The organism is Caballeronia sp. LZ062 (assembly GCF_031450785.1).
Lineage (GTDB): Bacteria > Pseudomonadota > Gammaproteobacteria > Burkholderiales > Burkholderiaceae > Caballeronia.
Genome location: NZ_JARTWB010000002.1, coordinates 570,339 through 683,579 on the forward strand (window position 1 = coordinate 570,339; position 113,241 = coordinate 683,579).

General features: G+C 64.1%; 107 protein-coding genes and 6 tRNA genes (1 of these 113 cut by a window edge). 79 read left to right on the plus strand and 34 right to left on the minus strand.

The features are described from left to right. Positions 1 to 3: 3 nt before the first annotated feature. Positions 4 to 327 (minus strand): ferredoxin FdxA, encoded by a 324-nt coding sequence (fdxA, locus tag P9239_RS08695; protein WP_175944513.1) that lies wholly within the window; start codon positions 325 to 327, stop codon positions 4 to 6. A gap of 275 nt (positions 328 to 602) precedes the next feature. On the opposite strand from fdxA, the gene pncB reads away from it, so the two are divergent. From pncB to P9239_RS08720, 5 genes are all read left to right on the plus strand, one after another. Beyond that, positions 603 to 1,793, plus strand: coding sequence for a nicotinate phosphoribosyltransferase (pncB, locus tag P9239_RS08700; protein WP_309750080.1), 1,191 nt, complete (start codon positions 603 to 605; stop codon positions 1,791 to 1,793). Between the two features lie 122 nt (positions 1,794 to 1,915). Continuing rightward, positions 1,916 to 2,587, plus strand: coding sequence for a lactate utilization protein C (locus P9239_RS08705; RefSeq protein WP_309750081.1), 672 nt, complete (start codon positions 1,916 to 1,918; stop codon positions 2,585 to 2,587). A 47-nt stretch (positions 2,588 to 2,634) separates the two neighbouring features. Then, positions 2,635 to 4,002 carry a sodium:proton antiporter gene (locus P9239_RS08710; protein ID WP_309750082.1) on the plus strand — a complete coding sequence of 456 codons (1,368 nt, stop codon included), beginning with the start codon at positions 2,635 to 2,637 and terminating at the stop codon, positions 4,000 to 4,002. A 9-nt stretch (positions 4,003 to 4,011) separates the two neighbouring features. Then, positions 4,012 to 4,992, plus strand: coding sequence for a D-glycerate dehydrogenase (locus P9239_RS08715; protein ID WP_309750083.1), 981 nt, complete (start codon positions 4,012 to 4,014; stop codon positions 4,990 to 4,992). Beyond that, positions 4,989 to 6,449: a DNA recombination protein RmuC gene (locus P9239_RS08720; RefSeq protein WP_309750084.1), complete on the plus strand. Its 1,461-nt coding sequence runs from the start codon at positions 4,989 to 4,991 to the stop codon at positions 6,447 to 6,449. Before P9239_RS08715 ends, P9239_RS08720 begins: the two co-directional genes overlap by 4 nt. Before the next feature lie 7 nt (positions 6,450 to 6,456). Here P9239_RS08720 and P9239_RS08725 read toward each other — a convergent pair whose 3' ends face one another. The 6 genes from P9239_RS08725 to P9239_RS08750 form a co-directional block, all read right to left on the minus strand. Further along, the gene (locus P9239_RS08725; RefSeq protein WP_309750085.1) at positions 6,457 to 6,945 is read right to left on the minus strand and encodes a GNAT family N-acetyltransferase; all 489 of its coding nucleotides are present in this window, start codon (positions 6,943 to 6,945) and stop codon (positions 6,457 to 6,459) included. Continuing rightward, positions 6,942 to 7,217, minus strand: coding sequence for a hypothetical protein (locus P9239_RS08730; RefSeq protein ID WP_049655276.1), 276 nt, complete (start codon positions 7,215 to 7,217; stop codon positions 6,942 to 6,944). The genes P9239_RS08725 and P9239_RS08730 overlap by 4 nt, the downstream gene beginning before the upstream one ends. A 77-nt stretch (positions 7,218 to 7,294) precedes the next feature. After that, a complete protein-coding gene (glp, locus tag P9239_RS08735; protein ID WP_309750086.1) occupies positions 7,295 to 8,599 on the minus strand; it encodes a gephyrin-like molybdotransferase Glp in 1,305 nt (434 codons plus the stop codon). 104 nt (positions 8,600 to 8,703) lie between these two features. Continuing rightward, the gene (gene mobA / locus P9239_RS08740; protein WP_309753946.1) at positions 8,704 to 9,258 is read right to left on the minus strand and encodes a molybdenum cofactor guanylyltransferase MobA; all 555 of its coding nucleotides are present in this window, start codon (positions 9,256 to 9,258) and stop codon (positions 8,704 to 8,706) included. A 90-nt stretch (positions 9,259 to 9,348) separates the two neighbouring features. Continuing rightward, the gene (moaA, locus tag P9239_RS08745) at positions 9,349 to 10,455 is read right to left on the minus strand and encodes a GTP 3',8-cyclase MoaA (protein WP_309750087.1); all 1,107 of its coding nucleotides are present in this window, start codon (positions 10,453 to 10,455) and stop codon (positions 9,349 to 9,351) included. Positions 10,456 to 10,647: 192 nt separating this feature from the next. Then, a complete protein-coding gene (locus P9239_RS08750) occupies positions 10,648 to 14,028 on the minus strand; it encodes an Rne/Rng family ribonuclease (RefSeq protein ID WP_309750088.1) in 3,381 nt (1,126 codons plus the stop codon). Between the two features lie 895 nt (positions 14,029 to 14,923). On the opposite strand from P9239_RS08750, the gene P9239_RS08755 reads away from it, so the two are divergent. The 4 genes from P9239_RS08755 to P9239_RS08770 are packed head-to-tail and all read left to right on the plus strand — an operon-like array spanning position 14,924 to position 17,980. Next, complete coding sequence (locus tag P9239_RS08755) at positions 14,924 to 15,919, plus strand: RluA family pseudouridine synthase (protein WP_309750089.1); 996 nt, start codon at positions 14,924 to 14,926, stop codon at positions 15,917 to 15,919. After that, entirely contained in the window at positions 15,920 to 16,579 is a 660-nt protein-coding gene (locus P9239_RS08760; protein ID WP_175944490.1) for an HAD-IA family hydrolase, read from the plus strand. Then, entirely contained in the window at positions 16,576 to 16,962 is a 387-nt protein-coding gene (locus tag P9239_RS08765; RefSeq protein ID WP_309750090.1) for a Rieske 2Fe-2S domain-containing protein, read from the plus strand. Before P9239_RS08760 ends, P9239_RS08765 begins: the two co-directional genes overlap by 4 nt. 49 nt (positions 16,963 to 17,011) lie before the next feature. Next, positions 17,012 to 17,980: a S49 family peptidase gene (locus P9239_RS08770; RefSeq protein WP_309750091.1), complete on the plus strand. Its 969-nt coding sequence runs from the start codon at positions 17,012 to 17,014 to the stop codon at positions 17,978 to 17,980. 13 nt (positions 17,981 to 17,993) lie between these two features. On the opposite strand, the gene P9239_RS08775 is transcribed toward P9239_RS08770, so the two are convergent. Together P9239_RS08775 and P9239_RS08780 are read right to left on the minus strand one after the other, a co-directional pair. Beyond that, positions 17,994 to 18,713 carry an SAM-dependent methyltransferase gene (locus P9239_RS08775; RefSeq protein WP_309750092.1) on the minus strand — a complete coding sequence of 240 codons (720 nt, stop codon included), beginning with the start codon at positions 18,711 to 18,713 and terminating at the stop codon, positions 17,994 to 17,996. Further along, positions 18,710 to 19,321, minus strand: a complete 612-nt coding sequence (locus P9239_RS08780; RefSeq protein WP_309750093.1) for a Maf-like protein — start codon at positions 19,319 to 19,321, stop codon at positions 18,710 to 18,712. Before P9239_RS08780 ends, P9239_RS08775 begins: the two co-directional genes overlap by 4 nt. A 263-nt stretch (positions 19,322 to 19,584) precedes the next feature. On the opposite strand from P9239_RS08780, the gene P9239_RS08785 reads away from it, so the two are divergent. The 22 genes from P9239_RS08785 (at position 19,585) to nagZ (ending at position 39,507) form a co-directional block, all read left to right on the plus strand. Next, positions 19,585 to 20,202: a DUF177 domain-containing protein gene (locus P9239_RS08785; protein ID WP_309750094.1), complete on the plus strand. Its 618-nt coding sequence runs from the start codon at positions 19,585 to 19,587 to the stop codon at positions 20,200 to 20,202. A gap of 133 nt (positions 20,203 to 20,335) precedes the next feature. Next, positions 20,336 to 20,515 (plus strand): 50S ribosomal protein L32, encoded by a 180-nt coding sequence (gene rpmF / locus P9239_RS08790; RefSeq protein WP_159836666.1) that lies wholly within the window; start codon positions 20,336 to 20,338, stop codon positions 20,513 to 20,515. A 139-nt stretch (positions 20,516 to 20,654) separates the two neighbouring features. Further along, positions 20,655 to 21,806 (plus strand): phosphate acyltransferase PlsX, encoded by a 1,152-nt coding sequence (gene plsX, locus P9239_RS08795; RefSeq protein ID WP_309750095.1) that lies wholly within the window; start codon positions 20,655 to 20,657, stop codon positions 21,804 to 21,806. Continuing rightward, positions 21,806 to 22,795 carry a beta-ketoacyl-ACP synthase III gene (locus P9239_RS08800; protein ID WP_309750096.1) on the plus strand — a complete coding sequence of 330 codons (990 nt, stop codon included), beginning with the start codon at positions 21,806 to 21,808 and terminating at the stop codon, positions 22,793 to 22,795. The genes plsX and P9239_RS08800 overlap by 1 nt, the downstream gene beginning before the upstream one ends. A gap of 133 nt (positions 22,796 to 22,928) precedes the next feature. Further along, complete coding sequence (fabD, locus tag P9239_RS08805) at positions 22,929 to 23,861, plus strand: ACP S-malonyltransferase (RefSeq protein ID WP_309750097.1); 933 nt, start codon at positions 22,929 to 22,931, stop codon at positions 23,859 to 23,861. Further along, the gene (fabG, locus tag P9239_RS08810) at positions 23,858 to 24,613 is read left to right on the plus strand and encodes a 3-oxoacyl-ACP reductase FabG (RefSeq protein ID WP_404980054.1); all 756 of its coding nucleotides are present in this window, start codon (positions 23,858 to 23,860) and stop codon (positions 24,611 to 24,613) included. The genes fabD and fabG overlap by 4 nt, the downstream gene beginning before the upstream one ends. A gap of 240 nt (positions 24,614 to 24,853) precedes the next feature. Beyond that, positions 24,854 to 25,093: an acyl carrier protein gene (gene acpP, locus P9239_RS08815; RefSeq protein WP_004197638.1), complete on the plus strand. Its 240-nt coding sequence runs from the start codon at positions 24,854 to 24,856 to the stop codon at positions 25,091 to 25,093. 146 nt (positions 25,094 to 25,239) lie between these two features. Beyond that, positions 25,240 to 26,478, plus strand: coding sequence for a beta-ketoacyl-ACP synthase II (fabF, locus tag P9239_RS08820; protein WP_309750099.1), 1,239 nt, complete (start codon positions 25,240 to 25,242; stop codon positions 26,476 to 26,478). Positions 26,479 to 26,509: 31 nt separating this feature from the next. Continuing rightward, entirely contained in the window at positions 26,510 to 26,974 is a 465-nt protein-coding gene (locus tag P9239_RS08825) for a protein YgfX (RefSeq protein ID WP_309750100.1), read from the plus strand. 95 nt (positions 26,975 to 27,069) lie between these two features. Next, entirely contained in the window at positions 27,070 to 27,669 is a 600-nt protein-coding gene (gene rpoE, locus P9239_RS08830) for an RNA polymerase sigma factor RpoE (RefSeq protein ID WP_309750101.1), read from the plus strand. A gap of 84 nt (positions 27,670 to 27,753) precedes the next feature. After that, positions 27,754 to 28,392, plus strand: a complete 639-nt coding sequence (locus tag P9239_RS08835; RefSeq protein WP_309750102.1) for an RseA family anti-sigma factor — start codon at positions 27,754 to 27,756, stop codon at positions 28,390 to 28,392. Between the two features lie 57 nt (positions 28,393 to 28,449). After that, positions 28,450 to 29,436 (plus strand): MucB/RseB C-terminal domain-containing protein, encoded by a 987-nt coding sequence (locus P9239_RS08840; protein WP_309753947.1) that lies wholly within the window; start codon positions 28,450 to 28,452, stop codon positions 29,434 to 29,436. A 22-nt stretch (positions 29,437 to 29,458) separates the two neighbouring features. Next, complete coding sequence (locus tag P9239_RS08845) at positions 29,459 to 31,012, plus strand: DegQ family serine endoprotease (RefSeq protein ID WP_309750103.1); 1,554 nt, start codon at positions 29,459 to 29,461, stop codon at positions 31,010 to 31,012. Between the two features lie 7 nt (positions 31,013 to 31,019). After that, on the plus strand, positions 31,020 to 31,280 hold the full coding sequence (locus tag P9239_RS08850; RefSeq protein ID WP_309750104.1) for a glutaredoxin family protein: 261 nt from the start codon (positions 31,020 to 31,022) through the stop codon (positions 31,278 to 31,280). A 125-nt stretch (positions 31,281 to 31,405) separates the two neighbouring features. After that, positions 31,406 to 33,196: a translation elongation factor 4 gene (lepA, locus tag P9239_RS08855; RefSeq protein WP_175944461.1), complete on the plus strand. Its 1,791-nt coding sequence runs from the start codon at positions 31,406 to 31,408 to the stop codon at positions 33,194 to 33,196. A 57-nt stretch (positions 33,197 to 33,253) separates the two neighbouring features. Next, positions 33,254 to 34,147 carry a signal peptidase I gene (gene lepB, locus P9239_RS08860; RefSeq protein WP_309750105.1) on the plus strand — a complete coding sequence of 298 codons (894 nt, stop codon included), beginning with the start codon at positions 33,254 to 33,256 and terminating at the stop codon, positions 34,145 to 34,147. A 139-nt stretch (positions 34,148 to 34,286) separates the two neighbouring features. Next, positions 34,287 to 35,381, plus strand: a complete 1,095-nt coding sequence (gene rnc / locus P9239_RS08865; protein WP_309750106.1) for a ribonuclease III — start codon at positions 34,287 to 34,289, stop codon at positions 35,379 to 35,381. A 73-nt stretch (positions 35,382 to 35,454) separates the two neighbouring features. Next, positions 35,455 to 36,354, plus strand: a complete 900-nt coding sequence (gene era, locus P9239_RS08870) for a GTPase Era (protein ID WP_309750107.1) — start codon at positions 35,455 to 35,457, stop codon at positions 36,352 to 36,354. 16 nt (positions 36,355 to 36,370) lie between these two features. Continuing rightward, positions 36,371 to 37,246 (plus strand): DNA repair protein RecO, encoded by an 876-nt coding sequence (gene recO / locus P9239_RS08875; RefSeq protein WP_309750108.1) that lies wholly within the window; start codon positions 36,371 to 36,373, stop codon positions 37,244 to 37,246. Next, entirely contained in the window at positions 37,243 to 38,016 is a 774-nt protein-coding gene (pdxJ, locus tag P9239_RS08880) for a pyridoxine 5'-phosphate synthase (protein ID WP_309750109.1), read from the plus strand. Before recO ends, pdxJ begins: the two co-directional genes overlap by 4 nt. Before the next feature lie 8 nt (positions 38,017 to 38,024). Beyond that, entirely contained in the window at positions 38,025 to 38,429 is a 405-nt protein-coding gene (acpS, locus tag P9239_RS08885) for a holo-ACP synthase (protein WP_309750110.1), read from the plus strand. Between the two features lie 49 nt (positions 38,430 to 38,478). Further along, a complete protein-coding gene (gene nagZ, locus P9239_RS08890; RefSeq protein WP_309753949.1) occupies positions 38,479 to 39,507 on the plus strand; it encodes a beta-N-acetylhexosaminidase in 1,029 nt (342 codons plus the stop codon). Positions 39,508 to 39,581: 74 nt separating this feature from the next. Here the strand turns inward: nagZ and P9239_RS08895 are convergent, their stop codons facing one another. The 4 genes from P9239_RS08895 to earP form a co-directional block, all read right to left on the minus strand. Further along, entirely contained in the window at positions 39,582 to 40,973 is a 1,392-nt protein-coding gene (locus P9239_RS08895) for a sigma-54 dependent transcriptional regulator (protein ID WP_309750111.1), read from the minus strand. 188 nt (positions 40,974 to 41,161) lie between these two features. Next, on the minus strand, positions 41,162 to 41,497 hold the full coding sequence (locus P9239_RS08900) for a BON domain-containing protein (protein ID WP_309750112.1): 336 nt from the start codon (positions 41,495 to 41,497) through the stop codon (positions 41,162 to 41,164). Positions 41,498 to 41,791: 294 nt separating this feature from the next. After that, complete coding sequence (gene efp, locus P9239_RS08905) at positions 41,792 to 42,349, minus strand: elongation factor P (protein ID WP_175944441.1); 558 nt, start codon at positions 42,347 to 42,349, stop codon at positions 41,792 to 41,794. A 251-nt stretch (positions 42,350 to 42,600) separates the two neighbouring features. Then, positions 42,601 to 43,767 (minus strand): elongation factor P maturation arginine rhamnosyltransferase EarP, encoded by a 1,167-nt coding sequence (gene earP / locus P9239_RS08910; RefSeq protein WP_309750113.1) that lies wholly within the window; start codon positions 43,765 to 43,767, stop codon positions 42,601 to 42,603. Between the two features lie 121 nt (positions 43,768 to 43,888). Here earP and uvrC point away from each other — a divergent pair, with 121 nt between their 5' ends. The 6 genes from uvrC to P9239_RS08940 all read left to right on the plus strand — a co-directional run bounded on the left by uvrC (position 43,889) and on the right by P9239_RS08940 (position 47,982). Beyond that, entirely contained in the window at positions 43,889 to 46,117 is a 2,229-nt protein-coding gene (uvrC, locus tag P9239_RS08915; RefSeq protein ID WP_309750114.1) for an excinuclease ABC subunit UvrC, read from the plus strand. Positions 46,118 to 46,236: 119 nt separating this feature from the next. Further along, complete coding sequence (gene pgsA, locus P9239_RS08920; RefSeq protein ID WP_309750115.1) at positions 46,237 to 46,833, plus strand: CDP-diacylglycerol--glycerol-3-phosphate 3-phosphatidyltransferase; 597 nt, start codon at positions 46,237 to 46,239, stop codon at positions 46,831 to 46,833. A gap of 148 nt (positions 46,834 to 46,981) precedes the next feature. Beyond that, positions 46,982 to 47,057 (plus strand) — tRNA-Gly (locus tag P9239_RS08925). An 85-nt stretch (positions 47,058 to 47,142) separates the two neighbouring features. Next, positions 47,143 to 47,218: transfer RNA gene (locus P9239_RS08930), tRNA-Gly, on the plus strand. A gap of 80 nt (positions 47,219 to 47,298) precedes the next feature. Further along, positions 47,299 to 47,372 (plus strand) — tRNA-Cys (locus tag P9239_RS08935). 115 nt (positions 47,373 to 47,487) lie between these two features. Further along, the gene (locus tag P9239_RS08940; protein ID WP_309750116.1) at positions 47,488 to 47,982 is read left to right on the plus strand and encodes a GNAT family N-acetyltransferase; all 495 of its coding nucleotides are present in this window, start codon (positions 47,488 to 47,490) and stop codon (positions 47,980 to 47,982) included. 5 nt (positions 47,983 to 47,987) lie between these two features. Here P9239_RS08940 and P9239_RS08945 read toward each other — a convergent pair whose 3' ends face one another. Together P9239_RS08945 and P9239_RS08950 are read right to left on the minus strand one after the other, a co-directional pair. Continuing rightward, a complete protein-coding gene (locus tag P9239_RS08945; RefSeq protein ID WP_309750117.1) occupies positions 47,988 to 48,851 on the minus strand; it encodes a cytochrome c oxidase assembly protein in 864 nt (287 codons plus the stop codon). 2 nt (positions 48,852 to 48,853) lie between these two features. Next, positions 48,854 to 49,486: an SCO family protein gene (locus P9239_RS08950; protein WP_309750118.1), complete on the minus strand. Its 633-nt coding sequence runs from the start codon at positions 49,484 to 49,486 to the stop codon at positions 48,854 to 48,856. A gap of 294 nt (positions 49,487 to 49,780) precedes the next feature. Between P9239_RS08950 and otsB the strand changes: the two genes are divergently transcribed. Both otsB and otsA read left to right on the plus strand, forming a co-directional pair. Then, positions 49,781 to 50,533: a trehalose-phosphatase gene (gene otsB / locus P9239_RS08955; RefSeq protein WP_309750119.1), complete on the plus strand. Its 753-nt coding sequence runs from the start codon at positions 49,781 to 49,783 to the stop codon at positions 50,531 to 50,533. Continuing rightward, complete coding sequence (gene otsA, locus P9239_RS08960) at positions 50,530 to 51,912, plus strand: alpha,alpha-trehalose-phosphate synthase (UDP-forming) (protein ID WP_309750120.1); 1,383 nt, start codon at positions 50,530 to 50,532, stop codon at positions 51,910 to 51,912. Before otsB ends, otsA begins: the two co-directional genes overlap by 4 nt. Before the next feature lie 54 nt (positions 51,913 to 51,966). Here otsA and P9239_RS08965 read toward each other — a convergent pair whose 3' ends face one another. Next, on the minus strand, positions 51,967 to 53,847 hold the full coding sequence (locus tag P9239_RS08965; protein ID WP_309753951.1) for an ABC transporter ATP-binding protein: 1,881 nt from the start codon (positions 53,845 to 53,847) through the stop codon (positions 51,967 to 51,969). Between the two features lie 809 nt (positions 53,848 to 54,656). On the opposite strand from P9239_RS08965, the gene P9239_RS08970 reads away from it, so the two are divergent. From P9239_RS08970 to P9239_RS08980, 3 genes are all read left to right on the plus strand, one after another. Next, on the plus strand, positions 54,657 to 55,718 hold the full coding sequence (locus P9239_RS08970) for a glycosyltransferase family 4 protein (RefSeq protein WP_309750121.1): 1,062 nt from the start codon (positions 54,657 to 54,659) through the stop codon (positions 55,716 to 55,718). Positions 55,719 to 55,973: 255 nt separating this feature from the next. Continuing rightward, positions 55,974 to 56,771, plus strand: a complete 798-nt coding sequence (locus tag P9239_RS08975; RefSeq protein WP_309750122.1) for a hypothetical protein — start codon at positions 55,974 to 55,976, stop codon at positions 56,769 to 56,771. Between the two features lie 51 nt (positions 56,772 to 56,822). After that, complete coding sequence (locus P9239_RS08980; RefSeq protein WP_309750123.1) at positions 56,823 to 57,296, plus strand: DUF2214 family protein; 474 nt, start codon at positions 56,823 to 56,825, stop codon at positions 57,294 to 57,296. A gap of 94 nt (positions 57,297 to 57,390) precedes the next feature. Here P9239_RS08980 and P9239_RS08985 read toward each other — a convergent pair. From P9239_RS08985 to P9239_RS09000, 4 genes are all read right to left on the minus strand, one after another. Beyond that, positions 57,391 to 57,465, minus strand: a tRNA-Val gene (locus P9239_RS08985). 67 nt (positions 57,466 to 57,532) lie between these two features. Further along, positions 57,533 to 58,270 (minus strand): DNA polymerase III subunit epsilon, encoded by a 738-nt coding sequence (dnaQ, locus tag P9239_RS08990; protein WP_309750124.1) that lies wholly within the window; start codon positions 58,268 to 58,270, stop codon positions 57,533 to 57,535. A gap of 22 nt (positions 58,271 to 58,292) precedes the next feature. Beyond that, positions 58,293 to 58,754: a ribonuclease HI gene (rnhA, locus tag P9239_RS08995; protein ID WP_244846892.1), complete on the minus strand. Its 462-nt coding sequence runs from the start codon at positions 58,752 to 58,754 to the stop codon at positions 58,293 to 58,295. Continuing rightward, positions 58,754 to 59,557, minus strand: coding sequence for a methyltransferase domain-containing protein (locus P9239_RS09000; protein WP_309750125.1), 804 nt, complete (start codon positions 59,555 to 59,557; stop codon positions 58,754 to 58,756). The genes rnhA and P9239_RS09000 overlap by 1 nt, the downstream gene beginning before the upstream one ends. Before the next feature lie 17 nt (positions 59,558 to 59,574). Between P9239_RS09000 and gloB the strand changes: the two genes are divergently transcribed. The 7 genes from gloB to P9239_RS09035 all read left to right on the plus strand — a co-directional run bounded on the left by gloB (position 59,575) and on the right by P9239_RS09035 (position 69,630). Then, positions 59,575 to 60,423 carry a hydroxyacylglutathione hydrolase gene (gloB, locus tag P9239_RS09005; RefSeq protein ID WP_309750126.1) on the plus strand — a complete coding sequence of 283 codons (849 nt, stop codon included), beginning with the start codon at positions 59,575 to 59,577 and terminating at the stop codon, positions 60,421 to 60,423. A 148-nt stretch (positions 60,424 to 60,571) separates the two neighbouring features. Continuing rightward, positions 60,572 to 62,227 carry a transglycosylase SLT domain-containing protein gene (locus P9239_RS09010; RefSeq protein WP_309750127.1) on the plus strand — a complete coding sequence of 552 codons (1,656 nt, stop codon included), beginning with the start codon at positions 60,572 to 60,574 and terminating at the stop codon, positions 62,225 to 62,227. Positions 62,228 to 62,343: 116 nt separating this feature from the next. Then, entirely contained in the window at positions 62,344 to 63,576 is a 1,233-nt protein-coding gene (locus P9239_RS09015; protein WP_309750128.1) for an MFS transporter, read from the plus strand. A gap of 523 nt (positions 63,577 to 64,099) precedes the next feature. Beyond that, complete coding sequence (gene carA, locus P9239_RS09020; RefSeq protein ID WP_309750129.1) at positions 64,100 to 65,242, plus strand: glutamine-hydrolyzing carbamoyl-phosphate synthase small subunit; 1,143 nt, start codon at positions 64,100 to 64,102, stop codon at positions 65,240 to 65,242. A 21-nt stretch (positions 65,243 to 65,263) separates the two neighbouring features. After that, positions 65,264 to 68,518 (plus strand): carbamoyl-phosphate synthase large subunit, encoded by a 3,255-nt coding sequence (carB, locus tag P9239_RS09025; RefSeq protein ID WP_309750130.1) that lies wholly within the window; start codon positions 65,264 to 65,266, stop codon positions 68,516 to 68,518. Between the two features lie 114 nt (positions 68,519 to 68,632). Further along, positions 68,633 to 69,109: a transcription elongation factor GreA gene (greA, locus tag P9239_RS09030; protein ID WP_309750131.1), complete on the plus strand. Its 477-nt coding sequence runs from the start codon at positions 68,633 to 68,635 to the stop codon at positions 69,107 to 69,109. Continuing rightward, entirely contained in the window at positions 69,109 to 69,630 is a 522-nt protein-coding gene (locus P9239_RS09035) for a DUF4149 domain-containing protein (RefSeq protein WP_404980053.1), read from the plus strand. The genes greA and P9239_RS09035 overlap by 1 nt, the downstream gene beginning before the upstream one ends. 47 nt (positions 69,631 to 69,677) lie before the next feature. Here P9239_RS09035 and P9239_RS09040 read toward each other — a convergent pair whose 3' ends face one another. Next, positions 69,678 to 70,217, minus strand: a complete 540-nt coding sequence (locus tag P9239_RS09040; RefSeq protein WP_309750132.1) for a YhbY family RNA-binding protein — start codon at positions 70,215 to 70,217, stop codon at positions 69,678 to 69,680. A 323-nt stretch (positions 70,218 to 70,540) separates the two neighbouring features. Between P9239_RS09040 and P9239_RS09045 the strand changes: the two genes are divergently transcribed. From P9239_RS09045 to phoR, 11 genes are all read left to right on the plus strand, one after another. Beyond that, positions 70,541 to 71,215, plus strand: coding sequence for an RlmE family RNA methyltransferase (locus P9239_RS09045; protein ID WP_309750133.1), 675 nt, complete (start codon positions 70,541 to 70,543; stop codon positions 71,213 to 71,215). Positions 71,216 to 71,388: 173 nt separating this feature from the next. Continuing rightward, positions 71,389 to 73,275 (plus strand): ATP-dependent zinc metalloprotease FtsH, encoded by a 1,887-nt coding sequence (gene ftsH, locus P9239_RS09050; RefSeq protein ID WP_250472693.1) that lies wholly within the window; start codon positions 71,389 to 71,391, stop codon positions 73,273 to 73,275. Between the two features lie 190 nt (positions 73,276 to 73,465). After that, on the plus strand, positions 73,466 to 74,266 hold the full coding sequence (gene folP / locus P9239_RS09055) for a dihydropteroate synthase (RefSeq protein WP_309753953.1): 801 nt from the start codon (positions 73,466 to 73,468) through the stop codon (positions 74,264 to 74,266). Positions 74,267 to 74,375: 109 nt separating this feature from the next. Beyond that, a complete protein-coding gene (gene glmM / locus P9239_RS09060; RefSeq protein ID WP_309750134.1) occupies positions 74,376 to 75,734 on the plus strand; it encodes a phosphoglucosamine mutase in 1,359 nt (452 codons plus the stop codon). A 206-nt stretch (positions 75,735 to 75,940) separates the two neighbouring features. Beyond that, complete coding sequence (pstS, locus tag P9239_RS09065; RefSeq protein WP_309750135.1) at positions 75,941 to 76,972, plus strand: phosphate ABC transporter substrate-binding protein PstS; 1,032 nt, start codon at positions 75,941 to 75,943, stop codon at positions 76,970 to 76,972. Between the two features lie 137 nt (positions 76,973 to 77,109). Beyond that, on the plus strand, positions 77,110 to 78,093 hold the full coding sequence (gene pstC / locus P9239_RS09070; protein ID WP_309750136.1) for a phosphate ABC transporter permease PstC: 984 nt from the start codon (positions 77,110 to 77,112) through the stop codon (positions 78,091 to 78,093). After that, positions 78,090 to 78,977 carry a phosphate ABC transporter permease PstA gene (pstA, locus tag P9239_RS09075; protein WP_404989712.1) on the plus strand — a complete coding sequence of 296 codons (888 nt, stop codon included), beginning with the start codon at positions 78,090 to 78,092 and terminating at the stop codon, positions 78,975 to 78,977. Before pstC ends, pstA begins: the two co-directional genes overlap by 4 nt. Positions 78,978 to 78,992: 15 nt before the next feature. After that, the gene (pstB, locus tag P9239_RS09080; protein WP_309750137.1) at positions 78,993 to 79,868 is read left to right on the plus strand and encodes a phosphate ABC transporter ATP-binding protein PstB; all 876 of its coding nucleotides are present in this window, start codon (positions 78,993 to 78,995) and stop codon (positions 79,866 to 79,868) included. A gap of 42 nt (positions 79,869 to 79,910) precedes the next feature. Beyond that, complete coding sequence (gene phoU, locus P9239_RS09085; RefSeq protein WP_309750138.1) at positions 79,911 to 80,615, plus strand: phosphate signaling complex protein PhoU; 705 nt, start codon at positions 79,911 to 79,913, stop codon at positions 80,613 to 80,615. 40 nt (positions 80,616 to 80,655) lie between these two features. After that, positions 80,656 to 81,357, plus strand: coding sequence for a phosphate regulon transcriptional regulator PhoB (gene phoB, locus P9239_RS09090; protein ID WP_309750139.1), 702 nt, complete (start codon positions 80,656 to 80,658; stop codon positions 81,355 to 81,357). Between the two features lie 40 nt (positions 81,358 to 81,397). Beyond that, a complete protein-coding gene (gene phoR, locus P9239_RS09095) occupies positions 81,398 to 82,711 on the plus strand; it encodes a phosphate regulon sensor histidine kinase PhoR (RefSeq protein ID WP_309750140.1) in 1,314 nt (437 codons plus the stop codon). A 42-nt stretch (positions 82,712 to 82,753) separates the two neighbouring features. Here phoR and ppk1 read toward each other — a convergent pair whose 3' ends face one another. Further along, positions 82,754 to 84,817, minus strand: a complete 2,064-nt coding sequence (ppk1, locus tag P9239_RS09100) for a polyphosphate kinase 1 (protein WP_309750141.1) — start codon at positions 84,815 to 84,817, stop codon at positions 82,754 to 82,756. A gap of 222 nt (positions 84,818 to 85,039) precedes the next feature. Between ppk1 and ppx the strand changes: the two genes are divergently transcribed. After that, on the plus strand, positions 85,040 to 86,548 hold the full coding sequence (ppx, locus tag P9239_RS09105) for an exopolyphosphatase (protein WP_309750142.1): 1,509 nt from the start codon (positions 85,040 to 85,042) through the stop codon (positions 86,546 to 86,548). 18 nt (positions 86,549 to 86,566) lie between these two features. On the opposite strand, the gene P9239_RS09110 is transcribed toward ppx, so the two are convergent. Continuing rightward, entirely contained in the window at positions 86,567 to 87,388 is an 822-nt protein-coding gene (locus P9239_RS09110; protein WP_309750143.1) for a GNAT family N-acyltransferase, read from the minus strand. A gap of 127 nt (positions 87,389 to 87,515) precedes the next feature. Then, entirely contained in the window at positions 87,516 to 87,974 is a 459-nt protein-coding gene (locus P9239_RS09115) for a histidine phosphatase family protein (RefSeq protein WP_309750144.1), read from the minus strand. A 113-nt stretch (positions 87,975 to 88,087) separates the two neighbouring features. Here P9239_RS09115 and P9239_RS09120 point away from each other — a divergent pair. Both P9239_RS09120 and P9239_RS09125 read left to right on the plus strand, forming a co-directional pair. Beyond that, positions 88,088 to 88,164, plus strand: a tRNA-Pro gene (locus P9239_RS09120). 366 nt (positions 88,165 to 88,530) lie between these two features. Continuing rightward, positions 88,531 to 88,668, plus strand: a complete 138-nt coding sequence (locus P9239_RS09125; protein WP_309750145.1) for a hypothetical protein — start codon at positions 88,531 to 88,533, stop codon at positions 88,666 to 88,668. Between the two features lie 12 nt (positions 88,669 to 88,680). On the opposite strand, the gene P9239_RS09130 is transcribed toward P9239_RS09125, so the two are convergent. The 3 genes from P9239_RS09130 to P9239_RS09140 all read right to left on the minus strand — a co-directional run bounded on the left by P9239_RS09130 (position 88,681) and on the right by P9239_RS09140 (position 90,751). Further along, positions 88,681 to 89,001 (minus strand): hypothetical protein, encoded by a 321-nt coding sequence (locus P9239_RS09130; protein ID WP_404980050.1) that lies wholly within the window; start codon positions 88,999 to 89,001, stop codon positions 88,681 to 88,683. A 28-nt stretch (positions 89,002 to 89,029) separates the two neighbouring features. Continuing rightward, entirely contained in the window at positions 89,030 to 89,728 is a 699-nt protein-coding gene (locus P9239_RS09135) for a peptidoglycan DD-metalloendopeptidase family protein (RefSeq protein WP_404980049.1), read from the minus strand. Between the two features lie 117 nt (positions 89,729 to 89,845). After that, entirely contained in the window at positions 89,846 to 90,751 is a 906-nt protein-coding gene (locus P9239_RS09140) for an aldose epimerase (RefSeq protein ID WP_309750146.1), read from the minus strand. Positions 90,752 to 91,261: 510 nt separating this feature from the next. Between P9239_RS09140 and P9239_RS09145 the strand changes: the two genes are divergently transcribed. The 6 genes from P9239_RS09145 (at position 91,262) to P9239_RS09170 (ending at position 94,796) form a co-directional block, all read left to right on the plus strand. Then, entirely contained in the window at positions 91,262 to 92,092 is an 831-nt protein-coding gene (locus P9239_RS09145; RefSeq protein WP_309750147.1) for an undecaprenyl-diphosphate phosphatase, read from the plus strand. A 79-nt stretch (positions 92,093 to 92,171) separates the two neighbouring features. Then, a tRNA-Arg gene (locus P9239_RS09150) sits at positions 92,172 to 92,248 on the plus strand. Between the two features lie 377 nt (positions 92,249 to 92,625). After that, the gene (locus tag P9239_RS09155; RefSeq protein WP_309750148.1) at positions 92,626 to 92,991 is read left to right on the plus strand and encodes a DUF805 domain-containing protein; all 366 of its coding nucleotides are present in this window, start codon (positions 92,626 to 92,628) and stop codon (positions 92,989 to 92,991) included. A 309-nt stretch (positions 92,992 to 93,300) separates the two neighbouring features. After that, positions 93,301 to 93,756, plus strand: a complete 456-nt coding sequence (locus P9239_RS09160; protein ID WP_309750149.1) for a response regulator — start codon at positions 93,301 to 93,303, stop codon at positions 93,754 to 93,756. Between the two features lie 157 nt (positions 93,757 to 93,913). Beyond that, the gene (locus P9239_RS09165; protein ID WP_309750150.1) at positions 93,914 to 94,312 is read left to right on the plus strand and encodes an RT0821/Lpp0805 family surface protein; all 399 of its coding nucleotides are present in this window, start codon (positions 93,914 to 93,916) and stop codon (positions 94,310 to 94,312) included. 22 nt (positions 94,313 to 94,334) lie between these two features. Next, complete coding sequence (locus tag P9239_RS09170; protein WP_309750151.1) at positions 94,335 to 94,796, plus strand: NUDIX hydrolase; 462 nt, start codon at positions 94,335 to 94,337, stop codon at positions 94,794 to 94,796. 9 nt (positions 94,797 to 94,805) lie between these two features. On the opposite strand, the gene P9239_RS09175 is transcribed toward P9239_RS09170, so the two are convergent. Together P9239_RS09175 and P9239_RS09180 are read right to left on the minus strand one after the other, a co-directional pair. Beyond that, the gene (locus P9239_RS09175) at positions 94,806 to 95,747 is read right to left on the minus strand and encodes a transporter substrate-binding domain-containing protein (protein ID WP_309750152.1); all 942 of its coding nucleotides are present in this window, start codon (positions 95,745 to 95,747) and stop codon (positions 94,806 to 94,808) included. A 34-nt stretch (positions 95,748 to 95,781) separates the two neighbouring features. Further along, positions 95,782 to 97,491 carry a glutamine--tRNA ligase/YqeY domain fusion protein gene (locus P9239_RS09180; RefSeq protein WP_309750154.1) on the minus strand — a complete coding sequence of 570 codons (1,710 nt, stop codon included), beginning with the start codon at positions 97,489 to 97,491 and terminating at the stop codon, positions 95,782 to 95,784. Positions 97,492 to 97,807: 316 nt separating this feature from the next. On the opposite strand from P9239_RS09180, the gene P9239_RS09185 reads away from it, so the two are divergent. Next, positions 97,808 to 98,020, plus strand: a complete 213-nt coding sequence (locus P9239_RS09185) for an ornithine carbamoyltransferase (RefSeq protein ID WP_248320184.1) — start codon at positions 97,808 to 97,810, stop codon at positions 98,018 to 98,020. A 7-nt stretch (positions 98,021 to 98,027) separates the two neighbouring features. Here the strand turns inward: P9239_RS09185 and P9239_RS09190 are convergent, their stop codons facing one another. Further along, positions 98,028 to 99,248 (minus strand): CaiB/BaiF CoA-transferase family protein, encoded by a 1,221-nt coding sequence (locus P9239_RS09190; protein ID WP_309750155.1) that lies wholly within the window; start codon positions 99,246 to 99,248, stop codon positions 98,028 to 98,030. Between the two features lie 258 nt (positions 99,249 to 99,506). Between P9239_RS09190 and alaS the strand changes: the two genes are divergently transcribed. From alaS to P9239_RS09235, 9 genes are all read left to right on the plus strand, one after another. Further along, positions 99,507 to 102,131: an alanine--tRNA ligase gene (gene alaS / locus P9239_RS09195; RefSeq protein ID WP_309750156.1), complete on the plus strand. Its 2,625-nt coding sequence runs from the start codon at positions 99,507 to 99,509 to the stop codon at positions 102,129 to 102,131. 131 nt (positions 102,132 to 102,262) lie between these two features. Then, the gene (locus tag P9239_RS09200) at positions 102,263 to 102,499 is read left to right on the plus strand and encodes a hypothetical protein (RefSeq protein WP_309750157.1); all 237 of its coding nucleotides are present in this window, start codon (positions 102,263 to 102,265) and stop codon (positions 102,497 to 102,499) included. A gap of 167 nt (positions 102,500 to 102,666) precedes the next feature. After that, positions 102,667 to 103,722 carry a low specificity L-threonine aldolase gene (locus P9239_RS09205; RefSeq protein ID WP_309753960.1) on the plus strand — a complete coding sequence of 352 codons (1,056 nt, stop codon included), beginning with the start codon at positions 102,667 to 102,669 and terminating at the stop codon, positions 103,720 to 103,722. Between the two features lie 95 nt (positions 103,723 to 103,817). Further along, positions 103,818 to 104,966, plus strand: coding sequence for an iron-containing alcohol dehydrogenase (locus P9239_RS09210; protein ID WP_309753962.1), 1,149 nt, complete (start codon positions 103,818 to 103,820; stop codon positions 104,964 to 104,966). 3 nt (positions 104,967 to 104,969) lie between these two features. Next, the gene (locus P9239_RS09215) at positions 104,970 to 105,407 is read left to right on the plus strand and encodes a thioesterase family protein (RefSeq protein WP_309750158.1); all 438 of its coding nucleotides are present in this window, start codon (positions 104,970 to 104,972) and stop codon (positions 105,405 to 105,407) included. A gap of 70 nt (positions 105,408 to 105,477) precedes the next feature. Then, positions 105,478 to 106,359, plus strand: a complete 882-nt coding sequence (locus P9239_RS09220) for a branched-chain amino acid ABC transporter permease (protein ID WP_309753964.1) — start codon at positions 105,478 to 105,480, stop codon at positions 106,357 to 106,359. Further along, entirely contained in the window at positions 106,352 to 107,464 is a 1,113-nt protein-coding gene (locus tag P9239_RS09225; RefSeq protein ID WP_309750159.1) for a branched-chain amino acid ABC transporter permease, read from the plus strand. The genes P9239_RS09220 and P9239_RS09225 overlap by 8 nt, the downstream gene beginning before the upstream one ends. Further along, a complete protein-coding gene (locus P9239_RS09230) occupies positions 107,461 to 108,198 on the plus strand; it encodes an ABC transporter ATP-binding protein (protein WP_309750160.1) in 738 nt (245 codons plus the stop codon). Before P9239_RS09225 ends, P9239_RS09230 begins: the two co-directional genes overlap by 4 nt. After that, a complete protein-coding gene (locus P9239_RS09235) occupies positions 108,195 to 108,893 on the plus strand; it encodes an ABC transporter ATP-binding protein (RefSeq protein ID WP_309750161.1) in 699 nt (232 codons plus the stop codon). The genes P9239_RS09230 and P9239_RS09235 overlap by 4 nt, the downstream gene beginning before the upstream one ends. 1 nt (position 108,894) lies before the next feature. Here the strand turns inward: P9239_RS09235 and iolB are convergent, their stop codons facing one another. The 4 genes in view from iolB to iolC are tightly spaced (at most 25 nt apart) and all read right to left on the minus strand, a layout consistent with a single transcriptional unit that may run on beyond the window. Beyond that, positions 108,895 to 109,701, minus strand: a complete 807-nt coding sequence (gene iolB, locus P9239_RS09240; protein ID WP_309750162.1) for a 5-deoxy-glucuronate isomerase — start codon at positions 109,699 to 109,701, stop codon at positions 108,895 to 108,897. Beyond that, positions 109,698 to 110,600: a myo-inosose-2 dehydratase gene (gene iolE / locus P9239_RS09245; protein ID WP_309750163.1), complete on the minus strand. Its 903-nt coding sequence runs from the start codon at positions 110,598 to 110,600 to the stop codon at positions 109,698 to 109,700. The genes iolB and iolE overlap by 4 nt, the downstream gene beginning before the upstream one ends. Positions 110,601 to 110,625: 25 nt before the next feature. Beyond that, entirely contained in the window at positions 110,626 to 112,494 is a 1,869-nt protein-coding gene (iolD, locus tag P9239_RS09250; protein ID WP_309750164.1) for a 3D-(3,5/4)-trihydroxycyclohexane-1,2-dione acylhydrolase (decyclizing), read from the minus strand. After that, positions 112,491 to 113,241, minus strand: partial view of a 5-dehydro-2-deoxygluconokinase gene (iolC, locus tag P9239_RS09255; RefSeq protein ID WP_309750165.1) — the 3' end only. It continues 1,256 nt past the right edge of the window; only the last 751 of its 2,007 coding nucleotides appear in the window; its start codon lies off the right edge, out of view; the stop codon is at positions 112,491 to 112,493. The genes iolD and iolC overlap by 4 nt, the downstream gene beginning before the upstream one ends.

The window sequence follows — 113,241 nt, forward strand, 5'->3', positions numbered from 1 at the left end:
GCCTCAACGCTCCAGCAGGTTCAGTTTGTCCTTCACGTCCTTGAATTCGTCGGCTTCGGGCAGCGGCGCTTTCGTCTTCGTGATGCTCGGCCAGTTGCGCGCGAGGTCCGCGTTCAGTTCGATGAACTGCTGCTGGTCGCCGGGCACGTCTTCTTCGGCGTATATGGCATTCACAGGGCACTCGGCCACGCACACGGCGCAGTCGATGCACTCGTCCGGATCGATCGCGAGAAAGTTGGGACCTTCACGGAAGCAATCCACCGGGCACACATCCACACAGTCGGTGTAGCGGCACTTGATGCAGCTTTCGGTCACAACGTGAGTCATTCAGGCTCCTGCATGCGCAATTCGTGGAGGCGGCGTCCGGCAGGCTATGTGGCCCAGGGCGAGTTCGCGCGCCGAAACGCGTATTGTAGCGTAACGGTCAAAACGGGCGCGAGCGCCGCGGGACGTGCCTTATATCGTTTTGCAATGTATGTATGCGCGGTTGCCAAAAAGGGTCGGCAAGCGTCTTGCCGGCGCGCGCATTCGGGTAACATGGACCAAAGGCACGCCGCAGCAAGACGGCGCGCGGTCTCATCGCTCGATGTTCCAGTCAAACCATGATCATCAATTCGCTGCTCGACACCGACCTCTACAAGTTCACGATGATGCAGGTCGTGCTGCATCACTTCCCGGCTGCGCACGTGGAATATCGGTTCCGCTGCCGCACGCCGAATGTCGATCTCGTGCCGTACATCGACGAGATTCGCGACGAAGTGCGCCAACTGTGCAATCTGCGCTTCCGTGAAGAAGAGCTCGACTATCTGCGGCGCATGCGCTTCATGAAGAGCGATTTCATCGACTTCCTCGCGCTCTTTCATCTCAACGAGAAGTCCATTCAGATCTCGCCGTCGCCGAAGAACAACGGCGAAATCGACATTCTGATCGAAGGTCCGTGGCTGCATACGATTCTCTTCGAGATTCCGGTGCTCGCCATCGTCAACGAAGTCTACTTCCGCAACACGCAGCGCCAGCCGGAGTACGAAACCGGGCGCGAGCGCCTGCGCGACAAGATCAAGCTGCTCGCCACGCCGCCCGAGTATTCCGACTGCAAGATCGCCGATTACGGCACGCGCCGCCGTTTTTCGAAGCAGTGGCATGAGGAAGTGGTGCTGACGCTCAAGGAGCGGCTCGGCGAACAGTTCGCGGGCACGAGCAACGTGTTCTACGCGATGAAGCACGGCCTGCGTCCGCTCGGCACGATGGCGCACGAATACTTGCAGGCGTGTCAGGCGTTGGGACCCCGCCTGCGCGATTCGCAGATCTTCGGCTTCGAAATGTGGGCGAAGGAATATCGCGGCGACCTCGGTATCGCGCTGTCGGACGTGTACGGCATGAAGGCGTTCCTGCGCGACTTCGACATGTACTTCTGCAAGCTCTTCGACGGCGCGCGCCACGATTCGGGCGATCCGTTCGACTGGGGCGAGCGTCTCATCAAGCATTACGAAGAAAACCGCTGCGACCCGCGCACGAAGGTGCTCGTCTTCTCGGACGCGCTCGATATTCCCAAAGTGCTGCAACTCTACGAGCGTTTCCGTGGCCGCTGTCAGCTCGCGTTCGGCGTCGGCACGAATCTCACGAACGATCTCGGCTATCAGCCGCTGCAGATCGTCATCAAGATGGTCCGCTGCAACGGCCAGCCGGTGGCGAAGCTCTCCGATTCGCCGGGCAAGAACATGTGCGACGACAAAGCGTATCTCGCCTATCTGCGGCAGGTGTTCGGCATCGAGCAGCCGGTCGAGGAAAGCTGACACCGCGCGCGGCCTATGCCGTTCGGGCGAGGTCCGCGCGCGCGGACCGGTCGATATAATCGGCTTCGCGTGGCGGTTGCATGGCCGCGACGTTCCCACGCTTCAATCACGAGGACGGCACCATGGACACATCGGCCGCGCGCCGCAACATTCTCGCGCGCATTCGCAGCGCGCAGGGCAGGCAAGGCGCGCCGACCGACGCCGAGCGTGCCGCCGCCGAAGAGTATCTCGCGCGTCATCCCGCTGGGCCGCGTCCGCCGCTTCCGGTCACGCGCGACGAACTGATCGCGCGCTTTCGTCTCGAGGCCGAGCGTCTTTCGACGAGCGTCGCCGAAGTCGAGACGCTGGCCGATGCCCCGGCCGAAGCCGCACGCTATCTGGACACACTGCAGCTTTCGCGCGAGGTCGTCGCGTGGCCCGCGCTCGCTGATTTGCCGTGGCGCGAAGCGGGCATCGCGGCGTCGCTGCGCAAGCCGGTGGATGCGGACCTCGTCGGGATCACCGGCTGCTTTTGCGCGGCTGCGGAGACCGGCTCCATCGTGCTCCTGTCAGGGCCCGAGACGCCCGCGTCGGGCGCGCTTCTGCCGCAGACGCATATTGCCATCGTACCGGCGTCGCGCATCGTGGCCGCGCATGAAGACGCGTTCGCGCTGATGCGTGCCGAGCGGGGCGAGCTGCCGCGTGCCGTCAACTTCATTTCCGGGCCGTCCCGCACCGGCGATATCGAGCAGACCATCGTGCTCGGCGCGCACGGCCCGTATCGCGTCCATGCGATCATCGTGCGGGGAGCGTAAGGACAGTGCCGCGTTTCGTTTGGGGTTTTCTGCTATCGCTCTGCGCGATGTCCGATGCTTCGGCCGCCGCACTCGACGGCGCTTCCTTGTCTGCGACATGGTGCATTCCGTTCATCGGCATACTGCTGTCCATTGCGGTGTTTCCACTCGTCGCAAGCAAGCTGTGGCATTCCCATTTCGGCAAGATAGCGGCGGCGTGGGCGCTGGCGTTCCTCGTGCCGTTCGCGTTTGCGTACGGCATCGGCACGGCGTTCGGCGTGCTCGTCCACGCGATGCTCGAAGAGTACGTGCCGTTCATCATTCTGCTTGCCGCACTCTATACGGTGGCGGGCGGCATCTGCGTGCAAGGCAATCTGCACGGCTCGCCGCGCGTCAACACAGCGCTGATTGCCCTCGGCACGGTGCTCGCGAGCATCATGGGGACGACGGGCGCGGCCATGCTGCTGATCCGCCCGCTCCTGCGTGCCAACGACAATCGCAAGCATGTCGTGCACGTCGTGGTGTTCTTCATTTTTCTCGTGGCGAATGCGGGCGGCTCGCTCTCACCGCTCGGCGATCCACCGCTCTTTCTCGGTTTCCTGAACGGCGTCGGTTTCTTCTGGACGACGCTGCATCTCGCGCCGCCGATGCTTTTCATCTGCGGCGTGCTGCTCGTGCTGTTCTACGCGCTCGACAGCTATTACTGGCGCAGCAGGGAAGAAGCGCGAAAGCCGTTTCTCGATCCGACGCCGGACACGCCGAGGCTCGGCATCGACGGCAAGATCAATCTCGTGCTGATGGCGGTCATCGTTGCGCTCGTGTTGATGAGCGGCTTATGGAAGCCGGGCGTCGAATTCAACGTGTTCGGCACGCCTGTCGAATTGCAGAACGTTCTTCGGGACGCCGCACTCGTCGTCGTGCTGTTGGCTTCGCTCGCGCTGACGCCCGAGCGCGCCCGCGCAGGCAATGCGTTCGACTGGGCGCCTATCGTGGAAGTCGCCAAGCTCTTCGCGGCCATCTTCGTGACCATCGCGCCGGTCATCATGATCCTGCGCGCGGGCGAGGCGGGCGCGTTCGACGCGATCGTGCGCGCGGTGTCGGACGCCAACGGCAGGCCGATCGACATCGCCTACTTCTGGACGACGGGCCTGCTGTCGTCCTTCCTCGACAACGCGCCGACCTATCTTGTGTTCTTCAACCTCGCGGGCGGCGACGCAGAGACGCTCATGACCACGGGCGCCACGACGCTCGCGGCGATCTCGGCCGGCGCAGTGTTCATGGGCGCGAACTCGTATATCGGCAATGCGCCGAATTTCATGGTGAAGGCCATCGCGGAATCGCGCGGCGTGCGCATGCCGGGTTTCTTCGGCTATCTCGGCTGGTCCTGCCTCGTGCTGTTGCCGCTTTTCGCCGTCACCGGCTGGCTATTTTTCTAGGAGCATGCGATGAAGAAAGTGCTTGTGGCTCGTCCTACGTTTCCTGATGTGATCGAGCGCCTGAAACAGTATTTCGAAGTCGACGTGAACCTCGGCGACGTGCTGCCGCAAGACGAATTCGCGCGCCGTCTCGCCGACAAGGACGGCGCATTCACGGCCGGCGAGGTGGTCGGCGAGAAGGAACTGGCGGGCGCGCCGAACCTCAAAGCGGTGGCGAACATGGCGGTCGGCTACAACAACTTCGACATGCAGGCGTTCGACGCCCACAAGGTGCTCGGCACCAATACGCCGCATGTGCTCAACGAAAGCACGGCCGATTTCGGCTGGGCGCTGATGATGGCGGCGGCGCGCCGCGTCACCGAGTCGGAGCACTTCCTGCGCGCGGGAAAATGGCAGAAGTGGTCGTTCGATTCGTTTCTCGGCGTCGACGTGTACGGCTCGACGCTCGGCGTGATCGGCATGGGACGCATCGGGCAGGCGCTTGCGCGGCGTGCGAGCGGCTTCAACATGCGCGTGATCTATCACAACCGCTCGCGCGTCGCGCCCGAGATCGAGGCGCAGCTCAATGCGGAGTACGCGTCGAAGGAAGATTTGCTCAAGCGCGCGGATCACGTCGTGCTCGTGCTGCCGTACTCGAAGGAAAGCCACCACACGATCGGCGCGGCCGAGCTTGCGCTGATGAAGCCAACGGCCACGCTGACGAACATCGCGCGCGGCGGAATCGTCGATGACGCGGCGCTGATCGAAGCGCTGCGCGACAAGCGCATCGCGGCGGCCGGCATCGACGTGTTCGAAGGCGAGCCGAATCTGAATCCCGGTTTCCTCGCGCTCGAGAACGTCGTGCTCACGCCGCATATCGCGAGCGCGACCGAGACGACGCGTCGCGCGATGGCGAACCTTGCTGCCGACAATCTGATCGCCGCGTTGGGCCAAGGCCCGCGCGCGGGCAATCCGCCGAATCCGATCAACCCTGGCGTGCTCGGCTCATGATCGAACTGCTGTACGGCGCAATCGCGTTGCTGGCGGTCGCGCTCGTCGTCGCGTTGGTTGCGCTCGCCGCGGTCATGCGGCGTGGCGCGCATGTCGATATCGACGAGGAATTCGCCGCGCTCACCGATCGCGTGAACGACATGGGTGAGGCGCATGCACGCGCGCAGGAGCGGCTCGAACGGGGGCTTCGTGGCGATATCGCGGAACACGCGCGCGTTTCGCGCATGGAATCGCAGGGCGGCTTCTCGCAATTTCATCAGACGCTCGCGACGCAATTGGCGAGCACGTCCAGCGTGCAGAACGCACAGTTCGACGCCCTGGCGCAGCAGCTCGCGCAGCAAAGCCAGCAGGCGCGCGAGGACCAGGGCAACGCGCTGAAGCGCTTCGCCGATTCCATGACGCTGCATCTCGCGCAGCTTTCCGAAGCCAACGACCGGCGCCTGACGGAAGTCCGCGCGACGCTGGAAGCGCGTCTGAAGGACATCGAAGCGAACAACGCCGCGAAACTCGACGAAATGCGCCGCACCGTGGACGAGAAACTGCACGCGACGCTGGAGCAGCGGCTCGGCGAGTCGTTCCGGCTCGTGTCGGAGAGGCTGGAGCAGGTGCATCGCGGGCTGGGGGAAATGCAGTCGCTGGCCGCGGGCGTCGGCGATCTGAAGAAGGTGCTCACCAACGTCAAGACGCGCGGCATCTGGGGCGAGGTGCAGCTCGAATCGCTGCTGGAGCAGTTGCTCACGCCCGATCAGTACGCCAAGAACGTCGCGACGGTGCCGAACAGCAACGAACGCGTCGAGTTCGCGATCAAGCTGCCGGGGCGGCATGACGCGCCGGGTATCGCCGGTTCATCGGGCGATGTGGCTACGCCGGTGTGGTTGCCCATCGACGCCAAGTTTCCGCGCGAAGACTACGAGCGTCTTATCGACGCGCAGGAGCGCGCCGATCCTGTCGCGGTCGAAGAAGCGTCGCGCGCACTCGAAGGGCGTTTGCGCGCCGAGGCGCGGGCGATCGCGCAGAAGTACGTCGCGCCGCCTTACACGACCGACTTCGCGTTGCTCTTTCTGCCGACCGAAGGCTTGTACGCCGAAGTGCTGCGTCGTCCGGGCCTGAGCGACTTCTTACAGCGCGAGTATCGCGTGAGCGTGGCCGGCCCGACGACGCTCACCGCGCTGCTCAACAGTTTGCAAATGGGATTCCGGACGCTCGCCATCGAGAAGCGGTCGAGCGAAGTCTGGCAGGTGCTCGGCGCGGTAAAGACGGAGTTCGGCAAGTTCGGCGACGTGCTCGCGCGCACGAAGGCGCAACTTGAAACCGTCACGCGGTCGATCGAAGCGGCGCAGACGCGCACGCGTCAGATGGGCAAGCGCCTGCGCGACGTCGAGGCGCTGCCGCACGAAAAGGCGGCGGGCGTGCTGGGCGATCTGTCGTCCTCACCCGAAAGCGACGACGACTTGTGAAGCGCGCTCAACCCGCGCCGTTCGCGAGACGATCCAGCGAATCGCCGGTGATGCGCACGACGCGCCAGTCCGGCAGCACGGTCGCGTCCATCTTCTCGTAGAAGTCGATGGCGTTCTGATTCCAGTCCAGCACCGACCATTCGAAGCGTCCGCACTGGCGCTCGACAGCGAGCGCGGCCAGTTTCTTCAGCATCATCGTGCCGACGCCGCTTCCGCGCAGCGCCGGGCGCACGTAGAGGTCTTCGAGATACAGACCGCGCTTGCCGAGAAACGTCGAGAAGTTGTGGAAGAAGAGGGCATAGCCGACGACTTCGCCCGCCTGTTCGGCGACGAGCGCCTCCGCCGCCGGGCGCGCGCCGAAGAGCGCGTCGCGCAAGCCGTCTTCCGTCGCGACGAAGAGGTGCGTGAGCTTTTCGAACTCCGCGAGTTCGCGCATCAGGCCGACAATCGCGCCGGTATCGGCGGGCGCGGCCGGACGAATCGACGCGGCGCTCATGCTTCTTCCGGTGCGTCGGACAGCACAATTTCGATGCCGCCGAAGCGCGACGCCACCCAGTTATAGGCGTGGCACGCAATCCACAGCAGGACGAAGCCGAGGATCGCGTTGAGCAAGAGCGCGCTCGTGACCGTGCTCACTTCGACCGAGCCGTAGCGCACGAATGCGACAACCACGCCGAGCAGCACGATGGGCACGCTGAACGTCAGGTAGACGAGAATCAGCGCCTTGGCCGTCTGTCCCGGTGCAATGGATGAGATCTGCTTTTTCATGGGAGGAGAGCCCCGTCTGTCGATAGTTGGAATGTGGGTCGCCGCGGCTTCGCGCATGGTTGGGTCGCTGTGAGTTGTCAGATAAGGCCGTCGAACGGCACGATGTTCACTTCGTCGCCCGCGTCGATATCGGCGCGGTCGTGTTCGAGCACGATGAAACAGTTTGCCTCGCTCATCGAACTCAGCACGCCCGAACCTTGCGGGCCGGTCGTGACGACACTCCAGCGCCCCGCGCCGTCGCGGGTGGCGATGCCGCGCTGGAACTCGGTGCGGCCTGGGCGTTTTCTGATGGGTGCAGCGGAGCGCGCGCGAATCACCGTCGGTTCTTGCCGCGTCGCGCCGGACATAGCGATCAGCGCCTCGCGCACGATGAAATAGAACGTCGCCATGACCGCGACCGGGTTGCCCGGCAAGCCGAAGAAGAGCGCGGACTTGCCCATGCCCGCGCGCGGACCGGACCACAGCCGGCCGAATGCGAGTGGCCGCCCGGGGCGCATGGCGATTTTCCAGAACGCGACGTCGCCGAGCGAGTTCATCAGTTCGCGCGTGAAGTCGGCGTCGCCGACCGAGACGCCGCCCGAACTGACGACCACGTCCGCCGCTTCGGTCGCCTCGCGCAACGCTTTTTCGAGCGACGCGCGGTCGTCGCGGACGATGCCGAGATCCACGGTTTCGACGCCGAGCCGGCGCAGCATCGCGAAAAGCGTGTAGCGGTTGCTGTCGTAAAGCGTGCCCGGCGTCAGCGGTTCGCCGACGGCGCGTAGCTCATCGCCCGTGGAGAAGAACGCGACGACGAGCCGTTTCTGCACATTCACTTCGGCGATGCCGAGCGACGCCAGCAAGCCGAGATCCGACGCCCGCACGACGCGGCCCGCGCGCAACGCGGGTTTGCCGCGCGCGAGATCTTCGCCCGACAGCCGCCGGTTCTGGCCCACGCGGACGGCGTCGGCGGCGAAGCAGATGGCGTCGCCTTCGCGCGTGACGAGTTCCTGCGGCACGACGGTGTCGCAGCCCTCGGGCATCAACGCGCCGGTCATGATGCGCACGCATTCGCCTGCGGCCGGTTGCCCGGCGAACGGCCGTCCGGCGAGCGCCGCGCCCGCGACGTTCAGCGTCAAAGACTGCTTGGCCGACGACAGCGCCGCGCCGGAAAACGCGTAGCCGTCCATCGCGGAGTTGTCGAAGGCGGGGACGTCGATGGGCGAGGTCACGTCCTCTGCGAGCACGCGGTTCAGCGCATCGAAGAGTCCGACGCGCTCGACGCGCTCCGCCCGCCCGCGCGGCATCGCCCATTGACGCACGATTTCCTGCGCGGCCTCGACGGGCAACGCGTCTGGATCGTAGTGAGCGACGCAACCGGACAGTGGCTTCAACGTGGTCATGAACAGGGGTGAGGCGCGCTCTGCGCCGGGCGAGGAAGCGGCAAAGGCCGCGTGACGAAAGGCCGCCGGAGGCTGGCGCAACGCTGTGCGAGCGCCGGTAGCTTCTACCGGCGCTCCAGCTCGGCTAGCTGGCGTAAATCATTGATATTGTAAAACGCTCGATCATCGTGAAATGGCACTTGCACCGCCTTGTGGCGCGCGTACCACGCGCGCACCTTCCGTTCGCCGGACGCGAGCCGGGCGTCGAGATCGTCGGCAAGTGAGGTGCGCACGAGCGCGAAGACCGGATGCGCGATGCGCTCCCCGCACGGTTCGATCGTCGCGGCATACGCGATGTCGGCGCGTTCGGCGTCGAGCGCTTCGCCGAGCATGTGGCCGAGCCGTTGATCGACGAATGGAGCGTCGCACGGCGCAAGCAGCACGAATTCGGTCTGCGCTGCGCGCAGCGCCGCGGCGATGCCTGCGAGCGGTCCGGGGTAGTCGCCGAGCGCGTCCACGATTACGCGGGCGCCGAACGGCGCGGCAAGTGCCGAATATGCCTCGATGTTTCGATTGGCGCTGATCAGCATGGCGCTCGCTTGCGGCGCGAGGCAGCGCAGCACATGAAGCGCGAGCGGTTCGCCGCGGAACGGCTGCATGCCTTTGTCGACGCCGCCCATGCGCGACCCTTGCCCGCCCGCGAGCACGAGCCCGGTGACGTTCGATGCCGACGCGGCGCGCGCAGTTGCATTCACGTGCGATGCGTCCAGTCAGCCGCCGATGTACGACATTTCCACGCGCGGACCGTCTTCCCGCGAGGCCGCCGACGCGCTGCCGCGCAACTGCGAGTAGCGGTCGCCGCGCGCTTCCCAGATACGGGCGACGGCGGTGGCCACGTCGTCATCGCTTGCGCCGCCGCGAATGAGCGCGCGAAGATCGTGGCCCGAGGTGGCGAAGAGGCACAGATACAGCTTACCTTCCGTGGAAAGCCGCGCGCGGGTGCACGAGCCGCAGAAAGCCCGCGTCACGCTCGAGATCACGCCGATTTCGCCGCTTCCATCGCGATAACCCCAGCGTTGCGCGGTCTCGGCGGCGGTGTGCGCTTCCAGTGGCGCGAGCGGGAAGTGCGCGGCGATCCGCTCGACCACCTGCGCGGACGGCAGCACTTCGTCCATGTTCCAGCCGTTGGACGCGCCGACATCCATGTATTCGATGAAGCGCAGAACGACGCCGCTGCCTTTGAAGTGGCGCGCCATCGGCACGATTTCCTGATCGTTTGTGCCACGTTTGACGACCATGTTGACCTTGACCGGCGCGAGACCGGCTGCCTGCGCCGCCGCGATGCCGTCCAGCACGTCGGCCACGGCGAAGTCGGCGTCGTTCATGCGGCGGAAGAGGGCGTCGTCGAGCGCGTCGAGGCTAACCGTCACGCGTGAAAGGCCCGCGTCCTTCAGCGATTGAGCCTTGCGTGCGAGCAGCGATCCGTTGGTGGTGAGCGTGATGTCGAGCGGCCGGCCCTGCGGTGTGCGCAGTTTTGCGAGCCGGTCGATCAGGAATTCGATGTTTTTGCGCAGAAGCGGCTCGCCGCCCGTGAGCCGGATCTTCTCGACGCCGTGCGCGACGAACACGCGCGCGAGCCGTTCGATTTCCTCGAACGACAGCAGCGCGGAATGCGGCAGGAACGGGTAGTCCTTGTCGAACACGTCGCGCGGCATGCAGTAGACGCAGCGGAAGTTGCAGCGATCCGTGACCGAGATGCGCAAGTCGCGCAAGGGGCGTGCGAGCGTGTCCGTCAGCAAGCCGGATGGCGCTGCGGCGGCGCCGGAGAAATCCGGGATCGCGCTGACATCGGCTAACGGAATGATGCGTCGGGACATGGTTGCTCGGAGCTTCGGTCGAATAGGCAAGCAGCCCATTTTAGCGGAAGCGCGCGAATCCGGCCGGGCGCGGCGGGGCTCGCTGGGCCGGGCTTTCCACTACTGCTCCAAGAAAAAACGCCATCGACTCGGCGTCGATGGCGTTTTTGCGTGCTGCTTCGCGCGGCCTCGACAACAAGGCCGCGCGCCCGGTCAATGCGCGCTCTTGCCAGTTTCCACTTGCTGCATCGGCGCGGTATCGAGCGGCGGGAGCGGCTTGCGCTCGCGCGGCGCGCGCATCGGCGCCGGTTCCTGCGCGGCGGCGGCGTTGGCCGCGCGCAGCTTGTCGGCGTCCGTGTTCACCCAGACGAGGCCGGCGGTGTCGAGCATCGGCTTCAACGCGTCCGTTCCCGTCGACGATGCGGCGGGCGTCGGCTGCGTCGCGGCAGGCTTCACCGGTTCGGAGACGACAGGCTCGGGCGTTGGCTGCGTCGTCGCTTCGGGCTGCGCGACAGGCGTGGCTTCCGTCTGAATCGGCTCCACCGCGGTTGCAGCCGGCGTCGAAGCGATCGCGGCGGTCTTCACCGGCTCGGACACTTCGGGTGCTGCCGGTGCTGCCGGTGCCGTTTCGGTGTGGCTCGCGGCTTCGACAGCCTTCGGCGCGTCCTCGGCGACGGGCGCGAACGGATCGGCCGGCTTCGTTTCCGCAACCTTCTGCGACGGCCCGAACGGGTTCTCCACGGCCGGCGCCGCTGCGGGCTTCGCGAAGATATCGGGCGCGGGCTGCAAATTCGCCTTTGCTTCGACCTTCGGTTCTTCCTTCGCCTCGTCCTTCGCCTCTTCCTTCACTTCGGACGGCTCGGCTTGTGCAGCTTGTACGGCTTGCACCGGCTCCGCTTCGCGGCTTTGCGCGGCCTCGGACTCGACCGCGACCGGACGCGGTTCACGGCGAGCGGCGGCTTCCTGCGCAGCTTCGGCGTCGAAGACACCGGCTTGCGCGGACGTGCTTTCGGCTGCACCTTCGGCTTCCGCCACATCGGCGGCGTGGTTCACGGTCATGCCTTCTTCATCGCGATCACGACGGCCGCCACGGCGACCACGGCGACGACGACGGCGCTCTTCGCCTTCACGTGCGGCTGCGGCCTGATCGGCAGAAAGCGCATCGACGTCTTGCTGCAAAGCGTCGGCATTGAGCGGCGTGGTGTCCGCGATATCCGATGCTGCCGTCTCGCCCTGCGTCAATGCCTCGACGGCGGCTTCCGGCTGCGGCTTGCGACGCTCGCCGCGTTCCGCGCGCTCGGGGCGTTCTGCACGCTCCGTGCGCTCGCCACGGTCGGCGCGGTCAGCACGCTCGCCACGGTCAGGACGCTCGCGGCGTTCCTGACGCTCGGCCGCATCCGGACGCGGTGCGCGTTCGGCGCCGCGTTCCTGGCCGCGATCGCGCGGTTCACGCGCCTCGCGCGGTTCACGGGCTTCGCGCGGTTCGCGGGTTTCACGCGGCTCGCGTGCTTCGCGGGGTTCACGTGCCTCGCGCGGTTCCCGAGCTTCACGCGGCTCGCGGACTTCGCGCAGTTCACGGCCTTCTCGTCCTTCACGTGCCTCGCGCGGCTCCCGGCCTTCACGCGTGCCACGCGCTTCGCGATCTTCGCGTCGCGCAGGCTGGCGTGCCGCACCGTTGCCGCCGGTCGTCGCGCCGTTGGCAGCGACGCCTTCACGGCCCGCGCCACTGCGGCGATTGCGGTTGCGATCGCCGCTGCCCGCACGTTCGCCACGCTCGCCGCGTTCGGCACGCTCGCGCTGCGGACGCGCCGCCGGTTGCGCTTCGACAGGCGCCGGAGCCGGCTTCACTTCGGGCTGGATGCCGAACAGATTCTTGATCCACGCGATGAAACCGCCGCTCGCCGGCACGGGCACGGGCGCCGGAGCGGGCGCGGCCTCGACCGGCGCGGGCTTGACGGGCGCGCTCGGCGCGGGCTTCTCGGGCGTGATGCCCTTCACCGCCGCTTCCTGCTTCGGCTTCACTTCTTCGGCGCGCTTGCTGTAGCCGGTCTCGGATTCGAGTTCGCTCGCCGCTTCGACGGCCATCTTCCACGAGGCGCGCGGATCGTCGAGGCGCGCATCGTCGTGACGCAGGCGCTCCAGCTTGTAATGCGGCGTCTCCAGGTGCTTGTTCGGAATCAGAACGACGTTCACCTTGAAGCGCGACTCGATCTTGTTGATTTCCGAGCGCTTTTCGTTCAGCAGGAAGGCGGTCACTTCGACCGGCACCTGGCAATGAATTGCCGCGGTGTTCTCCTTCATCGCTTCTTCCTGAATGATCCGCAGCACTTGCAGCGCGGACGATTCGGTATCGCGGATATGACCCGTGCCGTTGCAGCGCGGGCAGGTGACGTGGCTGCCTTCCGACAGCGCCGGACGCAGCCGCTGACGCGACAGCTCCATCAGACCGAAGCGCGAAATCTTGCCCATTTGCACGCGCGCACGGTCGTGCTTGAGCGCGTCTTTCAGGCGCTGCTCGACTTCGCGCTGGCTCTTGGCCGACTCCATGTCGATGAAGTCGATCACGATGAGGCCGCCCAGATCGCGCAGACGCAACTGGCGCGCGACTTCGTCGGCGGCTTCGAGATTGGTGCGCGTGGCGGTTTCTTCGATATCCGCGCCCTTGGTGGCGCGAGCCGAGTTCACGTCGATGGCGACGAGCGCCTCGGTGTGATCGATCACGATCGCGCCGCCCGAGGGCAGCGGCACCGTGCGCGAGTACGCCGTTTCGATCTGATGCTCGATCTGGAAGCGCGAGAAGAGCGGCACGTCGTCGTGATACCGCTTCACCTTTTGCAGGTTGTCGGGCATCACGATGTCCATGAAGGCGCGCGCCTGGTCATGGATTTCGGTCGTGTCGATGAGAATTTCGCCGATATCCGGCTGGAAGTAGTCGCGAATCGCGCGGATGACGAGGCTCGACTCGAGATAAATGAGCATCGGCTGGCCAGCGACGCCGCTTTGCGACGCGGCTTCGATGGCGCGCCACAGTTGCATCAGGTAGTTCAGGTCCCACTGCAGCTCTTCCGCCGAACGGCCGATACCGGCCGTGCGCGCGATGATGCTCATGCCTTCCGGCAGTTCGAGCTGCGCCATGGTTTCGCGCAGTTCCTGCCGCTCGTCGCCCTCGATTCTGCGCGACACGCCGCCGCCACGCGGGTTGTTCGGCATCAGCACGAGATAGCGGCCGGCCAGCGAAATGAACGTGGTCAGCGCCGCGCCCTTGTTGCCGCGCTCTTCCTTCTCGACCTGAACGATGAGTTCCTGTCCTTCGCGCAGCGCGTCCTGGATGCGTGCGGAGCGCATCTCGACGCCGTCGCGGAAATACTGGCGGGCGACTTCCTTGAACGGCAGAAAGCCGTGGCGGTCTTCGCCGTAGTTGACGAAGCAGGCTTCGAGCGACGGCTCGATGCGGGTGACGACTCCCTTGTAGATGTTGCCTTTGCGCTGTTCGCGCCCGGCGGTTTCGATGTCGATGTCGATGAGCTTCTGTCCATCGACGATGGCGACGCGCAGTTCTTCTTGCTGCGTCGCATTGAACAGCATGCGTTTCATTGAACGGCTCCAGAGCGGCTTTGACCCTTCCTCGTCTGGCGAATCGGCGCGGATTCGAACATCGGCGCGCGAAGCGGGAGGGCGGGCGTGCCACGCTTTTTGTGTTGTCACAAAAGCACGCCGGAGCGGATTTTAGGCGGGAGAATTGCCGAAAGCTGGCATCGGGCCGACGAACGCGGCGGCCGGGCCATGGGGCACATGCGACAACGGAAGGCGCACAGAGGCGATGCGGCCCGTGGCAAGGACGAACGGCGGCGCGGGGGCTGTCCGCGTCTCGAAATGGACGCGCCGAAGCCACTGCGCTCTTTCAACAGAGCCTTTCCCTCGCGACGGCGCCCGCGAAAGGAAGGGCGGTGTCGCGCAAACCGGCGCGATGCTTCGTTACCGACCTTCGTGATCGCGGACCTGCCGCGCGGCAGCCGCGGGCTACGTGCTCCCGCCTGCTGGCCGTGTCTCGCCTCGTTGCGGCGTTTCTTGCATCTCGCGCTTCGCAGGAATCAGCGCAGCAGCGAGACGCGTCGCCGTTGTTCGCAAATCGGCGAGCCTCGATGTGCCCTCTCAGCCCTTCGCTCGATGGCAGGGCTGAATCGGGCGGGCAGCCGGTTGAACGCCCGGACGCCATCGTTTCTCGCCGATGAAATTCTTTTTGACCAAAAATCCGTTACCGATCGGCGATCGACCCGACCGAACGCGCCTGTGGGCTCCGTCCCTGCCGGTGATATCGCCGTGCGTGCAACTCGTTGCTCGATTTTCCGGGCGAGCAACCGGCCCTGGGCGCAAGTAAAATAATGGTTTATCGCTTGCACCTGTACAGTCTGATGAATCGCGCCGTAGCTCCTCATGGGTAACTGAGTCGAGTCCGGCCTTTTCAGGCTGCTCGCAAATTATATTCAGAATGAATGAGTTAGGCAAAACATCCCATAAACAAGTTGCAAGCGAGCGCACGTCGATGATCGAAGTCGATGAAACCGCTGCCGGACAGCGCATCGACAACTTCCTTCTACGCGTCTGCAAGGGCGTGCCCAAGAGCCATATTTACCGGATTCTCCGAAGCGGCGAAGTGCGCGTGAACAAGGGCCGCATCGACGCCGCGTACCGGCTTGAGTTGGGCGATCTCGTGCGCGTGCCGCCCATTCGAACCGCGCAGGCCGACGAAGCGCCCGTGTCGTCGAACGCGCCCGCCGCCGAATTCCCGATTCTTTTCGAAGACGAGCACCTGATCGTCATCGACAAGCCCTCGGGCGTCGCGGTGCACGGCGGCAGCGGCGTCGCGTTCGGCGTCATCGAGCAATTGCGCAACGCCCGGCCGCACGCGAAGTTTCTGGAACTGGTGCATCGGCTGGACCGGGAAACGTCCGGCGTGCTGATGCTCGCGAAAAAGCGCGCTGCGCTCGTCAATTTGCACGAACAGATTCGCGAAAATCGCGTCGACAAGCGCTATTACGCGCTCGGACATGGCGACTGGCCGAGCGACTGGGGCCGGCGGCGCATCGTGAAGGCGCCGCTGCACAAATACGTGGCGGCGGACGGCGAGCGGCGCGTACGCGTTCAGGAAAACGGGCTGGCGTCGCATACGGTGTTCAATCTGATCGAACGCTGGACGGACTACGCGTGGGTCGAGGCGGAACTCAAGACCGGCCGCACGCACCAGATTCGCGTGCACATGCAGAGCATCGGCCTGCCGATTGCGGGCGACGCGAAATACGGCGACTTCGCGTTGAACAAGGAACTCGCGCGGCCGAGCGCGATGCCTTCGCTCAAGCGCATGTTTTTGCACGCCTATCGACTGAAAATCACGCATCCCGCGACGGGCGCGCCGCTGCAGTTCGAAGCGCCGCTGCCGGTGGAATGCAAGCGCTTCATCGAACAACTCAAAAACCGAGAGACATAAATGGCGCGGCAGCAATTCGATCTGATCGTTTTCGACTGGGACGGCACGCTCATGGATTCGACCGTCCACATCACGCGGAGCATTCAGGCGGCGTGCCGCGATCTCGGCCTGCCGGTGCCCGCCGACGAATCCGCGAGCTACGTGATCGGCCTCGGCCTCAAGGACGCGCTGCAAATCTGCGCGCCGACGCTCGACACGAAGGACTATCCGCGCCTCGCCGAGCGGTATCGCTTCCATTTTCTGACGATGGGCCAGCAAACCGAGCTTTTCGCCGGCGTGCGCGAACTGCTGCAGGAATTGCGCGACGAAGGCTATTTTCTGGCGGTGGCGACGGGCAAGAGCCGCGTCGGGCTGAACCGGGCGCTCGATCAGTCGCGCCTGACGAGCGTTTTCGACGGCACGCGCTGCGCCGACGAAACGTTCTCGAAGCCGCATCCGGCGATGCTTCAGGAACTTACGCGCGAACTGGGGCAGGACTTGTCCCGCACGCTGATGATCGGCGACACCACGCACGATCTGCAAATGGCCATCAACGCGGGCGCGGCGGGCGTGGGCGTGGCGTACGGCGCGCATCCGGCGGATTCGCTCACCGCGTTGCAGCCGCGTTTCTGCGCGGATAGCGTCGCGTCGCTGGCCGGCTGGCTTCGGGAGCACGCATGACCGAGCCGACACGAGAGGCGGTGCGCGTCTGCGCGTCAGACGAACTGGTCGACGGCGGCGCGGGCGTGCGGGTCGGCGCTCAGGAGGCGAGCGGCGAGGCGGTCGTCTTCTTCGTCCGATACGACGGCAAGCCATACGGCTATCTGAACCGCTGCGCGCACGTGCCGATGGAGCTCGACTGGGCCGAGGGCCAGTTCTTCGAAAGCTCGGGCCTATACTTGATGTGCGCGACGCACGGCGCGATCTACGAGCCGGACACCGGCAAGTGCGTCGGCGGCCCGTGCCGCGGCGCGCGGCTTCGATCCGTCGCGGTCGAAGAACGCGAGACGCCGGAAGGGCGCGCAGTCTTCTGGCTGCCAGACGACGCGCTTCGCCCCGCCTGATTCCCCTTTTTCCATCCTTTGACGCGGCTGCACGCCCGCAAGACCACGCATGTCCGATAACCTTTCGCCCAACCCGCGCGGCAACGACAACTGGAAACGCGATGCGCTCGAACGTGTCGCGCTTGCCGCCATTCGCGAGCAACGCGCGGCGCGCCGCTGGCGCATCTTTTTCCGCTTCGTCTTTCTCGCGGTGCTCGCGCTCATTGCGTGGGGCGTGTTCGATTTCACCGGCGATCACGTCGCCAAGTCCGGCAAGCACACGGCGCTGATCGATCTCCAGGGCGAAATCTCCGCGAACAGCGACGCGAGCGCCGACAACATCGACGGCGCGCTCGAGAGCGCGTTCGAGGACGACGGCACGGCGGGCGTGATCCTGCGCATCAACAGTCCGGGCGGCAGTCCGGTGCAGGCGGGCATCATCAATCGCGAGATTCGCCGGCTGCGCGCGAAGTATCCGAAGACGCCGCTCTACGTGGTCGTCGATGACATGTGCGCGTCGGGCGGCTACTACGTCGCGGCGGCGGCGGACCGCATTTATGTGGATCGCGCGAGCATCGTCGGGTCGATCGGCGTGCTGATGGACGGTTTCGGCTTCACTGGCCTGATGGACAAGCTCGGCATCCAGCGCCGCATGCACACGTCGGGCGCGAACAAGGGCGCGTTCGACCCGTTCTCGCCCGAAACGCCGCAAATGACCGCGCACGCGCAGGACATGCTCGACGAGATTCACACGCAGTTCATCGACGCGGTGAAACAGGGCCGCGGCAAGCGTCTGAAGGACGATCCGGATCTTTTCTCCGGCATGTTCTGGACGGGCGAGAAGAGCGTGCAGCTCGGGCTCGCGGACGGCTTCGGCGACGCGAACTACGTGGCGCGCGAGATCATCAAGCAGCCGGATATCGTCGATTACACGCAGAAAGAAAGCATCAGCGAGCGCGTGGTGCGGCGCTTCGGCGCTTCTGTGGGCGATGCCGCCGTGCGCGCGCTGACGCTCGGCGGCAAGGTGCAGTTGCGCTGATTCGTGACGCTTTTTAGGACGCGAGCAGCAGGAAAATAGCCGGGCGCTTGTGCAGGTCGGGCGCGGTCGCTTTCTTCCAGTCCGCCGCCGTGCGCGTGACGATTTTTTCGCCCGGCAGCGTCAGATCGACCGCCACGGAGATGAGCGTCGAAGGGGCGCACGCCGCGACGAGCGTGTCGAGCATCGCGCGGTTGCGGTACGGCGTTTCGATGAAAATCTGCGTTTGATTCGCCTTGCGCGACAGCTGTTCGAGCTCGCGCAGGCGCTTGCCGCGTTCGGCTGCATCGACCGGCAGATAGCCGTTGAACGCGAAACTCTGGCCGTTCATGCCCGAGGCCATCAACGCGAGCAGAATCGAACTCGGACCGACGAACGGCACCACTTTGACGCCGCGCTCGTGCGCCCGCCGCACGAGGAGCGCGCCGGGATCGGCGACGGCGGGGCAGCCCGCTTCGGAAACCAGGCCCGCGTCAGTGCCGGCGAGAATCGGCGCGAGAAGTCTGTCGATTTCGGCGCGCGGCGTGTTCACGTTCAGCTCGCGTATCTCGATTTCCTGAATCGGCCGTTCGGTGCCGACTTTCTTCAGAAACGCCCGCGTGGTTTTCGCGTTTTCGCCGATGTAGTAACCGAGCGCCGCAGCCTGCGCGCGCACCGGCTCGGGAAGCACGGACGCGAGCGCGGCGGCGTCGCCTTCGCCGAGCGTGTTCGGGATCAAATAGAGGATGCCGCTCATGCGGCCCCCAGAACCGGAAAGCCGGCGGCGCGCAGCATCTTCGTCAACGTGATGAGCGGCAAGCCGATGAGCGCCGTCGGGTCATCGGAGTCGATTGCATCGAGAAGCGCGATGCCCAGACCCTCGGACTTCGCGCTCCCCGCGCAGTCGTAGGGCGTTTCGGCGCGCAGGTAGGCTTCGATTTCCGCGTCGGAATAATCGCGAAAGCGCACGCGCGTGACGATATCAGCGGATTGCACATCGCCCGTGCGCGTGTCGAAGACGGCGAGCGCAGAGTGGAATTCGACGCTGCGGCCACGCATCGCCCGAAGCTGCGCGACGGCATTTTCGTGCGTTCCGGGCTTGCCGATCTGGCGTCCATCGAAGGTCGCGACTTGATCGGAGCCGATTACGAGCGCGCCGGGCGCGTCGGTCATCCGCTGCACAGCGGCGCGCGCCTTCGCGATAGCAAGCCGCACGGCGGTCGCTTCGGGCGATTCGCCTTCGAGCGGCGTCTCGTCGATATCGGGGACAACGACGTCGAATGGAATGCGCAAGCGTTGCAGCAACTCGCGCCGGTACGGGGAACTAGACGCCAGCACAAGGCGCGGCGCTTGAGGAATCGACATGTTCTAAACCGGTGAGAATGGTAGATAGAAGACGCACCGCGTGTGCAGCCTTAACTATTTGACTCGAAAGAATAAAGCCTATATGATTTTGGGCTTTTCATCGGCGGGTAGAGCGTTTCGCAAATCAGAGCGGGCCGCGCGTGCTCCGGTACCGCTGGGCGGTGCATACTGAGGCACACGGAACACTGGACGGCCGGCTGAGCGCATGCAACGCTGCATCGGCCGATGAAACTACGAACAATTCGGCATAGGCAGGAGCGCACATGACTCAGAATCCTGGCAAACCTGCGAGCCTCGCTGATCTGCGCGCGCTCGACCTTTACGACTTCGCCGAGCACAAGCGGCAGGCAGCGGGCGCGTTGCGTACGTCGCAAATGCCGCGCATGTTAGCCGAAGTGCCGGCGGACGCGCCAGAGGACGACACGGTCTTCACCTGGCAGGGCGAAGGCTCGACCCAGCCGGAATTGCAGGACGACGGCACGGAAGCGCCGCAGCCGTATCTGCGCCTCGCGGTGCACGGTTCGGTGTGGCTCACGTGCCAGCGCTGTCTTTCGCCGTATTCGCAGCATCTCGACGTCGACGCGACGTATCGGATCGTCGCGACGGAGGAAGAAGCAGACGAGTACCCGCTCGACGAAGATGAAATCGAAGTGATCGTCGGCTCGCGCCAGTTCGATCTCATCGACTTGATCGAAGAAGAGTTGTTGCTTTCCTTGCCGCTCGTGCCGAAGCACAGCGTCTGTCCGGAAGTGCATGAAAGCCTGCTCGCAGGCAGCGCCGAGGACGAGGCCGACGAAGGCGGCGAGGAAGCCGAGAAACCGAATCCGTTTGCCGTTCTGGAAAAGCTCAAGACGAGCGGTCCGGACGACAAGAAGCATTGATGGCGCGGTGCGGCGAATCTTCGCCGCACGCAATCTCCCGCTTCGAGCGGTGGGCCGGGACGGCCGGAGTTTTCCGCGAACGCGGAGACGGGCCGCCCTGTGTTAGAATTCGCAAAATTTTTCTGGAGTAATCATGGCAGTTCAGCAAAACAAGAAGTCGCCGTCCAAGCGCGGCATGCACCGTTCCCACGACTTCCTCCCGACGGCGCCGCTGGCTGTCGAACCGAGCACGGGTGAAGCGCATCTGCGTCACCACGTGAGCCCGAACGGCTACTATCGTGGCAAGAAGGTCGTCAAGACGAAGAACGACTAAGCGTTCGTTCTACGCTTTGCCGCGTGCGCATCGCCGTCTTGCGGTGGCTCGCGCCTGGCACGCTGTTGACACTTTCCCGGTACGACAAGAAGGCGGCATTTCACTGCCGCTTTTTTGTGCCTGAAATTCGTCGCTTTCCATGACCGTAAAGATAACCATTGACTGCATGGGAGGCGACCACGGTCCGGCCGTGACCGTTCCCGCCGCTGTCAATTTCGTGCGCTCGCATCCTGACGCGCACCTAATGCTCGTCGGCATCGAACAGGCGATCCGCGCCCAGCTGAAGAAGTCGAAGGCGCTCGACGAGCCGCGTCTGACCGTCGTTCCCGCGACCGAAGTCGTCGCCATGGACGACCCGGTCGAAGTCGCGCTGCGCAAGAAAAAAGATTCGTCGATGCGCGTGGCGCTCAACCTCGTGAAGGAAGGCGAGGCGCAAACCTGCATTTCCGCGGGCAATACGGGCGCGCTCATGGCGGTGTCGCGCTACGTGCTGAAAACGCTCGCGGGCATCGAGCGGCCGGCCATCGCGTTCGCGATGCCGAGCCAGAAGGGCTACACGACCGTGCTGGATCTAGGCGCGAACGTGGATTGCGAGCCCGAGCATCTGTTGCAGTTCGCCGAAATGGGCCACGCGCTCGTGTCCGCCATCGAAGGGCGCGAGCGGCCGACCATCGGGCTGCTCAATATCGGCGAAGAAGTCATCAAGGGCAACGAAACCATCAAGCGCGCGGGCGAACTGCTGCGCGCGAGCACGCTCAACTTCTACGGCAACGTGGAAGGCAACGACATCTACAAAGGCACGACCGACGTGGTCGTGTGCGATGGTTTCGTCGGCAACGTGGCGCTGAAAACGTCGGAAGGGCTCGCCAAGATGCTCTCCGACATGATCAAGGAGGAGTTCACGCGCTCGCTCTCCAGCAAGCTGATGGCGCTCGTCGCCATGCCCGTGCTCAAGCGTTTCAGGAAGCGTGTCGACCCCGCGCAATACAACGGCGCGGCGCTGCTCGGCCTGCGCGGACTGGTCATCAAAAGTCACGGTTCCGCCGAAGCCTACGGCTTTGAGTGGGCGATCAAACGCGGGTATGATGCCGTCAAAAATGGGGTGCTCGAACGCCTCGTGCGCGCGATGGAGGAAAATGCGCAATCCGCGCCGTCTGCAACGGAGGCGGGCACGAGCGCACCGGCTGCCGATGCGTCCGCCGACGCGCTCGCGCTTCAGCCGAATTCCTCGCCTAACCCCTCGCCAAACCCGCCGGATGCGTCCGGCACCGCGCAACACACGAAGGCATAATGGCTCAATCCAATCTCTACGCTCGCGTGCTCGGCACTGGCAGCTATCTGCCCTCCGAGCGCATCACGAATCAGGCATTGGCCGACCGTCTCTCGCAGCAAGGCGTCGAGACGAGCGACGAATGGATCGTCGCGCGCACGGGCATTCACGCGCGGCACTTCGCGGCGCCGGATCAGACCACGAGCGATCTCGCGCTCATCGCTTCGCAGAAGGCCATCGCGGCGGCGGGCATCGATCCGCAATCGATCGACCTCATCATCGTCGCCACGTCGACGCCCGACTTCGTGTTTCCGAGCACCGCGTGCCTCTTGCAGAACAAGCTGGGCATCAAGAACAACGGCGCGGCGTTCGACGTGCAGGCCGTGTGCTCGGGCTTCGCATACGGCATGGCGACGGCGGACAGCTTTATTCGCAGCGGCATGCATCGCACGGCGCTCGTCGTCGGCGCGGAAACGTTCTCGCGCATTCTCGACTTCAAGGACCGCACGACTTGCGTGCTGTTCGGCGACGGCGCGGGCGCGGTCGTGCTTCAGGCTTCGGAAGAACCTGGCGTTCTATCGAGCGCGCTGCACGCGGACGGCAGCTACGCCGACATCCTCTGCACGCCGGGCAACGTGAACGGCGGCGTCGTGAGCGGCAGCGCGTTCCTGCATATGGACGGCCAGGCGGTGTTCAAGCTCGCCGTCAACGTGCTGGAGAAGGTCGCGATCGAAGCCCTGCAGAAAGCGCACCTCACGCCGCAAGAGATCGACTGGCTCATTCCGCATCAGGCGAACATCCGCATCATGCAGAGCACTTGCCGCAAGCTGCACTTGCCGCAAGAGCGCATGGTGGTGACGGTCGGCGATCACGGCAATACCTCGGCGGCGTCGATTCCGCTCGCGCTCGACGTCGCGGTGCGCGACGGCCGCATCAAGCGCGGACAGAACGTGCTGATCGAAGGCGTCGGCGGCGGCTTCACGTGGGGCGCGTCGGTCTTCCGCTACTGATTCTTTCATCCGTCTCCCTCCATTAATCTGCAACTGATCCGCTGTCGATGAAGCTGCGCGCCGCGGGCGCAACCGGCGACGCCGTGCGCGCTCTCGACCCATACGCGGATCATTCCAATCCAACGAGGACGATATGAAATTTGCGTTCGTTTTCCCGGGCCAAGGCTCGCAATCGATCGGCATGCTCAACGCATTCGCCGATCACGCCGTGGTGCGCGAGACGGTGCAGCAGGCATCGGATGCGCTCGGGCAGGATCTCGCCAAGCTGATCGCTGAAGGCCCGGCCGAAGAGCTCAATCTGACGACGAACACGCAGCCGGTCATGCTCACGGCGGCGTATGCCATTTACCGCGTGTGGGAAAAGGAAACCGGCCTCACGCCCGCGCTGGTCGCGGGCCACAGCCTCGGCGAATACACGGCGCTGGTCGCGGCGGGCGCGCTCGCATTCGCTGACGCCGTGCCGCTCGTGCGCTTTCGCGCGCAGGCGATGCAAAGCGCGGTGCCGGTCGGCGAGGGCGGCATGGCCGCGATTCTCGGTCTCGACGACGACACCGTGCGCGCCGTGTGCGCCGAGAGCGCGTCGGCGGGCGTCGTGGAAGCGGTGAACTTCAATGCGCCGTCGCAAGTCGTGATCGCGGGCGCGAAGGCGGCTGTCGAAAAGGCGTGCGAAGTGGCGAAGGCGAAGGGCGCGAAACGCGCGTTGCCGCTGCCGGTGTCCGCGCCGTTCCATTCGTCGCTGCTCAAGCCGGCGTCGGACCAGTTGCGGGACTATCTTGCCAACGTGCGCATCGAGCCGCCGCGCATTCCGCTGATCAATAACATCGATGTGGCCACCGTTTCGGACCCCGCCGCGATCAAGGACGCGCTCGTGCGTCAGGCCGCAGGTCCAGTGCGCTGGGTCGAGTGCGTGCAAGCCATGGCGCGCGAAGGCGTCACGCACGTGATCGAATGCGGTCCGGGCAAAGTGCTCGCGGGGCTCACGAAGCGCATCGACGGCAATCTCGTCGGCGGCGCGGTGTTCGATCCCGCCTCGCTCGAGGAAACGCGCAAACTGATCGCTGGATGAGAGACAACGACATGAACTTGGACAATCAGGTAGCTATCGTCACGGGCGCGTCGCGCGGCATCGGGCGCGCCATCGCGCTGGAACTCGCTCGTCAGGGCGCGACGGTCATCGGCACGGCCACGAGCGAAAGCGGCGCGGCGGGCATCAGCGAAGCGCTGGCGCAGGCGGGCGGCAAGGGCCGCGGCGCGGTGCTCAACGTGAACGACGCCGCAGCGGCTGACGCGTTCATCGACGCTACCGTCAAGGAGTTCGGCGGCCTCGACGTGCTCGTGAACAACGCGGGCATCACGAAAGATCAGCTCGCCATGCGCATGAAGGACGACGAATTCGACGCCGTCGTCGACACGAATCTGCGCGCAGTCTTCCGTCTGTCACGCGCCGTCCTGCGCCCGATGATGAAGGCGCGCGGCGGGCGCATCATCAACATCACGTCGGTCGTCGGTTCCTCGGGTAATCCCGGTCAGGCGAACTACGCGGCGGCGAAGGCCGGCGTCGCGGGGATGACGCGCGCGCTGGCACGCGAGATCGGCAGCCGCGGCATCACCGTGAACTGCATCGCGCCGGGTTTCATCGATACCGACATGACGAAGGTGCTGCCTGAAGAGCAGCGCACCGCGCTGACCGCGCAGATTCCGCTCGGCCGGCTCGGCAGTCCCGAGGACATCGCGCACGCGGTGGCGTTCCTCGCCTCGCCGTTTGCCGGCTACATCACGGGCACGACGCTACATGTGAACGGCGGCATGTACATGTAATAGGCATTTCGCCAAATTTCGCTTAATATCCGCGCGGCAGACGGGCGCGCAAAATGCTCTTACCGGCATGCGCGCCCCGTGGCAGCGCGGCAGCAACGAACGATGCAGGCCGTCCGCAGGCGCTTTGATGAAGCGCAGCAGGCGGCGAAGCATGGAACTGACGCGCCGTATTTTGCGGGTACAAACCTGATAAAATGCGCGCACTCGTATTTTTGAACTTTTAATCCCTCGGAGGGCTGCATGGACAATATCGAACAGCGCGTGAAGAAGATCGTCGCCGAACAACTGGGCGTGGCGGAAGCGGAAATCAAGAACGAAGCATCGTTCGTGAACGATCTGGGCGCTGACTCGCTCGACACGGTCGAACTGGTGATGGCGCTGGAAGACGAGTTCGGCATGGAAATCCCCGATGAAGAAGCCGAGAAGATCACCACGGTTCAGCAAGCGATCGACTACGCTCGCGCCAACGTCAAGGCCTAAGGCCGGACGCGCCAGCGACCCGTCGCTCTTCGAGCTTGAAGCATCGTCGCTGCAAAGACCGATTTAACAGCCACAGGGCACACAGGGCGGTTTCCTGTGGCCGCTGTGGCTTTTGCTTTCTGTCATTCTATGGATAAGGGGTTACCGTGAGCCGTCGTCGAGTTGTTGTTACAGGCCTTGGGCTCGTTTCGCCTGTCGGCAATACCGTTGCCGACGGCTGGGCCAATCTGGTGGCGGGCAAGTCGGGCATCGCCAACATCACGAAGTTCGACGCCGCGAACTTCTCCACGCGTTTCGCGGGCGAGGTGAAGGGCTTCAACATCGAAGACTACATGCCCGCCAAGGAAGCGCGCCACATGGATACCTTCATCCATTACGGCTTCGCGGCGGGCGTTCAGGCGATGCAGGACAGCGGCCTCGCGATCACCGACGAAAACGCGGAGCGCGTGGGCGTCGTGGTCGGCTCGGGCATTGGCGGGCTGCCGATGATCGAAGTCACGCAAACGGAACTGCTCAATCGCGGCCCGCGCCGCATCTCGCCGTTCTTCGTTCCGGCGTCGATCATCAACATGATCTCCGGCCATCTGTCGATCCGCTTCGGCCTGAAGGGTCCGAATCTGTCGATGGTCACGGCGTGTACCACAGGCCTGCATTGCATCGGTGAAGCGTCGCGTCTGATCGAATACGGCGACGCCGACGTGATGGTCGCGGGCGGCGCGGAAGCGACGGTTTCCCCGCTCGGCATCGGCGGATTCGCGGCGGCGCGCGCGCTTTCGCAGCGCAACGACGACCCGGCGACTGCCAGCCGCCCGTGGGACACGGATCGCGACGGCTTCGTGCTCGGCGAAGGCGCGGGCGTCATGGTGCTCGAAGAATACGAGCATGCCAAAGCGCGCGGCGCGAAGATCTACGCGGAAGTGCTCGGCTACGGCATGAGCGGCGACGCATATCACATGACTGCGCCGCCCGAAGACGGCGACGGCGGCCGCCGCGCGATGGTCAACGCGCTCAAGAACGCCAAGGTCAACGCCAACGAAGTCAGCTACGTGAACGCGCACGGCACGTCCACGCCGCTTGGCGACATCGCGGAAACCATCGGCATCAAGCGCGCGCTCGGCGATCACGCAAAGAACGTCGTGGTGAACTCCACGAAGTCGATGACCGGGCACCTGCTCGGCGGCGCGGGCGGGCTGGAGTCGGTGTTCACGGTGCTTGCCGTGCATCATCAAATCTCGCCGCCGACCATCAACATCTTTAATCAGGACCCGCAGTGCGACCTCGATTACTGCGCGAACACGGCGCGGGAAATGAAGATCGACGTCGCGGTGAAGAACTCGTTCGGCTTCGGCGGCACGAACGGCTCGCTCGTCTTCAAGCGTTTCTGAGCACGGCGCGCTCGTCGGAAGGGGAAATGCGATGACGGGCGTGCGCGTGAATGGGCCGTATCGGGAAACGGGCACACCGCCTGGCATCCCGATGCGGCCTTCGCGTTTTCTGCTCGGGGCGCTCATCGGTTTTGCCGTGCTGACTGACGCGGCGGTCGTCCAGGCCGTCTTCGCGCTTGCCGGGCCGTTTCACGCGACAGTCGCGGCACTCGCGTGTCTAGCCGTCCTCGCGCTCGCCGGCGTGCGCTGGGCGCGCCGCCAGCCGGCCGCCATCGCGTTGCATGCCGATGGCGTCACGCTGTGGACTCGGGCGGGGGAGGCGCAGTACTGGCGCATCGTCGGCTGTGCGCAGTGGAGCGCGCGGCTTGTCGCGCTCACGTTGTCATCGGGAAAACGCAGGCCGCGCAGGCTTCTCGTGGCAGCAGATTCCCTCGATTCCGACTCCTTCCGCCAGCTTGCCGTGCGCGCCCGCCGCGCCGCGAGCGCGTACCTGTAACGACTGTAACGGTCGATGAGCATCCGGGATAACGCGAAGTCGGTGAGGCTACAATAGCCGTCCGCGCAACAGCCCCTAGTCAAACGGATTCCCAGGTGAGCGAAAAAGAAATCGACCAACTGCTGGTCGAACGCGTGCAGAAGGGCGACAAAGCCGCGTTCGAACTGCTGGTCGCCAAATACCACCGCAAGATCATTCGACTGATTTCGCGCCTCGTGCGCGATCCCGCCGAAGTCGAGGACGTCGCCCAGGACGCCTTCGTCAAAGCCTACCGCGCGCTGCCGCAATTCCGCGGCGAATCCGCGTTCTACACCTGGCTGTACCGCATCGCCGTCAATACCGCGAAGAACTACCTTGCCACGCAGGGACGCCGCGCTCCCACTTCTACCGAAGCAGATGCGGAAGAAGCGGAAACTTTCTCCGACGCCGACCAACTAAGGGATATCAACACGCCCGAGTCGATGTTGATGAGCAAGCAGATCGCTGAAACGGTCAATGCTGCGATGGCACTGCTGCCCGAGGAATTGCGCACCGCCATCACGCTCCGGGAAATCGAAGGATTGAGTTACGAGGAAATCGCGGAGATGATGGACTGCCCGATCGGCACCGTCAGATCGAGAATTTTCCGTGCTCGGGAAGCCATTGCGGCAAAATTGCGTCCGTTGTTGGACACTCCCGAAGGCAAACGCTGGTAAGACGGCTGAGAACTGCGGGGCAGGGACGCGATATCTGGGTTAGTTGGTGTCACTACGGCTGGTTTCGAAGGATTGGGGAGCATCATGGGGTCGGTCTCGATGCAAGCGCAGGCAAATTCGCAGGCACACTCGCGCGGGGAACGCATGTCGGCGTTCGTCGACGGTGAATCGCTGGGCGAAATCGGAAACATCGGTCAGTTTCTCGCGGAACTGGCCAGCGAGGACCGCGCGGCGTGGTCCGACTATCACCTGATCGGCGACGCCTTGCGCTCCGACGATCTGGCGGAAAGCCCGGCGCGTAGCCGCGCGTTCATGGCGTCCTTCGCGGCGCGCTTCGAGGCCGAAGCGCACGTTCTGGCGCCTGCGGCATCGGCTTCGGCGCAGAAGGCGCGCGGCGGCATGCTGCGCCGGCGCGTGGTTCCGGCGTTCGCGGTGGCGGCCGCAGCGGCCACCCTCACGTGGATCGTCGTGCCGCAGTTGCAGGGCGTCGGTTTCCACTCGGGCGCGCAAGTCGCGAGCGTCGCCCAGCCGGATTCGGTGCAACGCGTCGCGCTCGCATCCATGCCGGCGGCGACCACCGCCGCGCCGGTTGTCGAAGCCAACATCATCCGTGACGCGAACCTCGATCAATACCTGGAAGCGCATCAGCAGTTCTCGCAGCAGCCTGCGATGCCCGGCGCCATGCCACTGATTCGCGCCGCGGTGACAACGCAGAGCCAATAACTGAAGGCAGGTGTGCGGTTGAATAAAACTAGATATTGGGGGCGGCTGCCGGCATTGATGGTTTGCGCAGCCGCGTTGTTGTGCGCGGCATCGGCTTCTTTCGCTGACAGCGGCAACGCGCCGGATCGCAAGACCGCCGCCAACCTGCTCAACCGCATTCAGGAAGCGGCCCAGCAGCAGAATTACGAGGGCACGTTTTTATATCAGCGGGGCGCGACGGTGCAGTCGTCGCGTATCACGCACGTCGCCACGCACGGCGACGGCGATTACGAATCGGTCGAAAGTCTCGACGGCGCGCCGCGCCGAATGCTGCGCCACGACGACGACATGCTCACGTTCGTGCCGGAGCGGCATCTGCTCGTGATGGAGCATCGGCAGAGCAAGGACTCGTTCCCTTCGCTGCTCGCCACGAGCGGCGATCAGGTACTGGCGGTGTACGAGCCGAAGCTGCTCGGAAACGACCGCGTCGCGGGCATCGAGAGTCAGGTGGTGGAACTCGACCCGAAAGATTCCTATCGTTTCGCCTACAAACTCTGGTCGGACGCGAAGACCGGATTGCTGCTGCGCGCCCAGACGCTCGATCCGGACGGCCAGGTCCTCGAACAACTTTCGTTCTCGCAGGTGCGTATCGGCGGTGCAATCGACAAGGCGTCGATTGCAAACGGCATGCGCGCCACAGCGGGGTGGAACATCGTGCGCCCGCCCGTGCAGCCGGTCGACCTGCAGGCTCAGGGCTGGCAGATCAAGCCATCCATTCCCGGCTTCAAGCTGATTCGGCAACTTCGCCGGCCAATGGCGTCGAGCGAGCAGGGCCAGCCGCCGATTCCGGTCGATCAGGCGGTGTTCTCTGACGGCCTCGCCGCCATTTCGGTGTTCGTCGAACCGGTCGAGAAGAACTCCCGCAAGGAAGGCGCGGGCAACAGCGGCGCCACGCATGTGCTCGTGAAGCGTCGCGGCGATTTCTGGATTACTTTGCTGGGTGAAGTGCCGCAAGCCACGTTGCGGCAATTTGCTTCTACCATAGAATACAAGCCTTCCAAGTAATCGATCCCTCGGCCTTCCATCCATGAGCAACTACTCGCTGCGCAAGTTCATCGCGGCCGCGGCGCTCGCCGTGTGCCTGCCGTTCATTTCGCATACGGCGGCGGCAGCGCCCACGGTGAACCTGCCGGACTTCACGTCGCTCGTCGACAAAGTCGGGCCTTCGGTCGTGAACATCCGCACGACGTCGCGCGTCGGTTCGTCGGGCGAGATGCGCGGCTTACCGCCGGGCCTCGACGAAGGCGACATGTCCGAGTTCTTCCGGCGCTTCTTCGGCATCCCGATGCCGGGGCAGCCGGGCTCGCCGCGCGGTAACGGTGGCGGGGGTGGCGGCGGTAACGGCGGTGGCGGCAGCGGAGGCGATCAGGGCAAAGGCGGCAGCCGCAGCATTCCGCCCGACGACAGTCAGGACAACTCGGAGCAGAGCAGCGGCGTCGGCTCGGGCTTCATCCTGTCGACGGACGGCTACGTGATGACCAACGCACACGTCGTCGACGACGCGGACACCATCTACGTCACGCTCACGGACAAGCGCGAGTTCAAGGCGCGGCTCGTCGGCGTGGACGAGCGCACGGACGTCGCGGTCGTTAAGATCAGCGCGTCGAATCTGCCGGCCATCACCATCGGCGATTCGAACAAGGTGCGGGTCGGCGAATGGGTGCTCGCCATCGGCTCGCCGTTCGGCCTCGACAACACGGTGACGGCCGGCATCGTCAGCGCGAAGGGCCGCGACACGGGCGATTACCTGCCGTTCATCCAGACCGACGTCGCGGTGAATCCTGGCAATTCGGGCGGTCCGCTCATCAACATGGCGGGCGAGGTCATCGGCATCAATTCGCAGATCTACAGCCGCACCGGCGGTTTCATGGGCATTTCGTTTGCCATTCCGATCGACGAGGCGATGCGCGTCGCGGATCAGCTGAAGACGACGGGCAAGGTCACGCGCGGCCGTATTGCCGTCGCCATCGGCGAAGTGACGAAGGACGTGGCCGATTCGCTCGGCTTGCCGAAGGCGCAGGGCGCGCTCGTCAGCAGCGTCGAGGCGGGCGGTCCGGCCGACAAGGCGGGCATCCAGCCGGGCGACATCATCCTCAAGTTCAACGGCGCGAACGTGGATACGGCGACCGACCTGCCGCGCATGGTCGGCGACAGCAAGCCGGGCATGAAAGCGACGATCACGATCTGGCGCAAGGGCCAGTCGCGCGATCTGCCGATCACCATCGCGGAAATGCAGCCGGATAAGGTCGCGAAGACCGAGCAGCGCCGCGCGCCGCAGCCGAAGGAGCGCGCGAGCAATTCGCTCGGCCTCGCGGTGAGCGACATTCCGGCCGACCAGAAGAAGGCGCTCAAGCTCACGAGCGGCGTGCAGGTGGATGCGGTTGAAGGGCCGGCGGCTCGCGCGGGCTTCCAGAAGGGCGACATCATCATGCGGATCGGCGACACGGACATCACGAGCGCAAAGCAGTTCGAATCGGTCGCGCAAGGTCTGGACGCGAGCAAGATGGTCGCGATTCTCGTGCGCCGTGGCGACAACACGCAGTTCGTGCCAGTGCGCCCGCGCGTGCCGGCGCAGAAGTGACGCCGCAATGACGAGGCACGAAGGCGCGCGGTTCGTTCTCTACGGCCGCGCGTGGTGCCATCTCTGTGAGGACATGCGCGCCGAGCTTGAGCCGATTGCCCAACGCTTCAACGCGGCGATCGAGTGGATCGACATCGACGAAGATCCACTCCTGGAAGCGCGCTACAACGAGCGTGTGCCGGTGCTGATGCTGGACGGCCTTGAGTTGTGTGAGCACCGGCTGGACGCGCAAGCCGTCCATTCGGCGCTCTCGGCGCGGCGCGCTTGAAACCGCCGCACGCCGAAAACGCCTGTGCACCCCCTTTTCGGCTAAAATGCAGAAGTTTTCCCCCAATTTTTCAAGGCGTGCTCCGCATGTGTGAGGGCGCGCCTTTTTCGCTTGATCGGCACTGAATGAATCATATTCGTAACTTCTCGATCATTGCGCACATCGATCACGGCAAGTCCACGCTGGCGGACCGCATCATCCAGTTGTGCGGCGGCCTGTCCGATCGTGAGATGGAAGCGCAGGTGCTCGATTCGATGGACTTGGAACGCGAGCGCGGCATCACGATCAAGGCGCAAACAGCGGCGCTCACCTACAAGGCGCGCGACGGCCAGGTCTACAACCTCAATCTGATCGATACCCCCGGACATGTCGACTTCTCGTACGAAGTCAGCCGTTCGCTTTCCGCTTGCGAGGGCGCGCTGCTCGTCGTCGATGCCAGTCAGGGCGTCGAGGCCCAGACCGTTGCGAATTGCTATACGGCCATCGAACTGGGCGTCGAAGTCGTGCCGGTGCTGAACAAGATCGACTTGCCGGCTGCGAATCCGGAAAACGCGATCGCCGAGATCGAAGACGTGATCGGCATCGACGCGACGGACGCCGTGCATTGCAGCGCGAAGACCGGCCTCGGCGTGGAAGACGTGCTGGAATCGCTGATCGCGAAAGTGCCGCCGCCGAAGGGCGATCCCGACGCGCCGCTGCAGGCGCTCATTATCGACTCGTGGTTCGACAACTACGTCGGCGTCGTGATGCTCGTGCGCATTTTCAACGGCACGCTCAAGCCGAAGGACAAGATCAAGATGATGGCGACCGGCGCGCAGTATCCGGTCGAGCATCTGGGCGTATTCGCGCCGAAGTCGACGAACCTCTCGCAATTGTCGGCGGGGCAAGTCGGCTTCGTCATCGCGGGCATCAAGGAACTGACGGCCGCGAAGGTCGGCGACACGGTGACGGTTGCGAATCGTCCGGCCGCCGAGCCGCTGCCGGGCTTCAAGGAAGTGAAGCCGCAGGTTTTCGCGGGGCTTTATCCGGTCGAAGCGAATCAATACGACGCGCTTCGCGAATCGCTCGAGAAACTCAAGCTGAACGATGCGTCGCTGCAATTCGAGCCGGAAGTGTCGCAGGCGTTGGGCTTCGGTTTCCGCTGCGGCTTCCTCGGCCTCCTGCACATGGAGATCGTGCAGGAACGGCTGGAGCGCGAATTCGACATGGACCTCATCACCACCGCGCCGACGGTGATTTATGAGGTCGTCCAGCGCGACGGCACCACGATCTCGGTCGAGAATCCCGCGAAGATGCCGGAGCCTTCGAAGATCGAGGAAGTGCGCGAGCCGATCGTCACGGTGAATCTGTATATGCCGCAGGAGTATGTCGGCTCCGTCATCACGCTCTGCACGAACAAGCGCGGCCAGCAGATCAACATGCAGTATCACGGCCGTCAGGTGCAGTTGACCTACGAAATCCCGATGGCGGAAATCGTGCTGGATTTCTTCGACCGCCTGAAGTCGACCTCGCGCGGCTATGCGTCGATGGACTACGAGTTCAAGGAATACCGCGCGGCGGATGTCGTGAAGGTCGACATGCTGATCAACGGCGACAAGGTCGACGCGCTATCCGTCATCGTCCACCGCTCGCAGAGCCAGAGCCGCGGCCGCGAAGTGGCGTCAAAGATGCGCGAACTGATCCCGCGCCAGATGTACGACGTGGCGATTCAGGCGACCATCGGCTCGAACATCATCGCTCGCGAGAACATCAAGGCGCTGCGCAAGAACGTGCTGGCGAAGTGCTATGGCGGCGACATCACGCGTAAGAAGAAGCTGCTCGAAAAGCAGAAGGCGGGCAAGAAGCGCATGAAGCAGGTCGGCTCGGTCGAAATTCCGCAAGAGGCTTTCCTCGCCATCCTGCGCGTGGACGAGTGACGTTCGCGCGCTGGCAGGCGCAGAACAACAACCGACGATAACAACTGGAAGCGATTGATGAATTTCGCATTGATTCTCTTGATCCTCGTCGTGGTGACGGGCATTGCATGGGTGCTGGACAAACTGGTGTTCGTTAAGCAGCGCCGGCGCGCCGCGGACGCGGCGGTCGCCGAGTTCGACCGCCAGCAGGAACGCGTCGGCGAGCGTTTCGCCGATGAAAACGCCGATCAGACGCGCGCGCGCCTGCGCAACGAGGCGCTGCGCCAGCCGTGGTGGCTCGAATACACGGCCAGCTTCTTCCCGGTGATTCTCGCGGTGTTCGTCGTGCGCTCGTTCATCATCGAGCCGTTCAAGATTCCGTCCGGGTCGATGGTGCCGACGCTGCTCGTCGGCGACTTCATTCTTGTGAACAAATACGAGTACGGTCTGCGCCTGCCGATCAGCAACACGAAGCTGACGCAAGGCAAGCCACTCACGCGCGGCGATGTCGTCGTGTTCCGCTATCCGAAAGACGAATCGGTCGACTACATCAAGCGCGTAATCGGCCTGCCGGGCGATACCGTCGCGTACGAAAACAAGCAGCTCACGATCAACGGCAAGCCGGTGCCGGAAACGCCGCAGCCGGACTACTTCGACGACGAGCGCATCGGCTACGCAAAGCAATTCGTCGAAGATCTCAACGGCCGCAAGAACGCCATCCTGAACAATCCGCAAGTGCCGCCGTTCGTCGTCGGCGCGGACGACTTTCCGTATCGCGACAACTGCGTCTACAACGCGCAAGGCGTGACCTGCAAGGTGCCGCCGGGCCATTACTTCATGATGGGCGACAACCGCGACAACAGCGCCGACAGCCGCTACTGGGGCTTCGTGCCGGATAACAACATCGTCGGCCGCGCGTTCTTCATCTGGATGAACTTCAGCAACCTGAAGCGCATCGGCTCGTTCGAGTGATTCATCGCGGTGCCGTCGCGCACGCGTCGGCGCTGCTTCGAAATGGCGTGAAGAAGCGCGGCTAAGACCGTCTCGCCACGCGTTTTCCCGGCTCGCCGGGCGGAATCGGCCGCCTGCGCGGGCGCGTTATACTCTGTCCATGCCATCTTCTCCGTTGGAAAGCCGGCTGCAGTACGAATTTCGCAATGCGGAATTGCTGCGCCAGGCGATGACCCACCGCAGTCACAGCGCCACGCACAACGAACGGCTCGAATTCCTCGGCGACTCCGTTCTCAATTGCGTGGTGGCGGCGCTTTTGTTCCAACGATTCAGCAAGCTCGACGAAGGCGATCTCTCGCGCGTGCGGGCGAATCTCGTCAAACAGCAATCGCTTTACGAAATCGCGCAGGCGCTCAACGTGTCCGAAGGCCTGCGTCTGGGCGAGGGCGAATTACGCAGCGGCGGCTTCCGGCGTCCGTCGATTCTGGCGGACACGCTCGAAGCCATCTTCGGCGCGATCTTTCTCGACGGCGGCTTCGACGCCGCGTTCGCCGTCATCAAACGTCTCTATACGCCGGTGCTGGATCACATCGATCCGCGCACCATCGGCAAGGACGCGAAGACGCTGCTTCAGGAATATCTGCAGGGTCACAAGATCGCGTTGCCGACTTATACGGTGGTCGCGACGCACGGCGCCGCGCACAATCAGCAATTCGAAGTCGAATGCTCGGTGCCCAAGCTCGATGTGAAAGTGTCCGGCTCCGGCGCGAGCCGCCGCGCGGCGGAACAGGCGGCGGCCAAGAAGGCGCTCGATGAAGTCATGGCCGCGGCGCCCACGCTCGGCGTGAAGCCGAAGCGCAAGGGCGCGCGCGCCGCCAAGCTCGCGCACGTCGAAGTCGTGCCGGGCGTCACCGGCGTGCAGGCCGCGCTCGACTTGCGCTCGCCGGAGCGCCGCGAGCGCGATCGTCAGCGCAACCATTCCGCCGATGCGAATGCGTCCGCCGAGCAAACGCCTGCGGCGCCGCTTGCCGTCATCCGCGCAACGCACGTCGAGCCGTCCGCTGCGTCGTATGCAGCCGCCGAGAAGCCCGAGCGGCACGTCATCCATCGCCCGGAGAAGGCGGTGAAGAGCGAAGCGGCGCAAACGCCGGATGCCAGCGCCGACAGCGCGCCGCCCACCGACGACGCGCGCAGCACCGCCAGCGACGACGCCCCGGCCAGCCGCGTCGTGCGCGCCGCCGACGCCGGCCACTGACGCGCATTCAGCCGCCCATGCGCCATCGCGCCATCGCAACATCGCGCTCAACGAACCTTCGCCGCACACCACTATGAACGCTCCCACATCTTCCGGTTTCCGCTGCGGCATGGTCGCAATCGTGGGCCGGCCCAACGTCGGCAAATCGACGCTCATTAACGCGCTCGTCGGCCAGAAGGTGAGCATTACGTCGCGCAAGGCGCAGACGACGCGCCATCGCATCACCGGCATCAACACGTTCGACGACGCGCAGTACATCTTCGTCGACACGCCCGGCTTCCAGACGCGCCACAGCGGCGCGCTCAACCGTTCGCTGAATCGCGCGGTGACGTCCACGCTGACTTCGGTGGATGCGATCCTGTTCGTGATCGAAGCCGGCCGCTTCGGCCCCGACGACGAGAAAGTGCTCGATCTGATTCCGGCCGGCACGCCGACGCTTCTGATCGCGAACAAACTCGACCGCGTCGGCGACAAGGATTCGCTTTTTCCGTTCATGCAGCAGATGTCCGCGCGGCGCGACTTCCGCGAAATCGTGCCGCTCTCGGCCAAGAATCCGGACGACATCAAGCGGCTCATGTCCGTCGTCAAGCCGTATCTGCCGGAAGGCGAGCCGATCTACGGCGAGGACGATCTGACCGACCGTAGCGAACGCTTTCTCGCGGCGGAAATCCTGCGCGAGAAAGTGTTCCGCTGGACCGGCGACGAGTTGCCCTACACGAGCACCGTGCTTATCGACAAGTTCGAAACCGAAGGGCGCCTGCGCCGCGTGTTCGCGACCATTCTCGTGGAGCGCGACGGCCACAAGGCGATGATCATCGGCCAGAAGGGTGCGAAGCTGAAGCAGATCAGCACCGAGGCGCGGCTCGACATGGAAAAGCTTTTCGACGGTCCCGTGTATCTCGAGACCTTCGTCAAAGTGAAAAGCGGCTGGGCCGACAACGAAGCAGGCCTGCGCGCTTACGGCTACGAGTGAGGTCGGGACGACGCTCATGGACGCCGGCTCGAACGACGCGTGGATGACCCCGCCCGCCGACGATCGTCCCGAGGACGATTCCGGCGCGAGCGAGCGCCCCGCGCCGAAACGGCGGCGGGCATCGTCGTCGGCTGCCGCCGGCACGAACGCGCAACGCCCGCGCCCGCGCCCGCGCTCCGACTTTCGCGTCAGCGAGCAGCCGGGCTTCGTGCTGCACAGCTATCCGTATCGCGAGACGAGTCTCATCATCGACGTGTTCTCGCGCGATCACGGGCGCATTGCGCTCGTCGCGAAGGGCGCGAAGCGGCCGCATTCCGCGCTGCGCGGCGTGCTGCAAACCTTCCAGCCGCTCGGCCTTTCGTGGACCGGCAAAGGCGAAGTCCGCACGCTGACCACCGCCGAATGGGTCGGCGGCATGCTGCCGCTGCGCGGCGACGCGCTCCTGTGCGGCTTCTATGTCAACGAGTTGCTCGTCAAGTTCTGCGCGCGCGAGGACCCGCATCCCGCGCTTTTCAATCACTATGTGCTGACGCTGTCGCGGCTCGCGCACGACGAGCCCGCCGTGCAGGTGTTGCGTTCCTTCGAGCGCGTGCTGTTGCGCGAAACCGGCTACGCGATGGCGCTCACGCACACCGTGACGCGTGAGGCCGTGCTGCCCGAAGGCCGCTATACCTTCGATCCCGAGCGCGGCGTGCGCGAAGCCTCCGACGATCTCCCTGCGCAATGGCCGGTCATCGCGGGGCAGACGCTGATCGACATGGAGCGCGATGACTACAGCAGCCCGCAGACCGGCACGCAGAGTAAGACTTTGATGCGCTTTCTGCTCAACTATCATCTGGGCGGCGCGCCGCTCGCCACCCGTCAGATTCTGATCGACCTGCAAAACCTATGAGCTTCTTTCTTTCATCGCCCGCGAGCGTGATCGATCTCGGCGTGAACATCGATCACGTCGCCACGCTGCGCAACGCACGCGGCACGTCGTATCCCGATCCCATTCGCGCCGCGCTCGCCGCCGAAGAAGCGGGCGCGGACGCCATCACGCTGCATCTGCGCGAAGATCGCCGTCATATCGTCGATGCCGACGTTCGAACGCTGCGTCCGCTTCTCAAGACGCGCATGAATCTGGAATGCGCCGTGACGCGCGAAATGCTCGACATCGCGTGCGAGATCGAGCCGCATGATGTCTGCCTCGTGCCGGAAAAGCGTCAGGAATTGACGACGGAAGGCGGCCTCGACGTTGCGGGCCAGTTCGACGCCGTGAAGGCCGCGTGCGCGCAGCTCGCGGGCGCGGGCAGCCGCGTGTCGCTTTTCATCGACCCTGACGAAACGCAGATCCGCGCGGCGAAGGAAGCGGGCGCGCCGGTCATCGAACTGCATACGGGGCGCTATGCCGAAGCGCACGACGAAGCCGAGCAGCAGCGCGAATTCGAGCGCGTCGCGAGAAGCGTCGAGTTCGGCAATTCGCTCGGGCTGAAAGTGAACGCGGGCCACGGCCTGCATTACACCAACGTGCAGCCGATCGCCGCGCTCGATGGCATCGTCGAGTTGAACATCGGACATGCGATCGTCGCGCACGCGATTTTCGCTGGCTGGGACAACGCGGTGCGCGAGATGAAGGCGATCATGGTCGCTTCGCGTCTCGCCGCGCAATCGAAGCGCTGAGCGCGGCCATGGCGATCTACGGAATCGGCACGGACCTCGTGCAAGTAAGCCGCGTCGCGGGCGTCATGGAGCGCACCAACGGGCGCTTTGCCGAGAAAGTGCTCGGCCCGGACGAACTGCGCATCTATCACGCACGGCGCGCGCGCTCGGAAGTGCGCGGGCTCGCGTTTCTCGCCACGCGCTTTTCCGCGAAGGAAGCGTTCTCGAAGGCCATCGGACTCGGCATGCGCTGGCCGATGACCTGGCGCGCGCTGCAGACGCTCAACGAACCGAGCGGCAAGCCGGTGATCGTGGCATCGGGCGAACTGGCCGAATGGCTCGCCGAGCGCGGCATCACGGCGCAAGTAACGCTCAGCGACGAGCGGGACTACGCGGTGACTTTCGTTATCGCGGAAGTCGCCGACAAGGCGTGAGCTGCGCCACCATCACACATTCACCACAACAAGAAGCCAATTGAATCCGATGAAACGCATTCCCGGCCCCGTCATGTTCGACGTCGCCGGCACGACGCTCACCGACGCGGATATCGAACGCCTGTCGCATCCGATGACGGGCGGCATCATTCTCTTCGCGCGGCATTTCCAGGACCGCGCGCAACTGGTGGCGCTCACCGACGCGATCCGCGCGGTGCGCGACGACATTCTGATCGCGGTCGACCACGAAGGCGGCCGCGTGCAGCGTTTTCGCACCGACGGCTTCACCGTGCTGCCCGCGCCGGGCAAGCTCGGCGCGTTGTGGGATCGCGACGTGCTGGCCGCGAGCAAGGCGGCGACGGCGTTCGGTTACGTGCTGGCTTCGGAGTTGCGCGCGTGCGGCATCGACATGAGCTTCACGCCGGTGCTCGATCTGGACTACGGACAATCGCAGGTGATCGGCGACCGCGCGCTGCATAGCGACCCGCGCGTCGTGACGATGCTCGCAAAAAGCCTGAATCACGGTCTCGCGCTCGCGGGCATGGCGAACTGCGGCAAGCACTTTCCGGGGCACGGCTTCGCGGCGGCGGATTCGCACGTCGCGCTGCCGACGGACGATCGCCCGCTCGAAGAGATTCTCGCCGCCGACGTGCGTCCGTATGACTGGCTTGGGCTTTCGCTCGCGTCGGTGATTCCGGCGCACGTGATCTACACGCAAGTGGACGACAAGCCCGCCGGTTTCTCGCGCATTTGGCTGCAGGACGTTCTGCGCGGCAAGCTGGGTTTCAACGGCGCCATTTTCAGCGACGATCTCTCGATGGAAGCCGCCCGCGCGGGCGGCACGCTCACCGAAGCTGCGACGGCCGCGCTCACTGCCGGCTGCGATATGGTGTTGATCTGCAATCAGCCCGAAGAGGCGGGCAAGGTGCTGGAGCAACTGCGCTTCACGCCGACGAGGGCGTCGCAGCAACGCATCAAACAGATGCGTCCGCGCGGCAAGGCGCTGCGCTGGAGTAAGCTGCAAAGCCAGCCGGAATATCAGGCCGCGCGTCAGCTCGTGCAAACTGCGCTGGGCTGAACCACTGGCCCAAATGACAAAACGCCACGGCAAGTTGATTGCCGTGGCGTTTTCATTCGGCGACTGGCGCCGCTTTAAGACGATTCCAGCTTCATACGCTGCAGCTTGTTATAGAGCGTCTTCGGGCTGATGCCGAGCAACGTTGCCGCCCGATGCCGCGTGCCGCCGACTGCCTCCAGCGTCGCGCGAATCAGCATGTCCTCGACATCCGCGAGCGCCGTGCCGACCGTCACCTGAACGCTGCTGCCGTTGAGACCGCGTCCGCCGACTCCGCCCGGCTCGTCGACGCGCAGCGTCTCGATCGTTTCACCCGACGCGTGGTAGGCGCGCCGCACGCGCTCGCGCATTTCGCGCACGTTGCCGGGCCATTCGTTCGCAAGGCATTCGCGCAGGAACGCCGGGCTGATGCGCTTCGGCGATCCGCTCGTGATACCCGCGATGTGGTTCTCGCGGTTCAGCTCGTCGACGAACTGCTCGGCCATCAGCGCGATGTCGTCGTCGCGTTCGCGCAGCGGCGGCAGCACGATGGACGAGGCCGACAGGCGCTGGAACAAGTCTTCGCGCAGCGCGCCGCTCGACACTGCATCGCGTACAGGCGTGCGCGACGCCGCGATCAGGCGGAAGTCCGTCATGATTCGATTGCTGCCGCCGACGCGCATGAACGTCTGCGAGTCGAGCGCGCGCAGCAAGGCTTCCTGCTGCGCGGCGGGCAGCGCATCGATCTGATCGAGAAACAGCGTGCCGCCGCCCGCCTGTTCGAGCAGACCCGGCTCGCGGTTCTCCGCGCCGGCGAACGCGTTGCGCTCGTGGCCGAACAGGATGCTGTCCATCGAACGGTGCGCGCCTTCCTCACGGATCGTCGAGCAGTCGAAGCTGACGAACGGCCCCTTGCGACGGCGGCTGAGTTCATGGATCGTGCGTGCCGCGAGCTTCTTGCCCGTGCCCGGCTCGCCGGAGATGAGCACGGCGGCTTCGGTCGGCGCGGTGTGCTCGATCTGGTCGTAGACGTGCTGCATCGGCACGCTGCGCCCGAGCATGTCGCCGAAATGACCGAGTTCGCGCAGCGTCGAGCGCAGCGCCTGGACTTCTTCGGTCAACTCGTAGGGGCGCGGAATGCGCGCGAGCAGGCTGCGCAAGCGCGGAATGTTGACGGGCTTCAGCAAGTAATCCCAGATGCCGTGGCGCAAGCCTTCGATCGCGCTTTCGACCGTGGCATTGCCCGTCATCACGATAACGGGAAGCGCGCCGTCGGGCGGTTGCGAGGGCAGACTCGGCAGGAGGTCGAGTCCGCTGCCGTCGGGCAGGTTCAGGTCGATCAGCACGACGTCGGGAATGAAGCGCGTCAATGCGGCGCGGGCTTCGGCGAGCGTCGTGGCGGTGTCGACGGAAAAACCGTCGGCGGACAGGATCGCGGACAGGCCAGAAAGGCTATTGGGATCGTCTTCGACAATCAGAGCGTGTGGCATGGCAGACACAACGTATCAAGATGGACTGTAATTTGCCGTTGCCGCATGCGTCGCCGGGCGAGGGCGGCGCTTGAAACTCGGGCGCTCGTGGGCGGATTGCGGCGTCTCGTCTCGGTCGAACATCGGATCGGCGCGTAGCATCCCGCTGCGGTTTTGTTTTTGTCCTGCGATTGGATGGAGCTATTGCGTCATTGCGGCTTCACGTGCAGATCGTTGTTGACGGATTGCACCCCCGACACGCTGCGGGTTACGGCGACTGCCTTCTGAATCTGTTCCTCCGAGTTCACGTTTCCGGACAACACGACGACACCGCGATACGTCGACACGCTCACTGCGAGCGATTTCAATCCCGGGTCGGCCAGGAGTGCAGCTTTCACCCGCGCAGTCACCGAGGCATCGGACGCGTAATCGCCGGCGGACTCCGTGGTCGGTGTCGACTTGCAGCCCGCGATCAGGCCGAAGGCGGGAAAAGCAAGCGTCGCGACGATCACCAGTCGGCCAAGAATGAATGGCGAGTTGCGCATGTCGTGTTGTTTAGTCCGTATCAAGCGAACTGAGCAGGAACTGTGCCAATTGACTATTTCCCGACTGACCGCGCCGCGGTGCTTGATTTCCTGACAGAAAGCGCGCGAAGGATGGAAACCGGTCCAACGCACCCATATGAAGATGGCAACGATGACCGGTAAAGTTTGCCTGAATTTGTCAAAATATTCATGCAAAAGAAAAAGCGCCCGCGATGGGGCGCTTTTTCGTAACGGCGATGCGGGGCGGTTCGGAACCGCCGCCCGCACGCGGCGCGAGGACGTAAGGCTTACGTCTTACGCGCGGCTGCGGTATTCGTTCGTGCGGGTGTCGATTTCGATCTTGTCGCCGATGTTGCAGAAGAGCGGCACTTGCAGTTCGAAGCCGGTATGCAGCTTGGCGGTCTTCAGCACCTTGCCCGAAGACGTGTCGCCCTTGACGGCCGGTTCGGTGTAGACGATTTCGCGAACCAGCGTGGTCGGCAGTTCGACCGAGATGGCCTTCTCGTTGTAGAACACGACTTCGCACGCCATGCCGTCTTCGAGGTAGTTGAGCGCGTCGCCCATCATTTCGGCTTCGACTTCGTACTGGTTGTAGTCCGCGTCCATGAAGACGTACATCGGGTCAGCGAAGTACGAGTACGTCACTTCCTTGCGGTCGAGCACGACGACGTCGAACTTGTCGTCCGCCTTATAGACGGTTTCCATGCCGGCGTTGGTCAGCAGGTTCTTGAACTTCATCTTCACGACCGCTGCGTTACGGCCGGATTTGTTGTATTCGGCGCGCTGCACGACCATGGCATCGTTGCCGATCATGACGACGTTGCCGACGCGGAGTTCTTGTGCGGTCTTCATAAAACTGGATCCTTACGAATGAATATGGCCAGGTATGGCTGAATTACTGCTGAATTTGGCTGATCGGACTTGCGGCGCTTTCAGACGCGCGGCGCTGTTCGCAGCACCTGCCTTATACGGCTGAATGACCCGCTAAAAGCGCGCCCGCTTATCGGATAACCGCTTATTTTAACTGAGTTTTTGCTCATTTGGCGAGCGGGCGAGCGGCGTGCGGGTCCCAGGCGGCGCGGGCGATACAGCGATCCGCGCCTTCACGCCGCCATCCGGGCTGCCACATGCGCGACCAGATTGCCGGCCAGATCGCCGATGCTCGCCAACTCGTCGGCCCAACGCTCCGCACGCGACTCGAAGTCGCCGCGATGCCGCCAGAAGTCTGCCCAATCGGGCGTTCCCGCGCCGTTCCATGCGTGCCAGAAGCGGCCGATCGACTGCTCGGCTGCGGGAGACAGCCCGCGCGTGACATGCGCGAGCGCGGCGTCGAGCTTCGGCAGGTGCGCGTCGTCGGCTTGCGGGTAGATGTGCCAGACGAACGGCTTTCTCGCCCATTGCCCGCGCACGAAGGAATCTTCGCCGCGCACGAAGTTGATGTCGGACGCCCACAGCAGTTCGTCGAAACGCGGCTGCTCGACGAAACCGAGCGCGTGCGCCTGAAGCGCGCCAGCCCGCGCCGATGTGCCCGTCGCGAATCGAGGCAACCCGAAGAAACGCGCGACCGCGCCGGAAATGCGCCCCTCTGGCACGAGGAGAACGATGGGCGCCGCGCCGTCGCGCCATTGTGCGAGCAGGGAATCGACGGCGGGGTTTTCATACGCGAAAAGTGAGACGACGGTCGCGCCGTCGTCCGGTCGCGCGATGCCCACGCGCTCGTGCCACCACGCCTGCGCATCGAAGCGCGTGCGGGCGGCATCGAGATCACGCTCCTTCAGCACGCCGCCGGTGCCCGCGCCGAGGCCCGGGAAAAAGAAAGTCTTGTCGAGCGGATAGCGCGGGTGCGGCGAAGGCCGAAGATGAAAGTCCGCGACCCAGTCCTCGCCGCTCAGATACTCCAGATTGATCCACACCGGTTTGCGCTCGCGACGCGCCATCGCCGCGATATACGCGTGCGGCAGCTCGCAGGCGAACGCTTCGACGACGACGTCGGCGATCTGCAGCGTGTCGCCGGCATGCGCGGGCTCGCGCCAGTGCTCGATGACGACGCCCGCCGCTTCCTGCCGCGCGAGCGACGCATCGACGGCCGGGCAGAGCGCGTGAAAGACCGCGAGGTCGTCGACGAAAAGCCGCACGCGCCAGCCATGTTCCGCGCGCAGCTGACGCGCGAGCCGCCAGCACACGCCGATATCGCCGAAATTGTCGACGACCGCGCAGAAGATATCGCAGGCGAGTTCCCGCGAGCAAGAAGTCGTGTAGGCGGATGACATGGCGAGAGGACGGCCGGCGGGACCGCGCGGTAATGTTCTAAACTGGCGATTCTAAGATACCGTCCGCCCCAAGGCTCGCCGCCTCCCTTGTCCCTTCGCGCTTCGTCGCGATATTCGCTGCATGACTCAAACCGACGCCCCTGATTCCGCATTCGACCCGAAGAAGACGCTCGCGCAACTGCCGCATCTGCCGGGCGTGTACCGCTATTACGACGTCGACGGCAACGTGCTCTACGTCGGCAAGGCGCGCAACCTGAAAAAGCGCGTGTCGAGCTATTTCACGAAGACGCTGCACTCGCCGCGCATCGCGATGATGGTCACGCGCATCCGCAAGATCGAGACGACGGTGACGCGCTCGGAGGCCGAGGCGCTGCTGCTCGAAAACAATCTGATCAAGGCGCTTGCGCCGCGCTACAACATCCTGTTTCGCGACGACAAGTCGTATCCGTTTCTCAAGCTCACCGGTCATCAGTTCCCGCGCATGGCCTATTACCGCGGCGCGGTAGACAAGAAGAATCAGTATTTCGGACCGTTTCCGAGCGCGTGGGCCGTGCGCGAGAGCATCCAGATTCTGCAGCGCGTGTTCCAGTTGCGCACGTGCGAGGACTCCGTGTTCAGCAACCGCACGCGTCCGTGTCTCCTGCATCAGATCGGGCGATGCACCGCGCCGTGCACCGGCCTCATCACCGAGGAAGACTACGCCCGCGACGTCTCCAACGCGTCGCGATTTCTGCTCGGGCGGCAGGGCGAGGTGATGAAGGAACTCGAGCAGAAAATGCACGCGTTCGCCGCCGATCTCAAGTTCGAGCAGGCGGCCGCCGTGCGCAACCAGATGAGCTCGCTCTCGACGGTGCTGCATCAGCAGGCAATCGAAGTGGGCAGCGACAGCGATGTGGATATCCTTGCGGTCATCGCGCTGGGGGGCAAGGTATGCGTCAATCTGGCGATGGTGCGCGGCGGGCGGCATCTGGGCGACAAGGCGTATTTCCCGGCGCATGTCGAGAGCGCGGTGGCGTTCGGCGGTGACGAGGACGATATCGAGGATGGCGAGCCGGGCGAGGTGGCGGAAGGCGAAGTCGCGGCGGATGCGGAAGGCGACTTGAGCTTGATTATCGACGCCGCAGCCGACGCCGACGCCAACGCCGAAGCCAACGCCGAAGCCAACGCCGAAGCCAACGCCGAAGCCAACGCCGAAGCCAACGCCGAAGCCAACGCCGAAGCCCTCGCCAACGCCAGCGCCAACGCCGAAGCCACCAGAGAGACAGAATCCAAAGCCGACGACGCCACCCCCGAACCGCGTGAAGGCGCGCTGGAATCCGAAGTGCTCGAAGCCTTCATGGCGCAGCATTACATCGGCAATCGCGTGCCGCCGGTGTTGATCGTGACGCATGCGCCGAGCCGCGAACTCGTCGATTTGCTCATCGAACAGGCGGGGCACAAGGTCGTGCTACTGCGTCAGCCGCAGGGCCAGAAGCGCGTCTGGCTCTCGATGGCCGAGCAGAACGCGAAGCTCGCGCTCGCACGCCTTCTGTCGGAGCAAGGCTCGCAGCAGGCGCGCACGCGCTCGCTCGCCGAGACGCTCGGGCTCGACATGGACGATCTCGCGCTGATGCGCATCGAGTGCTTCGACATCAGTCACACGATGGGCGAAGCGACACAGGCGTCGTGCGTCGTGTATCACCATCACAAGATGCAGACGGGCGAATATCGCCGCTACAACATCACCGGCATCACGCCCGGCGACGATTACGCCGCGATGCGCCAGGTCCTCACGCGCCGCTACGAGAAGATGGTCGCGCAGGCGGCCGCCAACGCGAACGAGGAAGCGGCGGCACTGCAACCCGAAGACGCCGCCGATCCCAACGTCACGCCCGACGCCGCGCCCGCGGTCGCGGCGGGCGGCACGCTGCCGAACATCGTGCTGATCGACGGCGGCAAGGGGCAGGTCGAGGTCGCGCGGCAAGTGTTCTCGGAACTCGGGCTCGATCACGGCATGCTCGTCGGCGTCGCGAAGGGCGAGGGGCGCAAGGTCGGACTCGAGACGCTGATTTTCGCGGACGGGCGGCCGGCGCTCGAACTCGGCAAGGAGAGCGCGGCGCTGATGCTCGTCGCGCAGATTCGCGACGAGGCGCACCGCTTCGCCATCACCGGCATGCGGGCGAAGCGCGCGAAGGCGCGCCAGACGTCGCGGCTCGAAGAACTGGAAGGCGTCGGCGCGAAACGGCGTCAGCGGCTGCTTTCGCGCTTCGGCGGCTTGCGCGGCGTCCAGGCGGCGAGCGTCGAAGACCTGGCGAGCGTGGAAGGCATCTCGCTTGCGCTCGCGCAGCAGATCTACCGGCAGTTGCATTGAAGAGCCCCGCCGCGCGGCCCGCCGCAAGCCGCGCGGGGCCGGGCGCGCGCCTTGTGAGCATCCGGGCGACGCGGCACAATGGCGGCTCCCTTACATGTCCTTCACTCGCTGAAACGCCCATGCCGTTCAACTTACCGATCTTTCTGACGTGGCTGCGAATCGTGCTGATTCCGCTCGTCGTGGGCGTGTTCTATCTGCCGGACATGATGTTGAGCCTGGAGCATCGCAACCTGCTCGCGATGATCATCTTCGTGCTCGCCGCGCTCACCGATTGGTTCGACGGCTTTCTCGCGCGCAAGCTCAATCAGACGTCAGCGTTCGGCGCGTTTCTCGATCCGGTCGCCGACAAGCTCATGGTCACGGCCGCGCTGCTCGTGCTGGTGCAGCTCTCGCGGCTGAACGCGGTCATTGCACTGGTGATCGTCGGACGCGAAATCACGATTTCGGCGCTGCGCGAATGGATGGCGCAAATCGGCGCATCGAAGAGCGTGGCCGTCAATTCGCTCGGCAAGTTCAAGACCGTCTGCCAGATGGTCGCCATTCCGATGCTGCTGTTCTATGGCCCGCTGCGCATCACGGGCACGCATTGGGTCATGGACACGCGCGTGTGGGGCTTATGGCTCATCGACGTCGCGGCGTTCCTCACCGTTTGGTCCATGCTCTATTACATGAAACTCGCGTGGCCGCAGATCCGGGAGCGCGGCGGCATGTTGTGAGCCGGCGCCGGCCCCATGCAAAAAATTGCGTCGAATGCGCATAAACCGCAGGCGAGACAGTTGACAGGCGGCTTTTCCTTCTACATAATCTCGTTTCTCTGATGCGCGACGCAAAGCAGCAAGCGAAGTGGCCAGGAAAGAAGTCCATGCGGGAGTAGCTCAGTTGGTAGAGCGCAACCTTGCCAAGGTTGAGGTCGCGAGTTCGAGACTCGTCTCCCGCTCCAGGTTTAGAAGTTTTCGGTGCAGGCAGCGCATGAGCGAAGCGGTATCGGAAACAGCAGTAGATAGCAAGCAGCAGCGCAGGATTACGCGGGAGTAGCTCAGTTGGTAGAGCGCAACCTTGCCAAGGTTGAGGTCGCGAGTTCGAGACTCGTCTCCCGCTCCAGTCAAAGGGGAAGCAACGCTTCCCTTTTTGTTTGGTGAGTCAGCCGGCGTCGTTCAACCGGTACGCACCACACCGCTTTCGGCGCGATAGCAAAGCGGTTATGCAGCGGCCTGCAAAGCCGTTTAGACCGGTTCGACTCCGGTTCGCGCCTCCACTTGAAAAGCCCTGATCCGTCAGGGCTTTTTCTTTATCGGCGCGTCATTCTGCACCGATGCAACCGGCCGCGCGGCATAATCGCAGGACGCCCGTGCGATCCGATCCCTATTCTCATGACCGACCAACTCTCCGACATTCAATGGCGCTGGAAGCCCTTCGACGACCTGACGCCCGCTGAAGTCTACGACATGCTCGCGGCCCGTAGCGCAGTGTTCGTCGTCGAGCAGAATTGCGTGTATGGCGACATCGACGGGCTCGATACGAACGCGTGGCATCTGCTCGCGTACGGAAGCGGCGAACAGCGCCCGCGTCTCGCCGGCTATCTGCGCGTGCTGCTGCCGGGCAATCCGGATGCGAGCGAGAAAGACGTGCGCATCGGACGCGTGCTGACGACCGCCGGGTTTCGCGGCATGAAGCTCGGAAACGCCATGCTCGAACGCGCGCTCAAACATATCCTCGAACAATGGCCGGACGAGCCGATCAGCCTGCACGCGCAGGCGCACTTGCAGCGGTTCTACGGCGCGTTCGGCTTTGTGCCGTCGTCGGGCGTCCACGACGAGGACGGCATCCCGCACGTATGGATGCGCCGTCCTGGTTTCGGGTCATGATCGGCTTATGACGCGATCACGCTGACCGGCTTGACGGGCGCCGCGCGCTCCTGACGCAGCCGCGAGCGCGCCGAGAGCCGTAGCCAGTGGCGCAGCGCGATCAACGCGCCGATCACGCTCATCATCGAGCCGGGAATCCACAGCAGCAAGCCGCCGATCTGCTGGTCGCGCATCGGTGTGATCCAGGTGAACGCGCGGCCGCAGATCGAATAGATCGGATACAGCTCGCGCGGCGTGAAGAAAATGAACGCGCCGAGAATGATCTGCGGCGGAATGGCGGCGATCACGACAAGAATGCGTCGTCCCGGCGCGAGACGCGCGGGCGGCGCGGGCCGCGGGTCCAGCACGAGCCACCAGAAGAGCAGGCCGTCGATCACCATGCTCCAGTTCATCACGCGATAAAGTCGGGCGTCGAGCATCGCCTTGAAGTGGATCGGCGACAGCAACCAGAAGTAGATCAGCCCGACGAACAGCAGCACGGCGACGGCCGGATTGAATACGACATCGAAGAACACACGCGCCGCTCGTGTCTCGGTGAACGGGCGCAGCCACCGTTGCCGCCAGGCGAACGGCACGCCCGCGCGCAGCGCCGCGCCGGGATACGACAGCGCGATCAAGAACGGCCCGAGGTGATGCAGCACCAGATGCTGCAGCCGATGCATGAAGAACTCGTGCTCGAAGAAGTAATCGAGCCGCGTATGCAGCGCCACATACAGCGCGCCCAGGCCCAGCCAGAAGGCGAAGTGCCGCGAGATCGACACCCGCGCATGCCGCGCGCCGCGCACGAACAGAACCGCGGCGACGAGCACGGCGATCACGACCGTCGGCGACGGCTCCCACGGGTCCAGCCAATACAAAAGCGTGCTCATGGTCACGCGTCCTTCGAATGAATGATGCGGCGCAGATCGGCGGCGATCGCGTCGATGGAATCGCGGTCGGTCGCTAGCAGGCGCGCGTGGCCGTCGCGATCGAAGATATAGACGCCTGAGCTGTGCGACACCTCGTAGGCGCCGTTCGGATCGCGCTTTTCCATCTGATACGCGATGCGATACCGCTGCGCGACGGCTTCGATGGCGCGGTCGCTGCCGGTCAGCCCGACGGCGTGCTTTTCGTCGAACGCGCGCACGTAAGCGCGCAAAAGCGGCGGCGTGTCCCGCGCCGGATCGACGGAGACGAACAAGACGCGCGCATTGTCCGCGTCCGGTCCGACGCGTTGCAGGACTTGCATCAGACGCGCCATCGTTTCGGGACAGACATCCGGGCAATGCGTGTAGCCAAAGTAGACGAGCGTCGTGTGACCGTCGAAGGAGCGGCCGGTGACGGGAGCGCCGCTGTCGTCGGTGAGCGAGAAATTCAGATCGGGCAAGTGTCCCGAAACGTCGGTCAGGTGCCACGGCTCTCCCGGCTGCGAGCACGCGGCCAGCGCCAGAAAAGCAAGCGGAGCGACAAAACGGCGCCAGCGCGCGGCCGGCGTCGGACGTGAAGCGGGGAACGGAGTGTGCATCGGAAGGATCGGGCCGCAAGGGGCGGCGGGCTTTGACGGCAGGAACATCTGTCGCAAAATACACGCCTTTGCGGCCGGAGGTGGCGCATGATCTACTTTGCGGACCATTTTTGAGACGATTTGCCGCACAATCCAGTCGCGCTGAAAGCTCGGTACAAGTCGAACGGAAGGCTCGCTGAAGGCGCGCGGGAGTTCGACCGGCTTTCCAGGCCGAAAGCTGACGCACGTAAGATGCGCACGATTCCGGGCGCTTGTGTGTGCGCCGTCAAAAGGGAAACCATAGGCCAATCATCGATGCAAATTCTTCCCGACTCCCTGTCTCTCACCGAGACCGCCTTCTTCTTCGATTTCGACGGCACGCTCGTCGAACTCGCGTCCACGCCCGATGGCATCTTCGTGCCGCGTTCGGTGCCGGATATCCTCGCCGCGCTGCGACGCGCGACCAACAACGCTGTCGCGGTCGTATCGGGGCGCGGTATCGACAATATCGACTCGTTTCTGCAGATTCCGGATCTGCCCGTCGCGGGGATGCACGGCGCCGAGCGCCGCGACGCGAACGGCGACGTCCAGCGCATCGGCTTCAACGACGCGCGGCTTCTGCGCATGGAGCACGTGCTGGAAGGCGTGGTGAGCGCGAATCCCGGCATGCTGCTCGAAATCAAGGGCGCGGCGCTCGCGCTGCACTATCGCAACGCGCCGGATCGCGAGCCGGCCGCGCGCGCGGCCGCCGAGCGCCTCGTCGCCGACTATGCCGATGCCTACGTGCTTCAGCCCGGCAAGATGGTCTACGAGATCAAGCCGAAGGACGTGGACAAGGGCCGCGCGTTGCGCGCCTTCATGGCCGAGCCGCCGTTCACGGGCCGAAAACCTGTCTTTATCGGCGACGACCTGACGGACGAGAAAGGCTTCGCGGTCGTCAATGAGTTCGATGGTCTCTCCATCAAAGTCGGCCCGGGCGATACGGTGGCGCGCGCGCGGATCGAATCCGTCGAGTTGCTGCTCGACTGGCTGCAAGTGATCGCGGGAACGGCGGGGAAGCACGCGTGAGCCGTCTGATTATTGTTTCGAACCGGGTCGCGCCAATTTCCGAGGGCGGTCCGGCGGCGGGCGGCCTGGCGGTCGGCGTGTACGACGCGCTCAAGGAAACCGGCGGCGTATGGTTCGGCTGGAGCGGCGAAGTGCTGTCCACGCCGCCCGACGCCATCACGCTGGAAGAGCACGGACCGGTGACGTTCGCGACCATCGGCCTCGTGCGGCGCGACTACGACCAGTACTACCGCGGTTTCTCGAACGCGACGCTCTGGCCCGCGTTTCACTATCGCCCTGATCTGATCGAGTTCGATCGCCACGAATACGACGGCTATTGCCGCGTGAATCACTGGCTCGCCGCGCGGCTCGCGCCGCTGCTCCGGCCCGACGATGTCATCTGGGTTCACGACTATCACCTGATTCCGTTCGCGCAGGCGCTCCGCGCGCTCGGCGTCGAGAATCGCATCGGCTTCTTCCTGCATATTCCGTTTCCCGCGTCGCAGATTCTGTTGAGCGTGCCGCGTCATCGCGAACTGGTCGAGGCGCTTTGCGCGTTCGATCTGCTCGGCTTTCAGACAGAGCCGGACGTGCGCGCTTTTTGCGATTACGTCGAGACGGAAGCGGACGGCGCGCTCACGCGGCACGCGGGCAAGCCTGTCGAGATTCGCGCGTTCGGCCAGACGCTGAAGGCGGCGGCGTATCCCATCGGCGTGTACCCGGACGAAGTGCGCGCGCTGGCGAAAGACGGCGAGGGCGGGCGCGACGTGCAGATCGTCAAGGAGACGCTGCACCAGCGCAAGCTCGTGATGAGCGTGGACCGGCTGGATTACTCGAAGGGGCTCGTCGAGCGGTTTCGTGCGTTCGAGCGCCTCTTCGAGCACGATCCCGAGCAGCGCAACAACGTGTCCCTGCTTCAGATCGCGCCGCCGACGCGCACGGATGTCGAAGCCTACCGCGACATCCGCCAGCAACTCGAAGCGGAATCGGGGCGCATCAACGGGCGGTACGCCGAGTTGGACTGGACGCCGATCCGCTATATCCATCGGCAGTACGAGCGGCCCGTGCTCGCGGCGCTGTTTCGCGAGGCGCATGTCGGCCTCGTCACGCCGCTGCGCGACGGCATGAACCTCGTCGCGAAGGAGTACGTGTCCGCGCAAAATCCGGACGATCCCGGCGTGCTCGTGCTTTCGCAGTTTGCGGGCGCGGCGCGCGAGCTGACGGCGGCGCTCATCGTGAATCCGCTCGACATAGACGGCATGGCCGACGCGCTCGCCACCGCGCTCACAATGCCGCTCGACGAACGCCGGGCGCGGCATCGCGAGATGTACGGGCAATTGCGCGACAACAATGTATCGGTGTGGCGCGACAACTTCCTGCGCGACCTGAAGGCGCGATAGACGCAAAAAAGCCGCGTTTCCCGATCAGGAAACGCGGCTTTTTTGATACTCGCGTCAGGCCGGCTGCTTGTGCGGCGTTGCGACGATGGAGGGTAGCTTGCCGTGCTGCTTCGCCAGGAGTTCGCGATACAGCCCCGGACGCTCGCGCAGTTCTTGCGGCGAGCCGTCGTCGATCACGCGCCCTGCGCTCATCACGATGATGCGGTCGAAGTTCTGCAGCGTCGACAGGCGGTGCGCAATGGCGATCACCGTGCGGCCGACCATCAGCCGGTCGAGCGCCTGCTGGATCGCTTCCTCGGAGGCGCTGTCGAGCGCGGATGTGGCTTCGTCGAGCAGCAGAATCGGCGCGTTCTTCAGAATCGCCCGTGCGATGGCGATCCGCTGGCGCTGACCGCCCGACAGCTTCACGCCGCGATCGCCGACGATCGTATCGAAGCCTTCCGGCATCGCCTCGATGAAGTCGGTGCAGCGCGCCTCGCGTGCGGCGGCGAGCACTTCCTCGCGGCTCGCGTCCGGACGCCCATAAGCGATGTTCTCGAACACCGTGCGATGAAACAGCGAAATATCCTGCGGCACGAGCGCAATGGCGTGACGCAAGCTGTCTTGCGTGATGCCGGCGATATCCTGACCGTCGATCTTGATGCTGCCTTTCTGCGTCTCGTAAAAGCGTTGCAGGAGCGCGAGCACCGTGGACTTGCCCGCGCCCGACTTGCCGATCAGGCCGACGCGCTGCCCCGGCTCGATATGCAGATGGAAGTTGTCGAGAATCGGGCGGCGGCGCGGATACGCGAACGTCACGCCTTCGAAATCGACGCGCCCGCCTTGCGGCACGAGTTCCGTCGCATCCGAACGATCCGGCATGCCGTGCGGTTCCAGCAGCGTCTGCACGGCTTCGGCGAGACGCGCGACGTGCTGCGTTACATCGACGAGCGCGACGGCGAGATCACGCGTGCCGTGCAGGATGGTGAAGCCGAGCGAGCTGACGAGCACGATGTCGCCCGAGGTCGCGCGGCCTTGCGACCATAGCCAAAGCGCCCAGCCGAGCAAACCAGCGGAGAGAATCGCGGTGACCACGGCGTGAAAGAGCCGCAGCTTTTCGAGGTAGAGCAGGCTCTGCTGACGCGCCACCATTTCGGCCTTGACCGTCGAGCCGAAACGTTTTTGCTCGCGGAACGTCATGCCGAACGCGCGCACGAGCGCCATGTTGCCGATCACGTCGACCAGTTCGCCGTCCACCGACGCCGCCTTCGATGCGAAGCTGTGATGCCGCGCCGAGCCGCGCTTCGCGAGCCGATAGAGCACGAGCGCGAGAATGAGGGAGGCGGCCATCAGACCGGCGGCCATCAGCGGATTGACCGCGACGATCATCACGATCGCGCCCAGCACCGCGATGCACGGCGGCAGGACGTTCCAGGCCATCACGTTTTCGGACGTGTAAATGGCGTTCGAGGTCGCGGTGATGCGGCTCGCGAGCATGCCGGGCTGCTTCTCGGAGAAATACGTCGGCGAATGCCCGGACAAGTACGAGAACAGATCTTTGCGCAGATCGCCCGTGACGATCACGAACACGTGCGCGCCGACCCAGCCGCCGACCCGCCACAGCAGGTTGTCCGCGGCGATCAGGCCGACGAGGATCATGAACGCGCCCCAGAGCGGGCCGGGGTGGCCGCGCCCTTGACCGAGCACGTCGATCAGATGCTTGATCGCGTATTGCGATGCGAGGGCGCACCCGACGGCCGCGAACACGCTCGCGAGCACGATGGCATGGGCGATCGGATGCCGGCGGATGTAGCGCATCAGGAACGCGAGCGGACGGTGCGCATAGCTCGCGAGCTTGGCGTTGTGCGCGTTACGCTGGGAGACGGTGAGTTGGTCCAATGGTCTTTTTGGGTCGTAAAGCGGTTGAGCGTGTGCTGCGCCTTCGGGCGATGCCATGCGGATGCACTGTCTGTCCGATGCGTCGGCGTGGCCGGCGCGATCGACATCGACACCGAGGCGGCGCGGCGCCGTCTCCATCGCTGAATTGTAGCCAGTAACCGCGCGTGCGCACGTCGTTCAGGCAAATGATGCGCGGCGGATGTTGCCGTCCGTACACCGCTTCGCGCCTTGCCTGGAACCAAAGGCACGTCACATCGGGCTTGGGCGCGCATTGTAAGCATATCGCGCGCAATTTTGCGATGAAACGTCGGCTGTCGTTGCCCGCAGCGCTTGAGGCGCTGCGGCGGGAAGCGTCTGCGCGGCAGCGTCGATACAAGCACGGGTTGCGCCAGCATCGCGGATCGATCTCCGTGGATGAAACAGTGCGAGCTTCCTCCCGTGCACTGCGGCGGCACGTGCTCCAATGTAGAACAACCTTAATAAACAGGGGTTTGCCAAATGTTTCCCCGGTGTAACAAGGTAAATAAGTTGAAATGACTGCCGGTCGGTGCTGTAAAAGGCTCCATAATTCGCTCCGGGTTTTCACCGAGTTTTTTTGACAGCTTTCTGTAGGAAGTCGTCAACCGCCGAAGGCCGAGTGCGTTTATTGCTGAGCGCGGCGGATTTTGAGATATGGCTCCGAAGTTGCTTTGTCCGATCGCCGCGCCGGAGCCAGTGGTCAGCGACCACGCTTTTTCACTCGAGCACCAGCCGTTGCGCCGCCGCGCTGCGCCGTGACCCGCTTTCGCCCGAGCCGAGCGATTCGCTCCCGACGTCGAACATGACAGCCGTACCTTGCCTGACCTTTTATTAGGAGTTTCACGACCATGCGAATCGCTCAAATCGCGCCCCTCCACGAGGCTGTTCCGCCGAAGCTCTACGGCGGCACGGAACGCGTGGTGTCCTATCTGACCGAGGCTCTTGTCGAGGCCGGACACGACGTCACGCTCTTCGCGAGCGGTGATTCGCAAACGTCCGCGAAGCTCGAAGCCTTCTGGCCGCAAGCGCTGCGTCTCGACCCGACCATCCGCGACACGATGGCGCCGCACATGCTGCTGCTCGAAGAAGTCCGCCGCCGCGCCGACGAATTCGACGTGCTGCACTTCCATATCGACTATTACCCGTTCTCGCTGTTCGCGCGCCAGCCGGTGCCGTTCCTGACGACGATGCACGGCCGTCTCGACCTGCCGGAACTGCAGCCGATCTTCAACACGTTCAACGACGTGCCCGTGGTGTCGATTTCCGACAACCAGCGCCAGCCGTTGCCGCAGGCCAACTGGCTGTCGACGGTGTACCACGGTCTGCCGGAAAACCTGCTCACGCCGATTCCGAACGTGAAGCCCGGCTATCTCGCCTTCCTCGGCCGCATCTCGCCGGAAAAGCGCGTGGATCGCGCCATTCGCATCGCGCAGGCCGCGGGCATGAAGATCAAGATCGCCGCGAAGCTGGACAAGGCCGACCGCGCTTACTACGAAGAAGAGATCAAGCCGCTCTTCGCGCTGCCGCACGTCGAGTACATCGGTGAAATCAGCGAGGCCGAGAAGACCGAGTTCCTCGGCAACGCGCATGCGCTGCTGTTCCCGATCGACTGGCCGGAGCCCTTCGGCCTCGTGATGATCGAGGCGATGGCCTGCGGCACGCCGGTAATCGCGTTCAATCGCGGCTCGGTGCCGGAAGTGATCGAAAACGGCGTGTCGGGCTTCGTCGTGGAAGACGAACTGTCGGCGATCGCCGCCGTGAAGCGCCTCGACTCGCTGTCGCGCGCGAAGGTTCGCGAGACGTTCGAGACGCGCTTCTCGTCGAAGGTGATGGCGGCGCGCTACGTGCAGAACTACGAAGAACTGCTGCGCCAGAAGCGCCGCACCGTTTTGCGCGAAGCCAACGCCTGATAGCCGTCCGCTGTTCTGTGGCCGCAGCGATGCGGCCCTGACAACGCCCCGCGCGCCGAAAGGTGCGCGGGGCGTTGTCGTAATGGCACAGTCGCGTCGCAATATGAACGCCGCGCGAACTACGCGATGCGAAACCGGTGACGGCCTCCGTAATCTCCCTATAATGTCCGAGCTTTGCGCAACGCAAGGCGCATTTGCCGTCCGCGCACACCGACAAGCGGCGGCAAGCCTCATTCGTGGACAGGAGCGCACCCTTTGGCGAGAACCAAGCAAACCAGCGCGAGCCCCGCACCGGGCGCAGGCACTCTGTTCGCGCTGCGGGCCATCGGCGTAATTCTGGCGGCCCGGTGGGCGCTGTCGATGTCGCAGATGGGCTACGTCTCTTCGCTGCGCGCGATGACCTCTTCGCCGTGGGCGTGTGTCAATCTCGTCCTGATCTTCCTTCTGATCGTGTTGCCCGGCGCGAAGCCGCGCCTGGAGCGTCCGCTGCATCCGTTGCCGCAGTGGCTTCGGCAGGCGCTGCGCCTGCTCGCGCTGCTCACGTTCGGTTTCGCGGTGTTTTCGGTCGGCGCATTCGTGTGGATGTCGGGCTGGCGCCGCTTCGTGCATGCGTTGGCGGAAAGCAACGGCTGGCTCGCGGTCGCGCCCGCGCTGTATGCGGTCGTCATGTGGATTTGCCGGCCGCGCGCGTTGTGGCGCACGAACATCGCGGCGCGGCGCTTCGCCATCGGGCGTTATGCGATTTCGCTGGACCCGGTCACGCGCACCGCGATGGTCTGGGCCGAGAGCCGCAAGCTCGGCCAGTACGACGCACGCGAGCTCTCGGTGAAATGGCCTGTCCTGGCGGCATCGACGCAGCTCGCCGCAGCACCGGTGGCACCGAACGGCATTGCGCGCCGAAGCTGGTTATCGCGACGCCCCAAGGTCGAATTGCTGTGGGATTCGCCCGCCGCGGCGGGCCACAATCGCACGACCGTCTTTCGCGCGCCGCTTTCCAGCGAAAGCGACCGCAGCGCCGCGCGCGCGCTCGACGCAACGTTGAGCCAGGTCTGACTCGCATCACGTAGAGCCGTACGTCTTTCTTGTCGATCGTGGGAGGAAAGGATGCTCACACGTTGGTTGCTCGCCGCGCTTCATCTGCTCGCTTTCGGCTTCGCGCTCGCCTCGGTGCTCGCGCGTGCGCGCGCGTTGCGCCGGCTGGATGCGGCGGAATCAGTGCAAGCAAACGCGCTGCGACTACGGGATGTGTTCCGCTCAGACGCGGTATGGGGCATTACGGCTGCGGTGCTGATCGTAACCGGCCTGATGCGCGCATTCGGCGGCTTCGAGAAGGGCGGGGCGTACTATCTGCACGAGCCGCTCTTTCACCTGAAGATGACCGCGCTCGTGGTCATTCTGCTTATCGAAGTCTCGCCGATGCTCGCGCTGATCCGCCGGCGCGCGGCGCTGGCGCAGGGCGGGGCGATCGACCTCACGCGTGCGCGCCGCTTCGCGTGGATGAGCGACCTCGAAGCGGCGCTTGTGATGGTGATGGTGATCGCAGCGAGCGGGATGGCGCGGGGCGTCTGGGCGACTTGACTGCGTGGTGCTCGCGCGGAAATGAAAAAGGCCCAAGTCGCTAGACTTGGGCCTTTTGATCTTCGGTGTCTTGGCATTACCAGCACCAGAATTCTGGTGGGTAGTACTGGGATCGAACCAGTGACCCCTGCCGTGTGAAGGCAGTGCTCTACCGCTGAGCTAACCACCCGAAGAGATTGAGATTATGTCAGGACTATCTCGTCTCGTAAAGCGATTCTTTAAGCAATTTCGAAAAATTATGCGGCGACCGCATCCGGCTCGGTCTGCGGCGCTTGCGTGCGCCAGACGCTCGTGCCCTTGAGCGCCTTGTCTAGGTCGTTCAGCACCGCTTCGTGCGCGGCGAGTTCTTCGCCGCTCGCCACGATCACCGGCAGATCGAGGTCGTCCAGCGCGATGCGCGGCGCAGTCGTCGCGCCCTCCGCTTGCGTGTCGCCCAGCATGTCGATAACGAGGCTTTCCTGGCCGCGCGTCATCGCCAGATAGACCTCGGCGAGCAGTTCCGAGTCGAGCAGCGCGCCGTGCAGCGTGCGATGCGCGTTGCTGATGCCGAAGCGGTCGCACAGTGCATCGAGCGAATTGCGCTTGCCGGGGAACATCTGCTTCGCGTGCGCGAGCGAGTCGATCACGCCGGCGCATATCTCGGACACCTTCGGCAGACCGAGCAGCGCGAATTCCATGTCGAGAAAGCCGATATCGAAAGGCGCGTTGTGGATGATCAGTTCCGCGCCCTCGATGAAGTCGCGCAGTTGCGCGGCGATTTCCGCGAACTTCGGCTTGTCGCTCAGGAATTCGGTCGTGAGGCCGTGCACCGCCAGCGCGCCGGGGTCGCTGTCACGTTCCGGATTGACGTAGAGGTGCAGGTTGTTGCCCGTCAGCCGCCGATTGATCAGCTCGACGCAGCCGATTTCGATGATCCTGTCGCCCGTGCGAGCGTTCAGGCCGGTGGTTTCAGTGTCCAGTATCAGTTGGCGCATGAGATTCGTGTCAGTGCTGCGTTCAGCTTTCGGCGAGCGATGTCACGCCGCGATTGGCGAGCGCATCGGCGCGTTCGTTTTCGGGATGCCCGGCGTGTCCTTTGACCCAGCGCCATTCGATCTGATGCTGCGCGACGAGCGCGTCGAGGCGCTTCCATAAGTCGGCGTTCTTCACGGGTGTCTTGGCGGCCGTCATCCAGTTCTTCTTCTTCCAGCCGTGAATCCACTCGCTGATGCCTTTCTGCACGTATTGCGAGTCGGTATGGATCACGGCGTGGCACGGCCGCTTCAACGCTTCTAGCGCGGCGATCACGGCCATCAGTTCCATGCGGTTGTTCGTGGTCGCGGCCTCGCCGCCGAACAGTTCCTTTTCGAGCGAGCCGAAACGCAGTAGCGCGCCCCAGCCGCCCGGACCGGGATTGCCTTTGCAGGCGCCGTCAGTATAGATGTCGATTACTTTGGCCGATGCGGATTCGTCAGTCATCAATGCTCGTTGCGAGTGTGCGGGGCCGCGACCGGAGCGAGTCCGGGCGCGAGCGCGGGTTTCTTCAGCTTGCGTGGACCGATGAGCCGCATGCCGCGCACGCGCTTCACCGCCGTGATCATGTAGGCAGCGCCGAAGATGGGCCACCAGCGGTCGCCGGCGGGCTCCATGAACTCGTAACGCTGCAGCCACTTGTCCGTCAGCAGCGGCGGACGATAACAGCCGAAGCGCCCGCGTTCAAGGTCGAAGCCGAGCAGCTTGATCCAGTCCTTGATGCGCGTGAACGCGATCATGTCGTGCGCTTCCGGCACGAACGGGCGTCCTGCCACCTTGCCGAGCGACTGCCGCGCGCCCCACAGACTCAGCGAGTTGAAGCCGAGAATGATCAATTGTCCCTCGGGCACGAGCACGCGCTCGGCTTCGCGCAGTAGCCGGTGCGGATCGCGCGAAAATTCGAGCGTATGCGGCAGCACTAGCAGGTCAACGCTCTGCGCTTCGAACGGCAGATCCAGAAATTCGCACCACACGGTGCTGCGGCCGGCCGGCGCGCTTGCGCGGCGGCCGGGCGTGCGCGGCAGCGTGAACGGGGCGCTTGCGCCGCTTTCCGCGTCCAGCACCAGCGCGCGCCCGGTCATGCGATTCTCGCGCAGCGCGTCCAGTTGCGGCATGCCGAGCTGAAGCGCGTGATAGCCGAAGATGTCGCAGACCACGCGGTCGAGCTGCGCCTGCTCCCAATCAAGCACGTAGCGTCCCGGCGCGGAGTTCGTCCAGGCGGGCCAGTCTATAATCGCTCGGTCAGACATGTTCGGATGCCGCGTAGATGATCGCCATGGATTCGTTTGCTGAAGATTCGTCCAAACGCGCGCCCAGGCGCGAACTCGAGTACGTGCCGGTCCCGGCCTTCGACGACAACTACATCTGGCTCGTGTCGGATTCGCGCGATGCCGTCGTGATCGACCCGGGCGACGCCGCGCCCGTCGAGGCGTATCTCGCCGAACGCGGCTGGCGGCTGACCGCTATTTTACTCACGCACCATCATCGCGACCATGTCGGCGGTGTGAAAGCATTGCTCGATAGCCGTTCGGACGAGGGCATTCCGGTGTACGGCCCGGCTGGCGAGCGCATCGAGCATCTGACCGAGCGGCTCGCGGGCGGGGACGCGGTGCGCATCGCCCAGCCCGCCCTCGAATTTAGCGTCATGGACGTGCCCGGGCACACGGCTGGCCATATCGCCTATTTTCAGGAAGACGACGGCAGCGGCACACCGCATGTCTTTTGCGGCGACACGCTGTTCGCGAGCGGCTGCGGACGTCTCTTCGAAGGCACGCCGCAGCAGATGCTCAGGTCGCTGGACGCGCTTGCCGCGCTTCCCGACAAGACGCTCGTGCACTGCGCGCATGAGTACACGCTGTCGAACATTCGCTTCGCGCGGGCCTGCGAGCCGGACAGCGCGGCGCTCTCGCGGTGGAGCGGCGAAGCGCAAGCGCTGCGCGCCGCCGGCAAGCCGACGCTGCCGACGACGATTGCGCACGAAAAGGCGGTAAATCCTTTCTTGCGCGTCGATCAGCCGGCGATTTACGCGGCGCTCGTCTCCCAGTTTGGCGAGGCCATCGACGGCCGCACGGAAGCGTTTCGCCTGCTGCGCAGCTGGAAAGACAACTTCCGCTGAAAGCGGGAACTTAATCCGATACTTTAGGAACGGCGATAGATGCAAGATTTTGCAGGGGTTTTACGCGCATTCTTATTGACGTCCTAAGTTCGGTTCCGTACTATCGGCTCCAAATTTCCAAGCATATCTTTTGGAAGCCGAGACGTTCATGCGACTAACTTTAAGTGCGCTATCCGTCCTGACGCTGGCCGCGTGTGCCAGCCAGGGGCCGACAGCGCCCGCCTCCGATCCAACATCCGCTACTTCCACCGCCGCCTCGCAGCAACAAGTCGCCGACACGATTCGCCGCACCGCAGCCGCCAAGGAAACCATCAACGTCGACAAGACGCCTGTCACTTCGCTCGCGGGTTCCGCGGATCTGTGGAGTCGCATTCGCAATGGTTTCCAGATTCCGGACCTGCAGAGCGATCTCGTCGACATGCAGGTGAACTGGTACTCGCAGCGCCCCGATTACGTCGAGCGCATGACCACGCGCTCGCAAAAGTACCTGTATCACATCGTCGAGGAACTGGAGCAGCGTCATATGCCGACGGAACTGGCGCTTCTGCCGTTCATCGAGTCGGCGTACAACCCGCAGGCGCTCTCGGTGGCGAAGGCGGCCGGCATGTGGCAGTTCGTACCGGGCACCGGCCGCGACTACAACCTCAAGCAGAACATGTGGCAGGACGAGCGCCGGGACGTGCTCGCGTCGACGAGCGCCGCGCTCGACTATCTCTCGCGTCTGCATGACATGTTCGGCGACTGGCATCTGGCGCTCGCCGCGTACAACTGGGGCGAGGGCAATGTGCAGCGGGCAATCGCGCGCAATGAAGCGGCCGGTTTGCCGACCGACTACGAAAGCCTGCGCATGCCCAACGAGACGCGCAATTACGTGCCGAAGTTGCAGGCCGTCAAGAACATCGTGTCGAATCCGCAGCAGTACGGTCTCGCGCTGCCGGACATTCCGAATCACCCGTATTTCGTCACGGTCACGACCGCGCGCGATATCGACGTGACCATGGCCGCGAAGCTCGCCGGCATGAGCGTCGAGGAATTCCGGTCGCTCAATCCGTCGTTCGCGAAGCCGGTCATTCTCGGCGCGACCAACCCACAGATCCTCCTGCCGTTCGACAACGCCGCTACGTTCCAGCGCAACCTCGGTTCGTACACGGGCGCGTTGTCGTCGTGGACCACCTACACGGTGACGGAACGCGCGCGGCCCGCGGCCATCGCGGAAAAGATCGGCGTCGACGCGGACACGCTCATGTCGGTCAACCGCATTCCGGCGGGCATGCGCCTGAAGCCGGGATCGACCATCGTCGTGCCGCGCACGGACGATGACGACGAAGACATCAGCGCCGACGTCGCCGCCAACGCCATGCTGGCCGTGGAGCGCGACGTGCCCGACACGCGCAAGATGGCCATTCGCGTGCGCCGCAAGCAGTCCATCGCGACGCTGGCGGACCGTTACAACGTGTCGGTCGCGCAGGTGCGCGCGTGGAACCATACGCATCGCGATATGTTCATGCCCGGTCAGGTCGTCGTGCTGCATGTTCCGTACGGTCGTCCCGTGCCGGCCGAGCCGGGTCCGGCGCGCATCGAGACGGTGGCGGCATCGAGCCGTTCGTCGGGCGGCGTCAGCAAAATCGGCACGCGTGTCACCGCTAAAACGCCGCATGGCAAGGCGCCGGGACATACGCTCACGCGCGTGTCGGCGACCGTTTCGCCGAAGACAGGCGTGTCGGTCAAGCCCGCGGCCACCGCGGCCAAGGCAGAAAAACACACCGCTGCCCATTCGGCCAGTTCGAAGGCGAAGAAGAAGTAAGGGCAGGGCGGCTCGCGGGTTCCGCTTATCCCACGCCGTCACCAAGGTGACGGCGTTTTCATTTGGTGACGCAGTTAAACTGGCGTTCCAAAAGAAATCGAACAACATTCCAGCGCATGCCGTCTTCCGTTCGTCTCCGGGTGTTTCTTCTCTTCGCCGCCGGATACTTCGTCTCCTACGTGTTCCGCGGCGTCAACCTCGGTTTTGCGCCGCTCATCACGCACGATCTCGGTCTGTCCGCCGCCGATCTCGGCTTGCTGACCTCGCTCTATTTCATCGGCTTCGCGATTGCGCAGATCCCGGTCGGCGTGCTGCTCGACCACTACGGGCCGCGCCGCGTCACCGCCGGCATGCTCGTTTTCGCGGCAGCCGGCATCTGGACGTTCGGGGCGTCGCACGGGCTAGGCGGATTGATGGTGGGGCGCTTGCTGATCGGCGTGGGCGTGTCCGTCTGTCTCAGCGCAGCGTTCAAGGCGTCCGCGCAACATTTTCCGGTCGCGCGGCTGCCACTCGTCAACGGCTTCACGATGGCCGTGGGAGGACTCGGCGGCGTGGTCGTCGGATCGCCGCTGGCGTCGCTGCTGCAAACGACGACATGGCGGCAGGTGTCGATCGGCCTCGGCGTATTCACGCTCGTCGTCGCGGCAGTCATCGCGCTGTTCGCGCCGCGCAACGCCGACACGCATCATCAGGCCGATGTCATCAGCCAGTTCAAGGGCACGTGGCATATCCTGAAGAGCGGCGCCTTTTGGAAGATCGCGTCTTTTTCGGTCGTCACGCAGGGCGTGTTCTACGCGATGCAATCGCTCTGGATCCGGCCGTATCTGCTGGATGTGATGAACCTGACGCCCGCGCACGCCGCCGCGCTCGTGTCGGTGCTCGGCTTCGCGATGATGCTCGGATGCGTCGGCTTCGGCGCGGCGGCGCGCGGCATGGAGCGGCGCGGCGTGTCCGTCTACGCGTTCTGCGGCGTCGGCATGGCGCTGTATGTACTGGTGCAAATGTTGATGGTGCTGCGCGTGCCGCTGCCGCCCGCCGCGCTGCTGGCTGCATACGGCGTGTTCGGCGGCACCGGCATTCTGAGCTACGCGGTGATGGCGGAGTATTTTCCGTCGCACATGATCGGGCGGGCGACGACCACGCTCACGCTGGTGATTTTCCTGCTGATCTTCGGGTTCCAGGTCGGCGTGGGCGCGGTTCTTTCGCGTTGGACGCCAGAAGGCGGTCACTATCCGGCAGCCGCGCATGTGACGGTGTGGAGCGTGCTCATCGCGTTGCAATTGGCGAGTGCGGTCTGGTACGTGTTGCCGAGCCGCGTACTCCATAAGACCGAGCGGACCGCATCGTAGACGGATAGCAAGAAGGTGCGGCGGAAGACCGGCGGCAACTTTCGCGCGGTCACTGCCTGCCGCCGCGCACGTGACGGTCTGAGGCGCGCCCATCGCATGGCAGTTCCCAGGCGCCGTCTGGCACTTGCTGCCGAGCCGCGTGCTGCGCACGCCTGGGCGGACGGCATCGTACGGTGTCGCGAGAAACTGCGGCGCGGGGCAAGCGGAGACTTCCGAAATGTGGCGAAACGTCTGATTTCACGCTATAATTCGAAGGTTTGAGCATATCAACCCGCACCCTAGCGCCTACCTCCCATACACCGTCGTTCGCTGCACCTGGCAGCGCGCGCTGCACGCCGCAATCGTCCGCTTCGAAACCTTGTTCGCTCCCGTGAGCGAGCCCGTCCGAGCCGCGATTCCCGGGTTTCCCGCGTGTCAGCCGCCGCCCTCGTGCAAGGATGCCCGCGCTCGCTTCGTGCCGCGGCCCCACGCCTGAATTTCGGACAGACAGGTCGGTAACAGGGTGTTCCCCAAGGAGCTTCCCGTGTTGCCGTCATTCTCCCCAGCACTTCTCGCACTTGCCGACGGCACGGTCTTTCGTGGTCAATCGATCGGCGCCGCAGGTTCGACGATCGGAGAAGTGGTGTTCAACACCGCGATCACCGGCTATCAGGAGATCCTGACCGATCCTAGCTACGCCCGTCAGATCGTCACCCTGACTTATCCGCATATCGGCAACGTCGGCGTCAACGCCGAGGACGTCGAAGCCAATCGAGTCCATGCCGCCGGCCTCATCATCCGTGACCTGCCGGTGCTGGCTTCGAACTTCCGTTCCGAGCAGACCCTTTCCGATTATCTGAAGGCGCAAGGCGTCGTTGCGATTGCGGGCATCGACACGCGCAAGCTCACGCGCATTCTGCGCGACAAGGGCGCGCAAAACGGCTGCATCCTCGCCGGCAGCGACGACGAAGCCGAAGCCCTGCGGCTCGCGCGCTCGTTCCCCGGCCTTGCCGGCATGGACCTCGCGAAGGTCGTGTCGACCAAAGAGCGTTACGAATGGACGCAGCGCGAGTGGCGCCTCGGCAGCGGCTACGGCACGCAGGATGCGGCCAAATTCCGCGTCGTCGCGTTCGATTACGGCGTCAAGTACAACATTCTGCGCATGCTGGCCGAGCGCGGCTGTCACGTGACCGTGCTTCCCGCTGAAGCGACCGCCGCCGACGCGCTGGCGCTCAATCCTGACGGCATCTTCCTGTCGAACGGTCCCGGCGACCCGGAACCGTGCGATTACGCGATCGCCGCCACGCGCGAATTCATCGAGCGCGGCATTCCCACGTTCGGCATCTGCCTCGGGCATCAGATCATGGGGCTCGCTGTCGGCGCGAAGACCACGAAGATGAAGACTGGCCACCACGGCGCGAACCATCCGGTGAAGGACATGGAAGACGGCCGCGTGGTCATCACGTCGCAGAACCATGGCTTCGCGGTCGATGCCGCGACGCTGCCCGCGAACGCCAAGGTCACGCACGTCTCGCTCTTCGACGGCACGCTGCAAGGCTTCGCGCTGACCGACAAGCCCGCGTTCTGCTTCCAGGGCCACCCGGAAGCGTCGCCCGGCCCGCACGACATCGCGTATCTGTTCGACCGCTTCATCAAGCTGATGGAAGCGCAGAAGGTCGCCGCATAAAGAACATCACCGAGCAAAGTTATGCCGAAGCGCACAGACATCAAAAGCATCCTCATCATCGGCGCGGGCCCGATCATCATCGGCCAGGCGTGCGAGTTCGATTATTCGGGCGCGCAAGCCTGCAAGGCGCTGCGTGAAGAGGGCTACAAGGTCATTCTCGTCAACAGCAATCCCGCGACGATCATGACCGACCCGAACACCGCGGACGTCACTTACATCGAGCCGATCTCGTGGGAAGTGGTCGAGCGCATCATCGCGAAAGAGCGCCCGGACGCGATCCTGCCGACCATGGGCGGACAGACCGCGCTCAATTGCGCGCTGGACTTGTTTCATCACGGCGTGCTGGAGAAGTACAACGTCGAGCTGATCGGCGCGTCGCCGGACGCCATCGACAAGGCGGAAGACCGCCAGAAATTCAAGGACGCGATGACGAAGATCGGCCTCGGTTCGGCCAAGTCGGGCATCGCGCATTCGATGGAAGAGGCGCTCGCCGTGCAGGCGCAGATCGCCGAAGCCACGGGCAGCGGCGGCTATCCGACCGTGATCCGCCCGTCGTTCACGCTGGGCGGCTCGGGCGGCGGCATCGCGTACAACAAGGAAGAGTTCGAGGAAATCTGCCGTCGCGGTCTCGATCTTTCGCCGACGCGCGAGCTGCTGATTGAAGAATCGCTGCTCGGATGGAAAGAGTACGAGATGGAAGTGGTCCGTGATAAAGCGGACAACTGCATCATCGTGTGCTCGATCGAAAACCTGGATCCGATGGGCGTGCATACGGGCGATTCCATCACCGTCGCGCCCGCGCAGACGCTCACCGACAAGGAGTATCAGGTGCTGCGTAACGCGTCGCTCGCGGTGCTGCGCGAAATTGGCGTGGACACGGGCGGCTCGAACGTGCAGTTCGCGATCAACCCGAAGGACGGCCGTATGGTCGTCATCGAGATGAATCCGCGTGTGTCGCGCTCCTCCGCTTTGGCATCGAAGGCGACGGGTTTCCCAATCGCCAAGGTCGCGGCGAAGCTCGCCTGCGGGTACACGCTCGACGAGCTCAAGAACGAGATCACCGGCGGCCAGACGCCGGCTTCGTTCGAGCCGACCATCGACTACGTCGTGACCAAGGTGCCGCGTTTCGCGTTCGAGAAGTTCCGCGAAGCCGATTCGCGCCTGACCACGCAGATGAAGTCGGTCGGCGAAGTGATGGCCATGGGCCGCACGTTCCAGGAGTCGTTCCAGAAGGCGTTGCGCGGTCTGGAAGTCGGCGTGGACGGCTTGGATGAAAAGACGACGAGCCGCGACGAAGTGATCCGCGAGATCGGCGAGCCGGGTCCGGACCGTATCTGGTATCTCGGCGACGCGTTCCGCCTCGGCCTCACGCCTGAGGAAATTTTCGAGGAGACGTCGATCGATCCGTGGTTCCTCGCGCAAATCGAACAGATCGTGCTGAAGGAAAAGGCGCTGGAAGGCCGCACGCTCGAAAGCCTCACGCGCGACGAACTGCTGTATCTGAAAAAGAGCGGCTTCTCGGATCGCCGGTTGGCAAAGCTCACAGGCTCGACGCAAGCCGACGTGCGCAAGAAGCGCCATGAACTGAAAGTGCGTCCGGTGTACAAGCGCGTGGATACGTGCGCGGCCGAATTCGCCACGAAAACCGCCTACATGTACTCGACGTACGAGGACGAGTGCGAAGCGAATCCGACCGACAAGAAGAAGATCATGGTGCTCGGCGGCGGGCCGAACCGGATCGGGCAGGGCATCGAGTTCGACTACTGCTGCGTTCACGCCGCGCTTGCCATGCGCGAAGACGGCTATGAAACCATCATGGTCAACTGCAACCCGGAGACGGTGTCCACCGACTACGACACGTCCGACCGCCTGTATTTCGAATCGCTGACGCTCGAAGACGTGCTCGAGATCGTCGATCTGGAAAAGCCGGTCGGCGTGATCGTGCAGTACGGCGGCCAGACGCCGCTCAAGCTCGCGCTGGATCTGGAGGCGAACGGGGTGCCGATCATCGGCACGTCGCCGGACATGATCGACGCCGCCGAAGACCGTGAACGCTTCCAGAAGCTGCTGAAGGATCTCGATCTGCGTCAGCCGCCGAATCGCACGGCGCGCACCGAAGACGAAGCGCTGAAGCTCGCCGAAGAGATCGGTTATCCGCTCGTCGTGCGTCCGTCGTATGTGCTGGGTGGCCGCGCGATGGAAATCGTCCACGAGCCGCGCGACCTCGAACGCTACATGCGCGAGGCCGTGAAGGTGTCGAACGATTCGCCGGTGCTGCTCGACCGCTTCCTGAACGACGCGATTGAATGCGACGTCGACTGCATCTCGGACGGCGAAGCGGTGTTCATCGGCGGCGTGATGGAGCACATCGAGCAGGCGGGCGTGCACTCGGGCGACTCGGCCTGTTCGCTGCCGCCGTATTCGCTGTCGGATGCAACCGTCGACGAACTGAAGCGCCAAACTGCTGCGATGGCCAAGGCGCTGAACGTCGTCGGCCTGATGAACGTGCAGTTCGCCATCCAGCAGGTTCCGCAGGACGACGGCACGAAGAAGGACATCATCTACGTGCTGGAAGTGAACCCGCGCGCATCGCGCACGGTGCCGTATGTGTCGAAGGCGACGAGCCTGCCGCTCGCGAAGATCGCCGCGCGCGCGATGGTCGGTCAGACGCTCGCGCAGCAAGGCGTGACGAAGGAAATCGTGCCGCCGTACTTCAGCGTGAAGGAAGCGGTCTTCCCGTTCGTCAAGTTCCCGACCGTCGATCCGGTGCTCGGACCGGAAATGCGTTCAACGGGCGAAGTGATGGGCGTGGGCCGCACGTTCGGCGAGGCGCTCTTCAAGTCGCAACTCGCGGCGGGTTCGCGCTTGCCGGAATCGGGCACGGTGCTTCTCACGGTGATGGACGCGGACAAGCCGAAGGCGGTCGAAGTGGCGAGCATGTTGCACGAGCTCGGCTATCCGATCGTCGCGACGAAGGGCACGGCTGCGGCCATCGCGGCGGCGGGCGTGCCGGTAAAGGTCGTCAACAAGGTGAAGGATGGCCGGCCGCATATCGTCGACATGATCAAGAACGGCGAAATCGCGCTCGTCTTCACAACGGTCGATGAGACGCGCGCCGCGATTGCCGATTCGCGTTCCATCCGCATGAGCGCGCAGGCCAACAAGGTCACGTACTACACGACGATGTCGGGCGCGCGTGCCGCCGTGGAAGGCCTGCGTTATCTGCGCGATTTGGAAGTCTATGATTTACAAGGCTTGCATGCTCGCCTAAACTAAGGCTTCGACGACTGGTCTAAGTAACACGAGCCGCGGTTGAGCGGTATCTCCTCATACGGGAGATGCGCTAACCGCGGTAATTTTTTTACGGCTGTTTTTTGCTTTGGGCTGTCTATGAGCACGATTCCCTTGACCAAGCGCGGCGCAGAGTTGCTGCGCGACGAATTGCAACGCCTGAAGGCTGTCGAGCGTCCGGCGGTCATCAACGCGATCGCGGAAGCGCGCGCGCAGGGCGATCTGTCTGAGAATGCCGAGTACGATGCGGCGAAGGAGAAGCAGGGCTTCATCGAGGGCCGGATCGCGGAACTCGAATCGAAGCTGGCCGCGGCGCAAGTCATCGATCCGACGACCGTCGATGCCGATGGCCGCGTGGTCTTCGGCGCAACCGTCGAACTGGAAGACCTGGAATCCGGCGATACGGTGACCTACCAGATCGTCGGCGACGACGAAGCGGATATCGACCACGGCCTCATCTCGGTCAGCTCGCCGATTGCCCGCGCGCTGATTTCGAAGTCGGAAGGCGACGTCGCTTCGGTGCAGGCGCCCAGCGGCGCGCGCGAATACGAAATCATCGCTGTCCGTTACGTCTGATGGCCATCGCGCACCGCATCTTTCGTTTGGTCAGCATGCTGTGGGTCGGTAGCCTGCTGACGCTCGGCCTCGTCGCCACGCCCGTTCTTTTTTCGATGCTGGACTCCGCCGTGGCCGGATCGGTTGCAGCGCAGTACTTTAGGATCGAAGCGTACGTTGGCGTCGTCAGCGCGCTGGTTCTGATTCTGATCGGCAATCGCTTCGTGAAAAGCGGCATCGCGGACTATAAGCGCGTGCGGTGGATCGTCGCGGTTATGTTGGTGTGCGTGCTGGCCGGCTACTTCGCGTTGCAGCCGTTCATGAGTTCGCTGCGCATGGCAGCGCAGGAAGCAGGCACCGATCTCGCCAGTTCGCCGTATGCGCGGCAGTTCGGCATTCTGCACGGCGTATCGAGCGCCATCTATCTGATCGAATGTCTCTTCGGTATCGCGCTCGTGTGGCGCTTGCCGGGCAGTGCGCCTGCCGCCATCGTGCCGAAGAACAAGTCGGCGAAGATGGCGGCCAAGCGGGCGCGAAGCTAATTCGAGCTGTGGTCACATGCGGCGCGAACGTTCTCGCGCCGTCCCGCTTACTTTGCGGCCTGATGCTGACGCTTGGAGCTCGTCTGACGCTTCTTCGCGCGCTTCACGTTGCCGCCGGCGGTCACGCGCTCGTTACCGAGCACCTTGAGCGTCTGCTTCTTGGGCTTTTTGAACGCAGGCGCGTCGCGGGAAATTTTCACGGCCTTGACGATGCGCGGCGCGCGGCCCTTTGCCGGCCGCTCGACGGCTTCGGCGGCGCTCGGCGGCATGGTGCTGCGTGTGCGCGTGTTGCGGCTCTTGGCCGGCGCGGCGCCTTCCGGCCGCCAGATGACGAGCAGCTTGCCGATATGCTGGATCGGCGCTGCATTCAGGCGGTCGCAGATTTCGTCGTAAATGGCGATGCGCGCCTCGCGGTCGTCGCCGAACACGCGAATCTTGATGAGCTGGTGCGCTTCGAGGTGCACGCCGATTTCATTTAGCACGGCATCCGTCAAACCCTCCGCGCCGACGAGCACGACGGGCTTGAGCGCATGGGCCTGGGAGCGCAGGTCGGAGCGTTGGGCGGGAGAGAGTTCGAGAGCTGGCATGGGAGATTGGGGAGTCGACTAAAATAGGGCGGCGCGGCCGTTACGGCATGGCGACACGCGGAGTGCGGCGAAGCAGGCGACGCGGCAGGGCCGGTCAGTTTTGACCGCCGCCAAAAACAAAATAGGCCGGAGACGCGATTGCCGGGCGCATTCGAGCACCCGCGGAAACGTTCCGGCCGACAAGACGCGTATTATCCGCTAAAAGCGCCGCATGTTGCAGCAAGATTGCGCGCACGCAACTCATCGATCACGCATCGGCGCGCACTGCTCGCGTCGCCGAAACACTTACCACGCCGCGAAAGAGCGGCATGAGTTCAGTTTGAATGGCAAAGAATCGCTTCAATCATTCGTGGTTGCATGACCACATCAACGATCCGTACGTGAAAATGGCGCAGCGCGAGGGCTATCGCGCCCGCGCGGCGTACAAGCTCAAAGAGATCGACGAGCAGGACAAGCTCATCAAGCCGGGGCAGGTCATCGTCGATTTGGGCTCGACGCCCGGAAGCTGGAGCCAGTATGCGCGCAACAAGCTCGCGCAGGGTTCGAAGCGCGACGCGCAGCGCGAGGGCGGCATCGACGGCACGATCATCGCGCTCGATATCCTGCCGATGGAGCCGATCGCGGACGTGACTTTCATTCAGGGGGACTTCCGCGAGGACTCCGTGCTCGCGCAACTGGACGAAATCGTCGGTGAGCGACAAGTGGACCTTGTAATCTCCGACATGGCCCCCAACCTCTCCGGAGTAGCAAGTGCGGATGCGGCGCGGATCGAGCATCTTTGCGACCTGGCGCTGGAATTCGCGCAAAACCACCTGAAACCGGAGGGTGCGCTGCTAGTCAAATGTTTTCACGGCAGCGGTTACAGCCAGATCGTCGAGAAGTTCAAGCACCAGTTCAAAGTGGTGGCGCCGCGCAAGCCCAAGGCGTCTCGGGACAAATCGTCCGAGACTTTCATCCTCGGGCGGCGGCTTAAAAATCCAGCCGCAGGAACCGCTTAAACGGTATCGGCGAAAATCGGCGATATTTTCGCGGATTATGCCGAAAAAAGACCATCTCACGCTATTTAGGCGGTAGTGAAACCTTATGGCAGGGGTTAGCGGTCTGGATTAGAATGCTTTGGTGGCGTCGCAAGGTTTATGTTGGCGCCCGTCAATGAGTGAGGAGTGGTGCTTTGAACAACAATATGTTCTCTAAAGCGGCAGTGTGGCTCGTGATCGCACTGGTGCTGTTTACGGTGTTCAAGCAGTTCGATAAGCCCCGCGTCCAGGAAGGCGTGTCGTATTCGCAGTTCATGGACGACGCGAAGAACGGCAAGGTCAAGAACGTCACGGTTCAGGGGCGCAATCTCACGGTCACTCCGTCGGACGGCCAGAAGTACCAGATCGTGTCGCCCGGCGACATCTGGATGGTCGGCGATCTAATGAAATACGGCGTTCAGGTCAGCGGCAAGGCTGACGATGAACCGAATGCGCTCGTCTCCGCGCTGTACTACCTGGGACCGACGATCCTGATCATCGGCTTCTGGTTCTACATGATGCGGCAGATGCAAGGAGGCGGCAAAGGCGGGGCGTTCTCGTTCGGCAAGTCGCGAGCGCGGCTGATCGACGAAAACAACAACGCGATCAACTTCACGGACGTGGCCGGCTGCGACGAAGCGAAGGAAGAAGTGTCGGAGTTGGTGGACTTCCTGCGCGATCCGCAGAAGTTCCAGAAGCTCGGTGGACGCATTCCGCGCGGCGTGCTGCTGGTCGGCCCTCCGGGTACCGGTAAGACGCTTTTGGCGCGCGCCATCGCCGGTGAAGCAAAGGTACCGTTTTTCAGCATCTCGGGTTCGGACTTCGTGGAAATGTTCGTCGGCGTGGGCGCGGCCCGCGTGCGGGACATGTTCGAGCAAGCCAAGAAGCATGCGCCGTGTATCGTGTTCATCGACGAAATCGACGCGGTCGGCCGTCATCGCGGCGCCGGCATGGGCGGCGGCAACGACGAACGCGAGCAGACGCTGAACCAGATGCTCGTCGAGATGGACGGCTTCGAAGCGAATTCCGGCGTGATCGTGATCGCCGCGACGAACCGTTCGGACGTGCTCGACAAGGCGCTGCTTCGTCCGGGCCGTTTCGACCGCCAGGTGTACGTCGGTCTGCCGGATATCCGTGGTCGCGAACACATCATGAAGGTGCATCTGCGCAAGGTGCCGATTGCGAACGACGTCGACGCTTCGGTTATCGCGCGCGGTACGCCGGGCTTCTCGGGTGCAGACCTCGCGAACCTCGTGAACGAGGCTGCGCTCTTTGCGGCGCGCCGTGGCAAGCGAATCGTCGAAATGCAGGACTTCGAAGACGCGAAGGACAAGATCTTCATGGGTCCGGAGCGCAAGTCGGCCGTCATGCGCGAAGAGGAACGCCGCAACACGGCGTACCACGAGTCGGGCCACGCGGTCGTTGCCAAGCTGTTGCCGCACGCGGATCCGGTTCACAAGGTCACGATCATGCCGCGCGGTTGGGCGCTGGGCGTCACGTGGCAGTTGCCCGAGCATGACCGCGTGAATCTGTATCGCGACAAGATGCTGGAAGAAATCGCGATCCTGTTCGGCGGCCGTGCGGCGGAAGAAGTGTTCCTGAACTCGATGTCGACCGGTGCTTCGAACGACTTCGAGCGCGCGACGAAGATGGCGCGTGACATGGTGACGCGTTACGGCATGTCGGACGTGCTCGGCACGATGGTCTACGTCGACACGGAACCCGACGGCATGTTCGGCAAGCTCGCGTCCAAGACGGTTTCGGAAGCGACGCTGCAAAAGGTCGATGCGGAAATCCGCCGCATCCTCGACGAGCAGTACGCACTCGCGCGCAAGCTGCTCGAAGACAACCGCGAGAAGGTCGAAGCCATGACGAAGGCGCTGCTCGAATGGGAGACCATCGACGCAGACCAGATCAGCGACATCATGGCCGGCCGTCCGCCGCGTCCGCCGAAAAACATGCCGCCGCCGTCGGGCGACTCGCCTTCGAGCGGCAACAGCGGCACAGAAGTAAAGCCGGGCAGCGCAACCGCGCCGGCCTAAGCTTCCGGAGTCGTACCATGGGCCGGCGTGCACTGCACGCCGGCCCATTTTCTTTCTGGCCAGCGTTAAGTTCGCGAGCGCCGGTCACTGCCTCTCGCTGATTGTCTTGACCACACCGACCTTTTCTCCCGCCTTGGCCGAGCCGCTGCAATGCGGCCGCTTCACGCTGACGTTCGAACGGCCGCTCGTCATGGGCATCTTGAACGTCACGCCCGATTCCTTCTCCGATGGCGGCCGTTTCCTTTCCCGCGACGCCGCGCTCGCGCGCGCCGAGCAGATGCTTGCCGATGGCGCCGATATGATCGACATCGGCGGGGAATCGACGCGCCCGGGCGCGCCGCCCGTGCCGCTCGACGAAGAATTGCAACGCGTCGTCCCGATCGTCGAAGCGTTGCGCGGCGTGCAGGTGCCGCTTTCGGTCGATACGTACAAGCCCGCCGTGATGCGCGCCGTGCTCGAAGCCGGCGCGGACATGATCAACGACATTTGGGGTTTCCGTCAGGATGGCGCGCTCGACGCCGTGAAGGACAGCCACTGCGGTCTATGCGTGATGCACATGCTCGGCGAGCCGCGCACGATGCAACTGCACGAACCGATCTACGAAGATGTCGTCGCCTCCGTGCGAGAATTCTTCGCGGACCGGCTCGCCGCGCTGACGGCAGCGGGCATCGCGGCCAATCGCGTCACATTCGATCCCGGCTACGGTTTCGGCAAGACGGTCGGGCATAATTACACACTGCTTGCTGAACTCGCGGCAACGCTGCCGGCCGGCACGCATCGGGCGCTTCTGGCCGGCATGTCGCGCAAGTCGATGCTCGGCGCCGTCACCGGCCGTGGCGCGGGCGAACGCGTCTTTGCGAGCATCGCGGCGGCGGTGTGCGCGGCGGAACGCGGCGCAGCCATCGTTCGTGTACACGACGTCGCCGAAACCGTCGATGCACTGAAAGTTTGGCAAGCCACGAAGCAGGCGGCGCGTCACGCGCATATTTGACGCGGGCTCGCGTCGGTAGCACTGCGGCGAAGGCGCTCGCGCTCGCAGCTCACCAACGAAAACGCGGATCAGAACAGGCGCCGAAATCCGCGAGGAGGGTCAAGCAACAATGGCAAGACGATATTTCGGAACCGACGGCATTCGCGGGCGCGTGGGCGCGGCCCCGATCACGCCGGACTTCGTGCTCAGGCTCGGTTATGCAGCCGGCAAGGTGCTTGCGGGCGGCGACCGTTCGCCGCAAAAGGGCAATCGCCCGACGGTGCTCATCGGCAAGGACACCCGCGTGTCGGGCTACATGCTCGAAGCGGCGCTGGAGTCGGGCTTCTCGGCCGCGGGCGTCGACGTGATGCTCGCCGGCCCGATGCCCACGCCCGGCGTCGCCTATCTGACGCGCGCGCTGCGGTTGTCCGCGGGCGTGGTCATCAGCGCATCGCACAATCCGTACGACGACAACGGCATCAAATTTTTCTCCGCCGACGGCAACAAGCTGCCCGACGACGTCGAACATCAGATCGAAGCGCAGCTCGAGCAGCCGATGGAATGCGCTCCGTCCGAGCGGCTCGGCAAGGCGCGGCGTCTCGACGACGCGGGCGGCCGGTACATCGAATTCTGCAAAAGCACCTTTCCCGCGAGCTTCGACCTGCGTGGTCTGAAGCTGGTAGTCGATTGCGCGCATGGCGCTGCGTATGACGTCGCGCCGCACGTGTTCCACGAGCTGGGCGCCGAAGTGGTGTCCATCGGCGTGTCGCCGAACGGCTTCAATATCAACGACGGCGTGGGCGCGACCGCGCCCGATGCGCTCGTGCACGCGGTCAAGGAACATGGCGCGGATATCGGCATCGCGCTCGATGGCGACGCGGACCGGCTGCAGATAGTCGATTCGACCGGGCGTCTCTACAACGGCGACGAGTTGCTGTACGTGCTCGTGAAGGACCGCATCGCGACGGACGGCAAGGTGGAAGGCGCGGTCGGCACGCTGATGACGAACATGGCGGTCGAAGTCGCGCTGAAGGAAGCGGGCGTGCAGTTCGTCCGCGCCGCGGTCGGCGACCGCTACGTGCTCGAAAAGCTGCGCGAGCGCGGCTGGCAGCTCGGCGCGGAAGGCTCGGGCCACATTCTGTCGCTGGACCGCCACTCCACGGGCGATGGCATTGTCTCGGCGCTCCTCGTGCTCGCGGCGCTCAAGCGCAGCGGCAAGACCCTCGCCGAATTGCTCGACGGCGTAAGCCTGTTCCCGCAGAAGCTGATCAACGTCCGCATGAAAGCGGGCGCGGACTGGAAGAGCAGCGAGGCCATTCGCCGCGCCGTCGAGCAAGCCGAGCATTCCCTCGAATCGCGCGGCCGGGTGTTGATTCGTGCGTCGGGAACCGAGCCGGTTCTGCGTGTGATGGTCGAAGCCGCCGCGCAAGCCGACGCCGTTCGCCACGCGGAAACGATTGCACAGGTCGTGAAGGACGTCACTTCGTAGGCGTTCACTGAAAAACGCGCGTTTCGCTAAAAGCGGGCTTCGGCCCGCTTTTTTGTTGCCTGCTCGCAGCCTGACGAATGAACCTTCGTTCGACTTTCCATCTGTAAGTGCGTTGTCACGCGGCCTTCACGGAGAGTCATATTACTGTCACAGAGACTGCCTATATTTCGCGTGTCGTCCCACACGCTATTTACCCTGGAGGTCTCATGAAATTGATGCACACCGCGCTCGCTGGCGTAATTGGCGCAATGCTGGCCATCTCTGCGCAAGCGGCCGATATCACCGGCGCGGGCAGTACCTTCGCAGCTCCGATCTATACCAAATGGGCAGATGCCTATCAAAAAAGCGGCGGCGGCAAGGTCAACTATCAGGGCATCGGCTCGTCGGGTGGCATCAAGCAGATCATCGCGAAGACCGTCGATTTCGCGGGCTCCGACGCTCCGCTGAAAGATGACGACCTCGCGAAAGACGGTCTCTTCCAGTTTCCGACGGTCGTCGGCGGCGTGGTGCCGGTCATCAATGTCCCGGGCGTGAAGGCAGGCGAACTGACGCTGTCGGGCCAGGTGCTCGGCGACATCTATCTCGGCAAGATCAAGAAGTGGAACGACCCGGCTATCGCCGCGCTGAATCCGAAGGCGAAGCTGCCGGATACGGATATCGCCGTGGTGCGCCGCGCGGACGGTTCGGGCACGAGCTTCATCTGGACGAACTATCTGTCGAAGGTCAACGCCGACTGGAAGTCGAAGGTGGGCGAGGGTTCGACGGTCAACTGGCCGACGGGCACAGGCGGCAAGGGCAACGACGGCGTCGCGGCATTCGTGCAGCGTCTGCCGGGCGCCATCGGCTACGTGGAGTGGGCCTACGCGAAGCAGAACCACATGACCTACGTCGGCATGAAGAATTCGGCGGGTACGGTCGTGGAGCCGAAGACGGACACGTTCAAGGCCGCGGCTGCGGGCGCGGACTGGTCGAAGTCGTTCTATCAGATCCTGACGAACGAGCCGGGTAAGGACGCATGGCCGATCGTCGGCGCGACTTTCGTGCTCCTGCATTCGACGCAGGACAAGGCGGCGCAAGGCACCGAAACGCTGAAGTTCTTCGACTGGGCGTTCAAGAACGGCGGCCAGGCTGCGAACGATCTCGACTACATCTCGCTTCCGGAGTCGGTCGTGTCGGAAATCCGCACGCAGTGGAAGGCGAAGGTCAAGGACGGTTCGGGTAAGCCGGTCGCGGAGTAATGCCGAAGTATCGCAGTCGTATTGTCTGAAACTGTCCTAAGCTGAAGCGGCGGACAGTCAAAGCAGAGCAAGCAAGAAGCCGCGCGGCGATCGAAAGGTCGCCGCGCGGTCTGACACGTAGCGTAACCAAGGCTCCCATGTCGGACATCAACTTAGCGTCGGCACCGCCGGCGGCGCAATCGCAGCGCGCGCCGAGCCGTATCGGCGACATCGTTTTCGGCGGCATCACGCGGCTTGCGGCCGTGGTGACGCTGCTCCTGCTTGGCGGCATCATCGTCTCGCTCATCGTCGCGTCGATGCCGACCATCCAGAAGTTCGGTCTCAGCTTTCTCTGGCGCGCGGAGTGGGATCCGCCCAGCGACAGCTTCGGCGCGCTCGTGCCGATCTACGGCACCATCGCCACTTCGATCATCGCGCTCATCATCGCCGTGCCGGTGAGCTTCGGCATTGCGCTTTTTCTGACGGAACTGTCGCCGACATGGCTGCGCCGGCCGCTCGGCGTCGCCATCGAACTGCTCGCGGCGATTCCGTCTATCGTGTACGGCATGTGGGGCCTGCTCGTCTTCGCGCCGATCTTCGCGGCGTACTTCGAGAAGCCGCTCGGTTCGCTGCTCGGCGGCGTGCCGCTTATCGGCGCGTTCTTTCAGGGGCCGCCCATCGGCATCGGCATTCTGTGCGCGGGCGTCATTCTCGCGATCATGATCATTCCGTATATCGCGTCCGTGATGCGCGACGTCTTCGAAGTCACGCCCGTGCTGCTGAAGGAATCGGCGTACGGCATCGGCTGCACCACGTGGGAAGTGATGTGGAAGATCGTGCTGCCGTACACGCGCGCCGGCGTGATCGGCGGCGTCATGCTCGGCCTCGGCCGCGCGCTCGGCGAGACCATGGCGGTGACCTTCGTGATCGGCAACACCAATCTGCTGGACAACGTGTCGCTCTTTTCGCCGGGCAACAGCATCACGTCCGCGCTCGCGAACGAATTCGCGGAAGCCAGCCCCGGCCTCCACACTTCCGCGCTGATGGAACTCGGTTTGATTCTCTTCGTCATCACGTTCATCGTGCTCGCGCTGTCGAAGCTGCTCTTGATGCGCATGCAACGCGCGGAGGGTGCAAAGTGAGCCGTCCCGCAACGTTCAATCAGGATCACGAGCGCACAGTCGCCACGCGCATGAAGCTGCAGCGCCGCCGACGCGGCACCAACGCGATCGCGCTGACGCTCTCGCTCGCGGCCATGGCCTTCGGCCTCGTGTGGCTCGTGTGGATTCTCTTCACTACGCTGAAGCTCGGCGTCTCGGGCCTCTCGGTCGAACTCTTCACGCAGTCGACGCCTCCGCCGAATACCGACGGCGGCGGTCTCGCCAACGCGATCGTCGGCAGCCTCATGCTCGTCGTGCTCGCAACGTGCATCGGCACGCCGCTCGGTATTCTCGCGGGCGTCTATCTCGCGGAATACGGACAGAAGCGCTGGCTTGCCAGCGTGACGCGCTTCATCAACGACATTCTGTTGTCCGCGCCCTCCATCGTCGTCGGTCTCTTCGTGTATGCGCTCGTCGTCGCGAAGATGGGGCGCTTTTCGGGCTGGGCCGGCGTGGTCGCGCTCGGCCTGCTGCAGATTCCCATCGTTATCCGCACGACGGAGAACATGCTCAACCTTGTGCCCAATGCGCTGCGCGAGGCGGCTTTCGCGCTCGGCACGCCGAAGTGGAAGATGGTGATGTCCATCACGCTGAAGGCGTCGGTGGGCGGCATCGTCACGGGCGTGCTGCTGGCGGTGGCGCGCATTGCAGGCGAGACCGCGCCGCTGCTGTTCACGGCGCTCTCGAACCAGTTTTTCTCGGTGGACATGAATCAGCCGGTAGCGAACCTGCCGGTCACGATCTACAAGTTCGCTATGAGCCCGTTCCCGCAGTGGCAAACGCTCGCGTGGGCCGGTGTGTTCCTGATTACGCTCGGCGTGCTGGGTCTGAATATCCTGGCGCGCGCGATTTTTTCGAAGAAATAAGGGTGGAGTGATTCCATGGATATGGTCGAAAGCGGTGTCAACCACCTGAATGCGAGAACCGGCGACAAGCCTGTCGAGCGCGGTCCCGTGCCCGGCAGCGTGCGTCCGACGCATGGTTCGCAGCCGGCGGATTCCATCAAGCCGAAGATCGAGGTGAACAACCTCAACTTCTTCTACAACAAGTACCACGCGCTGAAGAACATCAACCTGCGCATTCCGGAGAAGAAGGTCACGGCGTTCATCGGTCCGTCGGGCTGCGGCAAGTCCACGTTGCTGCGCACGTTCAACAAGATGTACGCGCTCTATCCGGAGCAGCGCGCGGAAGGCGAGATCCTGATGGACGGCGCCAATCTGCTCGACACGACGAAGGACATCTCGCTCCTGCGCGCGCGCGTCGGCATGGTGTTCCAGAAGCCGACGCCGTTCCCGATGTCGATCTACGACAACATCGCGTTCGGCGTGAAGATGTTCGAGCAACTGTCGCGCTCGGAAATGGACGACCGCGTGGAATGGGCGCTCACCAAAGCCGCGCTCTGGACAGAAGTGAAGGACAAGCTCACGCAAAGCGGCTACGGTCTTTCGGGCGGCCAGCAGCAGCGTCTGTGCATCGCGCGCGGCATCGCTATTCGCCCGGAAGTGCTGCTGCTCGACGAACCGTGTTCGGCGCTCGATCCGATCTCGACCGGCCGTATCGAAGAGCTGATCGCGGAGCTGAAGAGCGACTACACGGTCGTGATCGTCACGCACAACATGCAACAGGCCGCGCGCTGCTCGGACTACACTGCCTATATGTACCTTGGTGAGTTGATCGAGTTCGGCGACACCGAGAAGATCTTCATCAAGCCGGCCCGCAAGGAAACGGAAGACTACATCACGGGCCGCTTTGGCTGATCGGCCGGTCAGCGAACGAATAAAGGACTACAGGAGCAGAACATGTCCGATAAACACCTGTCGAGCCAGTTCGACGCCGATCTGAACGCGGTGTCCTCGAAAGTGCTGCAAATGGGCGGTCTCGTCGAGTCGCAGATCACCGCCGCGATGCAGGCGCTGAACGAATTCGACGTGCAGATCGCGGATCAAGTGATCGCGGCGGAACCACGCCTGAACACGATGGAAGTCGAAATCGACGAGGAGTGCAGCAACATCATCGCGCGCCGTCAGCCGGCCGCACGCGATCTGCGTCTGCTTATGGCGATCTCGAAGACCATCACGAATCTGGAGCGCGCCGGCGACGAAGCCGAGAAGATCGCCAAGCGCGTGAAGCGCATCAACGAAGACGGCGCGGGCCGCACGGTGAACATCGCGGAAATCAAGCTGTCGGGCGAGATGGCCGTGTCGATTCTGCGCCGTGCGCTCGATGCGTTCGCACGTCTGGATACCGTTGCCGCTGCGCAGATCGTGCGCGACGACAAGGCCATCGACGATGAATTCCGCGCCTTCGTGCGCAAGCTCGTCACGTACATGATGGAAGACCCGCGCACCATTTCGGCGGGGCTCGACTATCTCTTCATCGCGAAGGCGGTGGAGCGCATCGGCGATCACGCGAAGAACATCGCGGAGTTCATCATCTACATCGTGAAGGGCACGGACGTGCGCCACATCTCGCGCGACCAGCTCGAACGCGAGGCGCTCAGCTAATCCAACGATTCACTTCAAGCAAAAAGGTCAAGAGGTGCCGATGCCCAGCAGTATCCTCGTCGTCGAAGACGAACCCGCGATCTCCGAACTGATCTCGGTGAATCTGCAACATGCGGGACATTGCCCGATTCGCGCGTATAACGCGGAGCAGGCGCAAAACCTGATCAGCGACGTGCTGCCCGATCTCGTGCTGCTCGACTGGATGCTGCCCGCGAAGTCCGGCATCGCGTTCGCGCGCGAGCTGCGCAACAACGAGCGCACGAAGCACATTCCGATCATCATGCTCACCGCGCGCGGCGACGAGCAGGACAAGGTGCTCGGACTCGAAATCGGCGCGGACGATTACGTGACGAAACCGTTTTCGCCGAAAGAACTGATGGCGCGCATCAAGGCGGTGCTGCGCCGTCGCGCGCCGCAGTTGACGGAAGACGTGGTCGCGATCAACGGCCTGCGGCTCGATCCGGCGACGCACCGCGTGGCCGCGCATCATTCGGGCAACGACATCAAGCTCGATCTCGGCCCGACCGAGTTCCGCCTGCTGCATTTCTTCATGACGCATCCGGAGCGCGTGCACAGCCGCACGCAGCTGCTCGATCAGGTCTGGGGTGATCACGTGTTCGTCGAAGAGCGCACGGTCGACGTGCATATCAAGCGTCTGCGCGCCGCGCTCAAGCCCGCAGGCTGCGATGCTATGATCGAAACGGTGCGCGGCAGCGGCTACCGGCTAGCGAAGGGCGCCTGACGCGCACGCTTGCCCGCCTTCAAATCGATCTCCCGACAACATGAACATCATCTGGACGCGTTCCATCGTGTCCCTCGCGCTCCTCGCGGCGTTGTCCGCCGCGATCGGCGCACTCGCGGGTGTGCGTGTCGCGCTCGCATTCGCGGTCGTCATGCTCGTCGTGCAGAGCTTCGTGAACACGTATCACACGCAACGGCTTTGGCGTCTGCTCGATGCGCCGGTGTACGGTCAGGTGCCCAGCGCGCTCGGCATCTGGGGCGAGATCTATTACCGCCTGCATAAGCTCGCGAAGCGCTGGCACGCGCAGGTGCGTCAGGTCGAGCAGCAGCATTCACGCTTCATCCAGGCGATTCAGGCATCGCCCAACGGCGTGGCGATGCTGGACGATCACGACCAGATCGAATGGTGCAACGCCATCGCGGAGAAGCACTTCGGGCTCGACGCCAAGCGCGATCTGCGGCAGCACATCACGCATCTCGTGCGTCATCCGGATTTCATTCGTTATCTGAATTCGCACCGTTACGAAGAGATGCTCATCATGCGCGGCATGGGCGCGAACCGGCAGCGGAGCATCTCGGTTCAGGTGTTTCCGTACGGCGAGAATCGCAAGCTGATTCTCACGCAAGACATTACTGAGCTGGAGCGGACGGATTCCATGCGGCGCGATTTCGTCGCAAACGTGTCGCACGAACTGAAGACGCCGCTCACCGTGCTTTCGGGCTTTCTCGAAACGATGCGCGAATTGCCGCTCGACGAGGCCGACCGCGCGCGCTATCTGGACATGATGAATCAGCAGGCCATGCGTATGCAGAACATCGTGCGCGATCTGTTGGTGCTCGCGAATCTCGAAGGCGACGTGCGCCCGCCCGGCGACGAACTGCTCGACATGCGCGCGGTTTTGCGTCATCTGGAAGACGACGCCAATAGTCTTTCGGCCGGGCGTCATCGCATCCAGTTTCATAACGACGACGCGCTGACGGTGGCCGGCGCGGAAACGGAACTGGTGAGCGCGTTCGGCAATCTCGTGACAAACGCGGTGCGCTACACGCCGGACGGCGGCAGCATCGACGTCTCATGGGAGCGCGTGGACGGTCGCGCGGTCTTCACCGTGCGCGACAGCGGCTTAGGCATTCCGGCCGAGCATATTCCGCGCTTGACGGAGCGCTTCTATCGCGTGGACCGAAGCCGTTCGCGCGATACTGGCGGCACGGGACTGGGCCTCGCCATCTGCAAGCATGTGCTGCAACGGCATCATGCGGATCTCGACGTGAAGAGCGAAGTGGGGCGGGGCAGTACGTTCATCGTGCGCTTTCCTGCGTCGCGCACGGCACTGCGTAAATCCGTGGCGGCTTGAGTCATTCGACGGCGCGTTGCGCGCCGTCTCGCCTCTCACGCATTACGAACAGAACTTCGCGAGCAATCCCAACTGCGCATTGCGCAGCGCTTTGCCCGAACGGCGCTTGCGATAGTGCCCGTCGCTTTGCATGACCCACGCGGACTGATTGTCGCCGAGGCACACCGACAAGCCTTCCGCGATCACGCGGCGCTTGAGACGCCGGTCGCGGATCGGGAACGCCACTTCCACGCGTCGAAAGAAATTGCGATCCATCCAGTCGGCGCTCGACAGATACACGTCTTCCTTGCCGTTCGCATAAAAATAGAAGATGCGGTGATGCTCGAGGAAACGCCCGACGATCGAGCGCACCGTGATGTTCTCGGACAGATCTTCGACGCCCGGTTTCAGCGAACACACGCCGCGCACGATCAGATCGATCTTGACGCCCGCATGCGATGCCTCGTAGAGCGCCGCGATCACGGTCGGCTCCAGCAGCGCGTTCATCTTCGCGACGATGCGCGCCCGGCGGCCCGCGCGGGCATGTTCGGCTTCGGCGCGGATCGCCTCGATCAGCTTCGCATGCAGCGTGAACGGCGACTGCCATAGCTGATGCAGCGCAAGCTCGCCGCCGATGCCCGTCAGCTGCTGAAAGACATGATGCACGTCTTCGCACATTTGCTGATCGGCGGTCATGAGGCCGAAGTCGGTGTAAAGGCGCGCCGTGCGCGGATGATAGTTGCCCGTGCCGAGATGCGCGTACCGCTTGAGCACGCTCTTGCCGCCGTGCGACACGCGCCGCACGATCAGCATCATCTTGGCGTGGCACTTGTGGCCGACCACGCCGTACACGACATGCGCGCCTACCGCTTCGAGCTGCGACGCCCAGTTGATGTTCGTTTCCTCGTCGAAGCGCGCGAGCAGTTCGACGACCACGGTCACTTCCTTGCCGTTGCGCGCCGCTTGCATGAGCGCGTCCATCAACGGCGAATCGGTGCCCGTGCGATAGATGGTTTGCTTGATCGCCACCACTTGCGGGTCTTTGGCCGCTTGCAGCAGCAGTTCCAGCACGGGCTGAAAGCTCTCGTACGGATGATGCAGCAGAATGTCGCCCTGATCGATGGCGTCGAAGAGATTCGTCGTGTTCGCAATCGACTTCGGCACCGACGGAATATGCGGCACGAATTTGAGGTCCGGCCGGTCCACCATTTCGGGCAACTGCATGAGTCGCACAAGATTGACCGGGCCGTTCACGCGATAGCAGTCGCGCGGATTCAGCTGGCTTTCGTCGAGCAGGCGGCGGATGAGATGCGGCGGCGTTTCCGCCGAGACTTCCAGCCGCACCGCATTGCCGAGATGCCGCGCGGGCAGTTCGCCCTGCAACGCGACGCGCAGATTCGTGATTTCGTCTTCGTCGACGAAAAGCTCGCTATTGCGCGTGATGCGAAACTGATTGCAATTGCGCACCGTCAGATGCGGAAACAGTTCGCTCACGAAGTGCTGCATGAAAGAACTCAGCAGCACGAAACCATGCGGATAACCCGAGAGCGCCTCCGGCATGCGCACGAGGCGCGGCAGCGCGCGCGGCGCCTGCACGATGCCCATCATCGCCTGACGGCCGAACGCGTCGGTGCCTTCCAGTTCGACGACGAAGTTCAGGCTCTTGTTCAGCACGCGCGGAAAAGGATGCGCGGGATCGAGCCCGATCGGCGTCAGCACCGGCAGCAGTTCGTTCTGAAAATATTCGCGCGCCCACGCGGTCTGCTGCTCCGTCCAGCTTTCCGCGCCATGAAAATAGATACCTTCCATTTCGAGCGCCGGCAATACGGTCTCGTGCAGCATCGCGTATTGTTGATGAACGAGGCGTTGCGCGCGTTCGGAGACGAGATCGTAGACGTGTTGCAGCGACATGCCGTCCGGCGAGAGCGTGCCGGGGTTGTCGCGCATCTGCTCCTGAAGGCCGGCCATGCGGACTTCGAAAAATTCGTCGAGATTGCTGCTGGTGATGCAAATAAAGCGCAGGCGCTCCAGCAACGGCACCGATGTGTCGGCCGCTTGCGCCAGTACCCGCTCGTTGAAACCTAAGATGCCTAGTTCACGGTTGAAGAGCGGATAACGTATGGACATCGGCTGGGCGTAAGGTGTCTCGATCGGAAGGGCAGAAAAGCGTTCGGATGATCTCACACTAGGATGTCTTTATTGTGACAGAACGATTTTCACAAATTCTACTCACATTGCGAATAGCGTCGCTAGCAGGGCGCGTGCGCGCCCGCATGAAATAGAATCCGTGTGTTTCGGCCGCGTGCCCTTGACGCGCGCAGTTCTCACTTCACGATTTCCGGATATCCGATGGTCACACATCCCCATCTTCTCGCCGCCGTCGACCTCGGATCGAACAGTTTCCGGCTGATCGTCGGCCGGGTCGAGGAAACGCCCGCTGGCAGCCAGATCTATCAGGTCGACGCGTTGCGCGAGCCGGTTCGCCTCGCAGCCGGACTCTCGAAGGACAAGATGCTCGACCGCGCGTCGCAGTTGCGCGGCTGGGATGCGCTCAAGCGTTTCGGCGAGCGTCTGCGCGACTTCCACCCGGATCAGGTGCGCGCGGTCGCCACCAACACGCTGCGCGTCGCGAAGAACGCGCACGACTTTCTCATCGAAGCCGAGATCGCGCTTGGTTTTCCGATCGAAGTGATCGCGGGCCGCGAGGAAGCGCGTCTTATCTACGCAGGCGCGGCGCATTCGGTGCCGGCGAGCGCGGGCAAGCGGCTCGTCGTGGATATCGGCGGCGGATCGACCGAGTTCATCATCGGCGCGCATTACACGCCGATTCACATGGAGAGCCTCTATATCGGCTGCGTGAGCCACAGCCGCCAGTTCTTCCCGGCCGGCAACGTGGACGAATACACGATGCGCCAGGCCGAACTCGCCGCCAAGCGCGAGATTCAGATCATTTCGCGCGAATACAAGCAGACGGGCTGGGATCAGGCGATCGGCTCGTCGGGCACGGCGCGGGCGCTCGCCGAACTGGTCGAGGCGAACGGCTTCAACGATCCCGAGTACACGCACGGCATTTCGCGCGGCGGGCTGGAGCGCCTGAAGCGCGCGCTCATCAAGGCGGAGAACGTGAATCGGCTGAAGCTCGTTGCGTTGAAGCCGGACCGCATTCCGGTGCTGGCGGGCGGGCTTTCCATCATGCTCGGTGTGTTCGAGGAACTCGGTATCGAATACGTCGATACGACCGACGCCGCGCTGCGGCTCGGCGTGCTGTACGACCTGCTCGGCCGCTCGCAGCATCAGGACATGCGCACGGTGACGGTCGAAGGCTTCAAGCGCCGTTATGGCGTCGATGCCGCGCAGGCCGAGCGCATCGGCAATCTGGCGATCAGCTTCTACGATCAGCTCGGCGAGCCGGACGGGGAGCGCAGCGCGGAGAACCGCATGTTTCTCGCGTGGGCGGCGTCGCTGCATGAGATCGGCTTGTCGATCGCGCATAGCGCCTATCACAAGCATTCGGCGTACATCACGAGCAACGCCGACATGCCCGGCTTTTCGCGCACGGATCAGGCGCGGCTCGCGGCGCTCGTGCTCGGTCACGCGGGCAAGCTCGGCAAGCTCGCGCAGGCGCGTGGTGTCGACTGGACGCTGCTGTTCTGCCTGCGACTCGCCGCGCTTCTGTCGCGGCGCCGCACGGATGTCGGCCTGCCCGGCATCGAGGTGAAAACGGCGGGCGGCGGCTTCGAGGTGCGTTTGCCGAGCGACTGGGTGACGAACAATCCGCTCACCGACTACAGCCTCGCGCAGGAAGCCATGGAATGGGAAAAGATCGGGCGGCCGTATCGCGTCGTCTACACCGATTAAGCGACCGCCCGATGATGGTCAGCGTCCCGCATCGCCCATGAAGTGCCGCGCATAACGCGCGTTGATGTCCGAGAGCCGGAAGAGCGTCAGAAAGTCCGCCGTGTTGAAGTCGGGGTCCCACGCGGGCGCGCCGCAAATCTTCGCGCCGAGGCGCAGATAGCCCTTGACGAGCGGCGGCGGGCTGACGGCTACGCCCGTGCGCAATTCCTCGACCGGCAGCGGCGTATGCGCGAACGCGCGGTACTCGTGCGCGGTGAGTGCGTCGGCGGGCAGCGAGCAGTACAGATTCGCTGCGTAGTGGCCGCCATCGTTCATGCCGACGCTCGTGCAACCGAGCATCGTCTCGTAACCGTTCTGCATCATGTACGTGGCGAGCCCGCCCCACAGCGACATGATGACCGCGCCGTTGCGATAGTCCGGATGCACGCACGAACGGCCCACCTCCACGAGCTTGGGGCGCAGATGCGTGAGGCGCGACACGTCGAATTCGCTTTCCGCGTAGAGCCGGCCGATGCGCGCGGCCTGATGCGGCGGCAACACGCGATACGTGCCGACCACTTTGAGCGTGTCGAGATCGCGCACGAGCAGGTGGTCGCAGTAGGCGTCGAAGGCGTCGACGTCAAGCCCGGCAGGGCCCGACAGATGCGCGCCCATCTCTTCGGCGAACACGCGGTAGCGCAGCCGTTGCGCCTCGCGCAGCGCGTCGTCCGAGCGCGCCCATGCGACCTGCAGCCGGTGCTGGCCCGTGACGGTTTCGGCGGTGCGCGGAAGGCGGCGGCGCGAATCGAGCGAGAGCGATGACGCTGCGGATTGCAGGAAGGGCGTCGGCGAATCTTGCATTGGCATTCCTCGGCGGAAAGGTGACTCGATTTCCGCCAATGTAAGGAGGCCGGGTGACGCTCGCATGGCTTGGCAGTGACGTTTCGATGAAACGACACATGCCGCAACGACGCGCCAAATTACACGCTCAAAGCAGGTCCGGACACATCACCGCGCGCACCACGATCTGGCCGTCGCCGCTGCGTGTGCGGCCCTGAAACCACCAGATGCCGCTTTTTTTGACCGGCCATTCCGCTTCGTGTCCGGTCAGAAGCAACGCGGCCACGCGCCCGAGCGTCGGCTGATGGCCGATTACCACGACGGTCTGTCCGGCGCCATCCGGCCAGCCGGCGGCGTCGAGGACGTTCTTCGCGGTCTTGCCGGGCGCGAGATCGTCCACCACGCGATAGCGGTCGCCGAACGCTTCGGCCGTCTGGATCGTGCGCGTCGCGGGACTGGCGAGAAAGATCGCGTCGTCGCCGATGCGCGCCCTCAGCCACTTCGCCATGCCTTGTGCCTGCTTGCGCCCGCGCGACGTGAGCTGGCGCGCGAGGTCGCTCGACGCCTGGTCTTCCGCTTCGGCGTGACGCCAGAGAATGAGGTTCATCGATCGTCTCCAGTAGGAATGGCCTGTTTGCAGGTGGATTAGAACGTTGCGTGCCTGCTTCCGGTAGACGCATTTGCGGTTATGAGGCATCGACGCTACAATACGCGGCTCGTCGGAGCGTAGCGCAGCCTGGTAGCGCATCTGATTTGGGATCAGAGGGTCGAAGGTTCGAATCCTTTCGCTCCGACCACGATACAACGAAGGGGTTACAAGTCTCGGCTTGTAACCCCTTCGTCTTTTCAGGGAAACCTCATGCCGCGTATCGTTTTGCCGTTCGCTTGCCTGGCCGCTCTCGCACTCACGCTGTCCGCATGCGCCGATTCGTCCAGCCAGAAGCACCCGCCGCAAGATCCGCCCGATTACCACGGCGTCCCGACCGATACGCGCCCGCCATCTATGCTCATCGCGCCGACTCAGCCGCAGTGAGACGCGGCGCGACCATTCGACTAACCCGCGAACCGGTCATAAGTTCCGGACTTGCGGCTCTGGCGTTCGTTTAAGCGGAATTTTTGCGGCGCAGCTATCATCGAAGCACTCGTCGCAACCCGGCTCCGCCATGAATCTGTTGTGGGTCTTCGCCACTGTCGCGCCTGTCGCGCTCGCTTCGCTTTTCGTGTTCGCCGCGCATATCGATCCGGCGTCCGGCCACTGGCGCACGCGAAAGGGCGCTCGCACCACGCCGTCGGATGCCTGAGGCCCGTGTGACTTACTGCTTGCAGCGAATCACCATCGAACGATTCTTGATGTTTGCGCCGAAGATTCCCGCCACCGATCCGCCCGACGTCGCGCCGTTGTCGGCGTCTTTCGAAACCACGTCGTAGCCGTACGCGCCGCACACTTCGCCGGCCTGCTTGTAGCACGCCGCCCAGCTCGTGCTCGCGTCGCTGCCGCTGCAGTTGATCGCAAAGCCCGTGTCGCCCGACGGCAGGTAGGTCATCGTGGCGGTGTGTGCGCAGCCGGCCAGCGCGCCGCTCAGCGCCGCCGCCGCAAAGAGCGCGGCCGCGGTCATCGTCTTTCTCGATCTCATCCCTCTTCCTCGTAACGGCCGCCGGCTTCTAGCGCGGCGGCAAATAGCGCGACGGGTCCGTCGAGCGGCCCATGTAGCGCACCTCGAAGTGCAGCATGGTGCGATCGCTGTCGGTGTCGCCCATCTCCGCAATCTGCTGTCCCTGCTGCACAGTCTGGCCTTCCTTCACGAGCAGCGTGCGATTGTGGGCGTAGGCGGTCAGGTAGTCGTCGTTATGTTTGACGATCAGCATGTTGCCGTAGCCGCGCAAGCCGTTGCCTGCATAGACGACGCTGCCCGCCGCCGCCGCGACGACCGGCGTGCCCGCCGAATTCGCAATGTCGATGCCCTTCGAGTTCTTGCCGTCGAAGCTGCGAATCACGCTCCCTTGCGCCGGCCATACCAGTGAGACGCCCGGTCCCGGCTTCGCGGGTGCATCGGCCTTTGCTTCGCTCTTTGCGGTCGCGGCTGCGCCCGCCGACGCCGCGCCGGACGCGCTCGCGCTGCCCGCAGGCGGCGCGACGCGCAGCACCTGGCCGACTTCGATGGCGTCGGGGTTCGTGAGCGCGTTCCAGCGCGTGATGTTTCTGGTCGACGTGCGGTTTTCGCGCGCGATCTTCGAGAGCGTGTCGCCGCGCTGCACGCGATAGTAGCCCGGCGCGACCGGGGCTGATCCACACGCGGCGAGCACGGCGATCAACGATGCGATGACCGATGCGCGGACGGCCTGTCCAATTCTTTTCTGCAAAACCTGACCTCGTAAAGCGCCGCCGCGCGTCGAGGCGCGGCGAATCGGAAGGCGGGATTCTACCGTCTCGGATTTCTCCGCACCGAATGGCGCCGTGAGCCGGCGCACGCGTTGCGCTTATTGCGAGGGCGTCACTACCAGACGAAGCGACGCCGTCTCGGTCTTGCCCGGCGCGAGCCAGCGCAGGCCGCGGCCGTTGTGGATGGCGTCCGGAAGGCCGATCCAAGGTTCGACGCAATAGAAGTCCGATGTATCGGATTCCGTCCACGTCGTGACGGCGTACCACGGCACCGAGTCCGGCTGTTGCAGCTCGAAACTCACGGTGCCGCTCGGCAGCACAAGCCGCACCGGTTCGTCGGAAGGCCCGGTCAGGCAATGGAAGCAGTCGACAATACTCGCGTCCGCCAGCGAATAACGCGGTGCGCCGGTCTCGGCATCGGTGATGGAGCCGTCCGGCAACTGACGCCGCCGCTCTGTGCGCGGCAACTCGACGCTGCTCTCGCCGCGTTGATCGTGCGGCAGATGAAAGTAGAAGTGATGTCCCGCGTAATACGGCAGCGCGACTTCGCCCGGATTCGACGTCGTGAGTTCGACATCGAGCGTCACCGCATCGACGAGGCGGTAGGCCGCTTCGAAACGGAACGCGAACGGATAGCCCTCGCGGGTAGCGTCGCTGTCCACGAGCGTCATGCGCAGGCCGTGGCCGTCGGCATCGCGTGTGGAAGAGAAGGGCAGGTTGCGCGCGAAGCCGTGCGTGGGCAGCGTATGCACGACGCCGTCCGGATCGCGCCATTTGCCGATTTCGCCATCGACGAAATGTCGGCCGAGAAACGGGAACAAGAGCGGATTCCCGCCGCGAATCTTCGCGGCATTCGACCAGGCGGCTTCATCGAGCGTCGCCGGCCAGTGAATGACCGGCTCGCCGCCGACGCGCCAGGTCATGAGCCGCCCGCCCGCATGCGGCGCGAGTTGAATGACCGCGCCGTCGCGTTCGATTTCGATGACGTCTTTCTCGGATGACATGGTGGCAACGCACTCCGTTCATTGGCCGACTGGTTTCGGGATTCGTCGATTCTGCCTTGGATTGTTCTACGCATAAACCCTTTGCGGGAAACTGCGACTGCCCGGCGCAACGGCGATGTGTTGTTATACGTTTCCAATGTGAGGAACCAGACGGACAGGAGTTAACATGGATCTGGCGATGGCAATGGGCGTCGCGATCTTCAGCCTCTTCGGCGGGAGCACGGCGGTCTTTCTCTACAAGCTGAAGCGGTAAGCGACGGAAGCGCGCTCGCGCGTTCCTTTCGATAGGCTTCTAGCTTTCTTTCTTTACTTTTCCATCTTGCCGACGTTTTCCTGTCGGTGTGTATTTGTGTGCGCAAGCCGCTTGGCGCTGGGTTTTCCCCTAGGCATAATCGGTCCCGACTTGCGCGCCGCACCATTTTTCCCGCATCTGTCTCTGCTCAGTGCCGTACGGCGCTCGTGAGCAATCCGCGGCGCGTCCTTCATTTTCTTCACGACAAGGACCGACGCGTGACTCTCTGGTTTCTCGTATTTCTCAGCGTGCTTCAAGGCGTAACCGAACTGTTTCCGGTCAGCAGCCTCGGCCATACATTGCTGGTTCCCGGCCTCATCGGCATGCATATCGACAAGCACGCGCCGCAACTGCTGCCGTTTCTCGTGGCGCTGCATCTCGGCACGGCGCTCGCGCTGCTCTGGTATTTCCGCAAACGCTGGATTGCGCTGATCGGCGGCTGGTTCGCGTCGTTCGGCGGACGCCGCAACGAAGACGCGCACATGATGTGGGCGCTCATCATCGGCACGATTCCGACGGGTATCGTCGGCTTGTTGCTGGAAAAGCGGCTCGAGGCGATCTTTCATGATTTGCGCATCGTCGCCGCGGCGCTCATCGTCAACGGCGTGCTGCTGTGGCTGGGCGATCGCCTGCAACGCAGCCGTGCCGCGCGTGCGCCGGAAAAACTCACGTTCAAGCAGGCGTTTCTGGTCGGTCTGGCGCAGATCGGCGCGCTGATTCCGGGCTTCTCGCGCAGCGGTCTCACGATGATCGCGGGCGTCGGCGCCGGTCTGACGGCCGAAGCGGCGGCCGAATTCTCCTTTCTGCTCGGCACGCCGATCATTTTCGCGGCGGGCGTGCTCGAATTGCCGAAGCTCTTTCACGCACCGGGCCAGTTGTTCGATGCGTTGCTCGGCGGCGTGCTGACGGGCATCGCCGCTTACCTGAGCGTGCGCTTTCTGATGCGCTATTTCGAAGGTCACGGCAAGCTCGCGTCGTTCGGCGTGTATTGCGTGATCGCGGGCATCTTCTTCCTCGGCTGGTTTATGATGCACGCCCAACCGGTGTGATGCGCCTCGCCGCGCGGCATGGCGGATGAGGTAAAATCTCCGGTTTCCCGGCTGCGACACTTCTGCGCGTAGCCGTCACCCGCCCTTAGCTCAGTTGGATAGAGCAACGGCCTTCTAAGCCGTAGGTCACACGTTCGAATCGTGTAGGGCGGGCCAGTCCAACGCCGTTCTGCTGCAAGTCTCTAACGCCGCTTTCTGCGGCGTTTTTTCTTCGTGCGCCTCGACTGTGTCGGAGGCAAGCGCGTGCCGCTTCTCCCGCTTCCGAGTCCTCCTCGTGCTATGCAACGTACCGGCGTCGCAGTCGGCGTCCGCTCAGCGCCGCTACGCTCGAAGAATGTAATGTTTTGGACCGCTTATTGACCTGCACGCACTCGGATTACACAATCCGCGCCCGCGGCCATCGTTGCGTGAGTGCCGCGCATCAGCGGATGCTCGATGCTCGATGGACCGCTTCGATACGACGGCCTTGCGTGCCGAGTCGGCGCGAACCAAAGCTCGCGTCAGTTCTCCATCCAATATTCGATCCACAAACAATGAAGTCCTGGTTGAAAAGACGGCTCACGCCTAACGGTCGCGCGAGCCGCAGGGAATACGCGATCACAACATGCATTTTCACGTTCATCGTGATCGCGATCAAAATCGCCGATGTAGGCGGGCTGATCGGCACTGACCTAATGCCGACTCTCGTTGCCATCGCCTTCGTACTGCTTCTGTTCTGGACCGAGAGCGCGGTGATAGTGCGCCGCTTGCATGATGTGGGCTTGAGCGGATGGTGGTGGTTTCTGCTCACCGTTCCCTTTGTTGGGAATGCGGGCGTTGCCCTGCTGTTCTTTGTCGGACCAGACAAATTCAGCAGGAGCGCGCGATATCCCGATCCCAGAGACCCGGAATCGCTGTAGCTGTCGGGCTCGGGGTGATTCATAAATGGCACGCCGAGCAGCTGCGCCTTCCACCGGAAACTGGCTAGTGCGGTTGCGCGATGGCTATGCGTCGCGCAGCCTTTGTTCCTTGCATCGAGCAACTGCGATGCGAGCGTCGCTAACGTCATAGCAATGCCTCCTCAAACTGGCCCGCTTCCTGCCCGTATTCGCCACGCAAGCCGCGCCTCACGAACTATGCCTTCGAATGTCCACGGCGCGTTCGCAAGCGGTGCGCGTCTGCATCATCGCGGCGCGCGATGCACCCAATTCATTCGCGAAAGAGGGCGCATGAACAAACGCGCACACGAAACCAGTACGGCGCAATGCGCGTTATGGAACCGCAGGCAGTTGCGTCTCGCGCGGGAAGCACGGCGCGTACTCGTCGCATCGACGGAGCGCGCGCTCGGCGAATCGCTCGTCAAGCTGTTCGACCTCAAAGGCTTTCCCGCGCGATTCGTCGCGGACGTTTCGTCGCTCAGGCAAAGCGTCGGTGAATGGCATCCTCAGGTGCTGTTCATCGACACGCGCATCGGCGGATGCGCGAACTATGCGCTCGTGCGAGAGCTGCGCACGCGTGACGACGATGCGCACCGCCTCGTCATCGCGATGAGCGGCTTTTTGCCGGAAGAGCCGCTCGCCGCGCTCAAGGAAGCGGGCTACGATGGCCACTGTCGCCGCCCGTGCCCGGTTTGGCAGATGACCGATATCCTCGACGAGTTCTTCGCGTGCCATCTCGTGCGGTAGACGAGGCGGCGTACCGGTCGACCACGAGTTCCCCAAGCGAACCAAGATCGGTCAGAAAACCGACCGCCGCCTCGTGCTATTCTCGTTGCACTCCGGCTGGCGCGCGCGTGCGGTAGACGCGCCGACGCCGGACGACTTCGCAACGAGGAGAAACTTCATGCCGATTCAACATCGAGCACCCGCTCGCGCCTGCATCCGCACGACCGTGGCCGTCGCGTTCGCTGTCGCCAGCGCAGGCGCTCTCGCGGCCAACCTGGGCTTCCTGAACAACACGCCGATCACGTACATGAAGCAGCGCGATCTCCAGGCGCTCAACAAGGCTGCGCAAACCGCGCTCGAGACGAAGAAGGACGGCGAATCCCTCGACTGGAACAACGAAGGCACCGGCAACACGGTTGCAATCAACGGCACCGTGACGCCGCACGAGACATTCGACTCCGACGGGCTCAAGTGCCGCAAGATCACGCTCGTCGCCAACGCGAAAGGGCAGACCCAGACCTGGTCCCCGACCGCCTGCCGGCAGGGCGACGGCAAATGGAAGCTGAAAAAGCAATGAGCACGAGCGGAGCGCACACGCGATGACCGGCCGCACCGTATCGTGCGGCGTCGTCATTCTGAACGCACAGGGCGACGTGCTGCTCTGCCACGCGACCGAAACCGCGCACTGGGACGTGCCGAAGGGGCAGGCTGATCCCGAGGAAAACCCGCGCGATGCCGCGTTGCGTGAGCTCGTCGAGGAGACGGGCATCGTGCTGTCGGACGAGCGGCTTGCACACCTGAAGGACCTGGGCCGCTTCGTTTATCGGCGCGACAAGGACTTGCACCTTTTCGCGGTGCGCGTGCGCGACGACGAAGTGGATCTCGCAAAGTGCGTATGCGAGTCGTACTTCCCGCGTTACAGCGACGGCACGATGATTCCGGAGATGGACGCGTATCGCTGGGTTAGTCCCGCGGAAGTGGACCGCTTCGCGAGCCGCAGCCTCGCGCGGCTCTTCCAGACGACGCTCTCGCTCGCCGAGCTGAACGAAACGCTCGACTGAACGCGCGCCTCAATCGACTCTTCGGTCGTTGGGATGCGCGAAGAGCGCTCGCATTTCCGGCGACATCGGGAATTGCAGATTGATTCCGTCGGGCGGAATAGGCTGCGTGAACCACGCTTCGTAGAGCTTCGTCGCTTCGCCGCTGCGCTGCATGTTCGCGATGACGTCGTCAACCATGCGCTTGAACACCGGATCGCCTCTGCGCATCATGCAGCCGTAAGTCTCGGTCGCAAGCGAATCGCCCGTCACCATGTATTCGCCGCGCGCCGCGCCTTGCTCGGCGATTTGCCCGTAGAGCAACGGATCGTCCATCACGAACGCGACCGCGCGGTCGTTCTTGAGCGCGGCGAAAGCTTCGGCGTGATCGCGCGCGCTGATGATACGCATGTTCAGCTTGCGCTCCATGGTCATTTCCCGAAGGATGCGCTCGTCCGACGTGCCCGCCGTGGTCGCGACGGTCTTGCCGGCGAGGTCCGCGTAATCGCGAATGCCCGACTTGCGCTTCACCGCCATGCGGATGCCGTACTGGAAGATGCTGTTCGAGAACGCGACGAGCGGATCTCGCTCGGCGATGTGCGCCGTCGAGCCGCATTCCAGATCGACCTGATTGTTGACCACATAAGAGATGCGGTTCGCGGACGTGACGACCACGTTCCTGACCGCGAGCTTCGGCATGTCGAGCCGCCGCTTGATTTCGTCGACGACCTTCAGCGCGATCGCGTAGGAATAGCCCGTGGGCTGCTGGCGCACCATGTACGAAAACGGAACCGACGACTCGCGCGTGCCCAGCACGATGGCGCCGTTTTCCGCGATCTTGCGCAGCGTCGCGGAAGGCGGCATTTGATCGACAGCAGTCTGCGCCGACGCCGCATGGGCGGCCGGGCACGCCAGCGCAAGCGCCGCCGCCATCGCGCAGACAATGCGAACTGCGGGCCTTTGCGACTCTCTCATGGTGTCCTCGCTCGAAGCGTGAGCCTTCGGACGGTCACGCCGGCTTGCCCCAGCTGTCGCGCAGACTGACGATCCGGTTGAACACGGGCTTGCCCGGCTGCGAATCGACGCGGTCCGCGACGAAGTAGCCGTGCCGCTCGAACTGGAAGCGGTCTTCCGGCATCGCCTCGCGCGCGCTCGGCTCCAGATACGCGTTCACGACACGCTTCGAGTCCGGATTCAGCGCGTCCAGAAACTCCGCGCCGCCTGCGCCCGGCTGCGGCTCCTTGAAGAGCCGGTCATAGATGCGCACTTCGGCGGGGTAGGCCGTGGCCGCGCTGACCCAATGGATCGTGCCCTTGACCTTGTACGCGTTGGCGCCTTCCGTGCCCGACTTGCTGTCCGGAAAGTAGTTGCAATGCACGGCGGTCACGTTTCCGTTTTCGTCCTTGTCGGCGCCCGTGCATTCCACGACGAAGCCGTACTTCAGCCGCACCTTGTTGCCCGGGAACAGCCGGAAATAACCCTTCGGCGGCGTTTCCTGAAAGTCCTCGCGCTCGATCCACAGTTCGCGCGAGAACGGAAAAGTGCGCGCGCCACGGTCCGGATGATGCGGATGCACCGGCGCGCTGCACTCGTCGGTCTGGCCTTCCGGATAATTGTCGATGACGAGCTTCAGCGGATCGAGCACGGCGATGGCGCGCGGCGCTTTCTCGTCGAGATCGTCGCGCAAGGCGCCTTCGAGCACGCTCATGTCGATCCACGAATCCACCTTCGTCACGCCGACACGCTCCACCATCAGGCGGATGCTTTCCGGCGTGAAGCCGCGACGCCGCACGCCGACGATGGTCGGCATGCGCGGATCGTCCCAGCCATCGACGTGATTCTCCTGCACGAGTTGCAGCAGCTTGCGCTTGCTCGTGATCGCATACGTGAGGTTCAGGCGCGAGAATTCGATTTGCTGCGGCAGCGGACGCTTGAACACGCCGTCATTCGCGAGTTGTGCGAGGAACCAGTCGTACAACGGACGATGATCCTCGAATTCCAGCGTGCAGAGCGAATGCGTGATGTTTTCCAGCGCGTCCGACACGCAATGCGCGTAGTCGTACATCGGGTAGATGCACCACTTGTCGCCGGTACGGTAGTGATGCGCGAACCGGATGCGATAAATCACCGGATCGCGCATGTTGAAGTTGGGCGAGGCCATGTCGATCTTCGCGCGCAAAACGTGCTCGCCTTCCTTGAACTCGCCCGCCTTCATGCGGCGGAAGAGGTCGAGATTCTCCTCGGGCGTGCGGTCGCGATACGGCGAGTTGATGCCCGCTTCGGTGGCCGAGCCGCGCGTCGCGCGCATTTCCTCGGCGCTCTGGCTGTCGACGTAGGCCTGACCCTTCGCGATCAGCATTTCCGCGAACTCGTACAGCTTGTCGTAGTAGTCGCTCGCGAAGTACTGGTGCTCGCGGCCGTCCTTGTTCCAGTCGTAGCCGAGCCACTTCACGGCGTCGATGATGGACTCCACGTACTCGACGCTTTCCTTCTCGGGATTGGTGTCGTCGAAACGCAGATGGCACACGCCGCCGTAGTCCGCGGCAAGACCGAAATTCACGCAGATGCTCTTCGCATGGCCGATGTGCAGATAGCCGTTCGGCTCGGGCGGGAAACGCGTCTCGACCCGCTGCGCCCATTTGCCGGAGCGGTTGTCGTCTTCGATGATGTTGCGGATGAAATTGGATGGCGCCGGGGCGTCGTTGCGATCGGTGTTCATGCGAAAAAGAGTGCCAACGGATGCGCTCGCGTGTGATCGGTTCGGCAACCGTTCCGCGCGGCTCGGAAACGGGTTCGAATCTTGACTGTATATCGGGTCGATTCTACCTTACGCAACCGGCGCGGGCAGGCGGGTTGCGCCTCGGCGCCGGCGGGTGGCGCGCGACACGCTGGTAACGACCGTAACGGGACGTAAATCGCCTTGTGAGCCGCGTCGGGCAGATTTTATGATCGGCTCGCCACGTCGGGTTTCGGCCCGGCGAGCAGCACACAACAAGACATCACAACGACAACACAAGCAGAAGAAGGAACCAGCCATGAAGAAGATCGCTACCACGACCATCAAGCTCGCCGCAGCCGCCGCACTCGTTTCGAGCCTTGCCGCGTGCTCGGGGATGTCGCGCCAGCAGGCGCATGCCGGCGTCGGCGCCGCTGCCGGCGGCGCGCTCGGCTATCTCGTGACGGGCGGGCCGCTCGGCACCGTCGCAGGCGCGGCGGCGGGCGGTCTGATCGGCGCGGGCGTGCGCTGATCTCTGCTCAGATCGCCTTCGACGCCCGTAGCCGCGCGATTTCTTCGTCGTCGTAACCCAGGACGTCCGACAGCACGCTCGCGGTATGTTCGCCCAGCATCGGCGGATGCGTGCGCGCTTCGGGCGGCGTCGCGCTCATCTTGATCGGGCTCGCCACGAGCTTCACCGCCCCGCCTTCCGGATGCGGCAAGTCGATCTGCATCCGCCGCGCGAGCACCTGCGGGTCGTCGAACACTTCAGCGAGATCGTTGATCGGCCCGCACGGCACGCCCGCCGCTTCGAGCGCCGCGAGCCACGCGTGCTTGCCGCGCTCGCGCACCATATCAGCGAGAATCGGCACGAGCACATCGCGGTTGCGCACGCGCGACGGGTTCGTCGCGAAACGCGGGTCGTCGGCCAACTCGGCGCGTGCTCCCGCTTCGACGAACTTGCGGAACTGTCCGTCGTTGCCCACTGCGACGATGATCCAGCCATCGCTCGTCTGGAACGTCTGATACGGCACGATGTTCGGATGCGCGTTGCCCCAGCGGACCGGCGGCTTGCCGCTCGCGAGGAAGTTCGTGTTCATGTTGGCGAGCATGGCGACTTGCACGTCGAGCAGCGCCATGTCGATGTACTGGCCTTCGCCCGTTCTGTCGCGGTGACTCAGCGCCGCCAGCACGCCGACCGTCGCGTACATGCCGGTCATCAGGTCCGCAATCGCGACGCCGGCCTTCTGCGGGCCGCCGCCCGGCTGGCCGTCGCGCTCGCCGGTGATGCTCATGAACCCGCCGATGCCCTGAATGATGAAGTCGTAGCCCGCGCGCTGCGCATACGGACCGGTTTGCCCGAAGCCCGTCACCGAGCAATAGACGATGTCCGGCTTCACCTGTTTCAGCGACTCGTAGTCGAGCCCGTACTTCTTCAACTGGCCGACCTTGTAGTTCTCCAGCACCACATCGCTTTGCGCGGCGAGTTCGCGCACGATGCGCTGGCCTTCTTCGGTCGCGATATCCACCGTCACCGAGCGCTTGTTGCGGTTCGCCGCCAGATAGTAGGCGGCTTCGCGCGTGTCTTCGCCGTCCGGCGTCTTCAGATACGGCGGGCCCCAGTGGCGGGTGTCGTCGCCGGTGCCGGGCCGCTCGATCTTGATGACGTCCGCGCCGAGATCGGCCAAGGTCTGCGCGCACCACGGTCCCGCCAGCACGCGGGTGAGATCCAGCACGCGGATGTGGCTCAGGGCTCCCATTCGATATTTCGCTCGCTTGATGTGGTTCGGTGGATCGGCTGCCGTTCCCGCGACTGTCGCACGAAACTGCGCCGACGCGAAAGCAGGGCGGACGCGACGACTCCTGGGGGCGCTTGCTGAAACCGTTATCGGGCGGGGCCGCGCGGCGAATCCCGTATAATCGAAAATTACCTCTGCCTGGCCGAAAGTCCTTGTCGCAAGGCCGTGCCGGGCATTACCAAAAACCGCATCAGAGAACGCAGACGCGCCCCGTACGCCATGAAAGCCGCCGAAATACGCGAGAAATTCCTGAAGTTCTTCGAATCGAAGGGCCACACGATCGTCCGTTCGTCGAGCCTCGTGCCCGGTAACGACCCGACGCTGCTTTTCACGAACTCGGGCATGGTCCAGTTCAAGGACGTGTTCCTCGGCGCCGAATCGCGGCCGTACACGCGCGCGACCACCGCGCAGCGCAGCGTGCGCGCGGGCGGCAAGCATAACGATCTGGAGAACGTCGGCTATACCGCGCGGCATCACACGTTCTTCGAGATGCTCGGCAACTTCTCGTTCGGCGACTACTTCAAGCGCGATGCCATCCACTATTGCTGGGAGCTGTTGACCAAGGTCTACATGCTGCCGGCGGACAAGCTCACCGTCACCGTCTATCAGGAAGACGACGAAGCCTACGACATCTGGGCGAAGGAAATCGGCGTGCCGACGGAGCGCATCATCCGCATCGGCGACAACAAGGGCGCGCGCTACGCATCGGACAACTTCTGGCAGATGGCCGATACCGGCCCGTGCGGTCCGTGCTCCGAAGTGTTCTATGACCACGGTCCGGAAATCTGGGGTGGCCCGCCGGGGTCTCCCGAAGAAGACGGCGACCGCTTCATCGAGATCTGGAACCTCGTGTTCATGCAGTTCAACCGCGACGCGCAGGGCAACATGACGCCGCTGCCCAAGCAATGCGTTGACACGGGCATGGGTCTCGAACGTCTTGCCGCCGTGCTCCAGCACGTGCATAGCAACTACGAAATCGACCTTTTCCAGACGCTCATCAAGGCCGCGGGCCGCGAAACGAATACGGCCGATCTGGAAAACAACTCACTGAAGGTGATCGCGGACCACATTCGCGCGTGCTCGTTTCTGATCGTCGATGGCGTGATTCCCGGCAACGAAGGCCGCGGCTACGTGCTGCGCCGTATCGTGCGCCGCGCGATCCGTCACGGCTACAAGCTCGGCAAGAAGAGCGCGTTCTTCCACAAGCTCGTGGCCGATCTCGTCGCGGAAATGGGCGCGGCGTATCCCGAACTGAAAGACGCGCAGCAGCGCGTGACCGACGTGCTGCGTCAGGAAGAAGAGCGCTTCTTCGAGACGATCGAGCACGGCATGTCGATTCTCGAAGGCGAACTCGCCGAGCTGGAAAAGAAGGGCGTCAAGCAACTGGACGGCGAACTCGCGTTCAAGCTGCACGACACCTACGGTTTCCCGCTGGACTTGACGGCCGACGTCTGCCGCGAGCGCGGCGTGACGGTGGACGAACCCGCGTTCGACGACGCCATGGCCCGCCAGCGTGATCAGGCGCGTGCGGCCGGCAAGTTCAAACTCGCGCAGGGCCTCGAATACTCGGGCGCGAAGACCACGTTCCACGGCTACGAGAAGGAAATTTTCGACGACGCGAAGATCGTCGCGCTGTACGTGGAGGGCGCGTCGGTTCAGCAGGCGGAAGCGGGAAAACAAGCGGTGGTCGTGCTCGACCACACGCCGTTCTACGCGGAATCGGGCGGTCAGGTCGGCGATCAGGGCGTGCTCGTCAACGCGTCGACGCGCTTCGAAGTGGCCGACACGCTGAAGGTGCAGGCGGATGTCGTCGGTCATCACGGCACGGTCGCGCAAGGCACGCTCAAGGTCGGCGACGTGGTGAAGGCGCAGATCGACGCCGTGCGGCGCGCCCGCACCGCGCGCAATCACTCGGCCACGCATTTGATGCACAAGGCGCTGCGCGAAGTGCTCGGTGGCCACGTGCAGCAGAAAGGCTCGCTCGTCGATGCCGACAAGACGCGCTTCGACTTCGCGCATAACGCGCCAATGACGGACGAGCAGATTCGCCGCGTCGAAGAGATCGTGAACGCCGAGGTTCTGGCGAACGCCCCGGGCGTCGTGCGCGTCATGCCTTACGACGAAGCGGTGAAGGGCGGCGCAATGGCGCTCTTCGGCGAGAAATACGGCGACACCGTGCGCGTGCTCGACCTCGGCTTTTCGCGCGAGCTGTGCGGCGGCACGCACGTGCAGCGCACAGGCGACATCGGCTTGTTCAAGATTGTGATGGAAGGCGGCGTGGCGGCGGGCATTCGCCGCGTCGAGGCCATCACCGGCGACAACGCCGTGCGCTACGTGCAGGACCTCGACGCACGCATCAACGCGGCGGCGAGCGTGCTGAAGGCGCAGCCGTCGGAACTGACGCAGCGCATCGGGCAGGTTCAGGAGCACGTGAAGTCGCTCGAAAAGGAACTGGCAGCGCTCAAGTCGAAGCTCGCATCCAGCCAGGGCGATGAACTCGTCTCGCAAGCCGTGGACGTTTCCGGTGTGCACGTGCTCGCCGCCGAACTCGAGGGCGCGGACGTGAAGACGCTGCGCGAAACCGTCGACAAGCTGAAGGACAAGCTGAAGAGCGCAGCGATCGTGCTCGCATCGGTCGATGGCGGCAAGGTCAGCCTGATCGCGGGCGTGACGCCGGATGCGTCGAAGAAGGTGAAGGCAGGCGAGCTCGTCAACTTCGTCGCGCAGCAGGTGGGCGGCAAGGGCGGTGGCCGGCCCGACATGGCGCAGGCGGGCGGCACCGAGCCTGCCAAGCTGCCGGCGGCGCTTGCGGGCGTGACGGGCTGGGTGCAGCAACAGCTCTAAACGCTGACGTAGCAGCAGCTCCGCGCGGCCCGATCGGCGAAAGTCGATCGGGCCGCTTCGTTTCATCATTACAGGCTGTCAGGCATACCGTGTGCAACGGCGGTTCACTCAACCACAAAGGGAGATGAACCATGAATCGCACATTCGCATCCGTTTTGCTCGCCACCGCGATGATCGCTTCGGCGGGGGCGGCAGAGGCGAAGGGCTGTCTGGAAGGCGCGGCCGTCGGCGGCGTCGCGGGGCACGTGGCGGGCAAGCATGGCACGGCGGGCGCGGTCGGCGGCTGCGCCATCGGCCATCACGAAGCCAACAAGAAGGACAAGAAAGCCCAACAAGCCGCAGCGGCGAGCGCCCCGAGCGGCAAGTAAGTGGAAAGACGCGGGCGGCACATGCCGCTCGCGTTTCTCCGGGCGCGCGCATCGCCACATCGCGTGACCGCGCCCGAGTGACCGAACCGCTAAAATGGCCGGCATCCCGGCGCAGACGTATGACCGACATCGTCCGCGCGAAGCCACGAGCCATCACAGCGATTCCCATGACAGCGCCCACGCCACTCACCCAGCATTTCGCCTCCGACAACTACGCCGGCATCTGCCCCGAGGCGCTCGCCGCGCTCGTCGAGGCCAACACGAGCGGCCACGAGCCCGCGTATGGCGACGATTCGTGGACCGCGCGCGTCTGCGACCGCATTCGCGAACTGTTCCAGACCGACTGCGAAGTCTTCTTCGTCTTCAACGGGACGGCGGCCAATTCGCTTGCGCTGGCGTCGCTGTGCCAGTCGTATCACTCGGTCATTTGCCACGAGCTCGCGCATATCGAAACCGACGAATGCGGCGGCCCCGAATTCTTCTCCGGCGGCTCGAAGCTGCTGACGGCAAAGGGCGAGAACGGCAAGCTCACGCCCGATGCCATCGAGGAACTCGTCACGAAGCGCGCCGACATCCACTATCCGAAGCCGAAGGTCGTCGCGCTCACGCAGGCGACGGAAGTCGGCACGGTCTATACCGTCGAGGAAGTGCGCGCGATCGCCGCTATCGCGAAGCGCCGGCATCTGAAGGTGCACATGGACGGCGCGCGTTTCGCGAATGCGGTCGCGACGCTGAACGTGCATCCGTCCGAGATCACGTGGCGCGCGGGCGTCGACGTGCTCTGCTTCGGCGGCACGAAGAACGGTCTGCCGGTCGGCGAGGCGGTCGTGTTCTTCGACAAGGCGCTCGCCACGGATTTCGCGTATCGGCTGAAGCAGGCGGGGCAGCTTGCATCGAAGATGCGCTTCATTTCTGCGCCGTGGCTCGGCCTGCTGGATGACGACGTGTGGCTGCGCAACGCCCGCCACTCGAACGCGATGGCGCAACTGATGGCCGAACGCCTCGCGGACATTCCCGGCGTGAAGGTGCTGTTCAAGCCCGAGGCGAACGCGGTGTTCGCGGAATTGCCCGCGCATGTGTCGGCGGCACTGCGCGCGAAGGGCTGGCGGTTCTATCAGTTCATCGGCTCCGGCGGCTGCCGGCTCATGTGCGCGTGGGACACGAAGCAGGAAACCGTCGAGCGTTTCGCGGACGAAGTGCGCGCGCTATCCACGGCGCGCTGATTCTCAGCCTTAGCGTGCGCGCGGCGGACCCCGATTGACACGTTCGCCGCGCGGCTCCAACATGGCCGCACCTCAATCGCATGCCACCGCCCGCCATGGCCTTCATCTTCTATCTGACGCATATCCATCTCGGCTACGACTCGCTTGCGATGCTGCAGAGCGAATGCGCGCGCATCGGCATGAAAAGGCCGCTCGTCATCACGGACAAGGGCGTCGCGGCGGCGGGGCTGTCCGCGCGTGTCATTGAGAGTGCGAAGCTCGGTGCGCTGCCCGTATTCGACGACACGCCATCCAACCCGACCGAAGCGATGGTCATGCAAGCCGCCGCGCAGTACAAGCGCGAAGGCTGCGACGGCTTGATCGCGGTGGGCGGCGGATCGTCCATCGATCTCGCGAAGGGCGTCGCGATCGCCGCCACGCACGACGAGCCGCTCACGCACTACGCGACCATCGAAGGCGGCAGCGGCAAGATCAGCGAGCGCGCCGCGCCGCTCATCGCGGTGCCGACCACGTCCGGCACCGGCAGCGAAGTGGCGCGCGGCGCGATCATCATCCTGAACGACGGACGCAAGCTCGGCTTTCACTCGTGGCATCTGCTGCCGAAGTCCGCCATCTGCGATCCTTCGCTCACGCTCGGCCTGCCGCCCGGCCTCACCGCCGCGACCGGCATGGACGCCATCGCGCATTGCATCGAAACGTTCCTCGCGCCGGCGTTCAATCCGCCCGCGGACGGCATTGCGCTGGACGGGCTCGAACGCGCCTGGGCGAATATCGAGCGAGCCACGCGCAACGGTCAGGACCGCGACGCGCGACTCAACATGATGTCGGCGTCGATGCAAGGCGCGATGGCGTTCCAAAAGGGACTCGGCTGTGTGCATTCGCTGTCTCATCCGCTGGGCGGGCTTGCGGTGAACGGGCGCACGTCGCTGCATCACGGCACGCTGAACGCCGTCGTTTTGCCCGCCGTGCTGCGCTTCAACGAAAGCGCGCCGACAGTCGTCGCCGAGCGCCGTTTCGAGCGCATGCGCCGCGTGATGAATCTCGCGGAGAACGCGGATGTCGCGCAGGCGCTGCACGACATGACCGAGCGTCTCGGCTTGCCGACGCGTCTGTCGCAAATGGGCGTGGACGAAAGCATGTTCGACAAGGTCGTGAAGGGCGCGCTTGCGGATCATTGCCACAAGACGAACCCGCGCGAGGCGAGCGCCGACGACTATCGCCGCATGCTCACGGAATCCCTCTGAACCATGACGAAGCCGGTTCGAAGCACGCGAGCGGATTACCCGCACTTTCTCGCGATCAGCACGCGCTGGTCGGACAACGACGTGTATGGACACGTCAATAACGTCGTCTATTACAGCTACTTCGATACGGTGGTGAACGAGTATCTATTGCGCCAGGGCGTGCTCGATTTCCACGAAGGCGAGACTATCGGGCTCGTCGTCGAGACGCGCTGCAATTACTTCGCGCCGCTGATGTTTCCGCAACGCGTCGACGCGGGCTTGCGCGTGGAGCGGCTCGGCGCGACGAGCGTGCGTTACGAAGTCGGCATCTTCGCGGAAGGCGCGGACGAGGCGGCTGCGCAAGGGCATTTCGTGCATGTGTACGTGGATCGCGCGACGCGCAGGCCCGTGCCGCTGCCCGCACCGCTCGTCGATGCGTTGAAGCCGCTGGTCAACGCCTGAGGTTTTCGTGTCGCTTCAGTGGTTCACTGTCAGCCTGCTCAACGGCGTGAGTGTCGGGCTGCTGCTTTTCATGCTGTCGGCCGGGCTCACGCTGATCTTCTCGATGCTCGGCGTGCTCAACTTCGCGCACGCGAGCTTCTACATGCTGGGCGCGTACGTCGGTGAGGCGCTTGGCGTTCATGCCGGATTCTGGGTCGCGCTCGTCGTTGCGCCGCTCGCGGTCGGCGCACTCGGCGCACTCTTCGAGCGATATCTTCTGCGACGCGTGCATTCGCGCGGCGCGCTCGCCGAACTCCTGCTGACCTTCGGCGCGGCCATGGTGATAGGCGAGGGCGTCAAGCTCGTCTGGGGCCTGGGGCCATTGCCCGCTACGATCCCGCACGCGCTCGACGGGCCGCTCTTCACGCTGTACGGCGCGGCCTTCCCGCGCTATCGCGTCTTCATGATGACGCTTTCCATCGCGATGCTCGGCGTGCTGGCCACCGTGCTTCGCACATCGCGCACGGGGCTCGTCGTGCACGCGGCGCTGACGCATCCGGCGACCGTCGAAACGCTCGGCCACGACGTGCCGCGCGTCTTCACGACGGTCTTTGCGGTCGGCACCGCGCTCGCGGCGCTTGCGGGCGTCATCGGCGCGCCGCTTGCCGTCATCGAACCCGCCATGGCCGATGCGGTCGGGCCGATCGTGTTCGTGGTCGTCGTGATCGGCGGGATCGGATCGCTGTCGGGCGCGCTCGTTGCGTCGCTCTTGATCGGCTGCGCGCAGACGTTCACGGTCGGGTCTGCGGCCTCGGCGGGCAGCATCGCGGCATCGTTCGGCATTGCATTGCCCGACGCGTGGCGCGCGCTGACCCTCGCGCAACTTGCGCCGGTGCTGCCGTATCTGCTGCTCGTCGCGATGCTCGCCGCGCGCCCGCACGGATTCATGGGCGAGCGCACGCGCGATGCGTAGGTCAGTCCCGTTCGTCTTGCTGATGGCCGCGCTCGCGCTGCCACCAATTTTCTTCCATCAATCGTGGCTGCTCGCGTATCTCGCGCAGACCGCGACGTTGATCGTATTCGCGCTCTCGTACAACCTGCTGCTCGGCGAAACGGGCTTGCTGTCGTTCGGTCATGCCGTCTATGCGGGCGTGGGCGCGTTCGCTGCCGCGCACGTTTTTTCCGGCTTGCGCGTGCCCTTGCCGCTCTTGCCGCTCGTCGGCGGATGCGCCGCCGCGCTCGCCGCCGTCGCCATCGGCGCGATCTCGACGCAACGCGCGGGCACCGCGTTCGCGATGATCACGCTCGGCATCGGCGAACTCGTGGCAGCAAGCGTCTGGCTCATTCCCGGCTGGTTCGGAGGCGAAGGCGGCGTAAGCATCGACCGCGCGAGTGGCCCGCCGTTGTTCGCTTGGACGTTCGGCCCGCTGTGGCAGGCGTATGCGCTGATCGCGTGCTGGTGCATCGTCTCGTCGCTTGCGATGTTCGCGTTCACGCGAACGCCGATGTGCCGGCTCGCCAACGCCGTGCGCGACAATCCGGCGCGCGCCGCGGCCATCGGCTTCGCGCCGCGCCGCGTCCGCTTCACGATGCTTGTCGTGTCGGCCTTCTTCGCGGGCATCGCGGGCGTGTTGTCGCTGGTGAACGTAGAACTGGTGTCGGCCGAGAGCGTCGGACTCGCGCGCTCGACGGGCGTACTCGTGGCAACGGTGATCGGCGGCACCGCGTCGTTTTTCGGGCCTGTGATCGGCGCGGTGCTGCTGACGTTTTTCAGCGTCGCGGTGGCGAGCGTGTCCGCCGCCTGGCCGATGTACCTCGGCCTTTTCTTCATGTGGGCGGTCGTCGCGTTGCCGGACGGCATCGCCGGCCTTGTAACGCTCCATAGGCGTGCGCTCGTCCTCCGGGTCCTTAGCGCGCTTGCATGGGGCGTCGCGGTGGTCGTCGCCGTCGAGACGCTCTATGCGCGTCACGCCGATGCCGTCGCGCTGCCGCGCGGCGCGTTATGGATTGCGGCGCCGTGCGCGTTGCTCGGGCTCTGGCTCGCTCGTTTGGGCGCGAGAAAGGAGCACGTGCGATGACCGCTGCACTGCACGTCGAAGGCGTCGTCAAGCGATTCGGCGCGACCGAGGTATTACGCGGCGTCGATCTGCGCGTCGAGAAGGGCGAGCGGCACGCGATCATCGGACCGAACGGCGCGGGCAAGTCGACGCTCTTCGATCTGATCTCGGGGCGCGCGCAGCCGAACGCGGGGCGCATCGTCGCGCAGGGCGTCGATATCACCGGCAAGCCGCCGCAGCGCGTGAGCCGCGTGCTCGCGCGCAGCTTCCAGACGACGAGCATGTTCGCGCGTCTCTCCGTGTTCGACAACCTTCGATGCGCGGTGCTGGGCGCGGCGTCTTCGCGATGGATGGACCGCTGGTTCCGCTCGCACGCCATAGACGAACGTGCCCGCGCGATGCTCGATGCCATCGGCCTTTCTTCACGCGCCGACGAGCCCGCCGCGCGCCTCACCTATGCCGAGCAGCGCGCGCTGGATCTGGGCATCGCGCTCGCAACCGATGCGCCGCTCATTCTGCTCGATGAACCCACCGCGGGCATGAATCGCGCGGAGGCGGCGCGTGCGCTCGCCCTGATTCGCGCGACGACGGAAGGGCGCACACTGCTCGTCATCGAGCACGACATGGATGCGGTGTTCTCGCTTGCGGATCGCGTGTCGGTGCTGGTTCGAGGACGCGTGATCGCATCGGATGCGCCCGATGCCATCCGCCGCAATCGCGCGGTGCAAGAGGCTTATCTGGGAGCTTCGGCATGAGGGCGCTGCTGCGTATCGCGGACTTGCGTGCGTGGTATGGCGCGGCGCAAGTGCTGCACGGCGTGAACTTGTCGGTTGATGAAGGCGAAGCCGTGGCGCTCGTCGGCCGGAATGGTTCGGGCCGTTCGACGCTCGCCAAAGCCATCATGGGTCTCGTGCGATGCGCGGGCGACATGCGCTTTCGCGACGTGCAGCTTGTCGGATTGCGTGCGTTTCAGATCGCGCGGTTGGGCATCGGCTATGTGCCGGAAACGCGCGATGTGTTTCCCGCTCTGAACGTGCGCGAGAACCTCGCGCTCGGCGAACGTAAAGGCACGCGCTTCACCTTCGACGATGCGTACGCGCTTTTTCCCGCCCTGCGTGAGCGTGCGTCGGTGAAGGCGGGCGCGCTGTCGGGCGGCGAACAACAGATGCTGGCACTCGCACGCACGCTGATGGGCGATCCATCGCTCATCGTCATCGACGAGCCCGGCGAAGGGCTCGCGCCGCAGGTCATCGCGCAAGTGGCCGCATGCCTCGCGACGCTGCGAGAACGCGGCGTCGCGATACTGCTGATTGAAGAGCGGCTCACGATCGCGCGCATGTTGAATGCGCGCGTCGCGGTGATGGGGCACGGCGCGGTGCGCTTCGACGGTTCGCTCGCGCAACTCGAGCAGCGCGACGACGTGATGCGCGAGTGGTTGTCGGTAGGGTGAATCAACCTTTGCTGTCGCGCTCCACGATCCATTCGTGCTTCGGGTCGTTCTTGAAGTGCCACGTGCGCTTGTCGCCCGCCATGACGTTCAGATAGTAGTTGTCGTAGCCATACGGCACGACGACCGGATGATAGCCGCGCGGCACCATCACCACATCGTGATCTTCGACGGCCATGGTCTCATCGAGATCGCGTTCGTCGGTATAGACCCGCTGGAACGCAAAGCCTTGCGGCGGGTTCAGGCGATGATAATACGTCTCCTCAAGCGCGCTTTCGGTTGGTACGTTATCCTGATCATGCTTATGCGGAGGATAACTCGATGCATGTCCGCCGGGCGTTCTCACTTCCACCACAAGCAACGACTCGGCGGTTTCGGTTTGCGGGAGAATATCGCAGACGTAGCGCGTATTCGCGTGTTTGCCGCGCGTCGAGCGCTTCATCTGCGAAGGCTCGATAAGACGCGGCGGATAAAGCCCCGTTGCGGGCGCGCTCGCCACGGCAAGCTCCGTTTCGCGTTCGGCGCGCACAATGGCGGCGAGCTTCGGCGGCACGTAGACCGCGTACGGCGCGGCGTCTTCGAACACGCTGTCGCGCGAGCCGATGGACTGCCAATGCTCGTCGCCCGCTTCGATGCTGACCGTTCCCGTCAACACGACGATGCAGCTTTCGCGGTCCGCGTCGTACACGTGCACGACATCGTCCGCGTCCATGCGATACGCGGCGAAGCCCACATGCTTCCAGCCTGCGGAATCCGGTGTGACGCGCGCGATGGTCTGGCCTTCGCGCGATGCTTTCACTAGCAGGCTCATGCCGCCTCCTTATACGTTGCATCGACGAGTGCGCGCAGCGTGCGATAGCCCTTGTCGGCATACGCATAGCTCGGCGCAATCACGGGGTCTTGCTCCGCTTCCACCACGAGCCAGCCGCGATAGTCATGCGCAGCAAGACATGCGACGATGCCCGGATAATCGACCGCGCCGTCGCCCGGCACGGTGAACGCGCCGTTGATAACCGCATCGAGAAAGCTCCAGTTGCGGTTACGCGCGAGCTTCACGATATCGGTGCGCACATCCTTGCAATGCACATGGCACACGCGCGCAATGTGCTTTTGCAGCACGCTCAATGCGTCGCCGCCGGCGAAGGTGATATGACCTGCATCGAAGAGCAGACCGACGTCATCGCTCGTCAGCGCCATCAAACGGTCCACGTCCGCTGGCGTTTCGACATACGCGCCCATGTGATGATGGTAGGCGACGCGCACGCCCTTAGAAAGCGTGTATTCGGCGAAGCGGTTCAGCCGCTCGGCGTATTGCGACCATTGCGCATCCGAGAAGAAGCGCGGACGCTGATACAGCGGACGCGGTGCGCCTTGAATCGAACCGGCCACTTCGCCATAGACCATGACCGTCGCGCCGTTTTGCGCTAGCAGGTCGAGATGCGGACCAACCGCTTCGATCTCTTCTTCCGCGCTGCGTCGCGCAAGCTGCCCGGAATACCAGCCGGAGACGAGCGCCAGATCGTATTGCGCGAGCAGCGTCTTCAACGCTTGAGGTTCGCGCGGAAACTTGTTCCCGAGTTCGAAGCCTTCATAGCCGATGCGCTTGCCTTCGGTCAGCGCCACGGACAGCGGCGTCTCGCCGCCGAGCGAAGGCAAGTCGTCGTTCATCCATGACAGGGGATTGATGCCGATGCGGACATTCAGGGGCATGGTGTCGTGTCCTTTTTCTTGATGCTTAGTCGATGTTGCCCGCGCGAGCCTTCAGCGCGCGTTCATAGCTCGCGCGCGCGGACATGACCGCATCGCGATCCGAGACTTCGGGCACCGCTACTTCCCACCACCATCCGCCTTCTTCGGTGGTGCGGGCGGGATCGGTGTCGATCGAAATCAGATAGCTGCGGTCGGCGGCGCGCGCGCGCTTCATCGCGTCCTGCAGTTCATTGACGTTGGCTACGTGTTCCGTGAGCGCGCCCATCGAACGCGCGTGCATGGCGAAGTCGATATGCGGCGCGCCCGCTTCTCCTTGCTTGCAATCGTCGAGCAGGTTGTTGAACGGCGCGCCGCCGCACGCCTGCTGCAAGCGGTTGATGCAGCCATAGCCGCGATTGTCGAGCAGCACGACAATGAGCTTCGCACCGAGCATCACCGATGTAGCAAGCTCGCTGTTCATCATCAGATAGCTGCCGTCGCCGACGATCACGATGACTTCGCGTTCGGGCCGCGCGAGCTTCACGCCGAGGCCGCCCGCGATTTCATAGCCCATGCACGAATAGCCGTATTCGACGTGATAACCGCCCGGCGCACCCGTGCGCCACAGCTTCTGCAAGTCGGCGGGCAGCGTGCCCGCGGCGCAGACGACGATATCGTCGGCCGGCGACGCATCGTGCGAACGTTGCACGGCGCCGATCACCTCCGCTTCGCGCGGCAAGCGGCCGTCCGGCGGCGGCGTGTTCGTCACGTGCGCGACGGTCTCGCGCCAGTCGTTCGCAAGACGTTGCGCGCGCGTGGTCCATTTGGGCGCCGCACGCCAGTCGCCGAGCGCTTGCGACAGCGCATCGAGCGCGAGCCGTGCATCCGCTTCGACGGCCACGGCGTTCTGCTTGAGCGCATCGAATGGATTGGCGTTGATGGCGAGAAGCGTGGCCGCTGTGAAGAGCGTGTTCGATCCCGTCGTGAAGTCCTGCAAGCGCGTGCCGACGGCCAGCACGCAATCGCTCGCGTGCGCGAGTTCATTCGCGGACGATGATCCCGTCACGCCGATGCCGCCCACGTTCAACGCGTCGCCCCATGCGAGCGCGCCCTTGCCGGCCTGCGTTTCAGCGACCGGAATGCCGTGCTTGTGCGCGAAGTCGCGCAGCGCGTCCGTCGCGAGGCCGTAGAGCACGCCGCCGCCCGACACGATCATCGGCTCGCGCGATTCACGCAGCAGCGCGGCGGCACGCTCGATCTCGCGCGCCGATGCAGCCGGCGCATGAAACTCGACCACACGCGGCTCGAAGAACGAAGCAGGGTAGTCATACGCCATCGCCTGCACGTCTTGTGGCAACGCGAGCGTCACGGGACCGCATTGCGCCGCATCGGTCAAGACGCGAATGGCGCGCGGCAACGCGCTCAGCAACTGCGCGGGATGCACGATACGATCGAAGTAACGCGACACGGCCTTGAGCGCATCGTTCGCCGATGCCCCGCCATCATGCGCATCTTCGACTTGCTGCAACACGGGATCAGGCGCGCGCGAGACGAAGATGTCGCCTGGCAAAAGCAGCACCGGCAAGCGGTTGACATGCGCGAGCGCAGCCGCTGTGACGAGATTCGTCGCGCCCGGGCCGATAGATGTCGTCACCGCCATCATGCGGCGCCGCATGTGCGCCTTGGCGAAGGCAATCGCGCTATGCGCCATCGCCTGCTCGTTATGCGCGCGATACGTCGGCAATTCCTCGCGATGGCGATAGAGCGCCTCGCCCATGCCCGCGACGTTGCCATGCCCAAAGATCGCGAAAACGCCGCCGAAAAGCGGCTCGCCGTGTTCCGTGCGCAGTGCCGCGAGATAGCGCACGAGCGCCTGCGCAGCGGTCAGTGTGATGGTGGAAGCCACTGCGTTCATGCGGCTTGCTCCTGAGTTGCGTGAAGGGTCTTGATATCGGCTGTCGTGTCCTGCGATGCGCGGGCGTCGCGCCATGCCGCGATCAAAGTCTCGAACGTGCGGCGCACGCGGCCAATAAGTTCCTCGTCGGTTATCTCACCCGCGAGCCATGCGTGGCTCGGCTCATGAAAGATCGTGCGGCCAACTGTGAAGCCTTTGCATGTCTTCGACAAAGCCGCTTCCCTGAAGCCATCGCGCAACTGATCGACGCCCGCGGACAATCCCAGCAGCACGACGCCACGGCAATACGGATCGCGTTCGGCGATCAGGCCATCGACGGCTTGCCATTGCGCCGCGCTCATCGGTTCGAGCTTCCACCATTCGGGGTATAACTGAAGGTTATAGAGCCGCTTCAGCGCGCGATACACGGTGTCGTCTGCAACGGGCGGTCCGTTCTTCGGCACGATCACTTCGAGCAGCAATTCGTGGCCGCTTGCCTGCACTGCATCGTAGAGCGCGCGCAACTGCGCTTCCTGTTCGAGCCGCACGTCGTGCGGATGATCCGGGTGATAGTGAACGAGGCACTTCACCACATGCTCGCGCGGCCATTCGATGAGCGTCGTGCCGATCGATCGGCCATGATCGAAGACGAGCGGCATGGAGCCGGGCAACTCCACGGGCCGGCCGATCCACCAGCCGCGCCCCGTTGCCGCGTTCAGCGCATCCTGTCCGTAGCGGTCGTCGATCAATACGCCGATGCGTCCTTCG

Excerpts from the sequence above, each read along its gene's own strand:
- fdxA (WP_175944513.1), bottom strand. The coding sequence starts at position 327 with ATGACTCACGTTGTGACCGAAAGCTGCATCAAGTGCCGCTACACCGAC.
- pncB (WP_309750080.1), top strand. The coding sequence starts at position 603 with ATGATCATCAATTCGCTGCTCGACACCGACCTCTACAAGTTCACGATG.
- P9239_RS08705 (WP_309750081.1), top strand. The coding sequence starts at position 1,916 with ATGGACACATCGGCCGCGCGCCGCAACATTCTCGCGCGCATTCGCAGC.
- P9239_RS08710 (WP_309750082.1), top strand. The coding sequence starts at position 2,635 with ATGTCCGATGCTTCGGCCGCCGCACTCGACGGCGCTTCCTTGTCTGCG.
- P9239_RS08715 (WP_309750083.1), top strand. The coding sequence starts at position 4,012 with ATGAAGAAAGTGCTTGTGGCTCGTCCTACGTTTCCTGATGTGATCGAG.
- P9239_RS08720 (WP_309750084.1), top strand. The coding sequence starts at position 4,989 with ATGATCGAACTGCTGTACGGCGCAATCGCGTTGCTGGCGGTCGCGCTC.
- P9239_RS08725 (WP_309750085.1), bottom strand. The coding sequence starts at position 6,945 with ATGAGCGCCGCGTCGATTCGTCCGGCCGCGCCCGCCGATACCGGCGCG.
- P9239_RS08730 (WP_049655276.1), bottom strand. The coding sequence starts at position 7,217 with ATGAAAAAGCAGATCTCATCCATTGCACCGGGACAGACGGCCAAGGCG.
- glp (WP_309750086.1), bottom strand. The coding sequence starts at position 8,599 with ATGACCACGTTGAAGCCACTGTCCGGTTGCGTCGCTCACTACGATCCA.
- mobA (WP_309753946.1), bottom strand. The coding sequence starts at position 9,258 with ATGGGCGGCGTCGACAAAGGCATGCAGCCGTTCCGCGGCGAACCGCTC.
- moaA (WP_309750087.1), bottom strand. The coding sequence starts at position 10,455 with ATGTCCCGACGCATCATTCCGTTAGCCGATGTCAGCGCGATCCCGGAT.
- P9239_RS08750 (WP_309750088.1), bottom strand. The coding sequence starts at position 14,028 with ATGAAACGCATGCTGTTCAATGCGACGCAGCAAGAAGAACTGCGCGTC.
- P9239_RS08755 (WP_309750089.1), top strand. The coding sequence starts at position 14,924 with ATGAATGAGTTAGGCAAAACATCCCATAAACAAGTTGCAAGCGAGCGC.
- P9239_RS08760 (WP_175944490.1), top strand. The coding sequence starts at position 15,920 with ATGGCGCGGCAGCAATTCGATCTGATCGTTTTCGACTGGGACGGCACG.
- P9239_RS08765 (WP_309750090.1), top strand. The coding sequence starts at position 16,576 with ATGACCGAGCCGACACGAGAGGCGGTGCGCGTCTGCGCGTCAGACGAA.
- P9239_RS08770 (WP_309750091.1), top strand. The coding sequence starts at position 17,012 with ATGTCCGATAACCTTTCGCCCAACCCGCGCGGCAACGACAACTGGAAA.
- P9239_RS08775 (WP_309750092.1), bottom strand. The coding sequence starts at position 18,713 with ATGAGCGGCATCCTCTATTTGATCCCGAACACGCTCGGCGAAGGCGAC.
- P9239_RS08780 (WP_309750093.1), bottom strand. The coding sequence starts at position 19,321 with ATGTCGATTCCTCAAGCGCCGCGCCTTGTGCTGGCGTCTAGTTCCCCG.
- P9239_RS08785 (WP_309750094.1), top strand. The coding sequence starts at position 19,585 with ATGACTCAGAATCCTGGCAAACCTGCGAGCCTCGCTGATCTGCGCGCG.
- rpmF (WP_159836666.1), top strand. The coding sequence starts at position 20,336 with ATGGCAGTTCAGCAAAACAAGAAGTCGCCGTCCAAGCGCGGCATGCAC.
- plsX (WP_309750095.1), top strand. The coding sequence starts at position 20,655 with ATGACCGTAAAGATAACCATTGACTGCATGGGAGGCGACCACGGTCCG.
- P9239_RS08800 (WP_309750096.1), top strand. The coding sequence starts at position 21,806 with ATGGCTCAATCCAATCTCTACGCTCGCGTGCTCGGCACTGGCAGCTAT.
- fabD (WP_309750097.1), top strand. The coding sequence starts at position 22,929 with ATGAAATTTGCGTTCGTTTTCCCGGGCCAAGGCTCGCAATCGATCGGC.
- fabG (WP_404980054.1), top strand. The coding sequence starts at position 23,858 with ATGAGAGACAACGACATGAACTTGGACAATCAGGTAGCTATCGTCACG.
- acpP (WP_004197638.1), top strand. The coding sequence starts at position 24,854 with ATGGACAATATCGAACAGCGCGTGAAGAAGATCGTCGCCGAACAACTG.
- P9239_RS08825 (WP_309750100.1), top strand. The coding sequence starts at position 26,510 with ATGACGGGCGTGCGCGTGAATGGGCCGTATCGGGAAACGGGCACACCG.
- P9239_RS08835 (WP_309750102.1), top strand. The coding sequence starts at position 27,754 with ATGGGGTCGGTCTCGATGCAAGCGCAGGCAAATTCGCAGGCACACTCG.
- P9239_RS08840 (WP_309753947.1), top strand. The coding sequence starts at position 28,450 with ATGGTTTGCGCAGCCGCGTTGTTGTGCGCGGCATCGGCTTCTTTCGCT.
- P9239_RS08845 (WP_309750103.1), top strand. The coding sequence starts at position 29,459 with ATGAGCAACTACTCGCTGCGCAAGTTCATCGCGGCCGCGGCGCTCGCC.
- P9239_RS08850 (WP_309750104.1), top strand. The coding sequence starts at position 31,020 with ATGACGAGGCACGAAGGCGCGCGGTTCGTTCTCTACGGCCGCGCGTGG.
- lepA (WP_175944461.1), top strand. The coding sequence starts at position 31,406 with ATGAATCATATTCGTAACTTCTCGATCATTGCGCACATCGATCACGGC.
- lepB (WP_309750105.1), top strand. The coding sequence starts at position 33,254 with ATGAATTTCGCATTGATTCTCTTGATCCTCGTCGTGGTGACGGGCATT.
- rnc (WP_309750106.1), top strand. The coding sequence starts at position 34,287 with ATGCCATCTTCTCCGTTGGAAAGCCGGCTGCAGTACGAATTTCGCAAT.
- era (WP_309750107.1), top strand. The coding sequence starts at position 35,455 with ATGAACGCTCCCACATCTTCCGGTTTCCGCTGCGGCATGGTCGCAATC.
- recO (WP_309750108.1), top strand. The coding sequence starts at position 36,371 with ATGGACGCCGGCTCGAACGACGCGTGGATGACCCCGCCCGCCGACGAT.
- pdxJ (WP_309750109.1), top strand. The coding sequence starts at position 37,243 with ATGAGCTTCTTTCTTTCATCGCCCGCGAGCGTGATCGATCTCGGCGTG.
- acpS (WP_309750110.1), top strand. The coding sequence starts at position 38,025 with ATGGCGATCTACGGAATCGGCACGGACCTCGTGCAAGTAAGCCGCGTC.
- nagZ (WP_309753949.1), top strand. The coding sequence starts at position 38,479 with ATGAAACGCATTCCCGGCCCCGTCATGTTCGACGTCGCCGGCACGACG.
- P9239_RS08895 (WP_309750111.1), bottom strand. The coding sequence starts at position 40,973 with ATGCCACACGCTCTGATTGTCGAAGACGATCCCAATAGCCTTTCTGGC.
- P9239_RS08900 (WP_309750112.1), bottom strand. The coding sequence starts at position 41,497 with ATGCGCAACTCGCCATTCATTCTTGGCCGACTGGTGATCGTCGCGACG.
- efp (WP_175944441.1), bottom strand. The coding sequence starts at position 42,349 with ATGAAGACCGCACAAGAACTCCGCGTCGGCAACGTCGTCATGATCGGC.
- earP (WP_309750113.1), bottom strand. The coding sequence starts at position 43,767 with ATGTCATCCGCCTACACGACTTCTTGCTCGCGGGAACTCGCCTGCGAT.
- uvrC (WP_309750114.1), top strand. The coding sequence starts at position 43,889 with ATGACTCAAACCGACGCCCCTGATTCCGCATTCGACCCGAAGAAGACG.
- pgsA (WP_309750115.1), top strand. The coding sequence starts at position 46,237 with ATGCCGTTCAACTTACCGATCTTTCTGACGTGGCTGCGAATCGTGCTG.
- P9239_RS08940 (WP_309750116.1), top strand. The coding sequence starts at position 47,488 with ATGACCGACCAACTCTCCGACATTCAATGGCGCTGGAAGCCCTTCGAC.
- P9239_RS08945 (WP_309750117.1), bottom strand. The coding sequence starts at position 48,851 with ATGAGCACGCTTTTGTATTGGCTGGACCCGTGGGAGCCGTCGCCGACG.
- P9239_RS08950 (WP_309750118.1), bottom strand. The coding sequence starts at position 49,486 with ATGCACACTCCGTTCCCCGCTTCACGTCCGACGCCGGCCGCGCGCTGG.
- otsB (WP_309750119.1), top strand. The coding sequence starts at position 49,781 with ATGCAAATTCTTCCCGACTCCCTGTCTCTCACCGAGACCGCCTTCTTC.
- P9239_RS08965 (WP_309753951.1), bottom strand. The coding sequence starts at position 53,847 with ATGGCATCGCCCGAAGGCGCAGCACACGCTCAACCGCTTTACGACCCA.
- P9239_RS08970 (WP_309750121.1), top strand. The coding sequence starts at position 54,657 with ATGCGAATCGCTCAAATCGCGCCCCTCCACGAGGCTGTTCCGCCGAAG.
- P9239_RS08980 (WP_309750123.1), top strand. The coding sequence starts at position 56,823 with ATGCTCACACGTTGGTTGCTCGCCGCGCTTCATCTGCTCGCTTTCGGC.
- dnaQ (WP_309750124.1), bottom strand. The coding sequence starts at position 58,270 with ATGCGCCAACTGATACTGGACACTGAAACCACCGGCCTGAACGCTCGC.
- rnhA (WP_244846892.1), bottom strand. The coding sequence starts at position 58,754 with ATGACTGACGAATCCGCATCGGCCAAAGTAATCGACATCTATACTGAC.
- P9239_RS09000 (WP_309750125.1), bottom strand. The coding sequence starts at position 59,557 with ATGTCTGACCGAGCGATTATAGACTGGCCCGCCTGGACGAACTCCGCG.
- gloB (WP_309750126.1), top strand. The coding sequence starts at position 59,575 with ATGATCGCCATGGATTCGTTTGCTGAAGATTCGTCCAAACGCGCGCCC.
- P9239_RS09010 (WP_309750127.1), top strand. The coding sequence starts at position 60,572 with ATGCGACTAACTTTAAGTGCGCTATCCGTCCTGACGCTGGCCGCGTGT.
- P9239_RS09015 (WP_309750128.1), top strand. The coding sequence starts at position 62,344 with ATGCCGTCTTCCGTTCGTCTCCGGGTGTTTCTTCTCTTCGCCGCCGGA.
- carB (WP_309750130.1), top strand. The coding sequence starts at position 65,264 with ATGCCGAAGCGCACAGACATCAAAAGCATCCTCATCATCGGCGCGGGC.
- greA (WP_309750131.1), top strand. The coding sequence starts at position 68,633 with ATGAGCACGATTCCCTTGACCAAGCGCGGCGCAGAGTTGCTGCGCGAC.
- P9239_RS09035 (WP_404980053.1), top strand. The coding sequence starts at position 69,109 with ATGGCCATCGCGCACCGCATCTTTCGTTTGGTCAGCATGCTGTGGGTC.
- P9239_RS09040 (WP_309750132.1), bottom strand. The coding sequence starts at position 70,217 with ATGCCAGCTCTCGAACTCTCTCCCGCCCAACGCTCCGACCTGCGCTCC.
- P9239_RS09045 (WP_309750133.1), top strand. The coding sequence starts at position 70,541 with ATGGCAAAGAATCGCTTCAATCATTCGTGGTTGCATGACCACATCAAC.
- folP (WP_309753953.1), top strand. The coding sequence starts at position 73,466 with ATGGGCATCTTGAACGTCACGCCCGATTCCTTCTCCGATGGCGGCCGT.
- glmM (WP_309750134.1), top strand. The coding sequence starts at position 74,376 with ATGGCAAGACGATATTTCGGAACCGACGGCATTCGCGGGCGCGTGGGC.
- pstS (WP_309750135.1), top strand. The coding sequence starts at position 75,941 with ATGAAATTGATGCACACCGCGCTCGCTGGCGTAATTGGCGCAATGCTG.
- pstC (WP_309750136.1), top strand. The coding sequence starts at position 77,110 with ATGTCGGACATCAACTTAGCGTCGGCACCGCCGGCGGCGCAATCGCAG.
- pstB (WP_309750137.1), top strand. The coding sequence starts at position 78,993 with ATGGATATGGTCGAAAGCGGTGTCAACCACCTGAATGCGAGAACCGGC.
- phoU (WP_309750138.1), top strand. The coding sequence starts at position 79,911 with ATGTCCGATAAACACCTGTCGAGCCAGTTCGACGCCGATCTGAACGCG.
- phoB (WP_309750139.1), top strand. The coding sequence starts at position 80,656 with ATGCCCAGCAGTATCCTCGTCGTCGAAGACGAACCCGCGATCTCCGAA.
- phoR (WP_309750140.1), top strand. The coding sequence starts at position 81,398 with ATGAACATCATCTGGACGCGTTCCATCGTGTCCCTCGCGCTCCTCGCG.
- ppk1 (WP_309750141.1), bottom strand. The coding sequence starts at position 84,817 with ATGTCCATACGTTATCCGCTCTTCAACCGTGAACTAGGCATCTTAGGT.
- ppx (WP_309750142.1), top strand. The coding sequence starts at position 85,040 with ATGGTCACACATCCCCATCTTCTCGCCGCCGTCGACCTCGGATCGAAC.
- P9239_RS09110 (WP_309750143.1), bottom strand. The coding sequence starts at position 87,388 with ATGCAAGATTCGCCGACGCCCTTCCTGCAATCCGCAGCGTCATCGCTC.
- P9239_RS09115 (WP_309750144.1), bottom strand. The coding sequence starts at position 87,974 with ATGAACCTCATTCTCTGGCGTCACGCCGAAGCGGAAGACCAGGCGTCG.
- P9239_RS09125 (WP_309750145.1), top strand. The coding sequence starts at position 88,531 with ATGAATCTGTTGTGGGTCTTCGCCACTGTCGCGCCTGTCGCGCTCGCT.
- P9239_RS09130 (WP_404980050.1), bottom strand. The coding sequence starts at position 89,001 with ATGAGATCGAGAAAGACGATGACCGCGGCCGCGCTCTTTGCGGCGGCG.
- P9239_RS09140 (WP_309750146.1), bottom strand. The coding sequence starts at position 90,751 with ATGTCATCCGAGAAAGACGTCATCGAAATCGAACGCGACGGCGCGGTC.
- P9239_RS09155 (WP_309750148.1), top strand. The coding sequence starts at position 92,626 with ATGAAGTCCTGGTTGAAAAGACGGCTCACGCCTAACGGTCGCGCGAGC.
- P9239_RS09160 (WP_309750149.1), top strand. The coding sequence starts at position 93,301 with ATGAACAAACGCGCACACGAAACCAGTACGGCGCAATGCGCGTTATGG.
- P9239_RS09165 (WP_309750150.1), top strand. The coding sequence starts at position 93,914 with ATGCCGATTCAACATCGAGCACCCGCTCGCGCCTGCATCCGCACGACC.
- P9239_RS09170 (WP_309750151.1), top strand. The coding sequence starts at position 94,335 with ATGACCGGCCGCACCGTATCGTGCGGCGTCGTCATTCTGAACGCACAG.
- P9239_RS09175 (WP_309750152.1), bottom strand. The coding sequence starts at position 95,747 with ATGAGAGAGTCGCAAAGGCCCGCAGTTCGCATTGTCTGCGCGATGGCG.
- P9239_RS09180 (WP_309750154.1), bottom strand. The coding sequence starts at position 97,491 with ATGAACACCGATCGCAACGACGCCCCGGCGCCATCCAATTTCATCCGC.
- P9239_RS09185 (WP_248320184.1), top strand. The coding sequence starts at position 97,808 with ATGAAGAAGATCGCTACCACGACCATCAAGCTCGCCGCAGCCGCCGCA.
- P9239_RS09190 (WP_309750155.1), bottom strand. The coding sequence starts at position 99,248 with ATGGGAGCCCTGAGCCACATCCGCGTGCTGGATCTCACCCGCGTGCTG.
- alaS (WP_309750156.1), top strand. The coding sequence starts at position 99,507 with ATGAAAGCCGCCGAAATACGCGAGAAATTCCTGAAGTTCTTCGAATCG.
- P9239_RS09200 (WP_309750157.1), top strand. The coding sequence starts at position 102,263 with ATGAATCGCACATTCGCATCCGTTTTGCTCGCCACCGCGATGATCGCT.
- P9239_RS09205 (WP_309753960.1), top strand. The coding sequence starts at position 102,667 with ATGACAGCGCCCACGCCACTCACCCAGCATTTCGCCTCCGACAACTAC.
- P9239_RS09210 (WP_309753962.1), top strand. The coding sequence starts at position 103,818 with ATGGCCTTCATCTTCTATCTGACGCATATCCATCTCGGCTACGACTCG.
- P9239_RS09215 (WP_309750158.1), top strand. The coding sequence starts at position 104,970 with ATGACGAAGCCGGTTCGAAGCACGCGAGCGGATTACCCGCACTTTCTC.
- P9239_RS09220 (WP_309753964.1), top strand. The coding sequence starts at position 105,478 with ATGCTGTCGGCCGGGCTCACGCTGATCTTCTCGATGCTCGGCGTGCTC.
- P9239_RS09225 (WP_309750159.1), top strand. The coding sequence starts at position 106,352 with ATGCGTAGGTCAGTCCCGTTCGTCTTGCTGATGGCCGCGCTCGCGCTG.
- P9239_RS09230 (WP_309750160.1), top strand. The coding sequence starts at position 107,461 with ATGACCGCTGCACTGCACGTCGAAGGCGTCGTCAAGCGATTCGGCGCG.
- P9239_RS09235 (WP_309750161.1), top strand. The coding sequence starts at position 108,195 with ATGAGGGCGCTGCTGCGTATCGCGGACTTGCGTGCGTGGTATGGCGCG.
- iolB (WP_309750162.1), bottom strand. The coding sequence starts at position 109,701 with ATGAGCCTGCTAGTGAAAGCATCGCGCGAAGGCCAGACCATCGCGCGC.
- iolE (WP_309750163.1), bottom strand. The coding sequence starts at position 110,600 with ATGCCCCTGAATGTCCGCATCGGCATCAATCCCCTGTCATGGATGAAC.
- iolD (WP_309750164.1), bottom strand. The coding sequence starts at position 112,494 with ATGAACGCAGTGGCTTCCACCATCACACTGACCGCTGCGCAGGCGCTC.